The 115,343-nt window shown below is 59.8% G+C and carries 101 protein-coding genes and 1 tRNA gene; 52 read left to right on the forward strand and 50 right to left on the reverse strand.

The features are described 5' to 3' along the window. Positions 1-196: 196 nt before the first annotated feature. The 3 genes from GSQ80_RS12400 to GSQ80_RS12410 form a co-directional block, all read right to left on the reverse strand. Positions 197-1,213 (reverse strand): aldo/keto reductase, encoded by a 1,017-nt coding sequence (locus GSQ80_RS12400; protein WP_158787928.1) that lies wholly within the window; start codon positions 1,211-1,213, stop codon positions 197-199. A gap of 94 nt (positions 1,214-1,307) precedes the next feature. Continuing rightward, positions 1,308-2,360 carry a YncE family protein gene (locus GSQ80_RS12405; RefSeq protein WP_158787929.1) on the reverse strand — a complete coding sequence of 351 codons (1,053 nt, stop codon included), beginning with the start codon at positions 2,358-2,360 and terminating at the stop codon, positions 1,308-1,310. Positions 2,361-2,567: 207 nt separating this feature from the next. Then, positions 2,568-2,885, reverse strand: coding sequence for a hypothetical protein (locus tag GSQ80_RS12410; RefSeq protein WP_158787930.1), 318 nt, complete (start codon positions 2,883-2,885; stop codon positions 2,568-2,570). Between the two features lie 284 nt (positions 2,886-3,169). Here GSQ80_RS12410 and GSQ80_RS12415 point away from each other — a divergent pair, with 284 nt between their 5' ends. Then, positions 3,170-3,394, forward strand: coding sequence for a hypothetical protein (locus GSQ80_RS12415; RefSeq protein ID WP_158787931.1), 225 nt, complete (start codon positions 3,170-3,172; stop codon positions 3,392-3,394). 24 nt (positions 3,395-3,418) lie between these two features. On the opposite strand, the gene GSQ80_RS12420 is transcribed toward GSQ80_RS12415, so the two are convergent. From GSQ80_RS12420 to bglX, 3 genes are all read right to left on the reverse strand, one after another. Next, entirely contained in the window at positions 3,419-3,799 is a 381-nt protein-coding gene (locus GSQ80_RS12420) for a hypothetical protein (protein ID WP_158787932.1), read from the reverse strand. A 226-nt stretch (positions 3,800-4,025) separates the two neighbouring features. After that, positions 4,026-4,877 (reverse strand): fumarylacetoacetate hydrolase family protein, encoded by an 852-nt coding sequence (locus GSQ80_RS12425; RefSeq protein ID WP_158787933.1) that lies wholly within the window; start codon positions 4,875-4,877, stop codon positions 4,026-4,028. Between the two features lie 303 nt (positions 4,878-5,180). Continuing rightward, on the reverse strand, positions 5,181-7,505 hold the full coding sequence (gene bglX, locus GSQ80_RS12430) for a beta-glucosidase BglX (protein WP_254059606.1): 2,325 nt from the start codon (positions 7,503-7,505) through the stop codon (positions 5,181-5,183). A gap of 322 nt (positions 7,506-7,827) precedes the next feature. Between bglX and GSQ80_RS12435 the strand changes: the two genes are divergently transcribed. After that, positions 7,828-8,844 carry a LacI family DNA-binding transcriptional regulator gene (locus GSQ80_RS12435; protein ID WP_254059607.1) on the forward strand — a complete coding sequence of 339 codons (1,017 nt, stop codon included), beginning with the start codon at positions 7,828-7,830 and terminating at the stop codon, positions 8,842-8,844. Between the two features lie 192 nt (positions 8,845-9,036). On the opposite strand, the gene GSQ80_RS12440 is transcribed toward GSQ80_RS12435, so the two are convergent. From GSQ80_RS12440 to GSQ80_RS12460, 6 genes are all read right to left on the reverse strand, one after another. Then, positions 9,037-10,809 carry a CRTAC1 family protein gene (locus GSQ80_RS12440; protein ID WP_254059608.1) on the reverse strand — a complete coding sequence of 591 codons (1,773 nt, stop codon included), beginning with the start codon at positions 10,807-10,809 and terminating at the stop codon, positions 9,037-9,039. 1 nt (position 10,810) lies between these two features. Then, positions 10,811-11,986, reverse strand: coding sequence for a lipopolysaccharide assembly protein LapB (locus GSQ80_RS12445; RefSeq protein ID WP_158787935.1), 1,176 nt, complete (start codon positions 11,984-11,986; stop codon positions 10,811-10,813). Between the two features lie 105 nt (positions 11,987-12,091). Next, complete coding sequence (locus tag GSQ80_RS12450) at positions 12,092-14,770, reverse strand: carboxypeptidase regulatory-like domain-containing protein (RefSeq protein WP_254059609.1); 2,679 nt, start codon at positions 14,768-14,770, stop codon at positions 12,092-12,094. A 35-nt stretch (positions 14,771-14,805) separates the two neighbouring features. After that, positions 14,806-15,615: a carboxypeptidase-like regulatory domain-containing protein gene (locus GSQ80_RS23375; RefSeq protein ID WP_254059610.1), complete on the reverse strand. Its 810-nt coding sequence runs from the start codon at positions 15,613-15,615 to the stop codon at positions 14,806-14,808. A gap of 365 nt (positions 15,616-15,980) precedes the next feature. Further along, positions 15,981-18,095, reverse strand: coding sequence for a carbohydrate-binding protein (locus GSQ80_RS12455; RefSeq protein ID WP_158787936.1), 2,115 nt, complete (start codon positions 18,093-18,095; stop codon positions 15,981-15,983). 52 nt (positions 18,096-18,147) lie between these two features. Beyond that, positions 18,148-19,368 (reverse strand): glycoside hydrolase family 5 protein, encoded by a 1,221-nt coding sequence (locus GSQ80_RS12460; RefSeq protein WP_158787937.1) that lies wholly within the window; start codon positions 19,366-19,368, stop codon positions 18,148-18,150. 189 nt (positions 19,369-19,557) lie between these two features. On the opposite strand from GSQ80_RS12460, the gene GSQ80_RS12465 reads away from it, so the two are divergent. Beyond that, positions 19,558-19,761, forward strand: a complete 204-nt coding sequence (locus GSQ80_RS12465) for a hypothetical protein (protein ID WP_158787938.1) — start codon at positions 19,558-19,560, stop codon at positions 19,759-19,761. A gap of 217 nt (positions 19,762-19,978) precedes the next feature. Here the strand turns inward: GSQ80_RS12465 and GSQ80_RS12470 are convergent, their stop codons facing one another. Beyond that, entirely contained in the window at positions 19,979-20,596 is a 618-nt protein-coding gene (locus GSQ80_RS12470; RefSeq protein WP_158787939.1) for a nuclear transport factor 2 family protein, read from the reverse strand. 140 nt (positions 20,597-20,736) lie between these two features. After that, on the reverse strand, positions 20,737-21,168 hold the full coding sequence (locus GSQ80_RS12475) for an ester cyclase (protein WP_158787940.1): 432 nt from the start codon (positions 21,166-21,168) through the stop codon (positions 20,737-20,739). 109 nt (positions 21,169-21,277) lie between these two features. On the opposite strand from GSQ80_RS12475, the gene GSQ80_RS12480 reads away from it, so the two are divergent. From GSQ80_RS12480 to GSQ80_RS12510, 7 genes are all read left to right on the forward strand, one after another. Then, positions 21,278-22,093, forward strand: coding sequence for an MIP/aquaporin family protein (locus GSQ80_RS12480; RefSeq protein ID WP_254059611.1), 816 nt, complete (start codon positions 21,278-21,280; stop codon positions 22,091-22,093). A gap of 114 nt (positions 22,094-22,207) precedes the next feature. Continuing rightward, a complete protein-coding gene (locus GSQ80_RS12485; RefSeq protein WP_158787941.1) occupies positions 22,208-24,577 on the forward strand; it encodes an MHYT domain-containing protein in 2,370 nt (789 codons plus the stop codon). Then, on the forward strand, positions 24,574-25,782 hold the full coding sequence (locus tag GSQ80_RS12490; protein ID WP_158787942.1) for an HDOD domain-containing protein: 1,209 nt from the start codon (positions 24,574-24,576) through the stop codon (positions 25,780-25,782). Before GSQ80_RS12485 ends, GSQ80_RS12490 begins: the two co-directional genes overlap by 4 nt. Before the next feature lie 58 nt (positions 25,783-25,840). Next, positions 25,841-26,983 (forward strand): response regulator, encoded by a 1,143-nt coding sequence (locus GSQ80_RS12495; protein WP_158787943.1) that lies wholly within the window; start codon positions 25,841-25,843, stop codon positions 26,981-26,983. Positions 26,984-27,056: 73 nt separating this feature from the next. Beyond that, positions 27,057-28,316 (forward strand): EAL domain-containing protein, encoded by a 1,260-nt coding sequence (locus GSQ80_RS12500; protein WP_158787944.1) that lies wholly within the window; start codon positions 27,057-27,059, stop codon positions 28,314-28,316. Between the two features lie 429 nt (positions 28,317-28,745). After that, complete coding sequence (locus GSQ80_RS12505; protein WP_254059612.1) at positions 28,746-29,423, forward strand: lipid-binding SYLF domain-containing protein; 678 nt, start codon at positions 28,746-28,748, stop codon at positions 29,421-29,423. Positions 29,424-29,772: 349 nt separating this feature from the next. After that, the gene (locus GSQ80_RS12510) at positions 29,773-30,000 is read left to right on the forward strand and encodes a hypothetical protein (RefSeq protein ID WP_158787945.1); all 228 of its coding nucleotides are present in this window, start codon (positions 29,773-29,775) and stop codon (positions 29,998-30,000) included. Positions 30,001-30,171: 171 nt separating this feature from the next. Here GSQ80_RS12510 and GSQ80_RS12515 read toward each other — a convergent pair whose 3' ends face one another. The 4 genes from GSQ80_RS12515 to GSQ80_RS23760 form a co-directional block, all read right to left on the reverse strand. Further along, positions 30,172-31,128 (reverse strand): trypsin-like peptidase domain-containing protein, encoded by a 957-nt coding sequence (locus tag GSQ80_RS12515; protein ID WP_158787946.1) that lies wholly within the window; start codon positions 31,126-31,128, stop codon positions 30,172-30,174. 9 nt (positions 31,129-31,137) lie between these two features. Then, entirely contained in the window at positions 31,138-31,641 is a 504-nt protein-coding gene (locus tag GSQ80_RS12520; protein ID WP_158787947.1) for a DUF4145 domain-containing protein, read from the reverse strand. A 214-nt stretch (positions 31,642-31,855) separates the two neighbouring features. Then, positions 31,856-35,221: a vitamin B12-dependent ribonucleotide reductase gene (locus GSQ80_RS12525; RefSeq protein WP_158787948.1), complete on the reverse strand. Its 3,366-nt coding sequence runs from the start codon at positions 35,219-35,221 to the stop codon at positions 31,856-31,858. A 793-nt stretch (positions 35,222-36,014) separates the two neighbouring features. Next, entirely contained in the window at positions 36,015-38,948 is a 2,934-nt protein-coding gene (locus GSQ80_RS23760) for a protease pro-enzyme activation domain-containing protein (protein ID WP_158787949.1), read from the reverse strand. A gap of 384 nt (positions 38,949-39,332) precedes the next feature. On the opposite strand from GSQ80_RS23760, the gene GSQ80_RS12535 reads away from it, so the two are divergent. The 4 genes from GSQ80_RS12535 (at position 39,333) to GSQ80_RS12550 (ending at position 43,357) form a co-directional block, all read left to right on the forward strand. Further along, a complete protein-coding gene (locus GSQ80_RS12535) occupies positions 39,333-39,935 on the forward strand; it encodes a YceI family protein (RefSeq protein ID WP_158787950.1) in 603 nt (200 codons plus the stop codon). Between the two features lie 747 nt (positions 39,936-40,682). Beyond that, a tRNA-Ile gene (locus GSQ80_RS12540) sits at positions 40,683-40,758 on the forward strand. 103 nt (positions 40,759-40,861) lie between these two features. Further along, positions 40,862-41,782: a hypothetical protein gene (locus tag GSQ80_RS12545; protein WP_158787951.1), complete on the forward strand. Its 921-nt coding sequence runs from the start codon at positions 40,862-40,864 to the stop codon at positions 41,780-41,782. 387 nt (positions 41,783-42,169) lie between these two features. Then, a complete protein-coding gene (locus GSQ80_RS12550) occupies positions 42,170-43,357 on the forward strand; it encodes a sugar MFS transporter (protein WP_158787952.1) in 1,188 nt (395 codons plus the stop codon). A gap of 41 nt (positions 43,358-43,398) precedes the next feature. Here GSQ80_RS12550 and GSQ80_RS12555 read toward each other — a convergent pair whose 3' ends face one another. After that, entirely contained in the window at positions 43,399-43,899 is a 501-nt protein-coding gene (locus GSQ80_RS12555) for a hypothetical protein (protein ID WP_158787953.1), read from the reverse strand. Between the two features lie 110 nt (positions 43,900-44,009). Between GSQ80_RS12555 and GSQ80_RS12560 the strand changes: the two genes are divergently transcribed. After that, the gene (locus tag GSQ80_RS12560; RefSeq protein ID WP_158787954.1) at positions 44,010-44,993 is read left to right on the forward strand and encodes a hypothetical protein; all 984 of its coding nucleotides are present in this window, start codon (positions 44,010-44,012) and stop codon (positions 44,991-44,993) included. On the opposite strand, the gene GSQ80_RS12565 is transcribed toward GSQ80_RS12560, so the two are convergent. Further along, positions 44,990-45,472: a YraN family protein gene (locus tag GSQ80_RS12565; protein ID WP_158787955.1), complete on the reverse strand. Its 483-nt coding sequence runs from the start codon at positions 45,470-45,472 to the stop codon at positions 44,990-44,992. The two genes, GSQ80_RS12560 and GSQ80_RS12565, sit on opposite strands and share 4 nt — an antisense overlap. Before the next feature lie 118 nt (positions 45,473-45,590). Between GSQ80_RS12565 and GSQ80_RS12570 the strand changes: the two genes are divergently transcribed. Genes GSQ80_RS12570 through GSQ80_RS12580 form a run of 3 tightly spaced genes read left to right on the forward strand, consistent with a single transcriptional unit; the run spans position 45,591 to position 49,201 of the window. Continuing rightward, on the forward strand, positions 45,591-47,231 hold the full coding sequence (locus GSQ80_RS12570; RefSeq protein WP_158787956.1) for a CTP synthase: 1,641 nt from the start codon (positions 45,591-45,593) through the stop codon (positions 47,229-47,231). Between the two features lie 32 nt (positions 47,232-47,263). After that, positions 47,264-47,920: a DUF4230 domain-containing protein gene (locus GSQ80_RS12575; RefSeq protein WP_158787957.1), complete on the forward strand. Its 657-nt coding sequence runs from the start codon at positions 47,264-47,266 to the stop codon at positions 47,918-47,920. A gap of 54 nt (positions 47,921-47,974) precedes the next feature. Further along, on the forward strand, positions 47,975-49,201 hold the full coding sequence (locus tag GSQ80_RS12580) for an acyltransferase (protein WP_158787958.1): 1,227 nt from the start codon (positions 47,975-47,977) through the stop codon (positions 49,199-49,201). Between the two features lie 35 nt (positions 49,202-49,236). On the opposite strand, the gene pyrH is transcribed toward GSQ80_RS12580, so the two are convergent. Together pyrH and GSQ80_RS12590 are read right to left on the reverse strand one after the other, a co-directional pair. Further along, positions 49,237-49,941 carry a UMP kinase gene (gene pyrH, locus GSQ80_RS12585; RefSeq protein ID WP_158787959.1) on the reverse strand — a complete coding sequence of 235 codons (705 nt, stop codon included), beginning with the start codon at positions 49,939-49,941 and terminating at the stop codon, positions 49,237-49,239. A 102-nt stretch (positions 49,942-50,043) separates the two neighbouring features. After that, on the reverse strand, positions 50,044-50,616 hold the full coding sequence (locus GSQ80_RS12590; protein ID WP_158787960.1) for a cytochrome c: 573 nt from the start codon (positions 50,614-50,616) through the stop codon (positions 50,044-50,046). A 246-nt stretch (positions 50,617-50,862) separates the two neighbouring features. Here GSQ80_RS12590 and GSQ80_RS12595 point away from each other — a divergent pair, with 246 nt between their 5' ends. The 4 genes from GSQ80_RS12595 to GSQ80_RS12610 all read left to right on the forward strand — a co-directional run bounded on the left by GSQ80_RS12595 (position 50,863) and on the right by GSQ80_RS12610 (position 53,701). Beyond that, positions 50,863-51,624, forward strand: a complete 762-nt coding sequence (locus GSQ80_RS12595) for a TIGR00266 family protein (RefSeq protein WP_158787961.1) — start codon at positions 50,863-50,865, stop codon at positions 51,622-51,624. A gap of 106 nt (positions 51,625-51,730) precedes the next feature. Further along, positions 51,731-52,252: a DUF4870 domain-containing protein gene (locus tag GSQ80_RS12600; protein WP_158787962.1), complete on the forward strand. Its 522-nt coding sequence runs from the start codon at positions 51,731-51,733 to the stop codon at positions 52,250-52,252. A gap of 73 nt (positions 52,253-52,325) precedes the next feature. Beyond that, positions 52,326-53,231: a dienelactone hydrolase family protein gene (locus GSQ80_RS12605; RefSeq protein ID WP_254059613.1), complete on the forward strand. Its 906-nt coding sequence runs from the start codon at positions 52,326-52,328 to the stop codon at positions 53,229-53,231. 215 nt (positions 53,232-53,446) lie between these two features. Beyond that, the gene (locus tag GSQ80_RS12610; RefSeq protein WP_158787964.1) at positions 53,447-53,701 is read left to right on the forward strand and encodes a GlsB/YeaQ/YmgE family stress response membrane protein; all 255 of its coding nucleotides are present in this window, start codon (positions 53,447-53,449) and stop codon (positions 53,699-53,701) included. 76 nt (positions 53,702-53,777) lie between these two features. On the opposite strand, the gene tsf is transcribed toward GSQ80_RS12610, so the two are convergent. From tsf to GSQ80_RS23665, 5 genes are all read right to left on the reverse strand, one after another. Beyond that, entirely contained in the window at positions 53,778-54,443 is a 666-nt protein-coding gene (gene tsf / locus GSQ80_RS12615; protein ID WP_158787965.1) for a translation elongation factor Ts, read from the reverse strand. Between the two features lie 138 nt (positions 54,444-54,581). After that, on the reverse strand, positions 54,582-55,514 hold the full coding sequence (gene rpsB / locus GSQ80_RS12620; RefSeq protein ID WP_158787966.1) for a 30S ribosomal protein S2: 933 nt from the start codon (positions 55,512-55,514) through the stop codon (positions 54,582-54,584). A 197-nt stretch (positions 55,515-55,711) separates the two neighbouring features. After that, a complete protein-coding gene (rpsI, locus tag GSQ80_RS12625; RefSeq protein WP_158787967.1) occupies positions 55,712-56,107 on the reverse strand; it encodes a 30S ribosomal protein S9 in 396 nt (131 codons plus the stop codon). 91 nt (positions 56,108-56,198) lie between these two features. Continuing rightward, positions 56,199-56,699 carry a 50S ribosomal protein L13 gene (rplM, locus tag GSQ80_RS12630; RefSeq protein WP_158787968.1) on the reverse strand — a complete coding sequence of 167 codons (501 nt, stop codon included), beginning with the start codon at positions 56,697-56,699 and terminating at the stop codon, positions 56,199-56,201. A 485-nt stretch (positions 56,700-57,184) separates the two neighbouring features. After that, positions 57,185-57,310 carry a hypothetical protein gene (locus GSQ80_RS23665; RefSeq protein WP_256369896.1) on the reverse strand — a complete coding sequence of 42 codons (126 nt, stop codon included), beginning with the start codon at positions 57,308-57,310 and terminating at the stop codon, positions 57,185-57,187. On the opposite strand from GSQ80_RS23665, the gene GSQ80_RS12640 reads away from it, so the two are divergent. After that, positions 57,293-58,003, forward strand: a complete 711-nt coding sequence (locus GSQ80_RS12640) for an energy transducer TonB (RefSeq protein WP_216850299.1) — start codon at positions 57,293-57,295, stop codon at positions 58,001-58,003. The two genes, GSQ80_RS23665 and GSQ80_RS12640, sit on opposite strands and share 18 nt — an antisense overlap. On the opposite strand, the gene GSQ80_RS12645 is transcribed toward GSQ80_RS12640, so the two are convergent. From GSQ80_RS12645 to GSQ80_RS12680, 8 genes are all read right to left on the reverse strand, one after another. Beyond that, complete coding sequence (locus GSQ80_RS12645) at positions 58,000-60,945, reverse strand: carboxypeptidase regulatory-like domain-containing protein (RefSeq protein WP_158787971.1); 2,946 nt, start codon at positions 60,943-60,945, stop codon at positions 58,000-58,002. The genes GSQ80_RS12640 and GSQ80_RS12645 overlap by 4 nt on opposite strands. Positions 60,946-61,066: 121 nt before the next feature. After that, entirely contained in the window at positions 61,067-63,835 is a 2,769-nt protein-coding gene (locus GSQ80_RS12650; RefSeq protein ID WP_158787972.1) for a TonB-dependent receptor, read from the reverse strand. Positions 63,836-64,163: 328 nt separating this feature from the next. Further along, complete coding sequence (locus GSQ80_RS12655; RefSeq protein ID WP_254059614.1) at positions 64,164-65,867, reverse strand: glycosyltransferase family 39 protein; 1,704 nt, start codon at positions 65,865-65,867, stop codon at positions 64,164-64,166. 162 nt (positions 65,868-66,029) lie between these two features. Then, positions 66,030-67,400 (reverse strand): hypothetical protein, encoded by a 1,371-nt coding sequence (locus GSQ80_RS12660; RefSeq protein ID WP_158787973.1) that lies wholly within the window; start codon positions 67,398-67,400, stop codon positions 66,030-66,032. A gap of 230 nt (positions 67,401-67,630) precedes the next feature. Continuing rightward, the gene (locus tag GSQ80_RS12665; protein ID WP_158787974.1) at positions 67,631-68,737 is read right to left on the reverse strand and encodes an ABC transporter permease; all 1,107 of its coding nucleotides are present in this window, start codon (positions 68,735-68,737) and stop codon (positions 67,631-67,633) included. A gap of 99 nt (positions 68,738-68,836) precedes the next feature. Continuing rightward, positions 68,837-70,309, reverse strand: coding sequence for a hypothetical protein (locus tag GSQ80_RS12670; RefSeq protein ID WP_158787975.1), 1,473 nt, complete (start codon positions 70,307-70,309; stop codon positions 68,837-68,839). 121 nt (positions 70,310-70,430) lie between these two features. After that, positions 70,431-71,513: a hypothetical protein gene (locus GSQ80_RS12675; protein ID WP_158787976.1), complete on the reverse strand. Its 1,083-nt coding sequence runs from the start codon at positions 71,511-71,513 to the stop codon at positions 70,431-70,433. A gap of 49 nt (positions 71,514-71,562) precedes the next feature. Beyond that, on the reverse strand, positions 71,563-72,642 hold the full coding sequence (locus GSQ80_RS12680) for a radical SAM protein (protein ID WP_371315712.1): 1,080 nt from the start codon (positions 72,640-72,642) through the stop codon (positions 71,563-71,565). Positions 72,643-72,731: 89 nt separating this feature from the next. Between GSQ80_RS12680 and iscX the strand changes: the two genes are divergently transcribed. Both iscX and GSQ80_RS12690 read left to right on the forward strand, forming a co-directional pair. Beyond that, positions 72,732-72,953 (forward strand): Fe-S cluster assembly protein IscX, encoded by a 222-nt coding sequence (gene iscX / locus GSQ80_RS12685; protein ID WP_158787977.1) that lies wholly within the window; start codon positions 72,732-72,734, stop codon positions 72,951-72,953. 155 nt (positions 72,954-73,108) lie between these two features. Continuing rightward, positions 73,109-73,789, forward strand: coding sequence for a TetR/AcrR family transcriptional regulator (locus tag GSQ80_RS12690; protein WP_158787978.1), 681 nt, complete (start codon positions 73,109-73,111; stop codon positions 73,787-73,789). A gap of 45 nt (positions 73,790-73,834) precedes the next feature. Here the strand turns inward: GSQ80_RS12690 and GSQ80_RS12695 are convergent, their stop codons facing one another. Continuing rightward, the gene (locus GSQ80_RS12695; protein ID WP_254059615.1) at positions 73,835-74,491 is read right to left on the reverse strand and encodes a thioredoxin domain-containing protein; all 657 of its coding nucleotides are present in this window, start codon (positions 74,489-74,491) and stop codon (positions 73,835-73,837) included. Between the two features lie 187 nt (positions 74,492-74,678). Between GSQ80_RS12695 and rmuC the strand changes: the two genes are divergently transcribed. From rmuC to GSQ80_RS12715, 4 genes are all read left to right on the forward strand, one after another. After that, on the forward strand, positions 74,679-76,058 hold the full coding sequence (gene rmuC, locus GSQ80_RS12700) for a DNA recombination protein RmuC (protein ID WP_158787979.1): 1,380 nt from the start codon (positions 74,679-74,681) through the stop codon (positions 76,056-76,058). Between the two features lie 420 nt (positions 76,059-76,478). Then, positions 76,479-76,721, forward strand: coding sequence for an acyl carrier protein (locus GSQ80_RS12705; protein WP_158787980.1), 243 nt, complete (start codon positions 76,479-76,481; stop codon positions 76,719-76,721). A 71-nt stretch (positions 76,722-76,792) separates the two neighbouring features. Next, positions 76,793-78,046: a beta-ketoacyl-ACP synthase II gene (gene fabF, locus GSQ80_RS12710; protein ID WP_158787981.1), complete on the forward strand. Its 1,254-nt coding sequence runs from the start codon at positions 76,793-76,795 to the stop codon at positions 78,044-78,046. 119 nt (positions 78,047-78,165) lie between these two features. Continuing rightward, entirely contained in the window at positions 78,166-79,002 is an 837-nt protein-coding gene (locus tag GSQ80_RS12715; protein WP_158787982.1) for an alpha/beta fold hydrolase, read from the forward strand. Between the two features lie 60 nt (positions 79,003-79,062). On the opposite strand, the gene GSQ80_RS12720 is transcribed toward GSQ80_RS12715, so the two are convergent. Both GSQ80_RS12720 and GSQ80_RS12725 read right to left on the reverse strand, forming a co-directional pair. Then, positions 79,063-79,812 carry a YIP1 family protein gene (locus tag GSQ80_RS12720; protein ID WP_254059616.1) on the reverse strand — a complete coding sequence of 250 codons (750 nt, stop codon included), beginning with the start codon at positions 79,810-79,812 and terminating at the stop codon, positions 79,063-79,065. A gap of 93 nt (positions 79,813-79,905) precedes the next feature. Then, positions 79,906-81,294, reverse strand: coding sequence for a CCA tRNA nucleotidyltransferase (locus tag GSQ80_RS12725; protein ID WP_158787983.1), 1,389 nt, complete (start codon positions 81,292-81,294; stop codon positions 79,906-79,908). Between the two features lie 39 nt (positions 81,295-81,333). On the opposite strand from GSQ80_RS12725, the gene tsaD reads away from it, so the two are divergent. From tsaD to cysS, 3 genes are all read left to right on the forward strand, one after another. Then, entirely contained in the window at positions 81,334-82,509 is a 1,176-nt protein-coding gene (tsaD, locus tag GSQ80_RS12730; RefSeq protein ID WP_254059617.1) for a tRNA (adenosine(37)-N6)-threonylcarbamoyltransferase complex transferase subunit TsaD, read from the forward strand. An 81-nt stretch (positions 82,510-82,590) separates the two neighbouring features. Then, the gene (locus tag GSQ80_RS12735) at positions 82,591-83,352 is read left to right on the forward strand and encodes a hypothetical protein (RefSeq protein WP_158787985.1); all 762 of its coding nucleotides are present in this window, start codon (positions 82,591-82,593) and stop codon (positions 83,350-83,352) included. Between the two features lie 2 nt (positions 83,353-83,354). Continuing rightward, a complete protein-coding gene (gene cysS / locus GSQ80_RS12740; RefSeq protein ID WP_158787986.1) occupies positions 83,355-84,848 on the forward strand; it encodes a cysteine--tRNA ligase in 1,494 nt (497 codons plus the stop codon). Positions 84,849-84,894: 46 nt separating this feature from the next. Here the strand turns inward: cysS and GSQ80_RS12745 are convergent, their stop codons facing one another. From GSQ80_RS12745 to GSQ80_RS12780, 8 genes are all read right to left on the reverse strand, one after another. Next, a complete protein-coding gene (locus GSQ80_RS12745) occupies positions 84,895-85,851 on the reverse strand; it encodes a DMT family transporter (RefSeq protein ID WP_158787987.1) in 957 nt (318 codons plus the stop codon). Positions 85,852-85,939: 88 nt separating this feature from the next. Continuing rightward, positions 85,940-88,801: a carboxypeptidase regulatory-like domain-containing protein gene (locus tag GSQ80_RS12750; RefSeq protein ID WP_158787988.1), complete on the reverse strand. Its 2,862-nt coding sequence runs from the start codon at positions 88,799-88,801 to the stop codon at positions 85,940-85,942. Between the two features lie 169 nt (positions 88,802-88,970). Next, complete coding sequence (locus GSQ80_RS12755; protein WP_158787989.1) at positions 88,971-89,339, reverse strand: hypothetical protein; 369 nt, start codon at positions 89,337-89,339, stop codon at positions 88,971-88,973. 97 nt (positions 89,340-89,436) lie between these two features. After that, complete coding sequence (locus GSQ80_RS12760; protein ID WP_158787990.1) at positions 89,437-90,426, reverse strand: electron transfer flavoprotein subunit alpha/FixB family protein; 990 nt, start codon at positions 90,424-90,426, stop codon at positions 89,437-89,439. A 60-nt stretch (positions 90,427-90,486) separates the two neighbouring features. Then, positions 90,487-91,266, reverse strand: coding sequence for an electron transfer flavoprotein subunit beta/FixA family protein (locus tag GSQ80_RS12765; RefSeq protein WP_158787991.1), 780 nt, complete (start codon positions 91,264-91,266; stop codon positions 90,487-90,489). Between the two features lie 78 nt (positions 91,267-91,344). Beyond that, entirely contained in the window at positions 91,345-93,285 is a 1,941-nt protein-coding gene (locus GSQ80_RS12770; protein WP_254059618.1) for a (Fe-S)-binding protein, read from the reverse strand. 123 nt (positions 93,286-93,408) lie between these two features. After that, positions 93,409-93,693 carry a hypothetical protein gene (locus GSQ80_RS12775; RefSeq protein WP_158787992.1) on the reverse strand — a complete coding sequence of 95 codons (285 nt, stop codon included), beginning with the start codon at positions 93,691-93,693 and terminating at the stop codon, positions 93,409-93,411. Positions 93,694-93,791: 98 nt separating this feature from the next. Further along, the gene (locus tag GSQ80_RS12780) at positions 93,792-94,139 is read right to left on the reverse strand and encodes a hypothetical protein (protein WP_158787993.1); all 348 of its coding nucleotides are present in this window, start codon (positions 94,137-94,139) and stop codon (positions 93,792-93,794) included. Positions 94,140-94,335: 196 nt separating this feature from the next. Between GSQ80_RS12780 and GSQ80_RS12785 the strand changes: the two genes are divergently transcribed. The 7 genes from GSQ80_RS12785 to GSQ80_RS12815 all read left to right on the forward strand — a co-directional run bounded on the left by GSQ80_RS12785 (position 94,336) and on the right by GSQ80_RS12815 (position 99,774). Continuing rightward, positions 94,336-94,518 carry a hypothetical protein gene (locus GSQ80_RS12785; protein ID WP_158787994.1) on the forward strand — a complete coding sequence of 61 codons (183 nt, stop codon included), beginning with the start codon at positions 94,336-94,338 and terminating at the stop codon, positions 94,516-94,518. A 2-nt stretch (positions 94,519-94,520) separates the two neighbouring features. Beyond that, complete coding sequence (locus tag GSQ80_RS12790; RefSeq protein ID WP_158787995.1) at positions 94,521-95,249, forward strand: SIMPL domain-containing protein; 729 nt, start codon at positions 94,521-94,523, stop codon at positions 95,247-95,249. Between the two features lie 36 nt (positions 95,250-95,285). Then, on the forward strand, positions 95,286-95,705 hold the full coding sequence (locus GSQ80_RS12795) for a hypothetical protein (RefSeq protein ID WP_158787996.1): 420 nt from the start codon (positions 95,286-95,288) through the stop codon (positions 95,703-95,705). Positions 95,706-95,933: 228 nt separating this feature from the next. Beyond that, complete coding sequence (locus tag GSQ80_RS12800; protein WP_158787997.1) at positions 95,934-96,632, forward strand: site-2 protease family protein; 699 nt, start codon at positions 95,934-95,936, stop codon at positions 96,630-96,632. A 19-nt stretch (positions 96,633-96,651) separates the two neighbouring features. After that, the gene (locus tag GSQ80_RS12805; RefSeq protein WP_158787998.1) at positions 96,652-97,335 is read left to right on the forward strand and encodes an O-methyltransferase; all 684 of its coding nucleotides are present in this window, start codon (positions 96,652-96,654) and stop codon (positions 97,333-97,335) included. Between the two features lie 172 nt (positions 97,336-97,507). Further along, positions 97,508-98,689, forward strand: a complete 1,182-nt coding sequence (gene trpS / locus GSQ80_RS12810; RefSeq protein ID WP_158787999.1) for a tryptophan--tRNA ligase — start codon at positions 97,508-97,510, stop codon at positions 98,687-98,689. 2 nt (positions 98,690-98,691) lie between these two features. Continuing rightward, entirely contained in the window at positions 98,692-99,774 is a 1,083-nt protein-coding gene (locus GSQ80_RS12815; protein ID WP_254059619.1) for a ScpA family protein, read from the forward strand. Between the two features lie 3 nt (positions 99,775-99,777). Here the strand turns inward: GSQ80_RS12815 and GSQ80_RS12820 are convergent, their stop codons facing one another. Beyond that, positions 99,778-100,122 (reverse strand): DUF2442 domain-containing protein, encoded by a 345-nt coding sequence (locus GSQ80_RS12820; RefSeq protein ID WP_158788000.1) that lies wholly within the window; start codon positions 100,120-100,122, stop codon positions 99,778-99,780. Next, positions 100,100-100,357 (reverse strand): DUF4160 domain-containing protein, encoded by a 258-nt coding sequence (locus GSQ80_RS23915; protein WP_158788001.1) that lies wholly within the window; start codon positions 100,355-100,357, stop codon positions 100,100-100,102. Before GSQ80_RS23915 ends, GSQ80_RS12820 begins: the two co-directional genes overlap by 23 nt. Before the next feature lie 71 nt (positions 100,358-100,428). On the opposite strand from GSQ80_RS23915, the gene GSQ80_RS12830 reads away from it, so the two are divergent. The 8 genes from GSQ80_RS12830 (at position 100,429) to GSQ80_RS12865 (ending at position 108,179) form a co-directional block, all read left to right on the forward strand. Beyond that, entirely contained in the window at positions 100,429-101,514 is a 1,086-nt protein-coding gene (locus tag GSQ80_RS12830; RefSeq protein WP_158788002.1) for a purine nucleoside permease, read from the forward strand. Between the two features lie 161 nt (positions 101,515-101,675). Then, entirely contained in the window at positions 101,676-103,298 is a 1,623-nt protein-coding gene (locus tag GSQ80_RS12835; RefSeq protein WP_158788003.1) for an inorganic phosphate transporter, read from the forward strand. Positions 103,299-103,367: 69 nt separating this feature from the next. Continuing rightward, a complete protein-coding gene (scpB, locus tag GSQ80_RS12840; RefSeq protein WP_158788004.1) occupies positions 103,368-104,486 on the forward strand; it encodes an SMC-Scp complex subunit ScpB in 1,119 nt (372 codons plus the stop codon). Between the two features lie 109 nt (positions 104,487-104,595). After that, positions 104,596-105,282 carry a Bax inhibitor-1 family protein gene (locus GSQ80_RS12845; protein WP_158788005.1) on the forward strand — a complete coding sequence of 229 codons (687 nt, stop codon included), beginning with the start codon at positions 104,596-104,598 and terminating at the stop codon, positions 105,280-105,282. Positions 105,283-105,505: 223 nt separating this feature from the next. Then, positions 105,506-106,138, forward strand: coding sequence for a DUF4142 domain-containing protein (locus GSQ80_RS12850; protein ID WP_158788006.1), 633 nt, complete (start codon positions 105,506-105,508; stop codon positions 106,136-106,138). A gap of 48 nt (positions 106,139-106,186) precedes the next feature. Continuing rightward, positions 106,187-107,125, forward strand: coding sequence for a pseudouridine synthase (locus GSQ80_RS12855; RefSeq protein ID WP_158788007.1), 939 nt, complete (start codon positions 106,187-106,189; stop codon positions 107,123-107,125). Positions 107,126-107,183: 58 nt separating this feature from the next. Next, entirely contained in the window at positions 107,184-107,639 is a 456-nt protein-coding gene (locus tag GSQ80_RS12860) for a hypothetical protein (RefSeq protein ID WP_254059620.1), read from the forward strand. A gap of 120 nt (positions 107,640-107,759) precedes the next feature. Beyond that, entirely contained in the window at positions 107,760-108,179 is a 420-nt protein-coding gene (locus GSQ80_RS12865) for a hypothetical protein (protein WP_158788008.1), read from the forward strand. A gap of 88 nt (positions 108,180-108,267) precedes the next feature. Here the strand turns inward: GSQ80_RS12865 and GSQ80_RS12870 are convergent, their stop codons facing one another. Next, positions 108,268-108,810: a GNAT family N-acetyltransferase gene (locus GSQ80_RS12870; protein ID WP_158788009.1), complete on the reverse strand. Its 543-nt coding sequence runs from the start codon at positions 108,808-108,810 to the stop codon at positions 108,268-108,270. A gap of 405 nt (positions 108,811-109,215) precedes the next feature. Between GSQ80_RS12870 and GSQ80_RS12875 the strand changes: the two genes are divergently transcribed. The 3 genes from GSQ80_RS12875 to GSQ80_RS12885 all read left to right on the forward strand — a co-directional run bounded on the left by GSQ80_RS12875 (position 109,216) and on the right by GSQ80_RS12885 (position 112,884). Then, on the forward strand, positions 109,216-110,736 hold the full coding sequence (locus GSQ80_RS12875; protein ID WP_254059621.1) for a DEAD/DEAH box helicase: 1,521 nt from the start codon (positions 109,216-109,218) through the stop codon (positions 110,734-110,736). Positions 110,737-110,987: 251 nt separating this feature from the next. Continuing rightward, complete coding sequence (locus GSQ80_RS12880; RefSeq protein ID WP_158788011.1) at positions 110,988-111,233, forward strand: hypothetical protein; 246 nt, start codon at positions 110,988-110,990, stop codon at positions 111,231-111,233. A gap of 4 nt (positions 111,234-111,237) precedes the next feature. After that, the gene (locus tag GSQ80_RS12885; RefSeq protein WP_158788012.1) at positions 111,238-112,884 is read left to right on the forward strand and encodes a hypothetical protein; all 1,647 of its coding nucleotides are present in this window, start codon (positions 111,238-111,240) and stop codon (positions 112,882-112,884) included. A 98-nt stretch (positions 112,885-112,982) separates the two neighbouring features. Here the strand turns inward: GSQ80_RS12885 and GSQ80_RS12890 are convergent, their stop codons facing one another. Further along, positions 112,983-114,005 carry an SDR family oxidoreductase gene (locus GSQ80_RS12890; RefSeq protein WP_158788013.1) on the reverse strand — a complete coding sequence of 341 codons (1,023 nt, stop codon included), beginning with the start codon at positions 114,003-114,005 and terminating at the stop codon, positions 112,983-112,985. 215 nt (positions 114,006-114,220) lie between these two features. Between GSQ80_RS12890 and GSQ80_RS12895 the strand changes: the two genes are divergently transcribed. After that, entirely contained in the window at positions 114,221-114,628 is a 408-nt protein-coding gene (locus tag GSQ80_RS12895; protein WP_158788014.1) for a RidA family protein, read from the forward strand. Between the two features lie 131 nt (positions 114,629-114,759). Next, complete coding sequence (gene msrB / locus GSQ80_RS12900) at positions 114,760-115,155, forward strand: peptide-methionine (R)-S-oxide reductase MsrB (RefSeq protein WP_158788015.1); 396 nt, start codon at positions 114,760-114,762, stop codon at positions 115,153-115,155. The last annotated feature ends 188 nt before the right edge of the window (positions 115,156-115,343 follow it).

Raw genomic sequence — 115,343 nt, forward strand, 5'->3', positions numbered from 1 at the left:
GTCGCGCTCGTCGGGCGATATCCACTCATGACGATTAGACCGTCATGAAGGGGGGCACCCGATTCTGCGCGGAAGCGGAGGCTTCGCGTGGTTGGAAGGTGCAGGGGTTGTGGGGGGTCGGATGGGTGGCGGGTCCTTCGGCTACGCTGCGCTTCGCTCAGGATGACGGAGTTTAGGTGGGAATAGCGGCGCTACTTTAGCCGAGCCATTTGGGGTTGGCGGCGGTGCTGTCGAAGTGGGGGGTGGTTTTGAAGAGCTCGAATTTGCCGGTTAGGGCGGCTTGTTGGGTGCGGTCGAGGATGGATTTTGTTTGCGCTTCGGTGAGGGGTTTGAAGGTGCGCGCCGCTTGTAGGGCCTGGCCGAGGATGGGGAGCGAGTCGCAGCCGGTGATCACTACCGAGACGGGTTGGGAGAGGCCGTAGTGGAGGGCTTCGATGGGCTCGACTGTTTTGCTTTCGAGGATGAAGTGGTCGCCGAAGGTCTTCATCGCGAGGACGCCAATTCCCTGCTGTTTGGCTACGGGGATGACTTGATTCGTGAAGGAACGGAAGTGGGCGTCCATTACGTTGACGGGCATTTGGATGGTGTCGAAGTGGAAGTCGTGGGCCTTGGCGACTTCGAGCATGCGGAGGTGGACGGCGGGATCTTTGTGGCCGGTGAAACCGATGTAGCGGATCTTTCCGGCTTTGCGTGCGGCGATGGCGGCGTGGATGGCGCCGTCGTCTGCGAAGATGCGGTCGGGGTCTTCCATGCGGATGACTTCGTGGAACTGGACGAGGTCGATGACGTCGGTGTGGAGGCGGCCGAGGGATTGCTCGAGCTGCTTGTTGTATTCGGTGAGGGTGCGGCCGTCGAGCTTGGTCATGAGGAAGACTTTTTGGCGGTAGCCGTTGTCGAGAGCATGGCCCATGCGGACTTCGGAGATGCCGTCGTTGTAGTCCCAAGAGTTGTCCATGAACGTGATGCCGTGTTCGATGGCGGTGTGGATGATCTTGATGCTGTCGTTGGCGTCAGCTTGCTTGCCGAGGTGGAAGCCGCCGAGGCCGATGGCGGAGACGGTTTCGCCGGTGGTGCCGAGTTGCCGGTAGATCATGTCGGGGGATTGTGGGCGGGAGCCGGAGGCGGAGCTCGTGATGGCCGGAGTCTGGGCGATGGAGGTGGTGGTGGCGGCCATGCCGGCGGCGGCGGTCTTGAGGAAGTCTCTGCGCTCCATGATGCATCTCCTTAAAGGTGACCGTGCATACGCGGCTTGGGATCGGCGTATGCACGGTTGAGATGCGGAATCGCGGGGGTTGGTGGCAGGCCGATTATTTGCCGATGACGAGGATGCGGAAGGTGTTGGGGATCATGGGTGGGCGGACTCGCTGGCCGGGTTGGGCGGCAGGGGCGGGGCCGAAGTCGGCGGTGGCGGTGATGATGTGGCCGGTCTTGAGGTCGAGGGTTAAGGTGCGGGCGCGGGGTTGGGTTTTGAGGTTTTGTTCTACGTAGAAGTCGGTTGCGGTGGGCTCGCTGCGGTTGGTCACTCGACTCTTGATGACGGCGAGCGTGCCTTCACCCTGGGTGCTGAAGGCCTCCATGGTGTCGGGGTTGAAGGCGGCACCGTCGGAACCTTCGCCGGTGGGGAGGACGGTTATGATTTTGCCGTCGGTGGCGTTGAGGATGACCATGTTTTTCTTGTCGCTGCAGGAGGCGAAGAGGACGTCGTGGACGGCATCGATGGCGAGGCCGGCGCAACCGCCGCTGACGGAAGAGATGTCGTACTTGCCGGTGACGGTGAGGGTGGCGGTGTCGACTACGGCGATGGCGTCTTTGTCTTCGAGGTCGATGAAGAGGTGGCCGTGGTTGTCGACGACGGACTGCTCGACGGCGCCGCCTACGTCGAAGGCCTTGACGATGTCGCCGGTGGCGGCGTCGAGGACGGTGACGTTGGGAGTGACGTGGGAGAGGATGTAGACGTGGTGGGTGGCGGGGTCGTTGAGGAAGCCGTCGGGGCGGCCGCCGGTGTTGATGGTCTTGATGACCTTGAGGGTTTGCGTGTCGAACATGGTGACGGGATTGCTGGTGGCGAAGCCGTGGTGGGTGGCGGGATCGACGGCTGCGCCGTGGGCGGTGCCGGTGGGGACTTCGCCGATGGGGGCGAGGGTGTCGAGGTTATAGACGTGGAGGTTGCCAGTAGGGCCGGAGCGGGCGATGTAGAGCTGGCGGCTGGTGGCGTCGGCGGTGAGGTAGTCCCAGCCACCGTCGCCGCCGATTTTGGCGATGTTGAGGATCTTGTAGGGGCCGGTGGTCTGGGCGGAGGCGAGTGTAGTGGCGAGGGCGGCGGCGGAGAGGAGCAGGGAGAGGCGGCGGGCAGAGGTCATGATGCGATTGAGTATACGTGTGCTGTCTGAAGGGATTCTAAGCGGCAGTCGCAGCCCATCTTAGGCGTATAGTACGCGCCGAAGATGGGCATCCGCGCTTTCAGCTTCCAGCTAAAGCTGACAGCAAAAGCAAAGGCCAATACAGGGGTCTCTCCGCTACGGCCTGGGGCCTTCGGTCGAGATGACGGGATCTTGCGAAGGACGGAGCTACTCCGTCTGCAGCTGGCCGGGGTGGGTACGGGCGCGATTGAGGCGGCCCCAGAGCAGGCGGCGGATTAGGTTGGCGGGGGTTCGGCTGCGGCGCTCGATCTGGCGAGGCTTGATGTCGATGTCGAAGGCGCTGATGAGGCCGGTGATGCGCTCGTCGGTAAAGCCGCGATGGCGAAGGATCTCGATCTCACCTGAGAGGAGGGAGGCGACTTCGGCACTGGTGTAGCGCTCGGGATCGGCGCCGGCGGCTTCGCGGAGCTCGCGGGCAGCGAGGGCGATCTGGTCGATGGTGTACGTTTTGTTGTTGGCAGACATGGTGATCTCCTCCGGGTTTGTGAGCCACGGATGGTGACGGGGGAGAAGGAATCAGGCGCCGGCAACATCCGTGGAGGACTTATCGGCGGGATGAGGCGATTCCATTCGTTGTGCCGTGTTGGGACAGCCGGGGAGGGACGGGAGGCCTGCGAATCCGATTCAGGAATCAGCTTCGGAACGCGAGGAGAGTGTTTGTCCTCGCCACGGGAGAGCCGACCTGATACAAGGAGTGATACGATTCCGGGGCCAGAGTTCCACCGCGCACGCAGAGGAGGAGAGCGGCAATGATAGAGGATCGAAGCTCGAAGGAGCCCGTGAGTCTGAACCGGCTGAATGGGCCGCGGAAGCCGGCTAAGCCGAGTGGGCCGAACTCACGCTGGCCGCAATATGTGCAGTTCCTGGTGGTGGTCGGTATCACCGTGCTGTTTCTGGTGCTCGCGATAAGCATGCAGCAGCATCATTTTCTAAATGGCGAGTTCTATGACAGAAGCCATCCGGCGGATCGCTAAGCGCGTTGTTCCGGCGCGGTGAGGTTAGTCGAGGTGGATTGGGGTGGGAAGCGCTTTGCCCCAGATGAGACGAATCAACTGATCGTTGATGGGAAGCGCCCAGTGCTGACCGGAGGCTTCGGGGCGGGCATCGATATTGAAGCCGCTGAAGAGGCCGTGGATGCACTCGTCGGTGAGGCCGCGTTCGCGCAGGATACGAATCTCTTCTATAAGGAGGGAGTCTGGCTGGGCGGTGGACTGCGTGGCCGACTTCTTGAGTTCGGGGCCGCGGACGAGGTTCGGATCTGCGGGCTGGGGGTGAGGATTCGTCATCTGGACTTCGCATTCCTCCTGCGGCGCCACTTCCTGCCCAGCGATCGTGCGTTGGGAGTACAGGACCTTTATCGGCGCCACGACAACACCCATGAGTCGAACTCTGTGATGGGTAGAGCCTGATAGTAGTCAACGCAGGAGGAATCACGCGTGGTTCGGGGTGATTAATTTGGTGAGTCACCTAGAGAGTCAATAGTGGACTGAATACTTTAAGTGTTCTCTTATGTGTGGTTAACGACCGACGCGATGCTGGTTCTTAGTTCTTAGTTCTTAGTTCTCAGTTCTCAGTTCTCAGTTCTTCGTTCTTCGTTGCCAGGTTTCAGGGGGCTGACTGGATGGTGTTGGTGAGGGTGCCGATGCCTTCGATGGTGACGGTGACGGTGTCGCCGGAGCGCATGAAGAGGGGCGGTTCGCGGGTGAAGCCTACGCCGCCGGGAGTGCCGGTGGCGATGACGTCGCCGGGAGAGAGCGCGGTGAAGGCGGTGATGTAGGCGATGACTTTTGCGATGGAGAAGATCATGTCGCCGAGATGGGCGGACTGGACTTGCTGGCCGTTGAGGTGGGTCTGGATGGATTTTTCGGGGAGTGGGCCGGCTTCTTCTTTGGTCACGAGGGTGGGGCCGAAACCGGCGGTGGCGGGAAAGTTTTTGCCGGGGGTGAATTGGTTGGTGTGGCGCTGCCAGTCGCGGATGGAGCCGTCGTTGAAAAGGGAGTAGCCGGCTACGATGTCGAGGGATTTCTCTTCGGGGACGTGGAAGCCTTGCTTGCCTATGATGACGGCTAGCTCGCCTTCGTAGTCGAAGGCGGAGGAGACGGCGGGGAGGAGCATGGGGGCGTTGTGGGCGGTGAGGGTGTCGGCGAAACGGGTGAAGAGGGTGGGGTAGTCGGCTGGGCGGCGGCCGGTTTCGGCGAGGTGATCTTGATAGTTGAGGCCGACGCAGAGAATCTTCGCGGGGTTGGGGATGATGGGGAGGTATGTGAACTGGCCGGTGGCGTAGTCGGTGGTGAGGGGCTCGGGGAGAGAGGCGATGCGGCCGAGGGATTGGGCGGTGAGGAAGGAGCGGAGGTCGGGGAAGGCGGCGCCGATGTGGCGGCCGAGATCGAAGACGCCGTCAGGACGAGCGATACCGTAGGTGGCGCGGCCTTCTGCTTTGAAGCTTACAAATGCCATTTGCGATTCCCTGCTCTCTTGGCCCGAGGTCGGGCTGTTGTTTGATGGTAGAACAGTCGCGGAGGACGAGCGGTACGGTAGCGCGATGGGCTTGGATCGCGTCACTCGAACATGCCGAAGGAATTACCCCAGCGGCTAAAACCGTGACGCAAAGTCAGTATTTATGGCACGGCTGAAGCCGTGCCCTTCGGCAGAGTGCACCTTCAATTGGGTGTACCCGCGGCTAAGCCGGCAAACAGCAGATTCTCAGAGGGAAGACAGAAAGAAAAACAAGAACTCGGGCAAAGACGTGCCCGAAGATTCTTAGGGCACGAGGTCGAAGGTGGTGTGGGTGGTGGCGGTTTCGTCGGTGCCTGCCCAGAGGTCGAAGGTGCCGGGTTCCATGGACCAGTGGTGGGTTTGAGGGCTCCAGAAGCCTAGATCTTTCGTGTTGAGCGCGATCGTCACGGTGCGAGTCTCGTTGGGCTTGAGTGAGACGCGGACGAAGCCTTTGAGTTCGCGGACGGGGCGAGAGGCGCTGCCGGCGCGCTGGTGGGTGTAGAGCTCGACGACTTCATCGCCCGCGCGGTTGCTCGTGTTTTGCACGTCGACGGAGACTTGGAGCGTGGAGCCGGCGTGAACGGTGGGGGCGGCGATGCGGAGGTTGGTGGTCGTGAACGTGGAGTAGCTTAGTCCGTAGCCGAAGGGGTAGAGTGGCGCGCTGGAGCCGTCCCAATAGCGGGTGTTGGGGGCTTCGGGGATCTGGGTTAGGTTGCGCCCGTAGTTGATCGGGATCTGGCCGATGGTGAGCGGCCAGGCTACGGGAAGCTTGCCGCCGGGATTGGCGTCGCCGGAGAGGAGGTCGGCGATGGCGTTGCCACCTTCGGTGCCGGGATACCACGCTTCGAGGATGACGGGAACATTTTTGGAGGCCCAGGTGATGTTGAGGGGGCGTGCGTTGAGCAGGACGAGGACAATGGGTTTGCCGGTGGCTACTGCGGCTTCGAGTAGCTGCTCTTGCTTGCCTGGGAGGTCGAGGCTGGAGCGTGAGGCGCGTTCACCGCTCATGCTCTGGAGTTCGCCGAGGACGAGGATGGCTACGTCGGACTGGTTGATGAGGTCGAGGGCGTGATGGAACTCGGTGTCGCGCTCGGCGTCGGTGGTCATCGTGGGCTTGGGGCTTGAGAATTGTTCGTCGAAGATGGAGGGCTGCTCGCGTTCGATTTCTACACCCTTGGTGTAGAGGATTTTCGCGGTTGCGTCGTAGCGCTTGTGCAGGCCTTCGAGTACGGTGACGGAGTCGGAGGGATGGCCGGCGAGGCACCAGGAGCCCATGATGTCGGGCTTGGAGTCTGCGAGCGGGCCGATGAGGGCGATGGTTTTGTACTTGCTACTAAGGGGAAGGAGGTTGTCCTGATCGCGGAGGAGGACGGCGGTTTGCGTGGCGATCTTGCGTGCGGTGGCGCGCTGCTCGGGGGTGACCATCAGCGAGGCGGTTTTGGATGGGTCGCTGTAGGGATTCTTGAAGAGGCCGAGCTTGTATTTGGCGATGAGGATGTTGCGAACAGCGTTGTTGATGGCGGCTTCGGTGACGAGGCCCTGGTGGAGAGCTGCGGGAAGCTTGTCCTGGAAGTTGGTGGTGGACATTTCCATGTCGACGCCGGCGTTGAGGGCGCGAACGGCCGCGTCAGTGTCATCTTTCGAGAAGCCGTGGGTGGTGAGGCTTTTGACGGCTGCCCAGTCGCTGACGACCATGCCGTGGAAGTTCCAATCGTCGCGGAGGACGTCGTGGAGCAGGAAGCGGTTGCCGGTGGCGGGCACGCCGTTGAGATCCATATACGCGCTCATGATGGAGCCGGCGCCGGCTTCGAGGGCGGCGTGGAAGGGCGGGAGGTAGACGTTCCAAAGCTGCTCATCGGAGATGTTGGACTCTTCGTAGTCCCGGCCACCGGAGGCAGCGCCGTAGCCTGCGAAGTGCTTGACGCACGCCATGATGTGATCAGGCTCGCCGAGGGTTGCGCCTTGAAAGCCTTTGACCTGGGCTTCGGCCATGCGGGAGCCAAGGAAGGGATCTTCGCCGGCGCCTTCCATGATGCGGCCCCAGCGCGGGTCGCGGGCGATGTCGACCATGGGAGCGAAGGCCCATTGGATGCCGGTGGCGCGGGCCTCGCGAGCCGCCATGGATTGAGCTTGTTCGGCTGCAGAAGGATCCCAACTGGCGGCGAGGGCGATGGGGACTGGGTAGATAGTGCGAAAGCCGTGGATGACGTCGTATCCGAAGAGGAGGGGAATGTGGAGGCGACTCTGTTCGACGGCTACGTGCTGGAGACGATTGATCTCGGCTGCATCGGTGATGAAGAGGAAGGAGCCAACGGATCCGGTGCGCGCGAGCTCATCGGCGGGGCGAGGGGGCGGGCTGTTGAGCGGGACCTGCGTCATCTGGCCGAGCTTTTCGGCGAGAGTCATCTTGGCGATGAGCTTGTCGGCGAATGCGCGAGCTTCTGCATCGGAGGGAGGGATTGGGAGGGGTTGGGTGACCTGATGCGCTGATACGGCGTTCCGTGGAACTGAGATATACGTAGCAGCCCCGATTGAGACGATTGCAACGGCGGAGAACATTAACAGGGATGGGATAGCGCGTGCTCGCATTACAGATCTCCAACCATCAGAAATTCCATCCGCCGGATCAAACCAAGAGACCGTTGCACAGAGAGAGTGCAACGTATCGACCAATAGAGTACCGACATCATAGACAAACGTTTGTTCTTGTGTCTACAGTGAAGGGCCAAGGGTTTGCGATAAGCGTCAAGGATAGTACGGGCGGGTGCGGTTAGCGTATTCATCCGGGTACTGAGGGCGGAAGAATGGCGTGTTTCTGTTGCTATTCTGATGGGAGTGCAATTTGACGCCTATGCGAGATGGTCAAGCGAACGATCCGAGAGCCAAAGCAAAGAGCAGTCACCTGCACAGGGTGAGCCTGAAGGATCTGGCGGCGCACCTGAATTTAAGTCCGTCGACTATATCGTTTGTGCTGAACGACACGCCCGGGCGCTCGATTCCTGAGGCGACTCGCGAGCGGATTCGAGCAGCGGCGATCGAGTTCAACTACAAGCCGAATATGATTGCGCGATCGCTGCTGGGAAAGCCGATGCGCAGTATTGGCATCCTGCTCCCGGTGCTGGGTGAGGGATATCACTCGCAGGTGTTGTCGGGGATCGGCGACTTGTTGATGGAGGAAGGATATTTTTATTTCACCGTTCATCATCGGCATCTGGAAAGCTTGATCACTGAGTATCCGGCGCTGCTGCAGGCGCGGGGAGTGGATGGGATTCTGGCGATTGATACGAAGCTCACCAATCCCCTGCCCTTGCCGGCGGTGTTGATCGCGGGGCATTCGACGTTGCCGGATGTGACGAATGTGGTGCTGGATCATGCGCACGCTGCGCGGCTGGCGCTGCGGCATTTATACGACCTGGGGCATCGGAAGATTGTGTTCATGAAGGGCCAGACGGTCAGTACCGATACGGAGCTTCGCTGGTCGGCGACGATGAAGGTGGCGCGGGAGTTGGGGCTGGCGATCGATGAACACCTGACGATTCAACTGGCGATGGACTCGACGTCTCCGGAGATTAGCTATCCGGGGATTCATGATCTGCTGGAGAGTAAGCAGAAGTTCACGGCGATTCTTTGCTTCAACGATATTTCGGCGATGGGGAGTATTCGCGCGCTGCACGACTATGGGTATCACGTGCCGGATGATGTTTCGATTGTGGGGTTCGATGATATTCAGTCCGCTTCGTATCACGTGCCTAGCCTGACGACGATTCGGCAGCCGCTGAAGCTGATGGGCAGCACGGCGGCGGCGGCGTTGCTGCGACGGCTGGCACATGAAACGCTGCCGGCGACGATTGAGGTGGAACCGGAGCTGGTGGTGAGGGAGTCGAGTGGAGCGCCGCGGGGTGGGGAAAAGAGCGCGAAGAAGGACTAAGCGAAGTCTGACATTATCTTTGCGTTCGGAATGGGAGGGCCTGGGATAAGAAGGCATACCCCAAGGGCTAAAGCCCGGATCTTTGCACGGGCTATGAGACCCGAGCCTGAAGGCTCGGGGTATCCAGAAGGAAAGAAATATCTAGAAGCAAGAAGTGCCTGGAAGCAAAAAGTTGGATTGGTTTGACACTGCCTAGTGCGGTGGTCGGTCGGGTGTGGGTGGGTCTAACAGGACGAGATTGCCGTTCTGTTTGAGTGAGTAAAAATGGTTGGGCTGGAGGTTGGTGAAGGTCTGCGTGTTGCCGTTCGGCCAGATTACCTCGACCTTGTCGATGGTGCGCGCGTTGCCGAGGCCGAAGTGCAGGTGCAGGTCGCTCTGTGAAAGATAACTGCCGCCGCTGCGAATCTCCTGGAGCTGTTGCTGCGTGCCGGTGGTGATGCGGATGCGCGCGTTGAGTGCTAGGCGATTGGTGGGGCTGCCTTCGAGAGCGAAACTTACCCAGTGATTGGATGGGTTGGGCTTTGGTTCGAGAATCATGGGGCCGCCGACGAGATTTTCGATGACGAGATCGAGGACGCCTCGGTGGAAGAGATCGCCTACAGCTAGGCCTCGGCTCACCTGCGGGATGAGTACGGCTTTGCCGGTGGCGGCGCTCATCTCGCGGAAGGTTCCGTTGTGCTGGTTGATGTAGACGAGTTTGGGTTCGCGGTAGGCGATGCCGGCCTTGGCGTCTTCGACTTGCGGGTAGACGTGGCCGTTGACCAGTACGAGGTCCTGCCAGCCGGAGTTGTTGAGATCGACGAAGGCGTCGCCCCAGCCAACGTAGGGGACGCTGGGATGGGCGATGCCGGCTTGGTGAGAGACGTCGGTGAAGCTTAGATTGCCATCGTTGCGGTAGAGCACGGCGTACTCTTCGCTGAAGTGAGAGATCGCGATGCTCAGCTTGCCGTCGTTGAGGTAGTCTCCGAGGGCGATACCCATGTTTGCCTGCTCTACTCCTTCGTCGCTTACGGCTACACCGCTGTTGAGGGCGATGTCCTTGAAATGGCCGCTGCCATCGTTGCGGTAGAGGTAGTTGGGTTCGCCATCGTTGGCTACGAAGAGATCCAGCTTGCCGTCGTTGGCGAAATCGGACCACACGGCGCCGAGGCCGAAGAAGTTGTTGGGGTCGTCTACGCCGGAGGATTTGGAGACGTCGCTGAAGGTGCCGTCGCCGTTGTTGCGGTAGAGGGAGTCGGGCGAACCTTTGAGGCCGCGCGGACCGCACTGAACGGAGACATGATGATACTGGCAGGTGACCTGCGAACCGAATTGTGGGAGGTCATTCATGTTGAAGTCGACGTAGTGGGGGACGAAGAGGTCGGTGTTGCCGTCGGCGTCGTAATCGCCGAAGACGGCGCCGGTGGCCCAGCCGTTGTCGATCGAGAGGCCGGAGGATTTGGTGACGTCGGTGAAAGAGCCGTCTCCGTTGTTGCGATAGAGGACTACGCCGCCGAAACAACTGACGATGAGGTCGGGGCGGCCGTCGTTGTTGAAGTCGCCGACGGCTGCGCCCATAGCCCAGCAGGGATAGCCGACGCCGGCGTGGTCGGTGACGTCGGTGAAGGTGCCGTCGTGGTTGTTGTGATAGAGGGCGCTGCGGGCTTTTTTGTTGGCGAGAGCCATGGCGACGCTGGGCGCATTGGTGAAGTAGATGTCGGGGTAGCCGTCGCTGTCGTAGTCGATGAGGGCCACTCCTCCACTCATGGATTCGACGATGTATTTCTGGTCAGAGCTGGAGAGGTGCTCGAACTGGATGTGGGTGGATGCGGTGATGTCGACGAGTTGCGGGACGCCGATGGACTGGGTAGCGGGCGTGGGCGCGTGCGGGGTGGTGTGGGTTTGCGCTATCGCAGAGGCGCAGGTGAGGATGCTGAGGAACAAGCCTCCGATGATGACGAATGCTGAGTGACGCAACGGCCGCACGTTATTTCCCCGGAGTCTTGTCGGGAGAATCGAGGGTCTTGTAGATGCTTGTCAACTTTTCGTGCATGTCTTTGTACTTAGTGTAGGCGTCGAGCTCGCGCTTGACGTCTTCTGGACGATGTAGTTTGCGATAGACCGTGCTCAGGCGAAAGTGCGCGAGGTAGTTGGAAGGATCGGCGGCAATTACTTGTTCGAGCAGTGGGGCCGCGGCTGCTGGGTTTCCGCGCTCGGTGAGGACGTTGGCCATACCAATTTTAGCGTCCGGAGAGTTCGGTTGCAGTTTGAGCGCTTGCTGGTAGTCTTTTTCGCCGGCGTCCAGGTTGCCCATTTCCACTTCGATATCGCCGAGACGAGTTGCCGCTTTGGCGTCGGTGGGATTGGTTTGGACGGCGAGCTTGTATTGCTCGACCGCCTCGGTGTGGAGGCGCTGATCATCGGATGCGTGGAGGGCTTCGGCTAATTCAAAGTGGATGCCGGGAAGATTGGGATCGAGCGCGAGGGCCTGGCGGAGATTTCTGATCGTGCCCTCGAGGTCGTGGGTGCGCTGGAGCTCGTGCGCGATGGCCTGATGAAGCTGCGCGGAGTTTGGAGCTGCGAGCGAAAGACTGAGCAGGTCCTCTGCCATCATGTTGGAATGAATTTGATACGACGCGTAAAGAAGCTCTGGATCGGTTGGCTTGAGGGCGAGGAGCTGGGCGATGAGAGTCGATGCTTTATCGAGCTCTCCGGTGGCGGTGTAGCTCTCGATTAGCTGCAGGCCGACATCGATCTTGAGCTTGGTCTCGTCGATGTGGGGCAAGGCGGTCTCGAGATCGATGCGCCCCTGGTGGTCGTCGCCGGTCTTACGCTCAGCGATGCCTAGTAGCGACTGAATCTTCCAGAGATTGGGATTGGCTGCGACGACTGCCTTCAGGAGTGGGAGCGCCTGATCATACTTGCCCTGGAAGAAGAGAAGGACTCCGAGGTTGGCGCGGACTTCGAGATTGGAAGGGTCGATGGCCAGCGCGGCCTGCAGTTCCGGGATGGCAAGGTCCGGGCGATTCTGATGCAGATAGGTCTGCACCTTTTGGAGGTGGGATGAAAGCTCCTGCTGGTTGGGCGTCGCTTGCGAGAAGCAAACCGCCGCGAACATGAGCAGAACCAATCCCGCGGAGAGACTTCTTAACTTTGGGTACATACTGTCCAGATGATATCGAGAGTCAAGCGAATCAGCTCGGCTGAGAAAAAGAAAGAGACGGCGAAGGTACTCGCCGTCTCCGGAGGTAGTGATGATTAGTTCACGCTAGAACGAGAGGCGAGCCCCTAGCTGCAGCGCTCTTCCACCAATCTGGATTCCGGTGATCTGGTTTCCGCCATTGCTGGTGGTGGTGTACTCGGTGCCCGGACCGCTGTCTCCAGCTAGCTGACCCTGTGGGGGGCTAAAGCTGGGATGGTTGAATACGTTTTGTGCATCGCAGCGAATCGAGAAAGCCATCCGATCCCAGGGCAGGTGGAACTGCTTGAGGGCCGAGATATTCTCGGTGTTGAATCCGGGGCCGACCAACTGGTTTCTACCCGAGTTGCCGAAGTTTCCGTTTCCGGGGTTGATGAAGGCGGCTGGGTTGTACCACTCCGCAATACCTCTATGGGCGGGCCGTGGGCTGACGCCGGACCAGCTGGGATATTGTGAGCCCGCATTCTGGTAGGTGTTGTCTGTGGCGTAGACCTGGAACGGATTTCCTGACGCTACGATGACCGTGCCGGAAACCTGCCAACCGCCAACGAGGATATCTTCGAACCAGTTCTTATTCAGGAATGGCTTGCCCTTGCCGAAAGGAAGTTGATAGACCACAAATCCCTTGAAGGAGTTGCGGACATCGAAGTTGGAATTTCCATAATTCTTACTGGCATTATTAGCCGTCAGAGTGCTTGCGTATTGATAGGGCGTGGGGCCGGCATGCGTTCCCCAACCAGAGGAATCCTGATCATCAAGGAAGTGGGACCAGGTGTAGTTGGCGCTGAAGCTGAACCCGTGTTGCAGGCGCTTGGTGATGGTGGTCTGCAGCGAATTGTAGTTGGAGATCGCCTGATAGAGGTTTCCGTTGATCTGCTGATAAATCGGATAGGGCACGGCGCAGTTGACGGTCGATCCGGTACCGCAGCCCGAGGTGTCGCTGGATGACAGCTGGTTTAGAGGTACTGCGTTGATGTTGGTGGGGAAGGTAAGGTTGAGGCCGTGGCTGCCCACATAGCTCATGGTCGCTACAGTGTTGGTACTCAACTGCCATTCCATGCCGAAGTTCCACTGATAGATCTTCGGGATGGGAGTGTGGTAGTCGTTGAAGCTTACGGTTTGCCCATTGAACCTGGTTGGGTCCTGGGAAGCCGCTGAGTACGGGAGCGGGCCTGGTGTTCCGCCGCCTAGCGGGAAGAGGGTTCCGGGCCCATCGAACTTGGTGGTTGGATAGATTCCGTTCGACTGGTCGTTGTAGCTACCAGAGGACGAGACAGAAGCTCCCAAGCCGCTGCCGTAGTTATCCGTACTCCAGTTATAGGAGTAGATTCCGAAACCGCCGCGGACGGTGGTGTTGGGATGGACAAGCCAGGAGAAGCCGACTCTCGGCATGACCGTGCTAAATACGTTGGCCTGCAGAGAGCTTCGGCCGTTGGCTTTGGTTTCTCCATACCAATAGGCGCCCAGGGTGCCGGTTGCCGGGTTGGTAACGGTTGGGTCGAATGTGGCGATATTGCCCTTGACCTCGTTGAAACCATGACTAATTTCGTAACGGAGGCCGAGATTGATGGTCAGGTTCTGCTTGATCTTCCAATCATCCTGAACAAACATCTGGGGCTTCTTCAAACGCACGCCGTATTCAGGAGAGACACTGGCACTCCAGTTCCGAGCGTAGCCGAGGAGGAAGTCAGCATACTCTTCGCCCGACTTGCTGTTGGAGGAGGCGACGCCTGAATCGTTGAGTGTCCAATTCTCGGTATAAGAACCGTCGAACACCAAGGTTCCAGCGTTGATGTTTCCCCAGGTAGTCGTGTCGTCGCGGTAGAAGGCAAACTCACCACCGAAGTGGAGGACGTGCTTGCCGCGAATCATGGTCACGACGTCGGAAGGATCGAAGACCATTTCCTTGTATTCAGCGTTGGTGGCTGGCTCAATCCAGGCATAGGGATAATTGCGTTGGAATTGGACCGTGGGAAGAATGTCGGCTTTGGCGAACTGCCAGCCAAGCTTGGCGGGATAGCCCAAGCCAGTACCAGCGTCCTGGAAGAAGTTGAGCTGAGATGTAAAACCCATTCTGGCTTCGTTGACGGTGCGCGAGCTGATATTCCAAACATCGGTAACCTGTGCATTGTTGTTATCTACGTCACCGATCTGGCAACCGACCGGGCAGAAGGCTACAGGAGAAGCGCCATTTTCAAGTTCGTCGCCTTGCGTATCAGATAACGTCAGGCGGTTGTTTTGAGTGATCGCATAATCCAACCGTCCGAAATACCTCTTCCATGGCCGGGGCACTGGATATTGCGAGTAGAAGTTGTTGGTGAGAACGCCGGCGCTATTGACGGTTGCGTTCGATACGAAGTTACCGTAGGGGATGTGGTTTTCAGGTGTTGGATAAAACTGCTGAAAGTTATTCGAGACCGTATCGATCATGCCCGCGGGAATGGCGTTGGTTCCATACTCACTGAGGAAGCTCTGACGAACGGGGTATGGATGGCCTGCCGAATCCGTCATAATGACTTGCGTCGTGGGATCGTAAATCAGGTACGGAGCTGTTGGGTTGGCTGCGATGTTACCGCTGAAATCGCCAGCCATAATTGGAGCAGTTGGCACGGTCTGGTAGCCGGCACTGACGGCGTTATTGTGAATCTGGTCGTAGCCGAAGAAGAAGAACGCCTTGTGCTTCAGCCCAAAGAATGGGATAGGACCGCTGAACGTTCCGCCGAAGTCGTCGTAGTTGAGGTAGGGCACGGACTCTTTGTTACCAAAACCGTAGTTGGCCGCGTTCAGCGATGTGTTCTGGAAGTACTCGTACAGAACGCCGTGGAACTTGTCGGTGCCGCTCTTGTGATCTGGTTCATGATGAGTCCGCCTACGCCATACTGCGCGGAGAAGGAAGAGAGACTGACCTGAACTTCCGATACGTCTTCAAAGGCGGCGGGGTTGGCGTTCTGGCTGCTCGGGAGCGTGGTAGAGGCACCATCCGCGAGCACGTTGGTGAAGGGCAGGTTGCCGTTGGTGGACACTTCCTGTCCAGGGTTAAAGGCGTTGGACTGGTTGGTGTTTGTTCCGGTGTAGGTGCCGGTGGCGCCGGGAAGGAGGATCATGAAGTTCTGCCAGTCGGGACCGTTGGATCCGCCGACGTTGGGCATTTGCTCCATGTCATGCGCTTCGAGAGTTGCGGAATGTGAACCATCCTCGGTGTTGAGGAGAGGTACGTCAGTGTTGACGGTTACCTCGACGCTCGATGCGCCGATTTTCAGTTGGGCGTTGACATCGGTGGTGCCAACCAGGACGGTGATGGGTCCACGCACGTAGGTCTCAAACCCGGTCTTCGTGAAGGTGAGCTTGTAGCTTCCGGCGACGACCGAGTTGGTGTCGTACAAGCCGTCGTTGTTGGTGGGGTAGTCCTTGGCGACGCCTGTGTCGAGGTTCAACACGGTGACTGTGGCTCCGGGAATCAGGGCGCCGGATGGATCGGTGACGAGGCCGCGGATGTCGCCGGCGTTCGTACTTTGTGCGTAGGCGCTGCCTAATCCCAGAATTCCGGCCATGGCAATAGCCACAACCCTGAATATTGACCAACTTGACTTCATAGTGCCTCCAAAGTTCATAAGTGATACATGTTCCAACATTGAATCGGATCGAGACAAACGTTTGTCTTTCAGCTGATTGGAATCGCGGATCATAATGAGCCACCGCTCCGTAGGTTGTCAAGTACTTTATGCACTTAAGGTCTGAATAGTGGGGTTAATGCCCATTCTCGAGGTTGATAAACGGCTCCATCGTTCGGACTATGGCGGGTGGTGATTCTGGCGTTGGCGACCGGGATGCAAACGTGACAACCAAGCGGACGGCAGGACGCGTATTGCTCAAGCAAGTCATGATGCGAGTGGCCGGGTACCAAGCGATAGGAGTTTGGGCGTCCGGGAGGCCGATTTGTAAGGATCAGGGCTGGCATCTAGTTGAATTGGAACCAGTTAATGTTGGAGATTCCCGCGGTGGTGCCTTGGAAGGTGATGTAGAGATCGTGCAATCCGGAGGCGCCGGTTACGGGTGCAGTCACCGTCTGCCAGGTTTGCCAGCCGCCCGTGATGGGGAGAGTTGCCGTGGCGATCTGAGGGCCGGTTACGGAGTCCAGATGAAATTGCAGGGTGCCACCCTGGCCGGCGCTCGCGGTGCGAATGCTGACCGTGCTGACAGAGGTGCCGAAGTTGATGCTCTTGTAGAGGGCATAGGCGTTCGGGCTGACGTAACCGAGATCGTAGCCGCCGGTCGTGTCTCCGGTTGTCTCGGTTTCTAGACCGGATTCCTGCGAGTAGCTGGAGGCTTGAATCTGCCAGGTGGCTGGAGTGGTTGGCGCGCCAGTCTGGGTACCGCTCCACGTGAAAGTCGCCGCTGCGAGCGATGGAAGCGTGTAGGAGAACGATTGGGTTCCCCACTGGATGGTGAGTGTCTGACTGGTGGTCGAGTTGTTGAAGGCTATGAGCGCTTTGGAGCTATCGGGGTTGAGAAAGGCTACGGTGACGATGGAGGGAGTGTTACTGGAATAGATTCGCGTGGCGCCTTGCTGAACGTATTTGCTGTAGTGGCCGAGGGTGTAGAACTCGACGTCCTTGGTGACCGCGCCGGTGGTGCTGTTGACCGTCACGATGGGAGTGCAGGTTGCGCAGCCGCCTAGGCCGTTGTTCAGTTCGGTAAGGTTCGGGCCGAGGGTTTGGTCGAGAGCGAGGCTCCACTTCACGAAAGATTTTGCGGCGTTGCGCATGACCTGGGTGATCTCGAGGAAGTCGGTGGTGAACTGGTCTGTCTGCCACGTGCCGCCGGAGTGTTCCGTCTCCCAGGTGCCGAGAGTTGGGAACGTGTTCTGAACTGTCTGCTGCGCTCCAGGTGTGCCTGCGTATCCATGCCATGCGGTTCCGGCTATTAGCGGAGAGGCCATGATGGTTGGATCGGTGAGGACTGTCTCGGGATAGGAAGGCGTGTCCCAGTTGTGGTCGTAGACGAAGAGCTTGGTGGTTAGGTTGGCGCTCGTCAATGCGGGGAGGACGTAATCTCTCATGACGGTGAGCTGAGTGGGAGCGTCCATGTACATGCTTGGGTAGGCGGTGGTTTGATTCAGGGGTTCGTTCTGGATGGAGAGGTAGTCGTAGGTGATGCCTGCTGCTTTGTAGGCTTGCAGATACTTCACGAGATAGTTCGCGAAGGGTGTGTAGTCGGCGGGAAGGAGGGTGCCGGAGTTCATGGAGTTGGTGGACTTCATCCAGCCGGGAAGGCTCCAGGGGCTGGCTAACAGCTTCATCTGCGGGTTGAGGATCTTCGCCTGCTGGATCAAGGGAAGGATGTAGGTTTGATCGTGGGCGATGGAGAAGTTTGCCAGGGTCGGGTCCACGGTGCCGTTATTGTCGTCGAAGGAATATAGCGAGCGGGCGATGTCGGTTGCGCCGATGGGGACGCGCATGAAGCTTAGGCCGATGCCGTTGCCGTTGCGGGTGAAGAGGTCGCTTAGCGTGCTGGCCTGGGAGGACGAAGGCTCGACTTGCTCTAAGAGGTAGGCGGCAGAATCGGTGAAGGCGGCGCCGAAGCCTTCGATGGTTTGGTAGGTTTGCGACTCATCGACGATGACGTTGTTGGTGCCAGCGGTGGTGTCGGTGAAGAGCGTCGCGGTTTGAGCGGCCATGAGTTGGGTGAGGTCATGGGTGCTCTGCACGATGGATACGGCGGGGCCGGCTATCTTGTAGATGCCTTGGGTGGAGGGGCTGTTGGAATAGCCGGTTGCCGCTGCGATTGCGGTGATGGTCATGTCGGCTGTGAATGGAATTGGGGCGGTGTAAGCCGTCGATGAGGAGGTTGGTGTCGATCCGTCGGTGGTGTAGTGGATGGTGGCGCCGGTGGTGGCGTCCGCGAGCGTGACGGATTGGCCGGTGGTGAAGATGCCGGGGGTGGGGGAGAAGGATGGAGAGGCGGCGACCGGTGGGGGAGGAGGAGGCGTCGTGCCACCGCCGGAGCCGCTGCCTGCGCTGCATCCAGCCAGCGTGAGAAGAGCGACGCTGAAGCTGAGAGCTAGCGTACGCATGCAGATCTTGTCCTTCGATGCGGCAAATTTTGACCGGAGGTTTCCGGCGCGCTCAAGGTTGAGGCACGGTGAGGTTTAGAGCCGACAGGTATCCAGCGTTTACGTGGGAGTGCTGAAAATTGATCTGTTGCAGCAGGTCTTGAAACGCTGCGCGCGAGTGTTCGACTGAGGGGCGCACGGGCAGAAGTTTTTCCGTGTTGCCGGTGGAGCGGTTGAGCTTTGCGTACGCGATGATTTCGTCCCAATAGATGGGCTTGGGAAAGGAGACGAAGCTGGCGGTGGCATCCATGCGCTTGTAGGTCCAGAAGGCCCAGCCGATATCGTTCGTATTAAGGACTGTCACGAAATCATGGATCCATGCGTCCGTGTTTTCACCGGACTCGCCGAGCCAGATGGGGACGTTGTATTTTTCGCGGAAGTCGAGGTATGGCTGGATGGCGGCCTGGTTGGGAGGCATCCAGTATTTGTGGAAGGTGTACATCACGTTCTTGTCGAAGGGAGGGCCGAAGACAGCGAAGTTGGTATCCCACTGGGCGCCGCCGAGGATGATGACGTGGTGGGGGTCGACTTGGCGGATGCCCGCGGTGATTCGTTTGTAGACCGGCTCCAACGCCTTGTTGTACTGCTGCAGCTGCGGGAAGTGCGGGATGGGTTCGTTGAGAAGATCGTAGCCGAGAACGGTTGGGTTGTTGCGATAGTGCTGGGCGATGCGCTTCCAGATGTCGATGGTCAATTGCTGGTCGGCGGCTGACTCGTAGAGCCAGGGATAGCCCCAGCTGTCGTCGATATTGGCGCCGGTCTGGCCACCGGGCGCGCAGTGCATGTCGAGGATGACGACCATGTGGTATTTCGCGGCCCAGGCGATGACGCGGTCCATGAGGCGAAAGCCTTCGTCGTTGCCGGGGATGAAGAACTTGTAGTGGAAGGGGATGCGGATGGAGTTGAGGCCGGTGTCGTGGAGAAACTTAATGTCGGCTTCGGTGATGTAGGTATCGCGGTACTGATTCCAGAATTGGACGGCCTCTTCGGGACCAATGAGCTGGTTGACGAGGTCTTCAATCTCGCGGGGAGACTGGGGGCCGTCGTCGAGATGGAACATGTAGCCTTCCTGCTCCAACCAATTGCCGAGGCTCGTGCCTTTGAGGTGAAGGGTGGTGCCATCAGGGGCGACGAGGTTGCGGCCGTCGGTGTGAATGAACTTGGATTGGGCGACCAGCGCGGAGGGGAGCGTGGAGGAGATTCCTAGCAGGAGTATCGCGAACCATTTCGTCATAGTCGACCTAGGCCGGAAGTATTCCACTGCATTTGCGCTTTAGTCAAACGATTGTCTTGATGGGTGGCGGGCGGCTTTCAAAATTGCCCCGGGGTGCGAGCAGTGTCTCCGTGGAGGTTGTCTTGCCGATCCACACTGGAGGGTGATGTGGGAGGTGCGGGAGAGCGCTGAACGTGAGAGGATTTCAGGATGAGTGATTTTCTTCCCAAGGCAGGCGGTGTGAAGGTAGGCGGACTGAGCCGGAAGGCGCAGAAGCTGCAGGCGATGCGCGAGAAGGCGGCGGCGGTGAAGACGGATGCTAAGGTGACGTCGGGCGCGTCGACGGCCGCGGTGAAGGCGAAGAGTTCGTTCGCGAACACGAAGAAGACGACCTTCCAGCGTAAGGCTGTTTAGGGACGCTCCGGATACGTCCAAAGCCTTCCCTCAGGGGCTAAAGCCCTTATGGATCCTGCGGCTTTTTTAGCACGACTGAAGTCATGCCCCTTCGAAACAAGAATGGATCCTGTGGCTTTTTCGGCACGACTGAAGTCGTGCCCCTTCAAGCCAGACTTGTGCACGGTTGCGCTGGCGCGAGGCAAACTCATGCTGCGTGATGCGGGCTGCGCGGGGATCAGTGTGGGGTCGTGGGTAGGTACTGGGCTGGGATTGGGTGGTCTGGCGTTTCTGCATCCCAGAAGATGTTGACGATCCAGTAGCGGTCGCCGTCCTTGAGGAGTTGGAAGCTGTTGATGCCGCGGACGAAGGGTGTGGCGTCGGTGGGGGCGTGGCGGGACTCGTAGGTGCTCCAGACCTGGACGATGTTGCCGTATTGCTCGGTCTCGTTGTGGACGGATTTTTCGTAGAAGCCCATGGTGGCCATGCGGGCGCTGGCGCGGGCGATGTAGCCGTCGATGGTGAGAACGACGGCGTCGGCGTGGCCGGCGGCGGGCACCGTGGGGATGAGGCGGGCGTCAGGTATGAAGAGCGAGCGCATGCGGTCCCAATCGCGGGGCTGGCCCTGGGGACCGGAGATCACGCTGTAGACGGCGTTGAGTATCGCCTCGGGGCTGCTGACGTCCGCGGGCTTGGCGACGGGCCAGCCGGGATGACCCGCGATGGAGCCGACGAGATGTGGAGGCGGTGGCGGCGCGGCTGGTGACGTGGCCGGCGTTTGCGCGAGGGCAGTGGCGCTGGAGAACAAGAGAACTAATGATGCGGTGACGCGCTGGAGCTGGGAGAGTTGGATCATGGGGTCCTCGGGGATAGGAATACTTTACTTGGCCGAGAGTGATCCGTGGGAGATTTGCTTAGGTTAATTCAGCCGCCCGCATGCGCTTGCACCAGAGAGGGATGCGACTACGAGGAGCGGCTTTAGCGATTCGCAGGCATTCAGCGTTTGGTGGTCACGGAGGCGGCCTGAAGTTCCAGGACGACGCGGGTGAAGTCCATGTGGTTCCAGGCCTCGGCGATCTTTCCGTTTGCGAGGTGCAGGAAGCTTGTGCCGGAGAAACTTGAGGTGCGGCCGGTGGGGGGAAATCCCAGCGCCTGACCGGTATGAGTGATGGTGGCGGTCCAGCGAGCGGCTACATGATCTCCGTCGGCGATGATCTCGTTGACTTCTACGGAGATGTTCGTGAAGGCTTCCTTGAAGAGGGAGTGAGCTTCTTTGAACTCGGATGGGCCTGTGAGGATGGCGGAGGGTTCGGGGAAGCCGTGAGCTTTGCCGTTGGGGAGCAGGAGTTCATCGATGGTGGCGGGGTTGCCCTGATTCCATACCTCGTCGAACCACCGGTGGACGAGTTGCTTGTTGGCTTCGCTCATGGATCCTCCAGAGGAGGAAAGAGTAGCACGGGTCTGTTCGACGAGTGTGAAAGGGCAGACGCCGGGATTGACCCTGTATAAAGGGAGCTGCCTGAGGGAGTTCGATGCTATGGAGTCGCCGCTTTACGAATCGATGGGGGAGCTGATATCGGAAGCTGTCGCCGTGTTCATCATTATTGCGTTTGGGGATTCGGTGGCTGCGATGTATGTGCTTTATGATCCGAGTCCCTATCAGAATGCGTATTGGGGACTTTGCGTGGTGTGGGGACTGGCTGTGACGATTGCGATCTACGCCACGGGCTCGGTGAGTGGCTGCCATGCGAATCCTGCGGTGACGCTGGCGCTGGCGTTGTACCGGAAGTTTTCGTGGAAGAAGGTTGTGCCCTATTGCCTGGCGCAGACGCTGGGAGGGTTTCTGGGCGCTGGGGTGGTCTACGTGTTGTTTGTGCCTGTCCTGAATCACTTCAATCTTGTCCACGGGCTGACTCGAGCGGGTGGTGGCGCGGCTGGAGTGTTCTTCACGCATCCTGGATTGGCCGTCACGGCGATGCACGCTCTGCTGGATGAGATTATTCTCACGGCGTTTTTAATCTTCGGCATCTTCGCGGTCACGGAGCAATATAACGAGCAAGCGCCGGGCGCGAATTTTGGCGCGGTAATTATTGGGCTAATCGTGGCGGTGATCGGCGCGTCGATGGGGTACCTGGAGGCCTGGGCGATTAATCCGGCACGGGACTTTGGGCCTCGGCTATTCTGCTACTTTGCGGGATGGGGGTCGTCGGCGCTGCCTTCCCCGGACAATTATTGGTGGATTCCAATCATTGGGCCGTTGCTTGGCGGTGTGGTGGGGGGCGCGGCCTATCAACTGCTGATTCATCCGTTTCTGCCAGCGAGACGGCGTGCGCTGCGTTCTGCATCACTCTGACACGCCGAAGCCTCGTCCGATCAATAAAACCCCCTCAAGCATAGTGAGATTGCGCGGCCTGCCGATAAAACCTGAACGGAAGAGAATTTCCAGCTTTCGTTGAGACGGTTTGCGATGAATCAGATGATGTCGGGCACATATAACTACTGGCTTGTTGCGCTGTCCTTTGGGGTCGCGATCCTCACGTCGTACACTGCGATCGCGTTGGTGGAACGAGTGACGGCCAGCAACGGCCCGGTGCGGCGGGGATGGCTGATTGGTGGCGCCATTGCGATGGGAAGCGGCATCTGGTGTATGCATTACACCGGGATGCTCGCCTTCCAGCTACCAATCCCTGTTCGCTATCACCTGCCAATCGTTGCACTTTCGCTGCTGGCAGCAGTGCTGGCGTCGTTGGTCGCGCTTTCCGTGGTGAGCAGGCGACGCATGGGCTGGCGGGACCTGCTCTTCGGCAGCGTGACGATGGGCGCGGGCATTGCGGCGATGCATTACATCGGCATGGCTGCGATGCGTATGGAAGCCATGCCGGTTTATCACTTTGAGATGCTGATCGCTTCCATCATTGTGGCGATGCTCATCGCTTCCGTTGGCTTGACACTGCTCTTCCGTATGCGCAGGTGGAACCATGGCAAGTGGCCCAAGTTGCTGGTGGCGTTGATTCTTGGACTTTCCATCCCGGTGATGCACTACATGGGAATGGCGGCGGTTAGTTTTCGAATGACGGCCGAACCGATCGACTACTCGTATTCCATCGATATTTCCAATCTAGCCAACTTCGGGATCTTTGGGATTACGGGATTGATCCTGGGATTCGCTATGATGACGTCCTTCGTTGATCGCCACATCTCTGCTCAAGACAAGGCACTTGAGGGCGAACGCAAGATGCTGCGGGCGCTCATCGACCACATTCCGGACTTAATGTATGTCAAGGATCTCGAAGGGCGGTTCGTTCTTAGCAATCTTGAACATGCCAGGCGGGTCGGGTTTCCGCACCCTCGATTCCTGATCGGAAAGAATGACTTTGACTTTTACCCCTTTGAGCTCGCTGCCAAATTTCGCGAATCTGAGCTTCGGGTGATGTCCTGCGGCGAGGCGCTGACTGAGCATGAAGAACTGCCCCCCGATGGGAACGGCTGTTCCGTTTTCCTGCTGACAACGAAGGTGCCGCTGCGAGACGGGAAGGGAAAGATTACCGGGATCGCGGGGGTGGGACGAGATATCAGCGAGCTAAAGAGGAGCGAGACCGCGCTCAGGGCAGCGGAGCAGAAGTACCGCAGCATATACGACGAAGCGCCGGTCGGAATCTTCAGTCTGCGTGCAGATGGTTTCCTGATCCAGGTGAACTCGACCATGGCCCAATTCCTGGGATATGCAAGTCCGGAGGAGATGTATTCCCTTGTGACCGGTTCGCTATGGGCTTCGGCAGTTTCGCAACAGATCCATGGCGAGTTTTTGAAGATGATCAACAGGGATGGCTACGTCAAGGCGTTTGAATTAGAGGTCCTTCGGAGAGACGGCGGGAGGATCTGGATCTCGTCCAGTGTGCGAGCCAAATATGACGGGCTGACGATTGTCGGCTATAGCGGAATGTTTGAGGACATTACCGAGCGCCGGAACCTGAGGGAGCAGCTGTTACAGGCTCAGAAGCTGGAGTCGGTGGGGCAGCTCGCCGCTGGAATCGCTCACGAGATCAACACCCCCGTCCAATACATTGGGGACAATGTCCGGTTTCTTCGGGACTCCTTTGATTCTCTGGTGGCGCTCAATGGAACCTACGCCGAGTTGCTGGCGCGGGCTTGCGACCAGACGCTGGAACCTGAACTGCTGCGGAAAGTCTCCGCTGCCGTACAGGAAGCTGACGTGGAATACATTCTCGAGGAGATACCGAAGGCGTTCACGCAGACGCTGGAAGGGGTATCGCGAGTGGCGGGTCTGGTCGGCGCCATGAAGGAGTTTTCGCATCCGGGCACGGGCGAAAAGGTTCCATTCGATCTCAACCGGGCGATTGAGAACACGGTCACTGTAACGCGCAATGAATGGAAGTACCTCGCAGAGATGCGGCTAAGCCTGGAAGCCGGTCTGCCCCTGGTGAGCTGCCTGCCAGGCGCGTTCAACCAGGTGATCGTAAACCTGATTGTCAACGCTGTCCACGCAATTGCCGATGCCATCGACGCGGGTGATGTCGCGAAGGGATTGATCTCCATCCAGACCCGTAGCCTTGGTGAAAGCGTAGAGATTCGAATTCAGGATAACGGCGGCGGTATCCCCGAGGCGATTCGCACACGCATCTTCGACCCCTTCTTTACCACCAAGGAGATTGGCAAGGGCACAGGTCAAGGCTTGGCCATTGCACGTTCGGTGGTAGTGGACAAGCACCAGGGCTCCATTGATATCGAAACGGAGATCGGCCTGGGCACGACCTTCATCATCCGGCTGCCTTGCGATGCAGTGCAGCCTGCGCTTCAGGCACAGGTTGCGGCATGAAAAGGATACTTTTTGTCGACGATGAAGAGAACGTGCTCAATGGAATTCGCCGCATGCTGCGATCGTCGCGGGACGAATGGGAGATGGAGTTTGTTGCCAGCGGGGAGGCGGCACTTCAAGCATGCAGCGAACGTGCATTCGACGTGGTCGTGTCGGATCTTCGGATGCCGGGCATGGATGGTGCTCAACTGTTGAGTGAGATTCGAGACCGCTATCCGGGGACTGCGCGAATTGTTCTCTCTGGTTACTCCGACGCTGCACTGGCCGCAAAGGCTGTGCCAGTCGCTTATCGGGTGCTGGGGAAGCCGTGCGAACCGGCAGAGCTCAAGGAGACGATCGACCGAGTATGTACGCTCCAAGAAGTGATCTCGCAACCTGCACTGAGACGAGTGATCGGAACGCTCGGCGAGCTGCCGACTCTCTCTGCAACCTATCTGGCGCTGAGCAATGCGATCAACGACGAGTGTTCTTCCATTTCAACGATTGCGAAGATCGTTGAGCAAGACGTGGGTATGTCGACGAAGATTCTTCAAGTCGCCAACTGCGGGTTCTTCGGGTTATCGTCCGGCGCCAGCAGCATTGCACAGGCTGTCGGGTACCTGGGCATGAACGTGATCAAGACGCTCGCCCTGCAAACGGAGACGTTTCGGACCTTTGTTCCAAGCGCAAGAATACCCACCTCGTATTGGGAGAAGATGCAGAGAAACTCCCAGCACACAGCTGTCATCGCCGGCACACTTCCGGTGACGCGGGAGATCCGCGAAGTAACCATGATCGCCGCATTGCTTCACGACGCAGGAATTCTTGCGCTGGCAAGTGCGATGCCGGACCAGTTCGCTCTGGCGCTGGATGAGATTGAGCAGAAAAATTGCTCACAGGTTGAAGCTGAGGAAGCGATTTTTGGAACTTCGCATGCTGAAATAGGCGCTTACCTTCTCGGCTTGTGGGGTATCCCTAGCATCGCCATCGAGGCAATCGCACATCACCATCACCCCAGCCGTATCCATCATATGGGGCTGGACTGTTCGCTAGCGGTGTACCTATCGGATCTGATTGCGCATGGAATGGAGAAACCTCCGGATGATTTCCATGATGAAGGCCTGACAGCTTCCGATCGGATCGAACTAGCGACACTGGGGCTTCTGGATCAGTACGCAGGGTTCCGAGGCACGGCGATGCAGGCCCTTGATGTAGGTACACCATGAGAATCGATCAGCCGGCTATTGAAAGAGTTGCACGCGTCGCATCCGGATTAGGAGAACGATGAAACCGAGGATACTTCTGGTCGATGACGAGCCTGCGGTGCTCGCAGGGTACGAACGGACGCTGCGCCAGGATTTCGAAGTTCAAACCGCGGTCAGCGGAGAGCTCGGGCTCAAAGCGCTGCGCGAGGATGCTCCTTACGCTGTTGTTGTTTCGGATATGCGAATGCCGGTGATGAGTGGTTCGCAGTTTCTGGCCCAGGCCAAGGTGCGTGCGCCCGACACCGTTCGGATGTTGCTTACGGGATACACCGATATCGACGCTGCGATGGCCGCCATCAACGAAGGCAACATCTTTCGATTCTTGACCAAGCCGTGTTCCAAGGACACGCTAACGGCCGCTCTGAATGCGGGGGTTGGTCAAAACAATCTCATTCGATCGGAGAAGGAGTTGTTGGAAAAGACCTTGCTTGGATGTATCAAGGCGCTTGCCGACCTGCTTAGCGCATCAAGCCCGGAGGCGTTCGGGAGATCGATGCGGATCGTTCACATTGTTCGTCACATTGCAGCGAGCTTCACATTTGCCCATGGGTGGCGTCTTGAAGCGGCAGCGATGCTTTCGCAGTTGGGGTGCGTGACGTTGGATACCGACGTTATTCAGCAGGCATTTGTTGGTATGAAATTGTCCCTGGAGGACCAGGTTCGTTTCGACGCCCATCCAATGGCCGCGATGAAACTACTTTCGGAGATTCCGAGGCTTGAACCGGTGGCCTGGATCATTGGAAATCAACTTTCACGGGATATCCCACGTGAGATCCCAGGCATGCAGGCCGAATCCGTTGCCGAGACGGTATTGGGAGCCAGAATTCTCAAGCTGGCGGTTGCATACAATGACCTGCGCATCAAGCGTCTTTCCGAGGAAAGCGCAATTGAAAGTCTGGGCTACAGGGATAAAGAATTCGATCGCGAACTCATCGATGCGCTGATTGGCATCAAGGCCGAGGGCGGTGAGATGATCTCGCGCCGGTTGGCAATTCCGATGCTTGCTACGGGCATGTTTCTCGATCAAGAGGTTCGAAACCGCGAGGGAATGCTGCTTGCCGGCAAGGGGCAGGAGATTTCCCGCGCGGTCCTGCTGAAGATTCAGAATTGGGCGCAGGCTGGTCTCATTGACCACGAGGTGACTGTCTTAGCGCCGCTTTAGCCTTTGAAGCCGAACGGAAGCCAAACAGGGAACGTGCCACTATTTCTGATGGCCAATCAAGATTGAGGGAAGCATGCTGGTCATCGACGACGATCCTATTATTGGGCAGTTTCTGTCACGTTTGGGCGCCAGCCTGGGCTTAAGTTGTGACGTTACGACAACAGCGGAACGGTTCCTTGAGCTTCTGCGGCCAGAGACTTCTTTGATCTTTCTTGATCTGATTATGCCCGGCATCGATGGAATCCAACTACTTCGTCTACTCAGTGAACGAAGGTGTACGACTCCGATCATCATTATGAGCGGCATCGACCGCCGAGTTTTGGAGACCGCTGAAAGGCTCGCAAAGGCTCTTGATCTGCGAGTGGTCGGCAGGCTCCGAAAGCCATTTCGCTTAGCCCAGGTGGAGACGATACTGCAGGAATTCCGACGGACCGCTCTACTAACTCCCGATTTTCACCCTGCAGGAGCGGCAATTGCCGACTGCGACTTAGTCCGGGCGATAGAAAACAATGAACTTGTGGTTCACTACCAGCCGCAAGTCGATCTTCGGTCGGATGAGGTGATTGGATTCGAAGCCCTGGTGCGGTGGCAGCGCACGCCGCAAACTCTTGTTTTCCCTGACGACTTCATCCCGCGTCTCGAGGCTTTGGGGCTTATCGATCGTTTGGGCTGGTTGGTGCAGAGGCGGGGGCTTTCGGAACTCGAGCATTTTGCACAGGCGGGGCTGGCTGGTCCGACGCTTTCTTTAAATGTCTGCGCTTCGTCGCTGCTCGATCTGAGGCTTCCCGACACGCTGGCGTCGCTGGCTGAGGAGCGTGGAATAGATCCGAGACGCATCATCGTGGAAGTGACTGAAAGTGGCTTATTCAAAGACCTTTCGAAGGTTCTCGACGTGCTTGCAAGGTTGCGGATGAAGGGTTTTCAGATCTCAATCGACGACTTTGGGACGGGTTATGCCATGATGCAGCACTTGCGGCATATCCCTGCTACTGAAATTAAGATTGATCAATCGTTCGTAAAAAATATGCAGGTTAGCAGCAGCGATCGGGTTGCGGTGGAAAAGACGGTTGAGATTGGACATGAGCTGGGAATGAAGGTGGTCGCTGAAGGGGTGGAAACGGTGGAACAACTTGAGTTTTTGCGGGGAATTGGCTGCGACATTGGTCAGGGCTATTACTTTTCGAAGCCGCTTGCACCAATACCGCTGCAGATGTGGCTGTCGAACTATCGGAGTGCTGCGGGTTGTGGATTGACGTTAGGAAAGGTTGTGGATCGCGCGTTCATCGAGAATGGACCTTGGGCTGCGAGGGAGGCTTTGGGTGTTTTGAAGTAGCGTTTTCTATGACATAACTCAATTTCATTGGGTAATTCTGCGGGTGGAAAGATGTGTGACTTAGCCCGGTTTCGGGTTACGCAGCGGCATGCTTAGCCCTGTTTCGGGACGCACGGATCCGCGGCATGGGGCGATTGGAGGGTTGATCGGGTGTTTGGGTGGGGAACGCAATTCTGTGGGACAGTCGAGGGGCGTTTCTGGGGTGGCGCGGTGTCAAGTTGGGGGTGGTGTCGTGGGAGGGAGGGTGCGGGCGGGGGAGGGTAAGGGTGGTCGTTTCGGCTTGCGGACTTCCTGCTGGCTGTCGTTTGCGCTGATTTTTGTTTAGCTGTTCATTTTGACAGTTCCCTGCCTCCGGTGATAACTAGTACGGTAAGTTCAGCGTCGTGAGCCTTCGGGTTCTCAGTCGACGCGACATTCTGGGAGGTTCTTGTGAAGAATTGTGTTCGCGTCATTTCCATGTTCGCCGTACTGGCCGTTCCCGTGTTCGCTCAGAGCAAGTTCGATGATCGCCTGAGTGAGTCAGCCGAAGTTTTGCGGCAGATGTCCAAACCCAGCGCTATTCCACCCTATGTTCTGAATCGTGCTGTCTGCGTGCTTGTTTTCCCGATGGTGAAGAAGGTCGGGATTGGGATTGGCGTGAGCTACGGAAGAGGCGTGTTGGTGTGCAGAAAGGGCGCCGACATGAACGGACGCTGGTCGGCTCCTGCAATGTACAGACTCAATACCGGCAGCCTTGGCGTGCAGCTAGGGAGTTCGGCGACGGATTACGTTCTGGTTGTTGACACCCAGCGCGGCGCGCTCAAGATTCTCTCAGGGAAGCTGAAGCTGGGAGCTGACGCGAGCGCGGTTGCGGGCCCGACGGGAGCTAAAGCCGTTGCGGCAAATGATCCTAACGTAGACATCCTGACGTATTCCCGTGCGAAGGGCGGCCTGTTCGCGGGCGCTTCGCTGGGCAGCGCGTCGATGGATTCTGACGACGACGCCAACAAGGCTATCTATGGCAAGGATATCGACGCGACGCAGATTATCCGGAGCGAGAGTGTGCCGTCGTCGGGTCAGGCCATCGTCGACGTGCTGACAAAGCTGTCGCCGACGCGGACTCAGTAATTTGCGGTGATTGCTGATGCTGGCGTGGCAGAGGCTGAACGCTTTTGCTGGCTGGCTGGCGAAGGATGGTTGTGAGAAGGTGCAGGAGTCGGATACCGACTCCTGCACCTTTTTGCTTGACCACAAAAGCGGCTACGCTCGGAAGGGACCTCGAGGGCGGGTGTTTCTGGGGGTGTGGAGTTTGGGTGGTGGAGAGTTGCAGGCGATAGGCACCCAGCTATGTTGGCTACCGTTTCCGTGAGCCATGGAGTGACAAGGTGTTAAACATTTATCTTTTGCCTTACGTCTTCTTTATGGGTTGGCTGTTGAAATAGTTCTTGTCGGTGTTAAGCGCTGACGGAGCTGATCCATGAATACTTTTCGCACACGTAGACCCCTGCTGGTGAAAGCGAGCCAATGCACCCATGATGACTCGATCGTTACTGATGTTGGGAAGCGTCCTGTTCACACCGGGGACTGGATCATCGAAGGTGAAAATCACGAACAGTATGTCGTGGACGATATCTTCTTCCAGCGTACGTTTGTAGCGACTCCCTGGGAACCTGCCGAACAGGAGAAAAAGCAGTACGGCTGCTAGCGCTCTGCGTGCGAAGACGCAGAGCGTGGGAGTGTGGGTGGGGTGGCATGGAGGAAGGCAATTCAGTCGTTTCGCCTGCGGCTTCACTCCGGCCTTCGGCAGAGTGGAACCCACTCATCCGCGAGAAGCCGCGTATGAATGGGGCACCCGGCATTCGGCTCCTCCTAAGCCTCATTTGTGGCCTTGGCTGGCTGTGCTGTAATGCCCTTTGACAATACCTGGCAGCAAGTTGATGGTTTCTATAATTGCCGATGCCGGTTCGAGGACCGCAAGGTGCATGTCGGCGAGGTTCGGTTCGTTGGAGTCGCCTGACCCGTGATTCACGGCGACCTGCGCGGTTGGGGAACCGTATTCCTTCTGTATCACCAACCCGATTAGGGAGAGATGGGATAGAGCTGAGCCAAGCATCCTTCCTCGGCCAGGCGATTCTGCTAAGTATGCTGGGCCGCCGCTATTGCCGCCGTAGACCGGAAAATCCAGATAGAGCGGGCGCGATGACGCTGTTGGGAGTATCGGGTAGGACGCTATGCGGGCCATCCTCAATATCGGAAACCCAAATTGGGAACTGAGATCGAGCGGAAATCCCAGACACATTACTTCGTCGCCTGGATGTATTTGGTAATCCTTCAGCAGACTATCTGGTGCGAGCCAGTCTGTCGGCACTAACGGAGATATCAAATGCGCTTCTACGCGTCGATCGATTAGATCGAGGATCGCCACGTCCGCAATCGGATGGTGAGCCCACAACGGTCTGCCTCTATCGCGGATTCTGATGGGGACTTGTGTTTCTGTCCAAACGCCGCCTTCATATGTCCTCATGTCAAGAAGAGCTGTGTCGCCCACGGTCTCTGCGAATACATGCTGCGCAGTAATGAGTACGGGTCTCGATTGAGTCGGCTCCTTCGAACCGTCGTCAATGGGGATTCCAAGCACGAAACCGGTGCCCACTGTTGTCTTACCCGGCGTGGTTGAAGGCGCCTGAATTCGATAGGTGGATTCAACCATTATGGTGTTCCACTCTATCGGATAGAACTTGCCGGTAACGTCGGCTCCGTTGGTAGTTTGGGGTGTTTGGGCCAACACGGCTGTCGAACACGCGACAATCGCGAAGGCTATTCTTGTGAGCATATTCGGGTGCTACTTCCCATCTTTGTCGACAGTGCCTGCAGCCAGTGGAACGTTATCTGGCATGTCTTTTTTTAATTCCAGTGTTCTAAGCTCCATCTCGATCCAGCTGACCGTGAGGGCGATCAGATTTTTGAGGTCCTTGATATCTTTGCCCTCCCAGAGGCGCACATAATGGGTCTCGTCGTTTCCGAGCCAAGCCGCGCGTTTGGCAACGAGCTTGACGTTTTCGTTCTTAACGTATTTCTCGATACAGCGCCCGAGGAAAAGCCCACGAATATCCGCTTTGGCTTTTTCGTCCTCGTATTGAGATATCAAATAATCCTTGACGAGGAACTCAAGAGCCCTGCGGTATCCGACTCCCGCTATCTCACTGAGCGGCTGCGCTTCCGCTGCTTCAGCTTGGCCGTAAATGTTTGCAAACGACGGCGAGATTTCGGCTACTAGCTTGGGTTGCGTTGTTACGAAGTGGGTCGCCGGAAGACAAAGTTGTAGATGCGCTACTCCGCTGGACACTGTATAGCGCGCAATGAAAAACCTTGAACAACTCGTTCGTGGACACCGATAGGTTATTTCTGCGTTGCCGTTTGTGCAATAGTCTGTGTTCGTTTCGATGGGTACTACTGACGAATGACAGACCGGGCAGATGTCAGGCGACCGGTCTATCTGAAGCTGTATTTTGTTGGTCGAGTTTGCTTGAGTGAAATTTCTCGGTGGCATCGTCTGTGGCCTAGCTGCAGCCGCTGGTGGAGCCGCATTCCATGCAGCGGTAGCAGGAGCCGTTGCGGGTCATTAGGCTGCCGCAGGTGCTGCAGCTGGGGGCGTCGCCCATGTTGTACATGGATTGCATCGCCGAGGCTGTGTGGAAGACGCTGCGGTCTACCGTGTCGAGGGGGTGGGTGGAAGCGGGGCCGCCGGTTTCAGCGAAGGAGGAGAGGCCGGCCGAGGCTTCGAGGTCCCTCGAGATCAATGCCTGCGGCTCGCTTGCGATTCCCTGCTGGGGTGGGGTGCGGTCGGAGTGCTGGAAGGCTTCGCCGTGGAGCTCGTGGGTGGCGGGGGTTGCTTGAGCGGTGGTGGCATCACCAAATGCAGGGGTCTCTCCACTGCGCGGCGCTTCGGTCGAGATGACGGCGGAAGGAAGGGTCGGCGCGAGGGTTGGCTGCTTCAGGTTGGCGAAGAGGTCCAGCTGCTGGCCGCTTAGGAAGCGGAGCTGCATCCAGCGGAAGAGGTAGTCCATGATGGACTTGGCGTAGCCTAGCTCTTCGGAGCCGGTCCAGCCGGAGGGCTCAAAGCGGGTGTGGGCGAACTTCTCGACTAGCACCTTGAGAGGCACGCCGTGTTGGAGGGCCATGGAGATGGCCGTTGCAAACGAATCCATTAAGCCGGATATCGTAGAGCCTTCCTTGGCCATGCGGATGAAGATTTCTCCCGGGGCGCCGTTGGGGTAGAGGCCGACGGTGATGTAGCCTTCGTGGCCGCCGATGCCGAACTTGTGGGTGATGCTCATGCGCTCGGCGGGGAGGCGGTGGCGGACGGCGCGGGGTGGGGCCTGGGCGTCGAGCGCGTCGGCGTTCTGGGTGGTGGAGAGGATGTGGGCGGCGAGCGCGGCCTGGACTTCGGCTAGCTGCGATTTGGCAGAGGCGATCTCGAGCTGCGAGGCGGTGAGCGCGGCGGTGACGGCGTCGAGTTGCGCGATGGCTGCGGCGTCGGCGGCTTTCGACTCGGCGTTGACGCTGGTTCCCTTCTTGTCGGCGTCGGTTTGGGCGGAGACGTTGAGGGGCTGGGTGCCCTTGCTGCCGTCGCGGTAGATGGCTACGGCCTTGAGGCCGAGGCGCCAGGATTCGGTGTAGGCGTCGGCGATGTCCTGGACGGAGCAGTCGTTGGGGAGGTTGACGGTCTTGCTGATGGCGCCGGAGAGGAAGGGCTGTGTTGCAGCCATCATGCGGACGTGGCCTGTCCAGGCGATGGTGCGGGTTCCCTTCGCGGGCTTGAAGGAGCAGTCGAATACGGCGAGGTGTTCGGGCTTGAGCGAGGGTGCGCCTTCGATGGTGCCGGTGGCGTCGATGTAGTTGACGATGCCTTCGACCTCGGACTCCTTGTAGCCGAGCTTGAAGAGGGCGCCGGGGACGGTGTTGTTGACGATCTTGATCATGCCGCCGCCGACTAGCTTCTTGTACTTGACGAGGGCGAGGTCGGGCTCGATGCCGGTGGTGTCGCAATCCATCATGAAGCCGATGGTGCCGGTGGGGGCGAGGACGGTGACTTGCGAGTTGCGATAGCCGTACTGCTCGCCGAGAGCGAGGGCGGAATCCCAGGCGTCCTGGCTGGCCTGCTTGAGCTCGGCGAGTTGGGGGGCTACGAAGCCGGCGGCGTCTTCGTAGTTGGACGAGCCGTTGGGCTTGAGGGAGCGGTCGATATTGTTGACCTCGGCGCGGTGCATGCGGATGACGTCGAGGAAGGGCTCGCGGTTGACGTAGAAGCCGGGGCAGGCGCCGCCGGTGATCTCCGTTTGCTGCGTGAGCGGCGTGGCCGCACCTAGCGCGGGAGCGGTGGCGGCGAGGCGCGCGGACTGGGCATAAGCATCACCACACAAGATTGCGGTGAGTGTTGCCGCGTAGGCGCGACCGGCGTCCGAGTCGTAGGGCAGGCCGCGATCCATGAGGAGCGCGCCGAGGTTTGCATAACCGAGGCCCAGCGGGCGGTAGTCGTGCGAGTTCTTGCTGATTTGCTCGGTGGGGTAACCGGCTGCGTCCACGATGATTTCCATTGCGGTCGTGACGACGGCGATGGCGTGACGGTAGGCGGGGATATCGAATTGGCCGCCGGGGGTTAGGAACTTCATTAGGTTGAAGGAGGCGAGGTTGCAGGCGGAGTCGTCGAGGAACATGTACTCGCTGCAGGGATTGCTGGCGTTGATGCGGGCGGTGTTCTTGCTGGTGTGCCAGCGGTTGATGGTGGTGTCGTACTGCATGCCGGGGTCGCCGCACTGCCAGGTCGCTTCCGCGATCTGGTGCATGAGGTCCTTGGCGCGGAACTCGCGGACGGGCTCCTTGCCTTTCACGGTGCGGGTGGTGAAGGTGCTATCGGTTTCTACTGCGTGCATGAACTCGTCGGTGACGCGGACGGAGTTGTTGGCGTTCTGGAAGAAGATGCTGGTGAAGGCTTCGGAGTCGGGGCCGGAGCCGTCGAAGCCGGCGGCCATGAGATGCCAGGCCTTCTTCTCTTCCTTCACTTTGCATTGGATGAAGTCTTCGATGTCGGGGTGGTCGATGTTGAGGACGACCATTTTTGCGGCACGGCGGGTCTTGCCACCGGACTTGATGACACCGGCGAAGGCGTCGAAGCCGCGCATGAAGCTGAGCGGGCCAGAGGCGGTTCCGCCGCCGGAGAGGGTTTCCATGCTGCCGCGGATGGAGGACAGGTTGGAGCCGGCGCCCGAGCCCCACTTGAAGAGCATGCCTTCGGTCTTGGCGAGGGTGAGGATGCTGTCGAGGGAATCTTGGACGGAGTTAATGAAGCAGGCGCTGCACTGCGGGCGCGAGTAGCCGGTCACGCTGAAGGCTACCTTGCCCTGCTCGGCGTCCCAATGCCAGTTCTGCGCGTCGGAGTTGGGCTCGAGGCGGTCGCAGCCTACGTTGAACCAGACGGGCGAGTTGAAGGCGGCCTTCTGGTTGACGAGGAGGTGGGTGAGCTCGGCGAAGAAAATGTCGGCATCTTCCTGGGAGGCGAAGTAGCCGTCGCGCATGCCCCAGTCGCGGATGGACTCGGCTACGCGGGAGATGAGGTCGCGGACACCCTTTTCACGCTCGGGGGTGCCTACCTCTCCGTGGAGGTATTTGCTGGCGACGATGTTGGTCGCGGTGACAGACCAGTCGGAGGGGACTTCGACGGCCTTCTGCTCGAAGACGAGGCGGCCTTTGAAGTCCTGGATGATGGCGTCGCGGAACTCCCAGGTGAGCTCGTCGAATGGGTTGACGCCGGGTTTGGTGAAGTAGCGCGAGAAGTGGAGGCCCGGGGCGGAGCTGTGTTGGCTGGGGGCAGCGGCGGGGGTGGTGGTTTGCTCGGCTGCGGCGCTGGATTGGATCATGTCGGCCATGGGGTGGTACCTCTCGAGAGAAAAACTAGAAGATCTGGAAAGCGAAAAACGAGAATATCTGCCGGATCGAGATCCGGGGGGTTACCGTTGACGGCGTGAGTCAGGTTCCGGGCCTGGTGAAGGACGTTCCTCCGAAAGAGCGGACGGGAGGGGTGCGTCGTGGATCCTTTAGTGGCGGTGTGAGCCAAGGAGTCAGGCGCTGCACCAGAGCTGCGGGTGAGGATGAAAGTAACGCCTCATCTGGTACTAGTCAAGTATAAAACAACTAGATGTTGTGGTGTAGAAGTAGATACTCCCTGACGCGGGGAAACGGGTCTTTGACTTCGGTTTTTCTAGGGTTTTGCTGTGGAAAGTTCGTGAATGCCGCGTGAATTGCGGGGTTTCGTCTTTAGTTAATAGGCGATGAATCAAGGGTACGGCGCGGAGGGTGGGAGCGCAAGGAGGAAGTGTAGGGAAAAGAGGCGGATTGGGTGGAAAAGTCCGACGGTCCTGTGCGGATGGCGAGGGTCAATTTGGAGTGCCTGTTTGGGATACGAGGAAGTCCCAGGGGCTAAAGCCCGGGAGTTGGGCGGGTAGGGGATGTCCGGGCTAAAGCCCAGACCTATCTCACGTGCAGGAGCAAGAAGCCCGGACCTGTCTCACCTGCAAGAGTAGAAGCCCGGACCTGTCTCACCTGCAAGAGTAAGAAGCCGGGACCTGTCTCACCTACAAAGCAAGAAACCCAGACCTATCTCACGTGCAATAACAAGAAACCGGGACCTCTCGGAAGGGCGAGAGCCGCCGGCCAATCCGGTTAGCTGACCGTCAGGACGATGGTGGTGGCGCTGGTGGTGGCACCGCTGGTGCCGGTGATGGTGAGGACGTAGGTGCCGGCAGGGGTGTCGTTTGTGGTGGTCGTGATGTTGTTGGTGGCGGTGCTGTTGCCGCCGCAGCCGGTAAGGGCCAGACCGCTAAGGGAGAGAGCGAAGACGAGGCCGAGGGTGAGGCCGGCCGTCAGGAGCTTTGAGCGCAGGCGGCGGGAGCGGCGGCGCAGGGTGAGCAGAAGGAAGGCGCCGGCGAGGGAAGCCGGGAGCGGGAGCTGCTTCCAGGGCGAACGGGGGCGACCCGGGGTGTCGGAGGAGGCTTTTTGAACGCCAGGCCGAGCGGCGGCGGTGCCACTGCAGGAGGCGGCGCTGGTGTAAATGGTGTAGCTGGCAGTGGCTGCGGCCGCGCCGGTGATGGAGGCCGTGGGGCTGACGACGATGCAGCCATCGGCTGGGGAACCGCTGGAGCTGAGCGTGACGGTGCCGGTGAAGCCGCCGGAGGGAGTGATGGTGAGGGTGCCTGTCGTCGAGGCTCCGGAGGGTACCGTCGGGCTGGGGGAGCTGGCGGTCACGTTGAAGTAGCCAGGGGTGGAGGAGCCGCCGACGTTGAGGGTGAGGGTGCCTGTGGAAGCGGCGAAGACGGTGTCGCCGGGAAAGGTTGCGGTCAGGACATGTGCGCCGGGGGCGGTGGAGCTGAAGCTGTAGGTGGCCACGCCATTGGTGAGAGGAATGGTGTTGGAAGCGCCTCCGTCGACTGCGAGGGAGATGCTGCCGCTGGGAACCAAGGTGGTGGCGGTGAGGGCGGCGACGGTGATGGTGATGGTGTCGGTTGCACCGGTGGCAGGTGTGCTGGTGGCCGCGGTAACGGTGACGCTGGAGGCGAGCAAGGAGCTGCCGGTGGAGTTAGGCCAGGCGTTGAGGAGGTTGAAGAAATCGATGGAGCCGAGGCCGGAGGCTTCGTCGTAGCCGGTGACGGCAGCGTAGTCTGTCGTCCCGGGAGAAGCACAGTAGGAGGCGCCGGAGAGGCACTGATTGCCGCCGGAGGTGATGTCGTGGAAGGCGGTGGCGTAGGCCGAGGTGGCGGCGATGGAGTAGAGGGTGGAGTTGAGGACGCCCTGGCCGGTGGAGTTCCTGGCCTGGTTGATGATGGCGACCAGGGCGGAGAAGGTGGGGGCTTCGAAGCTGGTGCCGCCGCCGGCGGTGAGGTCGCCGGTGGAGGAGTCACGGAGGCCATTGTTGCAGCTGGCCTTCTGGCTGCTTTGCCAGAAGGTCTTGTCGCTGGTGCAGAAGGCGAGGGGCGCGTTGAAGGGAGAGGCCGTCATGGCGATGTCCGGCACCATGCGTTGGCCGGGACTGGCGATCGCTACGCCACCAACGGTTCCCGCCTGCCAGGCGGGCTGGGCGGTATAGATGCTGACGCCCCCACCACCTGCCGAAGTAGGACTGCACTCACTGACGGGGTCGGAGGGAGCGCAGGAATCTGCCGTAGCTACTACGTCGTCGTTCCAGACCATCTCGGGGATGTAGGATTTCGCCGAGCTGACGATGTCGGTGGAGGATTGGGCGTCGAAGTAGGTGTTGTTGCCGATGCCAATGTCGGCCGTGGGAAACTCGGTGCCGCCTACGCCGGTGACGTACTGACTGCTGGCGGGAAAGTCGACGGCCAACTGCTCATTCTGGGCCGCGGTTTTGTACTCGCCGTAGCAGTCGGTGGAACCGCTATCGCCGGCGGCGGAGACGACGGTCTGGCCCTGGGCGGCGGCCTGCTCAAGGGCCGCGTTGAGTTCGGTGTAGTTGGACTGGCCGAGGTTGGGTTCGCAGTCTCCGTAGCTGGAGCTGATGATGGGCGCGATCTTCTCATCGATGGCGTACTCGATGGAGTTGAAGGCGCCGAAGTTGTTGTTGTTGCCGGTGTAGACGAAGTAGACTTGCGCGCCCTTGGCGATGGTGCTGGAGTACTCGAGATCGAGGTCGGACTCGGCTTCATCGCCGTCGTCGTAGACCTCGGAGGTACCGGAGTCGGGAACGAGGACGATGATGGGCGTCTTGCCGGGAATGTTTACAGCCGCCTGGAAGTTCGAGATGTCGCTGAGGTTGACGGCGGACTGTCCGATGACGGCGATGGACTGGTTGGAGCCGGAGAGACCGGAGTTGTAGGCGGGAGTGATGTCGTAGATGGTGGCGAGGTCGCCGGGTGTGAGGAAGTGGCCGCCGGTCTGGCTGGAGGTGAAGCGGGGCTGCGCGGCCTGGGGTGCGCTGCGGAGGATGTGGGGGATGAGGTGGAAGTCTGAGAGGTTGCCAATGGCGAGCACGGAGGAGGCGAGCGCCGCGGGGAGGGTGAGGTCGGCTGAGGGGGCGAAGTGTTTCTGGGCGGGCTGGAGGGCGGTGGCCGGAGTGAGATAGTAGTGCAGCGGAGCGCCGAAGGCAGAGGCTACCTGGGCGGCGGTTCCGGAGAACAGGATGCGGTTGCGGCTGCGCGAGACGGAGTCGATGGAGAAGCCCTGCTGCTCGAGCCAGGATTTTGCGGCGGCGATGTCGGAGTCGGCTACGCCGAACTGCGCGGCGTACTGGTCGGGGGTAATCCACTGGTGGTAGAGGGGGGAGGCGGGGTTTTGCTGGGCGGCGACGAGGGCGTCGAGGGCTGCCTGTTGGGCGGCGCTGCGGCTGAAGAGTAGGGAGATGCCGTGGAGCTGGAGGCTGCTGGGAACGGTGCCCAAGTCGTCGGCGGCAGCGGCGCGTGGGGGACGCGAGCCGGCGAGGCTGGCGCGACTGGAGGCATCGATGGGTGAGGTGATGCGCGGCTGCAGCCTGGCGGAGGTGTCTTGCGCGATGGCCGGGGTGGAGACGCAGAGAGCGAGTGCGGTGCAGAAGACAGTCAGCAGCGAGAGCGGCTGGAGGGAACGATGCATCGAGAGACGTTTCATGAAGGCCCTGACTCTTGGTTTAATGGCGGCAACTCTTGGTTTCAAAGCACTGCAGTGGAGAGGAAAACTAAGGGCCTAAGGGTAGACGGGTAGCCGTCGATTTTGTAGTCCTGCTGTTGGAGACGGCTCCGGCTATCAATAAGGTTACAGCCCGGAGGGGTTTGCGGACACTTTCGGCGAGCCGCAGGTGCGGGGCACGGGTTCCGGACGGCCCGAGGAGGGATTGCTCGGAGATAGTATTGGGAGCGCGAAGATGACAGATTTTTCAGGTTTTCTCTAAGGCTAAGTGTCCGGAAATCTGTGGATCGACGGGGATCAGTCAGCATCTATATGCTCTGATCGGCAGGAAAATTTCAAACATAAGACTTTATGGAGGAAACCTTGATGAAGCGCATTAGTGTGGCGGGATGGACGGCGGCGATGGCATTGGCGTTGGGCACGGGCGTGATGGGCGCGCAGGCGACGCAGTGGAAGATCGACCCGATGCACTCGGAGGCTGACTTTGCGATCAAGCATATGGCGATCAGCACGGTGCATGGGTCGTTCCATGGGGTTTCGGGCACGATCACATTTGATCCGGCCAATGTGGCGAAGTCTAGCGTGGAAGCGACGATTCCGGTGGACACCGTGGATACGGGCGTGGCGCCACGGGACACTGATCTGAAGAGTCCCAGGTTCTTCGACGCGACCAAGTTCCCTACCATGACCTTCAAGAGCACCAGTGTGCACAAGGCCGGCGACCACTATGACGTCGCGGGAGATCTGACGCTGCATGGCGTGACGAAGCCCGTTGTGCTGAAGCTCGAGGAGCCGGGCAAGGAAGAGATCGGCATGGACAAGAAGAGCGTGCATCGCGGGTTTACGGCGACAACGACGATTAATCGCCAGGACTTTGGATTGGCGTTCAACGGCACGCTGAGCAGCGGGGATGCGGTGCTGTCGGATGAGGTTAAGATCGAGATTGATATTGATGCAGCGAAGATCTAAGACGTAAACGCTTTCGGAAGTGAGATACGTTCGCGCCGTTTCCTTGTTGTGAGGGGCGGCGCGAGGCGTTTGCGGTGAATCAAGGCAATCGTAGATCAACTCTGCCGGATGAGTAACTCGTCACACGGACGCGTTGAAGTAGCGTTACCGATAGCCGATCGCGATCCGACGCCTTCGAGCGGACAACGATCGTAGTGGTCAATTCGGCACGGAGGGCCTATTGATGAGAGCTCACTCGGCAACGGGACTTCTTGCAATCGTGCTGATCGCGACTGGCTGTCAGACGCATACAGGGCGCACTGCGGAAGGGGCTCCTCAGGCAGTTGCAACTACAGCGCGAGTGATTCCAGACGAGTGGCTGGGCCGGTGGGATGGACCTGAAGGAACCTTTCTCCACCTATCCAGAACGGGAGCGAAGTACACGATTCTGATACAGGATCTCGACGGGCCAAGGACCTTCGATGGTGTTGATGATCATGGGCGCGTGCGATTCGTGCGCGATGGCAAGACGGAATACCTTGTCGCCGGCGACGGCCACGCGTCGGGGATGAAGTGGCTTGCTGATAAAAAGAACTGCCTACTGACGAGAGCCGGTGAAGGATGGTGCCGGGACTAGAACGCAAATCGGCACGCGGGCTCTAGCATCGGCTAGCTGGTGAAAGTAGACAGTGGGAAGCATGTGCTTTGTGATGCACTCGCTACGCCATACAATGCTGATTAGGCTCGGCGAGCGCGTACGTCATGGAAGGGCCTGTAGCTCAACGGTTAGAGCAGGGGACTCATAATCCCTTGGTTGGGGGTTCAAATCCCTCCGGGCCCACCAACCTTCCAATTCGAGACAGGGAGAATCCTTGCCCGTTACCCATCTGAATATTTTTAGAGGCTTTGATTGTTGCGCGTGCTTCAGGCACTCGCGGAGATGGCGCTTGCGGATTTTGATCGTGGCGACGGGCTTGATGTTGCTGCCGATGACGTATGCGGTGCCGCAGGAGCCTGCGCAGGGCGAGGCTGCTGAAGTTGCGGCGTTGATGGCTCGCGTGGGGGCACCGTCGCCGACGGCTGTCGACGAGTTTAAGAAGGCGGGGATGGATGAGGTTCGGCCGCATGTGTTGACGGCTACCGAACGAGCTAAGGTGGCGAGTGTGCTGGCTTCGCTGCCGAAGCTGAACAGGCGGGTGCTAGAGAAGAGGCTGCATTCGCTGGCGTTTGTCGATGGGATTCCAGGGGAAGGTACCGGGCTGACTTCTCCGATGGGAAAGACAGGGCTTTATGACATCACGCTGCGCGCCAGCATTTTGGACGAGCCACTCTCTACCTTTCTGACTACCAAGGAACAGAGGGTGTTTACGAAGGATGGATCCGGGGTCACGGTCACGGTGACTGGGACAGGCACCGATGCTGTGACGTACGTGCTGCTGCATGAGTCCACGCATGTAACGGATTTTGCTTGCGGCATTACCGCGCAGCCGCAGAGTTGGTTTGGAGTGGGCGTCTGGGCTAGCCAAACGGCGATGGTGGCTCCGTTGGCGGATTCGATTGCGGCGAAGACTTACTTTCGCGGAGGGCAGCGAGTCTCGATGGGACAGGCGGCAACGGTGTATGACGCGCTGGCTCAGACTCCCTTTGTGAGTCTGTATTCAACTGCGGAGCCGCAGGAGGATCTTGCGGAGTTGGTGGCGTGGCGCGAAATACAGAAGGAGCACCACGGGGACCTCGTGATCACTGTGGGGGATGCGCACGGAAAGACTTTGGGGCAATGGGCGCCGTTGAGCTTCCCTGCAGTGCAGAAGCGCTTTGCGGAGGTCGACAAGCTGCTTGAGCTGCAGGGGCCGTGCAAAGGTTTATGAACTCGAGGCGAAAGCTGGCCGCTAACTAAATCTATAGAAGCGCTGATCACACCGGTCGCAGCGATAAGGGTACAAGTGGAGCAAGCTGAGGAATCGATCGAACGGGTAACGATGCGCGCGGCGGACTTCGGCGGACGTCCTGCACGTGCTGCAGCTTGGCACCATAAGCATAGGATGTCACCTTTGGCAGGACGGCCACAAAAACTTGAAAGAATCCCGCGGTATGTGTCCTTCCTAACTCGAGAAAATGTCGCACGGCATCCCTTAGGAGGGGTCTCGATACTAACTTCTCGCTACTAACATAGACTGGCAGTGCGAGCGCCGGGCTCATGGCCCTCTGGGATGTCCATGTCTTTTCGGGCGCTTCACTCTGGTTTGGGAGCGTCGGTGAGCGGCATAGTGTGGAAGGATATTCGGCGCAAAGCTTTTCTGTATGTGGCATTCATCGCCACCGGTGTCGCGCTTACGATTCCAGGGGCGTTGCTGCCGCTGCTGCTGGTGCGCTGGTCGATGAACGATGCGCGCGGTGGCCTGCTGCTCTTTAGCTTTTACGCCGTGGGCTCGTTTGGTTCCTACTATGCGCGCGGACGAATGAACTGGTCGGTGGCGCGGGGGGCGGTGCTGACGGTGCTGGGGGCGATTTGCCTGGGATGGGCGGGGCGGTGGACGGCCTACGGCGCCATCGCGCTTTATGGGCTTGGCCTGTCGCTGACGATGACGTCGATCAGCTTGCTGCTCTCGCAGCGTTTTCCGGAGCAGCGGAGATTGGAGCTGACGCGGCTCAATCTGGTGTGGGCGATTGGCGCGGCGCTGGGGCCTTGGGTTGCGCTGCGCTCCACGCGGGGCGCGGCTACCACTCAGGCGGCCGCTGTTTTCCATGGACAACATGTTCTGCTCGGTGTCGCGATCTTCTTCGCGGTGGCTGCGGTGTGGTCTGTGGTGATGGAAGCGAGTCCGACTGTTTCGGTAAAGGCGGCGGCGGCGAGCAAGCGGGATGTTGGTAAAGGACCGGGTGTTCCTTGGCCGTTGCTGGTGCTGATCTTCGGGGCGACGGGCGTAGATGCGGCTGCGGGCGGCTGGTTGACGTCGTATGCGCAGCGCGCAGGTGATTCACTGGGCATCACGATTGGCGCGGCCACTTTTCTTTGGCTGGGCTCGCTGGTGAGTCGGATCGTACATTCCACCAAGTGGGCATCGCGACTGCCGGAGCGGGCGGTGCTGGGTTCGAGCATGGTGGCGATGACGGCGGCCCTGGCACTGCTGCTCGCATGGCCGGCTGGCATTGTGACGATGGTGGCGGCAGCGGTGCTTGGACTTGCGGCAGGGCCGGTGTATCCGCTGGTGATTGCTGCAGCCCTGCGACACCGGGAGAACTCTACGGTATTTGCGGTCGCTGGCGTGGGCGCATCGATACTGCCGCTGGCCACGGGGGGGCTGTCGAACTGGACGCACTCGTTGCGCGCGGGCTTAGGAATTCCGCTGCTGGCGGCAGCCGTGATGGCGGTGTTGGTCGCCGTTTCGGGCAAGGCGCTGCAGGGCAAGGGTGAGACGGTGACTGAGGCGCTGATTGGCTGACTTGCGCACGGATCAGGCGCGCGTCGTTTCAATTCTGTCGCTCAATATTTGAAGACGTACGGTGCAGGCCAGGTCATGGTCTTGTCGGCGCGGTTCACGTGCATGAAGATCTTGTGATCCCCGTTCACGGTGGTCGCGACGATGACGCCACTGCCGAAGGTACCTTTACCCGCAACTACAGATTTGTCGACGTGATGCGAGGTGATGGGGCCGTTAACGGGACTGTCGGTGGTCCAGTCGTCGGTGAAACGCGCGAGGGGATAGCCGCTGTATTTGGCAGGCTGCTGCTGCCAGTCGGGATCGTTGTAGTAGATACCGTAGGCCTTGGCGTAGTCCTTGGCTTCGAGGGCGTCGAAGAAATTGCTGACGCGATGCTCATACCCGAGGTTGGTGAAGAGCCAGCCGTGGCCGGAGACGTAGCCAACCAGTGCAACTGCGCCCAGTAAGACAATTGCGAGGATCGCGCCAATGATGATGTTGCGCCGACGGTCGTCGCGGGCGGGGTCGTATGCGGGTGCATCCATCAGATCGGTCAGGCTCATCGTGCGGCGCTCCTTTTGGTGATTCGCTATCATTTGCATTAGACACCGGAAACGGCAAAACTGCTTCCTCGCCGGTCGCCGGTTTCAGCAATTGACTCCCTGGAGTAGCGATGCAAGGTCGAGAGAAGATCGGTTGGGCCGACTTTGCCGGATTGATCGTCAGCGGCGTAGCTGCGGCTATAGCACCGCTCCAGGTGCTTCTGCTGGCGTTCGCGTTTCTTGGACCCTTCCACTACCTGACCGAGATTGCGTGGCTGCGGAAAAAGCAATTTTACTTCGCGGAAGGCATTGTCTCCTCGCGCATGTACGTGTTGCTGGCCATCGCCATGGCCGCGCTGACGGTGCTGGAGCGCCTGCTCAAGCAGGACTTCACCGCGTGGATGGTCGGTCTTCTGCTCCTCCTTTCGCTGAGCGTGTGGGTGCGGAATGTGTATGCGATTCTGGCCATCGCCGTGGCCGCGGTTGTGACTGCATTTTTCCTGCGAACGTGGGTGTACTTTGTCGCAGTGATGGTGCCCACACTGGTGCATGTCTTCTTCTTTACCTGGACGTTCATGGTAAGTGGAGCGCTGCGTGACAAGCGGGCGAGCCTCGCGAAGTGGGTGAACCCCACGCTGATGGTGGTGATTCCCCTGCTCCTGATTTTCCTGCCGATGCACTATGCCGCGCCCACCGGAATGTGGCTCCGCGGAGAGGCGGATTCGTTTGGGGCGATCCACTACAAGCTGGCGGGAGACCTGCACCATACGATGACGCTGAATGCGCAGCTATTGAACGATCGTGTGGTTGCCGGACTGCTGCGGCTGTTCGCGTTCGTGTACCTGTTCCATTACCTGAATTGGTTTGTGAAGACTGAGCTGCTGCAGTGGCACAAGGTTTCGCGCCGGGGATGGACCATCATCGCCTTGCTCTATATCTCGTCCATGGGAGTGTATGTGTGGAACTTCCGCATGGGCTTTGTGGTGTCGACTTTCCTGAGTATGCTGCATGTGCTGTTGGAGTTTCCTCTAAACTGGCATACGCTGCGGTTCGTTCTGGGGCGGATGCGCAGGGGCAGCCTGCACGAGAAGGCGGCCGCGCAGGCGGCGGCTTAGGCTCTCGCGCTTCTGAACGCAAAGGCCGAGCGAATCTGCTCGAACTCGACGCCGGTTGGAAGCTGGTAGACGGAGAGAATGTCGAAGCGGACGGCGATGCTGGTGCGCGTGGGGGCGGGAAACTGGCGGAGGTAGGCCGAGGCCATTTTGCGGAGGATTTGCTGCTTGTGGGGGTCGACGGCGGTCTCGGCTGGCGCGAAGGCTTGTTCTCGGGAGGGTGCGGTGCGGGTCTTGACCTCGAATATCACCAGGGTGGGGCCGTCCCAAGCGATGAGGTCGAGGTCGCCGGCGAGGCGTTCGGTGCGCCAGCGACGGCCGACGATGGTGTAGCCGAGGCGGCGGAGGTGGAAGTAGGCGGCATCTTCTCCGCGCTCGCCGGTGAGCAGGTGGGCCGGTTTCAGGCTCTTGCGGCCGGCAAAGGAGCGCAGTGCACCATAAGCGCGGCTTTCGAGCGCGAGGGTGAGCGAATTCAGCGTCATAGTTCTTCCCCTACCTGGAGGATAGACCTGGGCGGACGACATCTCCACAGCGCTCGCGATATACTTGATCGTGCACACCGAGCACAACCAAAACCACCCACCAAAAGAGGTAGCGGCTATGTCAGCAAAGTACATCTTTGTGACCGGCGGAGTTGTGTCGTCGTTAGGCAAAGGTTTGGCGGCAGCGTCGATTGGCTGCCTGCTTGAGGCGCGCGGCCTGCGCATCAACCTGATGAAGTTCGATCCGTACCTCAACGTCGATCCGGGAACGATGAGCCCGTTTCAGCATGGCGAGGTATTTGTCACCGACGACGGCGCCGAGACCGACCTCGACCTGGGGCACTATGAACGGTTCACTCACGCGAAGTTGTCGCGCGATAACAACCTGACTACTGGCCGGATCTACGAGCAAATCATCACTAAGGAACGGCGGGGTGATTATCTCGGCAAGACGGTGCAGGTGATTCCGCACGTCACGAATGAGATTAAGAACGCGATGCGCAAGGTGGCCGGCGACTGCGATGTGGTGATCGTCGAGATTGGCGGGACCGTCGGCGATATTGAGTCGCTTCCCTTCCTCGAGGCGATTCGGCAGATGCGCCAGGAGATGGGCCGGGAGAACACCTGCTTCGTGCACGTGACGCTAATTCCGTGGATCGCCGCTGCGCAGGAGTTGAAGACCAAGCCAACGCAGCATTCGGTGAAGGAGATGCTGAGCATCGGTATCCAGCCGGACATTTTGCTTTGCCGCGCGGATCGCGCCGTGCCGCGCGAGATGCGGCAGAAGATTGCTGCGTTCTGCAACGTGGAAGAGGCTGCGGCAGTGGTGGCGCGCGATGTGCCGTCGATTTACGAGGTGCCGCTGAACTTTTACAAAGAGGGTGTCGATGCGCTGGCGATGAAATATCTGCGGCTCGAGACCAAGGAGCCGGACATGTCCAAGTGGGAGGACATTGTGCGGCGCGCGTATAACCCGAAGGACGAGGTGGAGATCGGGATCGTCGGGAAGTATGTGGAGTATGAGGACAGCTACAAGTCGCTGAAGGAGGCGCTGGTGCATGGCGCGCTGGATGCGAATTTGAAATTGAAGGTGACGTGGGTTGAAGCGGAGGGCCTGGAGGTCGAGGGCTACGAGTCGCAACTGGCGGGCTTCGATGGCATTCTTGTGCCGGGTGGCTTTGGTAAACGCGGGATCGAAGGCATGCTGAATGCCATCAAGTATGCGCGCGAGAAGAAGGTGCCGTACTTCGGGATTTGTTTGGGAATGCAGACGGCGTGCATTGAATTCGCGCGCAATGTTTGCGGTTTGGCGAAGGCGAATTCGGGTGAGTTCGATCCCGCAACGCCGCATCGCATCATCTATAAACTGCGCGAGTTGATTGGCGTGGAAGAGATGGGCGGGACGATGCGACTGGGCGCGTGGGATTGCGTGATGGAGGCGGACTCGCTCGCCGCGAAGGCTTATGGCAAGACGAACATCAGCGAGCGGCATCGCCACCGTTATGAGTTTAATCGTGAGTATGAAGCTGTCCTTACGGGCGGCGGATTGCGTCTAACTGGAACGACGCCGGATGCTACGTACGTCGAGATTGTTGAGATTCCGGATCATCCTTTCTTCCTCGGCTGCCAGTTTCATCCGGAGTTCAAGTCGAAGCCTCTGGAGCCGCATCCGCTGTTCAGAGAATTTGTGAAGGCGAGCTATGCCAATCGCGGCCTGGTAAAGGCAGAGGCGATGGTGCGCTCGGAGGTTCAGGCGTAGATGCGAGCGATGACGCAGGTGATGAGACAGCGATGACGATGCAGTACAGCTACGGGCGGCAGCGCGGATCCGGCGCGTTCTTTGGCGTGTTGGTTGCGCTGATCCTGGGCGCGGTTGCGCTGGGAATGTTTGTGCATCATGCGCGGTCGGGTCTCGCGGGCAAGCTCGCGGGCATGATTACTGGACGGCCTTTGACGATCGTGTCTGCGCCGGATGTGGTGGAGAAGGTGCAGCAGCTGAATCGGCTGGAGACGGTCGTCTATTCGCTCGATACGGTGGTGGAGGGCAACGAGTCGAACCCCGTGTTGCCTGACGTGTTGACCGGGGACAAGCTGCTGATGATTGTCCACGGACAGACGATTGCGGGTATCGATATGAGCAAGCTGCAGGCCGATAGCGTGCAGATTACCGAAGGCTCGCAGGGACGGTCGATTCGTTTAACGTTGCCGCCGTCGCAGGTGTTTCTTACGTCGATCGATGTGAACAAGACGCGGGTGTATGCGCGCGATACGGGATTGCTGGTGAAGGCCGATCCGAACCTGGAGACGCAGGTGCTGAAGAATGCGCAGGCACAGTTGCAACAGGCCGCGCTGAGCGATGGAATTCTGGATGCGGCGAACAAAAATGCAAGAGCGACGGTGACGGCGATGCTCGGAGGATTGGGATTCGAGCATGTCGAAATTCGATAGATTTCGCAAAGTAAGAGGAACTTCCGTCGATTCGCCAGCGTCCTATGGTGAGAGATGCAAGCTGTGATCGCAGAAGCACCAACGGCGCCGACGTCTACGGGAGAGCAGGCAGGCGAGCTGCAGCCGCAGAAGTATGTGCGGAAGCCGGCGCTGCCCGCGATCACTGGTCTGCGCACGCTGCTGGCGATCACGATTATTCTGTTTCACTTCACGCCGTCGGGACTGACGTGGACTCAGCATCCTTCGATTACGCTGTACCCGCTGATTAATATCGGATATGTATTTGTCAGCTTCTTCTTTTTGATTTCGGGATTCATCCTTGCATATAACTATGCGGGCCGGCCGGAGCCGATGAACGCGGTGGACTTCTGGGTGGCGCGGTTTTCGCGGCTGTACCCGGTGTATGCACTGACAATGGTGATCTCGATTCCAATGCTGATGGCGGAGTGGGCCATCCGGTCGCGCACTGAGTTCTGGATGGGCGCTATTGCGACGCCACTGCTGGTGCAGGGATTTTTTCCGCATCTCGCAACCTTCTGGATGACCGTTACGTGGACGCTGTCGTGCGAGGTGATGCTGTACATCGCGTTTCCGTGGCTGCTGAAGCTGCCGTGGCCGCGCAGCACGGGCAAACTGCTGGCGCTGGGGATTTTCTTCTGGGTGGTGGGATTGATTCCGCACTCGATCTACGTGCTGCGCGATCCAGACCACTTTGGGCACGCCGCCGGTCGTTACAACGATGGGCTCTGGATTAACACGCTGAAGTACACGCCACTGCCGTACGTGTGTACGTTTCTGGCTGGACTCACACTGGGCCAGTTTCATGCCGCGGCGCGATTGACGGCGCGGGCTCGGGTCGTCGTTGGCACGGTGGGCTTCGTGGGCGTGTGGTTTGCCGCCTATCATCTGGCCGATACGATGCCCTACATCATGGTGCATGGCGGCCTGCTCACGCCTCTATTTGCGGCCATTATTCTGGGGCTCTCTGGGCCGAGCGCGTTGGCGAGTCTCTTCTCGTGGGAGCCGCTGGTGGCCGTCGGTGCCTCGACGTACGCGCTGTACTTGCTGCACTTCAACGTCTATCTGTTGCTGCACAACTATCACGTGCTGGACAAGCTGCATCTGACGCGGTTCGATCCGTGGATCTCGTATGTATTTGTGATTCTGTTGGCGGTCGCGGTGCGCAAATGGGTGGAGCATCCGGCGCAACAGGCGATTGGGCGGTGGTGGAAGCAGCGGCAGGCGGCGAAGGTGGGGAGCGCGGCGATCCCTGTCGGCTAGTTCTTTCGCTGGCCCAGGAAATGGGTTCGCGGTGGTTACGCCGTTACGAGCGAGCCGAGCTTTTGGCCTTCGATGACGCGGAGGATGTTGCCCTTCTCGCGCATGGAGAAGATGATCATCGGCAGGCTGTTGTCCTTGCAGAGCGAGACCGCGGTGGTATCCATGACCTGCAGACCTAGCTGAAGGATTTCCATGTAGGTGATCTGTTCGAACTTCACGGCGTCGGCTACCTTTTTGGGGTCGGCGTTGTAGATGCCGTCGACGCTGGTGGCCTTGAGGAGGACCTCGGCGCCAATCTCCATGGCGCGCAGGCTGGCGGCGGTGTCGGTGGAGAAGTAGGGGTTGCCGGTACCGGCGGCGAAGATGACGACGCGGCCTTTTTCGAGATGGCGAATGGCGCGGCGGCGGATGTAGGGTTCGGCGACCTGGTGCATCTGGATGGCACTCATCACGCGCACATGGATGCCGGTTTTTTCGATGGCATCCTGCAGGGCAATCGCATTGATCACTGTCGACAGCATGCCCATGTGGTCGGCTGCGACGCGATCCATGTGGATGGCCTGCTCGGCGACGCCGCGGAAGAAGTTGCCGCCGCCGACGACGATGCCGATCTGACAGCCGGAGCGGGCCGCTTCGGCGATTTCATTGGCGACTGCACTGACGAACAAAGCGTCGACACCGAAACCACGGCCAGCGGCCAGGGCTTCTCCGGAGAGCTTGAGGAGAACGCGTTTATACATGCTAATGACCAGTGTACAGGGTGGGGTCTGTGGTTTTGCCGCACGGCGAATGATCGTCAGAATTCGGAAGAATGCGTTGGTATGGGACAAAAAATCCTGGCGCTATTGTCCCTTCAGCATGCCGGTGACCGGGTCGGGGAGCTGCTCATTGGCATGCTTGAGCAGGAGCGCGACGTCCCACATCTGGTCTTCGCTCAGGACGCCCTTGAAGGAGGGCATGCCGGTGAGGCGGATGCCGTTCTTGATCTTCCAGTAGGTCTCGCCCGCCTCGTCGTCACTGACGCCGACAACGTCGCCGTGGCTGTGCTTCTTCCATAGCTGAGGAGCGTCCGGGTACATATTTTTGGAGAAGGCGACGTCCTTGCCGGGAACGCCGTGGCAGCTGGCGCATTGCAGCTTGTAGGCCATGGCGCCAGTCTCGTAGACATCTTCGCTGATGGCGAAGGGCGGCTGTTGCATCTCGTGGTCGATGCGCGCACCGAGCGGCACGTGAACAATGTCCGCCTCAAACGGAAGCGCCTTATCGGTGACCGCAACCGGCGGATTGCCGAACTTGAGATAAGCCCACCCGCCAACGAAGACAAGAACGAAGGCGAAGACGAAGCCGAGGAAAAACTTCAGAAACCCACCAGAACCACTTGCACTTGACCTGCTTCTCGACTTGCCTGTTGCCATGTTGCGTTCTCCCTCGCGCTGCCTCTCGTAGTGTACTTCGTGGATGTTGTAGCCTAGACGGCGTCGCAGTAAAGGGAGATCACAAATCCGCGATCGGGGAAGGCGGATCCAGACGTTATGCGATGGGCATAAACTTTCTTCCTGACCTTGGCTGGCGCGGAACTTTGCGGCCGCTGGGAGCGTAGGATATTTTGCAAAGCTGCGTGTTGGAGAGGCAAACCGCGCGCGCGAAAGGATTTCTGAATCATGCAGAGCCGAATTGTTGGAACCACGATGCCGGTGCTGGAAGCGCTGTTGCAGCCCGGTGAGAGTTTGATCTCAGAGGCTGGCGAGCTTAGCTGGATGACCCAGACCGTCGCCATGACGACACACACGCAGATGGCTGGCGGGGGCGGGATCTTTGGCGCGATCAAGCGCGTGGCCGGCGGCGGCACGCTGTTCATGACCGAGTACACGGCCCAGGGCTATCCGGGCGAGGTGGCGTTCGCGGCGAAGATTCCCGGACACATTTTGCCCATCGAGGTCGGGCCGGGGCACGAATTTTTGATCCATCGCCACGGCTTCCTGTGCGCGACGCCGCAGATTCAGCTTGGCGTCGGCTTTCAGCAGTCGCTGGGCGCGGGCATCTTCGGAGGGGATGGGTTCCTGCTGCAGAAGCTGACTGGCGTCGGTACCGCATGGCTCGAGTTGGGCGGCGAGGTGGTGGTGCGCGACCTGCAGCCGGGCGAGACGCTGCGCGTTCATCCCGGGCACGTGGGCGCTTTCCAGGCCAGCGTGAGCTTCCAGATCACGCGCATCCAGGGGATTCGGAACATGTTTTTTGGCGGGGACGGCATCTTCCTGGCGGCGCTGACCGGGCCGGGCCGCATCTGGCTGCAGACTCTGCCGCTGGCCAACCTGGCACACGCGCTGCAGCCCTATTTATCGACGGGGGGCAGTGAGGTGAGAAACGTCGGCACGGCGGCGGTGCTGGGCGGGATCGTTGGCAGCATGTTCGAGAACCGCTGAGGCAGATTTCAGCGCCCGTCACCGATTGTCATGGAAACCTCTCGATGGCTGTGCTAGCCTTTCGCTCAACGTAGAGCTAAATGATTCTCCCAACGGGAGCTACACGATGAGCGACGAGGATTTCACGACTCCACCTTCGGGCCACGAGAGCAACGAGCAACCAGCCGTCGAGCCAGCCTGGGGAGCACCGCAACCTAGCTCCGCGGACGCAGGCTATGTGCCTCCGCCTCCACCACCGCCCGGCTACACGCAGACCGCGTACCCGCCTCCTCCGCAGCCTGGCTATGTGCCTCCGCCAGCGGCAGGGGCAGGGCTCACCGACACGGCAGCCAGCGCCCTGGCTTACATCACGTTCATCCCAGCCATCATCTTCCTGGTGCTTGCGCCGTATAACGAGAAGCCGGTGATCAGGTTCCACGCATACCAGGAGCTCGGCCTGACCGTCGTCCTTATATGCCTGCACGTGATCGCGATCATCCCGGTGCTGGGCTTGTTTATTTACATCATTGGGAGCATCGCGCTGCTGGTGGTATGGATACTTTGCATCGTCAAAGCTTCGCAGGGCGGCGCGTTCAAGCTTCCGTTTATTGGAGACTTTGCGGCGCAGCAGTCCGGGTATCGCATCTAGCGACTTGCCGGCAGCAGTTGGGCGTTGCAGAGACGGACAAGGACGACGTAGACTCGCGGACATGATGCGAGTGATGAAGGTCTGTTCTATTGTCGTCGTGGCGGCCCTGATGGGGTCGTCTGCTGTCTCGTGCTCCGCGCAGGATTGGGCCAAAGCAACGTTGGCGAAGAGTCCTCGGCATGGCGAGTTTGTCACCGTCGCGGAAGCGAACGGGCGCAAGCTCCAGGTGTGGGTCGTCTATCCGCAGGTAAAGACCAAGGCGCCGGTCGTCGTGATGATCCACGAGATTTTTGGGTTGAGCGACTGGGCACAGGAGATGGCCGACGAGCTGGCAGGCGCCGGCTATATTGTGGTCGAACCAGATTTGCTGAGCGGGTTGGGACCGGCCGCTGCAGCCATGGCCGCGCCCGCATCTCCGGGTGCGCCGATGGATCACGATCATATGGGACAGGGTGGGGCTGGTGCGGCGTACGTGACCGCTGAGCCGGGCGGCACGAGCGCGTTTCCTGATCGCAATGCCGTGGTGCGGGCTGTCTCTTCCCTGCCCGATGCGCAGGTCATGGCCGACCTCGATGCCGTAGCCGATTACGGCAAGAAGCTTCCGTCGGCCGACGGCAAGCTTTATGTCGCGGGATTCTGCTGGGGCGGAGGCAAGTCGTTCCTGTTTGCCACGCATCGCGGCGATCTTAGCGGGGCGTTTGTCTTTTACGGACCACCACCGCCGGCCGATGCAATGAAGAATATTACTGCTCCGGTCTATGGGTTTTATGCTGGCAACGATGCGCGGATCAGTGCGACGATTCCACAGACCGTCGCCGATATGAAGGCCGCTGGCAAGGTCTATGAGCCGGTGACCTATGACGGCGCGGGGCACGGATTCATGCGGGGTGGCGAGGCTCCTGATGCGGATGCTGCGGATTCCGCGGCGCGCGCACAGGGATTTCGGCGGTTCGTAACGTTGCTCGGGGGCGTTCGCTAAGCGCGGCACGGGGCTAGGTAAGCGCTTGCGGTTCTGAGCGCTTGTCCTACCTGGTCCTTCATCTGTGGGACGACGGACCCGCAAGTTTAAAATTTGGCGCTTGTGCGTGCGAGGCTCCGAGGACAATAATATTCGGACGCGTACCCATGGACGGTAGGCGCTGGATCATGCTTCAATCTTGACCGGACCACAATTCGTATTCGAAAGGAACTTCTATGCACGGAATCATTTGGTGGATTCTAGTTGGCCTGATTGCGGGTTGGTTGACCGGCAAGGTGATGAGGGGCAGCGGTTTCGGTGTCATCGGCGACATCGTCATCGGCATCCTCGGGGCGCTTGCGGGAGGCTTCCTGTTCAGCCATCTCGGCTTCGCCGGCTCGGGTGGGCTCTTCTACAGCATCTTCGTGGCGTTCCTTGGCGCGGTTATCCTGACCTGGCTCTTCCGGCTGGTCACGGGCAATCGAGCCTGAGTCGAATACAGTTGCAACGACAAAGAGCCCGTGAAATCTCCCGGGCTCTTCGCTTATTGCGTGAGGTTGAAAGTGCTTAGGCTGCCGGCTCGTCGGAAACGACGACCTTCGCTGAGGCGACCGTGAAGCTGGGCTCGCCGATCTTGAAGCGCGCGAAGCGGCGGACGCTGATGTTCTCGCCGAGCTTGGCGACCTTCTGCGCGATGAGCTGCGCGATGGTGAGGGTCTGCTCCTTGATGAAGGGCTGTTCGAGCAAGCAGACTTCCTCGTAGAACTTGCCCATCTTGCCTTCGAGCATCTTCTCGATGATGTTGGCGGGCTTGCCGGTGGCGGCTGCCTGGGCGCGATAGATTTCCTTCTCGCGCTCGATGTCCTCGGGCGTGACCTCGTCCTTGCCAACGTAGCGGGGATCGACCGCGGCGATGTGCATGGCGATGTCCTTGAGCAGCTCCTGGAAATCTTCGGTGCGGGCTACGAAGTCGGACTCGCAGTTGAGCTCGAGCAGCACACCGATCTTGCCGCCGGCGTGGATGTAGGTGCCGACTGCGCCCTCGTTGGTGGAGCGGCTGGCCTTCTTGGCAGCCGATGCCATGCCGCGCTTACGCAGCACAACAAAGGCCTCTTCCATGTCGCCCTTGGCTTCCTGCAGGGCCTTGAGGCAGTCGCCCATGGGGGCGCCGGACTTTTCGCGGAGTTCCTTGACGAGCTTGGCGTCGATCTTCACAGCTTCAATTGTAGACATAATCTTCCTTCTCAATTCTGGAGCAGCGCACAGGGCGCATGCGTATTTTGCGAAAATGGCGCGGGCCTGGGCCCGCGCCATGATTCTAGGGCTCGGCCATTACGGCACGGCAAACGCCGTGACCGCGCGGCCAACGATCTAGGCGCTAACCTCTGCAGCCTCAACCTCAGGCTCAGCGTCCGCAGCGGCAGGAGCCTTACGGATGCCACCGCCGAGAGCGGCGTTGAGATCAATGGTCTCGTCCTCGATGTCCTCGACCGACGCCTCAGCCGTGCCGGCTGATTCGTGGACTTCGGTGATCGCGTCATCACCTTCCTCACCGAGGAAGTGCGACTCGGTCTCAAGTGGGCGAACCTCTTCGAGCTCGTTGGCGAAGGCCTTGTCGGAGATCATCTGCGTGCCTTCGTAGGCCGAGTCCGCGATCTTCGTGGTGAAGAGGCGAATGGCGCGGAGAGCATCGTCGTTGCCGGGGATCACGTAATCGACAACAGTCGGGTCGCAGTTGGTGTCGACGACCGCGACGACCGGGATGCCAAGCTTGCGAGCCTCGGCTACGGCGATTGCTTCGTTGTTGGAGTCGATGACGAACAGCGCGTCAGGGAGGCGCTTCATGTTCTTGATGCCCGAGAGATTGGTCGACAGGCTCTTGCGCTCGCGCTCAAGCTTGATGACTTCCTTCTTGGTGAGCAGCTCATAGCGACCGTCGGTGGACATGTCGTCCAGCTCCTGGAGACGCTTGACCGACTTCTGCACCGTGACCCAGTTGGTCAGCAGCCCGCCCAGCCAGCGGCTGTTGATGTAGGGCATGCCGGCGCGCTTGGCCTCTTCGGCCACCGCATCCTGCGCCTGGCGCTTGGTGCCGACGAACAAAACCAGCTTGCCGGACGAGGTGAGGTCGGTGACGAACTTGGACGCTTCCTTGAACATCTTCAGCGTCTTCTGCAGGTCGATGATGTAAATTCCGTTGCGCTCGCCGAAGATGTATTCCTTCATCTTGGGGTTCCAGCGCTTGGTCTGGTGGCCGAAGTGGACACCGGCTTCGAGCAGTTCCTTCATCGTAATGCTGGCCATAGAGGCTCCTTATAAACGCATCGCTTGCGCTGCGACGTGAAGCGATTGAGATCCCCGAGGGGAGATTGAAGTCCTTGCCATCGGCGCGATGCCGGTGGGTGAAGCGGATGAAGCTGGTTCTCAGTTGTCAGTTCTCAGTTGTCCGTAAGAGCGAAGCAAATCTGAGAACTAACAACTGAGAACTGAGAACCCAAGCGTTACCGCTTGCTGAATTGGAAGCGAGCGCGAGCGCCCTTCTGGCCGTACTTCTTGCGTTCCTTACCGCGCGAATCACGCGTGACCATACCGCCGGCCTTGAGCGTCTTGCGCAGCTCTACGTTGAACTCCATCAGTGCGCGGGCGATGCCGAGCTTGACTGCATCCGCCTGGCCGTTGACGCCGCCACCCTTTACGGTGGAGAGGACGTCGAAGGTCTCGTTGATGTCGGCAATGCCGAGGGGAAGCTTCGCCGCGACGCGCTGTGCCGGGGTCACGAAGTACTCCTCAAACTGCTTGCCGTTGACGGTAAACTTGCCCGAGCCGGGGCGCAGGAAGACGCGGGCGATTGCGCTCTTGCGACGTCCGGTGCCGTAGTACTGAATCAAATCTGCCATGTTGAATCCTCTGAGTGCCGGGGCCTGAGGCCCATGAAATTTTGTGCCGCGTAAGCTGCTGGCTTCTAGCTAGTGGCTAGAAGCTGAATCCTTAGGCCGACTGCTTGGCGTGCTCTTGCTTCTTGTGCAGTACCAGCGGCGTACCGGAGCGGTGCATCTCCATGGCGGTGGGCTGCTGGGCGTGGTGCGGATGCTCGGCACCCTTGTAGACCTTGAGCTTGGTGGCCATCTGGCGGCCGAGCTTGCTCTTGGGCAACATGCCCTTGATGGCCTCCTCGAGGATCTTCTCGGGACGGCGAACGAGCAGCTTGCTGTACTCTTCCTCGCGCAGACCGCCGGGGAAACCGGTGTAGCGGCGATAGAGCTTCTGGCCAGCCTTCATGCCGGTAACTTCGATCTTCTCGGCATTGATGACGATGACGTGATCACCCATATCGATATAGGGGGTGTAGAGCGGGTTCAACTTGCCCGCCAGAACGCTGGCGGCGTGCGAGGCGAGGCGGCCGAGCGTTTGGCCGGAGGCGTCGAGCACGAACCACTTGCGCTGAATGTCTTTGCCGCTGGGGATCGTTGTCGTCTGATTGAGGTTCATCTGGGTTACTCCCTGGTTCTGCCGTCTTCGTGAAGCAACTGCGCGGCTTGAAGCGCGAAGATTGTTTGCAGTCGTGCGTTAGGCGGCGAGACGAGCGCGGACACGATGTCCACGGAGGCCAAAGCCGGAGTTGCGGTTGAGCGCACAGAGCCCTTGTGGCCGGATCTTCTTGAGGACTGGATCTAGCTGCAAGCGACTGGGGAGTGGGTGCTTCGAAGGCCGGCTAGCTCCAGATGCTGAGGAACTTGCCCTGCCTCGAGTGGACTCACCTCGATGTCTGGCTCCCGCTCTCCTCGTTGCCGCCCGAAGTTCGGGCACACGGAGGTACAGGCGCGAGACTGCGCGAGTTATCAGGATAAGGCAGGCTGGGGGTGGGAGTCAAGGACAAGTTTACCCCGGAATTGGAGGCTCAACCCCCTTCCGGGCCAATGTTTCCAGCATAATTGGTCGTGCGAACCCGAGCGATTGTCCGCAAATTCAGCCTGTTAGCCCTGCCACTCGTCGTGAACTGCCTTCCAGCTCTCGGCCAGACCACCTTCGATGCCGTCAATGCCCGGCTGGTCGGCCAGCCACTTTACCTTCGCGGTTTCTGGATGGAGGACGATCTGCACTTCGATGCCTCCGGCCAGCCGGAGAAAAAATACCACGGGAGCACCTTTACCGAGGCAGGAATCGATGTCTCCCAAGTAAGTCTGGCTGGAGGCAAGCTCCACATCAAAGGCCAAAGGATGGGGTTGACCTTCGAGAATCTCGCCCCGAAACGAGTCAAGCTCAGCGCGAAGAAGTACAACGGTGAGATCAGCATCGAGATTCAGTCGCCGGTAGACGGAGACTTTGACAAGGCCCTCACGGAAATCTTTGCGCCAGACCTCACGAGCCTGGTGCCAGCCATGCCCTTCTACTGGCAGTACTACGCCCGAAATCATCTCCTTGCTTCAAAAGGGCAAACCAAACCCAGCCCGGAAACGACTGAAGCGGCCAAGCCCACTGCTCCCAGTGCAAGTGGCAACGCCATACTGTCGCATGGCGGCGGGATAAAGCATCCTACCGTCACCCATCTGGAGGAACCGCAATTCAGCGATGCCGCCCGCTTGTTGAAATACTCTGGAATTGTCGAGGTTTACCTGTGGGTTTTGCCAGACGGTACTCCATCTCAACTGAGCATCGTCAAACCGGCGGGTCTGGGACTGGATGAACAGGCGCTTTACGCCGTCTCGAAATATAGGTTCAAACCAGCAACCAAGGATGGCAAGTCGGTAACGACTGATCTCTACGTGGACGTGAACTTTCAGCTCCCCGATTAGAAGTTGAAATACGTCCTGAGCATGATGACCCGATTGGCGTTGCTGGACCCGCCATAGGGATTGTTCAGCGAGATCGACTGGCCGAATTGCGGCGATGAAAGAACTCCTACTGGCGGTCCGGCGTTGACGTCGTTGAAGACGTTCTGCGCGTCCAGACCGATGGTCCAGCTATAGCGCGGGTCGGGCTTCGGTGCTGGACCTTTCGGCGCTGGGGCTCCCGGAGGAGGCGGCGGGACGGGATCTCGCGGGCCAAACTTGAAGGTTCGGCCTAACCCGAAATCGAGCTCGAAAAATGCAGGTCCCTTGGCGTAGTCGAATGGGATCGTCTTCTCTCCCGGCTGCGGGTTGGCGTCGAAGCTTCCGTACTTCGTGTTGTAGATAATCGACTCGTTGGTGGGGTTGGTCGCGAATGCTGGACGGTCGTTGTAGATCGTATCGCCGTTGAGGTCTGTACCCGTGGTGATGTTGAACGGCGTCTTCGCCGTGGCGGAGAGAAACGCATTGACGCTTATACCAAACGGAAGCTGGTAGAAGGAGCCAACAAAGAGCCGCTGATTGGGATAGGGCGCGGTGCCGTAATCGTCGCGAACGTTGTAGCTGTTGGACGGGAAGTTAGTGGCGCCTGTGGTGTCTTCATACAACTTGCGGGTCGTATAGAACGCAAAGAGAAAGAGCTTCTTGGTGGGGTTTGCGTTGAGGCGCACGAAGAAGCGCTCACGCCGCATCGTGCCGCCAGACTGGAATTGGTACACCGCCTGCGTGGTGCCCAGGGGGTAGGTGCCGGAAGGCGGCGTAGTCGCATTGCCGGGGTTGTAGGTCCCGGGCAGAGGCGCGTTGGTATTGATCGAGGTCCACTGATGCTCGCCCTGGCCGAAAAGGAAGTTGAAGCTGACGCTCCCCTTGTTCCATAGGTTCCGTTCCAGCGACACGCCCTCATCGATCTCGTATTCGGAGCGAAGGTGCGGGCTAATCTGGTAGGTGGTCGGCGGTTGGGCGGTGAGAGTGTCGGTGGGTGGAATGGTTGGATAAAAGTCAGGGTTAGCGACGTAATACGACACCTGCGTGACGCCGTTCTGACGTATCGAGGTGAGGATATTGGTCGACACAAAGCGGTCATAGAAGATGCCGCCGCCGCCGCGCAGTGTGAAGACGGGCGGCTTCTTCGCTTTCTGCCCAATGGCCCAGGCGAAGCCGGCGCGCGGTGCTGGATCGAAGTGATCGGGAATCCCGGTTTGCGACTCGATGCGCAATCCATAATCGAGCGTGAAGTTGTTGGAGATCTTCCACTCGTCCTCTGCGAAGACGCCGAGATCGCCGGTCAGCACCACGGCACTGGGATCTCCGGCGGTGATATTGAACTGCGTCGGCCCACCGCAGACCGGGCCCTGTTCCGTGGTCACGCAGGTGGCGCGAATTTCGGCGTCGGTCTCGTTGTTGGCGAGCCCCTGCTCGGTGATCTGGTACGCCGTGATCGAGGGGAAGGTGAACTGGCCGTTGTAGTTCGCGGTTGCGAGGTTGGCATCTCTCAGCAGACGATAGCGACCGCCGAAGCGCATGAAATGTTTGGTGCCCTGCTGACGGGTGAAGATCTCCTGAAACTCGTAACGGTCCTGGTGATCGCTCGTCACCTGGCTGGGACTGCCGCCGCCGTTGAAGGCGCCTTGGACATTGAGTGCTGGAGCATCGCTCACCGGGGTCTGCGTGAGGCGCGTGCGCAGGTACTGGAAGTGCGCCTCCGAGACCATCTTCGCGCCGATTACCTGCGTGTCTTCGACCTGCAGGGTCTGCGTCGTGGTGGTGCTGTTGAAACCCTCCGACGGCAGTACCAGAAGCCCCACGCCTCCGTTGCTTACCTGCGCGTTGGTGTAGTCATACTTCATGATGAGCGTGTTGTTCGGCGTGACCTGGCGATCGATGCGGCCGGAGTAATCGGCCGTGACGGTGGGGTTCGGGAGGGCCTGCGTAAATGGGGTGGGCTGAAAGTTTGCGTCGAGCGTGGTGGCAACGACGATCGCGTTGGTCTGCTGATTGTTGTACTGAACGTTGAGGAAGATCGAGGTCTTCTTGTTGATGGGACCGCTCAGATCGCCGAAGACGAAAAAGGAGTGATACGGCGGCTGCACGCCAACGTACGGATTCGAGGTATTGAAGGAACTGTCGTTACCGGAAGCGAAGATCTGACCGTGAAATTTGTCGGTGCCCGGCTTAGTGAAGATCTCGATGCGTCCGTATCCCAGCTCCGAATATTCCGCCGAGTAGGGATTCTGGTTGATGCGAATCTCGCGAATCGTGTTCTTGGGTGGAAATTTGCCGCCGCTGAAGCCATCGACATACAACGTCGGCCCATTCTGTCCGTCGCCGTTGCCGGCAAGCGCCTGGATCTGCTTTTGGAAAGTGTCGTCGTCGTCGGAGAATGTTTTGAGCGCATCACCTTTGAGGACGAGCGCGCTCTTGTTGTCGGCTGCGGCATTGCTCTCGGCGCCGGAAGGAACGGTGACCTCTTCGGCCTGCGTGGCAATCACGAGCACGGCATGGATGCTCGCCGAAGCTCCGTCGCCCGTGAGTTTCACGGTCGTGGTGTAGGGCTCAAATCCCTGCGAAACAATGAGCACGTTATAGACGCCGGCCGGCAGCGGAAGGCTGAATCGGCCGCTGTCGTCGGTGAAGGCATCGCGCCGAAGGGTTGTGCTTTCAACATGCACCTGGGCGTGGGTCACGCTCGCGCCGGACGGGTCGACTACTGTACCGCTCAGAACACTATTGTTTGCTGCCGGCTGGGCATCGGTGAGAGGTTGAGAGAGCGCCGCATGCGGCGACGGCGCCTCGGTTTTCTGGGCCGCCTGAACTGGCGCGCGACCTTTCGCCGCAACAGGTTGGCAGAGCGACAGCGCCTCGACACAGCACAGCGCAAAGACACAACTGGCCTGTCGAAGGCTCAACATTCAAGGACCGCCCAGGGAGAAATCACGTTCGCAGATACGTGTTCGAGATAGGACTACCCGGCAATGAAAATGTCATCGCATTCCGACAATAATTTTGAATAAATGAGATGCGGCCGCCGCGCTAGAAACTGAAGTTGCAGTGCAACGTCACTGTGCGGTTCGACGACGTGCTGATGCCGCCCAACGAGAACGGCGAGTTGAGAGAGATCGACTGGCCGAATAATGGCGACGTCAGCACCCCAACCGGCTGGCCAGGATTGACGTGATTGAAGATGTTGTTTGCCTCTATCCCAAACGTGAGGGTGTAGGGGCGATCCGGTTTGGGCGTGGGACCATTGGCTGCAGGAGTGCCCGGCACCGGCGCTGTAGTCGCGGGGCGTGGACCGATCTGGAACGCCCGCTCGAGATGCACAAGCAGAAAATAGAAGTTGGGCGAGTCGCCGTAGTTGAAAGGGATGATCGGCTCTCCAGGCTGCGGATTCGCATCGAAAGTTCCGAAACGTGTCTTGTAAATCTGGGAGTTCTCCGTTGGGTTGGTGGCGAACGCCGGACGATCGTTATAGATAGTATCCCCGTTCAGATCCGTGCCCGTGGTGATGTTGAAGGGCGATCCGGTCTGTATGGATCCCCACAGGCTGCCAGTAAAACCATACGGCAGCTTCAGCGTGGTTCCGGCGAAGATCTGGACGTTGGGATTTGCCTCGCGCGCGTAGTCAACGTGCGGATCATACTGGTTGCTCGGGAAACAGGTGTCGCAGGGCGCGTCATTCTTTTGTGTCAGCGCGAAGTACCCCGTCGCAAACAACGACACACGCTTGCTCACCTGCAGGTTGGTGCTGGCATTGATGAAGTTGTCCAGGGCCATGCCGCCGGAACTGAACTGGTAGATATTCTGATCGCCCCCCATGGGTCGCACGCCGCTGCTTGGATCGGCAGGGTCATACGTGCCTGGCAGCGGCGCATTGATGTTGCGGGACAGGTATTGATGGTTCGTGCGCCAGAAGATGTAGTTCACGCTCGCGGTACCCATCTTGCCGATGCGACGCTCAATCGTGGCGCCACCGATGATGTCATATTGGGTTCGCAGGTTCGGATCGATGTTATAGAGCGTGGGAGGAACGGGGCCGAGCGCTGCCACGGGCGGCGGAGTGTTGAGGTATTGCTGGTAGAAGTCAGGATTGGTGATGAAGTAGGCTGCCTGCTGCGTGCCGCTCTGCCGGCGGACGGCGGTGAGGATGTTGGAAGAAGCAAAGCGGTCATAGAAGATGCCCCCTCCGCCGCGCAACACGAAGTATGCCCTGTGCTTGGCAGTCTTCCCCGGGGCCCAGGCAAACCCGACGCGGGGCGCGGGGTTTACATGATCCGCAATGCCTGACTGGCTCTCGTAGCGAAATCCATAATCAAGCGTAAGGTTCTTGGTTACCTTCCACTCGTCTTCAGCAAACACACCAACGTCGCTGGTGAAGACCACCGCATTGGCCTGCCCCGCCGTTAGGTTGTATTGAGTGGTCTGGCCGGTACTGGCGAAGATCTGCGCTGGTGTTTCCCCTTCCAGGGCCAGTTGGTAGGTCGCGAGGTCGGGAAAAGTGAACTGCCCGTTGTAGCCGGAAAGGGTCTCATTCGCCTCGCGCAACCCGCGGTAGCGGCCGCCGATACGCACAAAATGTGTTCTATGCTCGACTGTCAGAAGCTCCTGGAATTCGTAGTCGTCCTGATGGTCACTCTGGAATTGCGCCGGGCTGCCGCCTGCATTGAAGGCCCCCTGCACCACGATCGTCGCCGCAGTACTTACAGGTCTTTGATCCAGCCGCGTACGGATGTATTGGAAGTGTGTGTCCGAGATAATCTTTGCGCCGATCACCTGCGTATCCGATAACTGCAGGGTGTTGGTTGTAGTCGTGGTGTCCAGGCCTTCGCTTGGAAGCACCAGGAGCCCTACACCACTGTTGTTGAATGTAATTTCGTTGTACTCATACCTTCCCATGAAGGTATTGGTCGGCGTGATCTGGCGATCCAGACGTCCACTGTAGTTTTGCGTAACCTGCGGCGCCGGCACTGCTTCATTCACCGGCGTCAGCAGCGTGGGGTCGATCGTGACGACAATCGCGTTGTTCTGCAAATCGTTGAGTAACCCGCTCACGAAGAAAGACGTCTTCGAGTTGAACGACCCGCTTACATTTCCGTTGAGGTTGAGCGTGTAGTAGGGAGGCTCGACGGTCGCGTACGGGTTCCGCGCATTGAAGACATTGTCTGTGCCCGAACTGTCGAACTCGCCATGCAGCGTGCTTGTTCCCGGCTTCGTGGAGATCTCCACGCGGCCAAATCCCAGGCGGTCATACTGCGCCGAGTAAGGGTTTTGATTGATCCGAATCTGGGCGATCGTGTTCTTCGGTGGAAAGCGTCCGTTGGAGAAACCGTTGATCAGGATCTCCGGCGGCTTGGAGCTTTCCCCTCCCGCCATCGCGAGAATCTCCTGCTGGAACATGCTGTCGTCGTCAGAGAATTCTTTGAGTTGGTCAGTGTTCAAGACCAGAGCGCTCTTGTTCTCCGCCGCCGCGGTGCTGCCGGTATCCTGCGATGGGACGGTGATCGTCTCCGGTACCGCCGCTATCTGTAGCCTGATATTGAGGTTTGCCCGGGGAGTTCGTTCCGTCAGCGTGATGTTGGTGGTGTAGGTCCTGAAGCCGGTGGCCGTGACCGTGACCGCGTAGGATCCCAGCGGAAGCGGCATGTTGAAGGTTCCCGTCGAATCCGTCGTCGCGTCACGCCGCTGACTGCTGCTCTCCACGTGTACAGCAGCCCGATTGATCCTGGCGCCCGACGGATCCGCGACAGTGCCGCTCAGGATGCCCAAACCCGCTGGCGTCTCAGGATGGGCGGGTTGCATCATCGCAGCGCCGGCGTAGCTGGCTGATGTCGTCGCGAAACAGTGCCGCGGCCCAGCGGCCCCGCAAATTACCAGGGCGCAACCAGTCAACCAGGAACTCAATGTCCAGGACCACCCGCGAACAATCACGTCAACAAGTACCCGCTCGAGATAATTACTTGGGAGGTCAACAAAACTACAGAAGTTCCTGCGAGAGTTTATGTGGGAAATAAGCTCCCGTGATCTTATCCCATTAATCTGATATGTCCGCATCCGAATTCGCCCGTGTGAGCGGAGCTTGCGATCCTGTTTCCAACCCCGCTATGCGTGTTGCCGATAAGCAACATCCTTGTCAGTGTTCCAGTTGGTTATCGCTAGGCTGCTGGCCCATCTTCGTCAGCAGCGGTTTCGGGATGTGCCGCCGCGCCCGGTGCCGTGGCGGCGGTGTCTCGGTTCCCGGATCCAGTCGATAGAGGATCAGGAGGTTGCGATCAGGATCGTCGTAGGCGGGAAAGGCGGCGACCCGTTTCATCTGGTACATCGGCGTGATGGCATCGGCCTTGTCGTCCTCCACATCGTTCCAGGCCGCGTACCATCCTGGCTTGTACTGCTTCACGCGCACATCCATATCGGAGGTGCCGAAGTCGTCATCAATCGAGGGCAGCCCGGTCATCAGCGTCAGGTCCGAGCCCGAGATGGACAGGATCAGGTGCGAGTGCGTCGTATCTCCGAGCACAATCTTCTTGATGCCCTGAGCAGCCGCTTCGAATTCATACGTGGGGTGCCGCAGGTATCCAATCTGCTGCACCGCATCCGGAATCGCAATCGCCATCACCAACACCGCACAGCCGATCGAGGCTACCAACCCACCCGCTCGGCTTTGTGCCTGGCGAAAGCTATCGATGCCCATCGCGACAACCACGGTGATCGGCACCGCGACCACCAGGTAATACCGCGGTTGCAGGTTGTTGTGATACGCAAGGAACGCGAAGTACCCACCAATCCAGAGCAGCAGCGCCGGAAAAAGCGGGTTGGTCAGGATGCGCGGACGCCAAAAGAGCGCCAGGGCAATCACTGCGAAGAAGGTCACATAGATCAGCGTTCCCATCCATGCACCGTCGGTGATGGTGTTGAGAATGACCTTCGCTATCGGCTCAAGGCCGATTCCGGTGTAAGCATTTGCCGAGAAAAGATATTGATAATCCTCAAGATAATGCGGCCGAACGAAGAGGAAGAAATACGCGCACCATAGAACAGCGCCACCGATCACCGGTGGCAGGGCGAGTCGCAGCGCCGGCCGGATCCGGTATCCCGCGCGCGCCCATATCATGTAGAAGATTGCCGGCATTAAACAGATGCCCGTCGTCTTGGTGAGGATCAGTCCAGGCAGTAACAACGCCAGCAGGACCGCGGACCCGAGGCCGCGAAGACGTCTTCCGTGCAGGCGAATCGGTTGTATCTCCGAGGCAATCAGCAATCCCAGAGCGGTAAGCGCAATCAACAATGGCTCGAGAATTGCCATTCGCATGAAGACAAAGAGGAACGGGCTTGTACACAGAAAGAAGACCGCGATCGGCGCGGCCAGCGATTGCCCGGACTCACTGCTGCGCGGACGCGTATGACGCTGGATGAGCAGGTAAAGCGTGATCAATGTGAAGCCGAAGACGCAGAGCGTGAGCGCGCGCGCGGCTGTGACGGAGACCCCCGTGAACTTGAAGACCAGCAGCTCGATCGCGGGCCATACGGGCAGCGCAACGGCTGGATTGAAGTCACCCTTCCAATACCAGTGACCGCTTACGTAGTGGCGAATCGCGGCGTCACCATACCAGCCTTCGTCCGTGTACTTCGACCAATCCATCCATGGCGAGTGGTTCGGGAAGTCCGCGGTTAGGTGCACAAAGTGCAACGCGAAGAAGACAACCGAAGCCCCGAGCAGTAGCAGACGAATCACTCGCGACGCCGTGATCATCGTTATCGGCCGATGTACCGACACCGTTGCCTTCGCCTGTTTGGGCGTGATTACCGCAGCAGCTGACGAGTTGGAAGCGTTATACATTCCAGGAAGATCGAGCACAAAGGTTGAAGCAAATCAAACGATATCGAAGGTGTCCGAGGCAATCAGGAGCATGAATGCGCCGGGCTCGGATTCCTTCATGAACTGTTAGATGCGATTCCGAATTATAGACATGCCTCAATGCCAAAGCACAAGGCTGCAAGGCTACTGAGGCGCCGGATGCAGTATCGCCTCCAGCGGGCGCGGCGTTGCTCCCGCTGCTCGACAAACCTCGGCAGTTGCCTCGGGCGAGGCAATCAGGAAGTGCAGGTCAGGGGCTCGCAGGTTGGCGAAATCGTATTCCGAACAGATAGACCAGCCCTTGAGATCGAGGTCATTTCCCAGCTCCCACAGGCTGAAGCCGCTCACGAAGGCATAGTTTGGATGTTCGGCGGCGCACACCTTCACTCGATCTTCAAATGGAAGCGCAGCGCTCGCTCGACCATTAACCAGGCCGGCCATGTCGCACAGGGGCGATTGCGTAAAGTACCCGATATAGCCCACATCGAAGGCAACTAGTTTCAGGGAACTCAAGCGCTCTAGATGCTGCGTCCGGAACTCCGCGAAGCTTTGCTCTCGCGCGCGAAACTCGCGATGGAGCAGGATGGACTCGATCGGTGCGGCGATCAGCAGCAGGCAGACCACGCCATAGGCTGCGAACTTTAACATCTGCGCGGGTAACCGGCGCGGCTGCGCTTCACTCCAGCGCAGTTCCAGGATGTTCCAGAGGATTGGGAAAATGAGTGTCCACACGAAGTACCGAACACCCTGCACCTCCTGTCCACGATGGATCGCAAGCGCCAGTACAAGCGGGAACGGGCTGTTCGCTGCAAGCATGGACAAGGAGACGCGCCGCTTGTACACGACCACGGCTGCCGCTGTCAGAAGCCAAAACAACAGAAGGATCACGCCCATCGACATTGCGCTGACAAATACGGAGGTCGTTGCATGCAGGGTCGACATCCATGGAGCCTGGGCGTCGGCCTTGGCGATGGCCGTGTCGGGGATCAAGGCGTGCATGCTCAAATAAATCACTCCGGCCGCGACGATGCTTCCAAACAACGGCGCAGCGCAGGATATCGCTAAACGAAGCCGCGCCCGCAGGCCACCTGGTGATGCCGACTCGTAGCGCACAAAGAACAACGTGAGGCTCGCCACTGCCATCAGCAGCAAAAACTCGACTCGCGCAAGCGTGGCTACCAGTCCCAGGATAAATAGCCACGCAAACGATCGGTTCGAAATTTGCTGGGTATGGCCAAGACGCGAGATGGAAAAGACCAGAAGGGAGATAAGACAAAGCGTGAGCGACGTTTCCATTCCGTCGTCCAGCCAGCGCACCGCCATCGGCATTACCAGGATGGTCAACAATAGCAAAGCAAATGCCCATGCCAGCCGAGGTGCCGAGCGAAGCGCCCGTGGGAACGCCCACGCCAGACCCGCGAACAGCACCACGTGAAATACCGAGGACACCGCCCGCGGCAACACCGGGGATTGAAACAACCCACGCAAGCCGGCGAGTAGCCATACATACAGCAAGCTGGACGTTCCGTAATCCGGGTGAACTCCATCGTAGGAGATCATGTGATTTCGCAGGAGGTTTACCGCATACCGAAGATGAATAAATGCATCATCCTGTACGGCGGGCCAGGATAATCGCAGCCACACGAGGAGCCATACCGCAAGAAGAATCGTCAGGCTTCGATAGCTCTTCGGCATTCCACTCTTTCCTGGCTTACCTGCTCCAGAGATCCTTCAGTGTAGGAACGCTATTCATAGGACAATGCGTCAATAGGATCTTTCCGCGCAGCTTTCAATGCGGGATACAGTGCTCCCATGAGCGCGCCGCCCAGCGCAATGCCAACTGCAATGGCAACCCACTCGCCCGTGACCTGAAAACTCAGCGTCGGAAAGCGTACCCGCAGAACATTCTTGAGGACATACGTGGCAATCACGCCCAGGGTCGTACCCACGATCGCCAGCAGCATCGTCTCACGCAGCACCACGGACACGATCACCAGTCGTCCAGCACCCATCGACTTCAATATCCCAATCTCACGCGTGCGTTCAAGCACAGCCGTATACATCGACTGAAAGATCACCAGAAAGCCGATGATCGTCGCGATGCTAATCACTACGTTGAGCGCAATGTTGAATCCCGGGAGATGTTCGGGCGTAAGCATCGAGAGCAGCTCCTGGCTCGTTTGCACCGTCCAGTCCTGCAGACCATCGGTAGAGAGAATCTCTTTGCGAACATCCTCTTGATACTTGGGCGAATCCTGTGTCCTGAGGTAGAACGCAGACGCCTTGCCAGGATTGTTATCCAGCGCATCCATCGTCGTCAAAGGAATGTACTTGCGCGCACCTTTGCCATGCTCGACAATCCCGCAAACCGTGAAGGTATGGTTGAGCACCTTCACCGAGTCACCTATCTTCGTTCCCTTGCCGGACTTCGCCTGCAGGTCGTCAATGATGAGGTCAAAGTCGTTCTTGAACGGGCCGCCGCCGAGAAACACGAAGGGGCGCAAGGCGTTGTAGCTCTGAAAATCAATCCCGTAGATATTCTCAACGGAGCTGCCCGCCGTGAACTTGATATTGACCGGCGCAACCACCTGCACATGCGGAAGCTCGCCAAGCACCTTGGCAATGCGCACATCCGCGGACGCAGAACTGGTCATCATCAAGGCAGTCGCCGCCCCAGGGTGCACAACCATATCCATGCCAATCCCTGTGGTCTGCGTGCGGCTGCCGTTCAAAATACCGTAAAAGATAGCCACTACCGAGAGAATCATGATGACCTCGATGGCGACGGCGAAGGCGCTGATGACAGAGCGCAGCGGACGATGAATGAGATTGCCGAAGATCAGTTTATTCATGGGTGATGCTGAATGTACTCATGGTGATGGCAGTAGCTTTCATAGTAGCGCACCGCCCGTCGATTGCGCCCGGCGCAGCGCACAGCAAGAGCCGCCAATTTACCCGTGCGCCTGGGCAACGATGGGGCGCGCCCCAGCCAGCCTGCGGCCTGAAGGTGTAGGCGCCCTGCCCAGAAAAAGGGTTCCCAGAATCGGCGCAATGCGGGTGACCACGATGATCGCCAGCATCATTCCAAAGTTGCCATACCCCATAAAGTAGATCATGCCACCAACAAGCTGTTCCGGGGCCGCGTGCGCAAGCCACACGACGACCATCAGTCCCCAGGGATATTTCGTCATGTCGCCGACGACGAAATCGACGCTACTGAACAACAGGAGCCAGATCAGCGGAAGCAGCCACAAGATGCCACCCCACCCTTCGCAATGAAATGCCTCCGCTACAGGACTGAACGATATCCCGGTCGTGTAGTCTTCCGCTGCGAGGCCGGAACCCATCTCATGCGCATAAAAGTTGCCGCTAAAAGTTACCTGCTTGTCTTGATTGAGGAAGTGGGGCACAAGGTTCCCGAAATATTGATAAATGGGCGCCATCCCCTCGTAATGGTTCTGTGTTGAAAACGTGAAGAGTTGATCATCTGGAGGGATCATCGACATCCGTTCAATCAAGGATCCCTGTGGCTCGTTGTAATACTCCGCTACGCCCATCTCCCGCGTTACTCCGAGTTGCTTAACATGGTCGTTCAAGACCGACCGATGCGTAAGGAGATACCAGGCTAAGACTACGTGCTGGTCATTATCCATTCCTTCAGCCAGATCGCGCGATGCGGAGAGTGGCGAGATGAAGCCAAAGCTTAGGACGGCCATCGCAACGACAGCCACCACATGGATAAAGCGCACTCTCAGTCGAGCGTAAAAAGCGCCAACCGCCCAGCAGACCATGGGCGAGAGCATGATTTGTTTAGAGAAGGAAATTAAGCCTAGGTAGCCAAAATAGACGATCACGGCAGCGCTGATCATATTGACAGAACGCCGTCCCCCGCTGTCCTTGATGGCGCCGATGGTTGCCAGAATGATGGCGAGGGGGCCAAAGACATTCACCTGGTTGAGCGCGCTGACGACGCCTCCTTGCGCGTTCCCGAAGACTGGCACTGCAAAAAGAATTGCGAGCCACACAATGGCGCAACCCAGAGCAGCGGCGCTGTAGTTGAGTTCAGCCTTGCTGAAACCGCCTCCGACTCCCATCGCCCGGAAGTCTATCTTTCGATTGATCAGAGTGACTAGCAGCAACATCACCATGCTGCTGGTATAGAGAGCCATGTCGAGTAATGGGTCGAGAAGGTTGCTGTCTGCCGGTTCGCCCAGCACTGCCTTATAGGTAACCCCGACGATCACAATGAGCGTGGAATACCAGAAGATATACGCACCTGTGATCCTGCTGAACCCTTCCGCAAAGTTGAAGGCGAGTACGCTCAGAATAACGAAGGCGAAATACAGAATGCTGAAGAGCAGGCCGGTGTGTTGAATCTGCTGCACGCAGAAAAATACGGAGGCAAAAACAAATACCTTCGACAAGGGGATTCGCGTTGGGAGCGAAAGGCGCACTAAAACGAGTTTACAAGACACTTGCGGCAGAAATCCGCGAGATCCGCTGCCAACGGTCGCCCTCCTTGCAAAGATTGGTCAGCCCGGTGTCTTACTCCTCCTGCATGCGAGCGCGGGACTGTGCAGCCGGCCGTATCCACTCGCTCCATAAAATCAGGGCGATACAGGGCATCATGAATGCCGCGAGTTCGCTGAAGATTCGAATCTCAATCACCACACCCACCAGCAGCATGGCGACAGCCCATAAGGCCATGACGATTGCAGCGGAATGGGCTAGCGCTCGATCGCCTATCTTGTTGAACTTTGCGATAAACAGTGGAAGCGTAAATCCAAATAATGAGAGCAGCAGCGCCCACTGAGGAGGCTTCATCAGTGACCGTAGATTTCCGGCCAGGCGAATTCCAAACCATCGCGTTGGCATCGACCCCTCGAGGGGATTGTTGCGAAAGTGATGCTCAATCCACATTCGTAAGGCGATCCAGATTAACAATTGGACAGCCACGTACGGAAGAACCTTCGCCCATGGGCGTCCAATGGCGCCGGGCGCTTCCTTCGCATATCTGTTCTTGAACCAGGTATAGAGCGCAAGGAACAACGGAATGAAAATGATTGTCTCCCGGTTCAACGTTCCGATCGCAACAACCAGCGTCAGAGCCGCATACCGCTTCGCTATCACCAGCCACACCGAAACCACGAATGCAGTCAGCGAGAGAACATCGTACGGCAGCATGAAGATTCCATAGCCGACAACAAGATTGAAATACGCCATGTACAAGATGAGCAGTGAGGCCCACGCCGAAAACGTTCGATCTCCTGTCAGGAGTTGCAGCGTAGATCGACCCGCCAGGATGCAAACGACCATGGCAACAAAGTTGACGATCAATATCGCAACAGCATACGGGCTCTGCAAAGCGTCAGGCAGATGAGCACCAAGGTGGGTGAGAGCACCGCTCCAGTGCGGATTCGCGGCTGTCGCCTTCAAAACCCAGGCCATCAACACGCGGCCCTGGAAGGGCATCATGGCTGTTCCGTTAGCATAGGCGGCCAAGTCCAAATACGGTGCATTGCGCCACACATACCGAATCGTGAACTGGGCGCAGGCCAGAAGCACGAAGATCCACCAGCCAATTTGGGCAGATCGAGACATCGAGCCGGGCTGATCATCAGCATGCATCGCTTGCGTCTCCGCGAAGGAAATGGTTGTCCAGGAGCGTTTGGAAGGATTATTGAATTTGTACGAGACCGGCCTCGGCGCCGTGCCCCGCACCGCCCGGCGTGATGGTGGTCTTCTGCGGAGAGCGCCAGTGGTCGATATAGCTCACCTGGTGGACGCAGCTGATCGTGCAGTTCGGTGCACACGACTTCTCCGTGAGGAACTCACGCTTCACAATCTCCGTCGTATACTCGGCTACCGGAATCCCGGGATACCCACGCTGCTGCGAGCAGTAAGAAACGATCCCATTCTCGTCCACGTAGAGATAACGCGAACCCGCGCGGCAGCGCCAGTCATTCGGCAAACCATTCGCGATGGCTTCCTGAAATCCGTTGAAGCGGGAGTAGCTGCGCCGCGTCAGCCGCCGCACTTCGTCCCACACCTTGCGCTCACGATCGCCAAGCGGCTTTAGCTGCCCGCTGCCGTCATGAATAATCCCAATCGTCGAGCTGAAACCCAGTGCCAGTGCGCGTTTGGAGATCGTCAGCGCGTCTTCGGGATTTGCAATTCCGCCGCCCACAACCGAATTGATGTTCACATGAAAGTCGGCGTGCTCGGCCAGCATTGCCAGCTTGGCGTCCAGGACTTTCAGCGACTTCTTCGATACCTCATCCGGCATCACGTTGTCGATGGAAATCTGCATGTGATCGAGGCCGGCTTCGTTCAGCCGCTTAATCCGCTCGGGCATCAGCAAGTAGCCGTTGGTGATCATGCCGGCAATCGCGCCCGTCTTCCGAATCTGCCGGATCACGTCTTCGAGCTGCGGATGAAGCAGCGGTTCGCCGCCGGAGATGGTGATCACCGACGTCCCTAGCCGTCCCAGGTGGTCGATCCTGCGCTTCATCTCCTCGATATCCACGGGATCCGACACGTCGTCGAACTCATTGCAATAGGTGCAGGCCAGGTTGCAGCGACGCATCGGCACAATATGCGCCATGTACGGATGAGAGGTCCCAGCGACGGCCGAGGCAATCGACCCCAGTTCGCGGAGCTTGCGGGTTGCGGCGATCAACCGCCGACGGGTGGTCATGCGGCGCGTTCCCTGAGCCTTGGCGGGTGCTGTTTTCGGAGCTGGTGTCGTCGTTGTCATGCGGCTTGGTTATTCTATCGTGTCGGCCCTGCTGCGCGCCTGCACCACTCCCCGCCGCTCGCAGTAAACTAGCCTCGGAGGCGACACCCATGCCGCACGAACTCGACTGGTCCGACACCCTGGAGATTGGCATTCAACTGCAGGAGATGTTTCCCGACACCGATCCCTACTCGGTCCGCTTCACCGACCTCCACAAGTGGGTAACCCAGCTTCCCGGCTTCAAGGGCGACCCCACCAAATCCAACGAAGGCCTCCTCGAGGCCATCCAGACCGCCTGGCACGAAGAGTACGAAGACGCAAAAGACGCCTAGGCCAAACGTCGCCGGCCTTCTGGTTTCGTACATCGCACGCGTGCGAGAGAAAAAGTTTTCCCTTTATTTAATCCATAGTCACCAGTTCCTCTTAAGCTGCTTGCCGAACAGAATTCTGCTGCGCAAGCAACGTTCGGAGGCTACCATCGTTGCGTATGAGTCTTTCGGCACCTCCCACGCCCAACCTCCCTCCGCCAACCCTCGCCGCTAAGCCCCAAGCCGGACGCCCCCGCTCCTTCGATCGTGAGCAGGCCCTCGACGCCGCGATGCGGGTGTTTTGGAAGCAGGGTTACGAAGGCGCTTCTCTGACCGCGCTCACCGCCGCCATGAGGATTAACCGCCCCAGCCTTTACGCGGCGTTCGGCGACAAAGCCAATCTCTTCCGCGAGGCTGTCGCACGTTACGGCACTGGCCCGGGTCGCTACGTCCGCCGCGCGCTTGGTCAGCCTCGGGCGCGCCAGGTCGCCGAGATGCTGCTGCGCGGCACCGTTGCCATGGCCACCGATTCGGCCAACCCTGGCGGCTGCCTCTGGGTGCAGGGCGCCCTCGTCGCCAGCACTGAAGGCGAATCTATACGCCAGGAGATGGCGGCCGTCCGCGAGCGTGGTATCGCCCAGATGCGCGACCGCTTCGAGCGCGCCCGCCGCGAAAGCGACCTTCCCGCGTCCACCGACGTTCCGGCCCTCACGCTCTTCCTTGTCAGCATGATGAACGGACTGGCTGTGCAGGCCAGCGGCGGCCATAGTCGCGACGCTCTCAATCGCGCCGTCGACCTTGCCCTCTGCGTCTGGCCCGTTTCCGAAGTAGCTGAGCCCTCGAATACGCCCACCGCATAAGAAAAGCCGCCCGCACAGGCGGACGGCTCTTCCACATCAAAATCATTATTTCGTTGTCTTGTGATGCTCCGCCGGGGCGCCACCGACCGACGCCTGTGCCTGGTCAATCGCCTGGTACAGGTCGGACACATCCTTCACCTGGATCCACCCCTTGGCCGTAACGACCACCAGAGTCGGCGTCTCCGTAAGACCAAGCTTGTTGCCCAGCGCAACATCCTTCTCCACCTCACGCGCCAGTTGGCCCGTGGGATCAATTACGAACGGAAGCTGCTTGCCGTTCTTGGTGAAAAACTGCTGCGTAAAGCGGTTGAGATCGTCCTTGCTGGCAAACTTGAACTGCGACGCGAAGACCTCGCGGCGATACTGCGTGGCCAGCTCCGGTGAGACCTTATCCTGCAGATACCGCGCATAGATGGCCGCTTCGCGGCTCCAGATATGGCCCGGGATCAGGAAGTCATACCGCACATACGGAATCTTGTAATGGTCCACCGCCATATGCACGAACGGGAATGCATGCGCGCAGGCGGGGCATTCCAGGTCCTCCCACTCAACGATTGCGACCTTCGCGCCCGCTGGCGGCACCAGCATCGAGGTGTCCCGGAAGTGATCGGGCTGCTGGCTGGACGGAACAGCGACCTGCGCCTTCGCTGAAACTGTGGAAAGCGAGAACGCGAGGGCGGTCAAAACAATAACTCGAGACATAACAGATAGACGCAAGCGGCTGACCTTTGAGCAAGTGTGCTCCAGCCCTATTGAATCACCTAGCAGCTAAATCGCCAAACGCCCGTGGCTTGTCGGCAACCCGCCCGAAAACTTCCCCGTTACACACATCCGCACAGACCACCTCCGCACCGGAGGAATGCTATCCTCCAAGCGAAGGAAAGTCGAAATGATTCCAGCTCTCATCGTCCTCCAACTCCTCACGCTCGTGGCGCTAATCGTCCTGCTGGTGCGGCGAAATGCCACCACCGCGCCTCCAGCAGAAGACCCTCGCCTCTCGCAGCTGCTTGCCGCCGATTTGCCTGCGCAATTCACGCGCCTCGATGCACGCTCCCAGGGCCTCGATCAGCACCTCCGCGCCGAGCTGTCGCAGCTCCGCACCGATACTGCCTCCTCCAGCACCTCGTTGCGCACCGAAGTCCTGACCAGCATGGATACCCTCGGCAATACCCTGCACTCCAAGCTGGAAACCTCCCGAGTTGGCTTCGCAGCGCAGGCGAACGAAAGCCGCGAGGCGCTGCACTCCCGCCTCAATGAGCTCCGCACCGGCCAGAGCGAGCACCTGGAAACCCTGCGCAAGACTGTCGAAGACCGGCTCGACAAACTCAATGTCACCAACGCCGCCAAGCTCGAGGAAATGCGCATCACCGTCGACGAAAAACTCCACGCCACGCTCCAGACACGGCTCACCGAAAGCTTCGGCCAGGTGACCGACCAGCTCACCAAGGTTCACGCCGGGCTGGGCGAAATGACCAAGCTGTCCGCCGGCGTCGACGATCTCTCGCGGATCTTCACCAACGTAAAATCCCGAGGCACCATCGGCGAAGTCATGCTCGAGACCCTGCTCAAGCAGATGCTCGCGCCCAGCCAGTTCGAGAAGAACGCGAAGCCCAAGGTTGGCTCCAACGAGGTAGTCGAGTTCGTCGTCAAGCTGCCCACGCCCAACGGCGAAGCACTGCTTCCCATCGACTCCAAGTTCCCGCGCGAAGCCTGGGAGCGTCTCGAAACCGCCTACCAGACTGGCGCGGATCTCGTCAGTGCCGGCAAAGCCTTCGAGACGGCCATTCGCAACGAAGGCAAGAAGATTTGCGAGAAATACATTTCTCCGCCGCGCACCACCTCCTTCGCCATCATGTTTCTTCCCACGGAGGGACTCTACGCGGAGGTGATGCGCCGCGACGGACTGCAGACCGACATCCAGCAGAATTGCCATGTCACCATCGCCGGACCCAGCACCCTCTCCGCCATTCTCAACAGCTTCCAGATGGGCTTCCACATGCTGCAGCTTCAGCAGAAAGGCGACGAGGTATGGAAGGTGCTAGCCAACGCCCAAAAGCAATTCGGGAACTTGGGCGTACTCATGACGCGGATGGAAACCCAGGTCAATACCGTGCAGAACACGATCCAAGAGGTCGGCAAACGAACCCGTGTTATCAACAAAGCGCTCAGCGATGTAAGCGTCGACGACGCCCAATCCTCCCTACCCGTCGCCTCTAACTCCGGCTTCGATGGCCTTCTTCCGATGATCGCTGCCAGCGACGACGAATGATCCGCCGCGGCTAGTGCTAGCTTTCTTTACGCCTTAATGTCTTGCGGCGACAGATGGCGCACTCCCACGGATACCACCCAAATGAGGTCAGAATGTATCGCTGAAAGAATCCACGCCGATTTACCCTGCGGAACTTGATTGATCCGCACCAGAAACACACTCTTACTGACATCGTCGCGCCGATCCTTATACCGTCCCGGCCATATCTCTGACCCGGAGATTCACGCTAGAATATACAGGAGTTTGGTCCGCCGAGCATGTTTGGGGGATGCCTGTCGAGGGGTTCCACCGTTCACCCTGCGTCGGCTTTACACCGTCCAACCACGTCGGTATGCTTTCACACTGGGGCAGTCAATCGGGCAGCTCGCTCTAGAAGGTCAATGTCCGCGCCCAACCCAGGACTTCATAGGAGATCGTACGATGGCAGCAGTTGATGAGAAGGTTAAGCAGATTATTGTCGAGCAACTTCAGGTGGATGAAGCCGAAGTCACACCCGGCGCGAGCTTCCAGGAAGATCTCGGTGCCGACTCGCTCGACGTCGTCGAGCTCGTGATGCAGTTCGAAGAGGCCTTCGACATCCAGATCCCGGATGAGGACGCGGAGAAGATCAAAACCGTCAAGGACGCGACCGAGTATATCGAGAAGCACCAGAAAGTTAAGTAGTTAGCTCCACGGATCTGCAGCAGCGGGATAGCTGTTTCTGCAGTCTAAGGACAACAAGGAATGAGAGTAAGATGTCGCATCGTCGTGTCGTTGTAACGGGCATGGGCCTCCTTTGCGGGGTGGGGAATACCGCTCCGCAAATTTGGGAAGGCCTGCTCTCCGGTAAGAGTGGCATGGCTGAGATCACTGCGTTCGATCTCACCGGTCACTCCGTCCGCATTGCTGCCGAGGTCAAAGACTTCGATCCGCACGCCTTCGTGGAGAAGAAGGAGGCCCGCAAGATGGGCCGCTTTATCCACTTCGCCATGGCTGCCGCGCAGGAGGCCATGCAGCACTCCGGCCTAAAGGTCACCGATGAGACTGCCGAGAACGTCGGCGTGCACATCGGCTCCGGCATCGGCGGGTTCGATGTCATCGAGCGCGAACACTCGGCGATGCTCGCCGGCGGCCCGCGCAAGATCTCTCCCTTCTTCATTCCCGCCACGATCATCAACCTCGCCGCCGGGCATGTTTCCATCAAGTACGGCGCCAAGGGACCCAACGAGGCCACCGCGACCGCCTGCACCTCCTCGGCGCACAGCATTGGCGACGCCTTCCGCATCATCCAGCGCGGCGATGCCGATGCCATGATTGCCGGCGGCGCCGAAGCTGCCATTACCCCACTTTCGGTTGGCGGATTCGCCGCCATGAAGGCGCTCTCCACCCGTAACGACGACCCCACCCACGCCTGCCGCCCCTTCGACAAGGATCGCGACGGCTTTGTGTGCGGGGAAGGCGCCGGCATCCTGATCCTCGAGGAGCTGGAGTTCGCCAAGGCTCGCGGAGCCAACATCCTGGCCGAGGTTATCGGTTACGGCATGAGCGGCGACGCTTACCACATGACCGGCATGGCCCCCGAAGGCGATGGCTGCCGCCGCGCCATGCAGGCCGCCCTGCGCGTCGCCGGCATCTCGGCCGACAAGATCGACTACGTCAATGCCCACGCCACCTCCACCCCCGTCGGCGACTCTCTCGAATCCAAGGCCATTGAAAACGTCTTCGGCGAGAAGGCCCTGAGCCACGAGCTGCTGGTCAGCTCCACCAAGTCCATGACCGGCCACCTCCTCGGCGGCGCCGGCGGACTGGAAGCCGGCATCACCATTATGGCCATGGTGAACCAGATTGCCCCACCCACCATGAACCTGGACAACGTTGACCCGGCCTGCCGCCTGAACTACGTCCCCAACAAGCCGCAGTCGGCCAAGATCGACTATGCCCTCTCCAACAGCTTCGGCTTTGGCGGCACCAACGGCTCGCTGGTCTTCAAGCGCTGGGGCGCCGAGTAAGCTCAAACGCCCGTATCAATCGTTCGTGAATTGCAGAAAGGCCCGGCATCTCGCCGGGCCATTTCTCTGCCTGCCGCATCCAATCAAGGCGAACAGTACATCGCACCAGGAGAAGAACTATGGCATACATCAAGGTTGGCGAAGAAAATAGCGCAGACATCGAACTCTATTACGAAGATCTCGGGAGCGGCAAACCCGTCCTGCTCATCCATGGATGGCCACTCAGCAGCGCCTCGTGGGAGCGCCAGACTGCGGCTCTGCTCGCCTCCGGCCACCGCGTCATCGCCTACGACCGCCGTGGCTTTGGCCGCTCCACCAAACCCAGCATCGGCTACGACTACGACACCCTAGCCACCGATACCTACAAGCTGATTGAAGCCCTCGATCTGCACGACATCACCCTCGTCGGCTTCAGCATGGGAGGCGGTGAAGTCGCGCGCTACCTGGGCAAGTATGCCGAGCCCGGCCGCGTGAGCAAGGCCGTCTTCATGTCCTCCGTTGCGCCCGCTCTCCGTCACTCAGGCGACAACCCCGAAGGCGTCGATCCCAAGGTATTCGAAGGCATCAAGCAAGCCATCGAGGCTGATCGCTACGCCTTCCTCGATACCTTCCTCAAAAATTTCTACAATAAGAAACTTGTCGGCGGCACCAACATCTCCGACGAGGCAATCCATGCCAGCTTCAATGTCGGCACCACCTCCAGCTACCACGCCATGCTCAACTGCGTGGACGCCTGGCTCGAAGACTTCCGCGCTGACATCGCCCAGATCAAGATTCCCACCCTCGTCATCCACGGCGACGCTGATCAGATTCTCCCCATCGAGGCTACCGGCAAGCGCACCGCCGCGTTGATCCCCGGCGCTCAATTCCACGTCGTCGCAGGAGGTCCCCACGGCCTCAACTGGACGCACGCCACCGAAGTCAACAAGGTGCTGCTCGAGTTCATCGCGAAGTAGCATTGTGCGCAAGACAAAGAGGCCCGGCTATCAGCCGGGCCTCTTTGCCTGCAACCAGTCTTACCCGCGCGCCGCCGTAATGCCCGTAAGCACCAGCAGCCCGACCAGCCACCAACCTACAGCCACAATCGCCGCCTGTCCCTTGCTCTTCTTCGAAATAATTGCCAGCCCGATCACCGACAACGCGAGCGTCCATAGGCCGAAGATGTCAAAGAAGCTTCCCGCCGTCTGCACCCAGTGCGGCGAGCTCGTCATGTAATATCCGATGTTCGTGCCCACCGGATTATTCAGATCGAAGTTCTCCGTATTCACACCCGCGTAGATGAACACGATATTCAGCAAGCCAATAAAGATCTTTGGCAGCCCTGCGTACATACACACCGCAAAGTTCTGACCAAAGGTAGTCTTTGCTCCCATGCCGAAGTTCAAGCTCGCCCAGTTCAGCAGAGCAACAATTGCCACGAAGATCAAAATGATAAGGGCCGCACCATAGGATCCGTACTTCTGCCCAACCGCGATTCGATGAATCGCCACTGCCCGCTGGTCGGCTGGCAGCGACGCCATTTGTTCCTCGCTCGTTGCACTCTGCGTGACCGACTGTTCCGCCACCCGGTCGAATCCAATCTTCTGATCGATCGCATACGTCGACCCCATCGTCACGATCACCAGCAGCACAAACGGCAGCCACCAACTCGTGCTGCGCAGGATATCTGTGAACGTTTTGCTCGGCGCCACGAACGTGTCTACAACGCGCTCCACCTGCGAAAGCCCACCGCCTTCAGCTGTTCCAGCTACCACCATGTCGGCCATATCAAAGCTCCTTAGAGTTGAACTGCATCGGATTGACGGAAGTTTACCTTGTGCCGCGCGCCGCGGAAATAAATTTCTCCTGATCCGAACCTCCTACACCGGAAACATCTCGTTTACCAGCCGCAGCGCCTGCTTCTTCGTCTTCACCGACCCTTCCAGCTGCGCGTCCTCCGCGGCCTCCAGCATCGCCTTGAATCCTGGCCCAGGCTTGTACCCAGCCGCAATTAAGTCATTGCCCGTCAACAGCAGCGCGGGTCGAATCTGCTCCTCGCCCATCTCCTCCAGATGCTTCTTCGCGTAATCGTACATGTCGAGCTTGCCATGAGAGCTCAGGCAGTCCGCGCGGTGCAGCGCCAGGTGTTCGTCAAACTTCGGCAGCCGGAGAAACCTCTTCAGCGTCGACTGCTTCATCTGCATCACATCGCCAAACTGCATGTGATGTTTGATCAGCGCCAGGATCTGTTCGCACTCCTCGTTGCTGAAGCGCAGCCGCGTCAGGATGGTTCGAGCTACCGCAACGCCTACATCCACATGTCCGTTGAACCGGATCCGATCCCCCGCCCTCGCCGGATCCGGTGGTGTAAACGTAGCCGGCTTGCCGACGTCGTGCAGCAACATTCCCCACGCGAGCGTCGGGCTCGCCCCCGCCGGAAGCTCGTCGAGCAACATGAGTGTATGCACCCACACATCGCCCTCGGGGTGATACTCCGGCGGCTGCTCGACGCCCTGCATACGCTTCACCTCGGGCAGCACCTCCACCAGCAATCGCGTCTCGTCCAATAGCTCGAGCCCTCGCCGCGCGCCGCCCTCGGTAAGAATTCTCGTCAGCTCATCGCGCACGCGTTCGGCGGAAACGACGTGGATCGACGGAGCCTCCTGCCAGATCGCATCCATCGTCCGCCGCTCGATCGAGAAGCCGCGTGACGCATACCTTGCAACAAATCTCACAGCCCGCAGCATGCGCAGCTTGTCCTCGGCAAACCGCAGCTTGGGTTCACCGATCGCGCGCACCAGGCGGGCGTGCAGGTCGCCGCGTCCGCCCACGTAATCCAGGACGCAGTCCTCCAGCCGGTCGCCAGCCTCATAGGCGATCGCGTCCAGCAGCAGCCCGTTGATGGTGAAGTCGCGCCGCAGCACATCCTCGCGCGGATCCATCGAGAACTGCACGGCGTCCGGCCGGCGGCCATCCGTATAGGCACCGTCATGCCGAAACGTCGCGACCTCGGTCGTCACTCGCTCATGCGCCAGGTGGTCGATCACCAGCACCACCCCAAAGTGCGCGCCCACCGACTCGGTCCGAGGAAACGCAGCCAGCACGCTCTCCGGTGTCGCCGACGTTGCCACATCAAAGTCCTTCGGCACCACGTCCAGCAGCAGATCGCGTACGCAGCCGCCGGCAAAATACGCCATATGTCCCAGCGCACGCAGCCGCCGCACAATCCGAAACGCCGCAATGTAGTGCTCGCTCTCCAATCTCGACATGCCCGGTGCTTCCGCCCCCTCCCTAGTACGATAGACCTCGTGCCCGGCACACTCATCCTCGGTATCGAAAGCTCCTGCGACGAGACCTCCGCCGCCGTCGTCCGCGACGGCCACGAAGTCTTATCCAACGTGGTCGCCTCGCAGCTGATCCACAGCAACTACGGCGGCGTTGTCCCCGAGCTCGCCTCACGCGAGCACCTCCGCGCGATCGTCCCCATCGTCCGCGAAGCCATGCTGCGGGCAGGTGTTGTCTATTCCGATCTCGCCGCCGTAGCCGTCACCGAAGGCCCAGGCCTCGCCGGCGCTCTGCTCGTTGGCATCAGCTTCGCCAAGGCGCTCGCGTTCGGCGCCGATCTCCCACTGATCGCCGTCAACCACCTCGAAGGCCACATCCACGCCGTTCTTATGAACAATGAGTTCGACAAGGCATCGCCGCTCCTAGCGCTCGTCGTCAGCGGCGGCCACACGCACCTCTATCTCGCCACCCGCACGCACGAGCAAACATGGCAATACCGCAACGTCGGCAAAACGCTCGACGACGCGGCCGGCGAAGCCTACGACAAGGTAGCCAAGCTGCTCGGCCTACCCTACCCCGGCGGCCCCTGGATGGACGCCCTCGCCGCGCACGGAACGGCCGACACCACGCTCTTTCCTTTCGCGCAGATTAAGCAAAAGGTCACCGGCAACACCGCGCCCAAGCTTGCCCGCGAATCGGCTGAGGCCCTCGACGACATGCGCTTCGACATGTCATTCTCCGGCATCAAGACAGCGACCCGCCGCTACGTCGAACTGCACAAAATGCAGCCCGCCATCGCCGCCCGCGAGCGGGCTTTCCGCGACCTCGGTCTGCACAAGGCAAAGCCGGACGCGACCAACCTCGCCCGCGCGCTCCCGCAGCTTGACGCCGAAACCCTCAACCTCATCGCCAGTTTCCAGAACGCAGTCGTCAAGAATCTTGCCCGCTCGACCTTCAACGCCGCACAACATTACGGAGCGCGCGGCATCCTCGTCAGCGGCGGCGTCGCGGCCAACAGCCAATTGCGCCAGGTCTTCGCGAACATGGCCGCCACGGCGGGTCTGCCCATCGCCTTTCCCAGCATTGCGCTCTCCACCGACAACGCCGCCATGATCGCCGCAGCCGCGTGGCCTAAGTTTCTCGCCCGCCACTTCGCTCCCGACACGCTCGAGCCTACCCCACAATTACGCCTCGGCTGAGAGGTTGGCCCCTTGGGCATGCTCTACGCGGTTTGGTACTCTCAAGTGGATTCAAACCCTGTCACTGAAGGACGATAGCTTATGGATGTGCATCCCCCCCAGCACCCCCTGCTCAGATGGAGGGACTTCTGGGTCCACCTCGGCACCATCACGGCGGGGCTGCTGATCGCTCTCGGCCTTGAGCACACCGTGGGGGTAATGCACCGCCTGCATCAGCGCCACGTTCTTCAGCACGATCTCCACGCCGAAGCCGAACGCAACGAGCAGATCCTAGCCCACGATATAGACGTGCTTCAGCGTGAGAGCAACTATTTCGTCGCCCTGCGCAGCAATATCGACGCGCTGCACCGCGGGGCCGACCCTGCATCCCTCCCCCAACTGCCAGCGCGTGCCGGCGGAGATCCCTTTCTGCCCAGCGCCGGCGCCTGGGCCTCCGCCCGTGACAGCTCCCAGCTCGATCTCCTGCCGCGCGAACAAGCCTCCATCTACGAAGAGCTCTACGCCCAGCGCGACTTCCTGCAACAAGCCGTCTTCGACTGGTTTCACTCCAGCGATGAGGTCGAGAGCTTCCTCTCTAACACCGAGGCGGCCGACGGGACCACCCACCTCGATCCCGCGCAGCTGACCCCGGCTCAGCGGGACCAATATTCGGAGCTACTGAGCCAGCAGATTACTCGAATCGGCAGCATCCTCGGCGATCTCCACTTCTACGAGTCGGAGAACTCCGCCGTCATTCGCGGCGTCTCCGACATCGACGAACTGCATCAGCAGGTACTTTCGCGGACGATTTCCACGCCTCCATCTACAATCAAGAGTGACGACTCTCCACGAAAGAATCCGTAACCTTGCCCCTCGAACTCTTCAATACCCTCTCCGGAAAAAACGAGCCTCTCTTCGCCTCCGACGGCCACGCCCTGCGCTTCTATTGCTGCGGCCCAACCGTCTATGACTACGGCCACATAGGGAACTTCCGCACCTTCCTGCATGTCGACGTATTGCGCCGCGCGGCCCGCCTCAACGGACTCGCTCTGCACCACGTCATGAACATCACCGATGTCGACGACAAGATCATCCGCAACGCCTCCGCTGCCGGGAAGCCCATCGGTGAATACAGCGCCCGCTTCGAGCGCGCCTTTTTCGAGGACATGGACGCCCTCAATATCGAACAACCCGAAGACATCGCCCGCGCCACCGAGAACATCCCCGGCATGGTCTCGCTCATCGAGCGCCTTGCGTCTGAAGATATTGCGTACAAGGCCGAGGACGGCAGTTGGTACTTCCGCATCGCCCGCTTCCCCGGCTACGGCAAGCTCTCCGGCAAGGACCTCGAAGGCATCGAGGACGGCGCGCGCGTGGATCTCGACGAGTACGAAAAAGACTCGGCCCGCGATTTCGCTCTCTGGAAAGCCACCAAGCCCGGCGAGACTTCCTGGGAAACGCCCCTCGGCCCCGGCCGCCCCGGCTGGCACATCGAGTGCTCCGCCATGGCGATGAAATATCTCGGCAACTCCTTCGACCTCCACGCCGGCGGCGAAGACCTCATGTTCCCGCACCACGAAAATGAGATTGCTCAATCTGAGGCCGCCACCCACGAACCCTTCGCACGCCACTGGTTCCACGTTCGCTTCCTGCTCGTTGAAGGCAAGAAGATGTCCAAGTCCGAGGGCAACTTCTTCACCCTCCGCGACCTTCTGCTCAAGGGCTACCGCGCCTCGGCCATCCGCTTCCTGCTGCTCAGCGTGCCCTATCGCCACCAACTAAACTTCACCTTCGACGGCCTCATCGAATCCACCAATGCCGTCGATCGTCTGCGAACCTTTAACGACCGTATCCGCAAGAGCACTTGGCCGGACACGCCGCCCACCGACGACTCGTTGACCAGCCTAATCCGCAAAGGCGATCTCGACTTCACCGCCGCGCTCAACAACGATCTCAACACCGCCGAGGCCCGCGCCGCCATCTTCGACGTTCTTCGCGCCGTCAACACTGCCGCCGATCAGTCCCGCCTCACCCGCTTCGACGCCGAAGAGACTCTCGCCCTACTCAACAAGTTCGACTCCATCTTCGCCGTCCTCGAAGACCGCGATGCGGAGCTCACTCGCGCCGCCCTCACCTGGGCCGAAGCTGAAGGCCGCATGGCCGACGTCTCCCCCGAGGTGCTCGAAACCTTCGGCACCGGAAGCCTCACCGACGCCGGCATCGACGCCCTTGTCGCCGAGCGCACCCAGGCCAAGCAGCAGCGCAACTTCGCACGCGCCGACGCAATCCGCAACGAGCTGTTGGAAAAGGGTATCCTTCTCGAAGACTCCAAAGAAGGCGTCCGCTGGAAGCGTAAGTAAGCGCACACAGCAGAGCCTCTGAGCCCGGGCGGCTCAACGGCATCCGCTACTCGACCGCGTCGCCTGCCATGCCCACGATCTCACGCTTACCGCGATCCACGCGGCTATACACCACCATCGCTACCGCGCAGACAATCACGGCCATCCCCGCAATCTCCGTCTTCACCAGCCGCTCATGCAGCAGCAGCACCCCTAGCAGTACCGCAATCACCGGGTTCACAAACGCATACGTCGACACCTTCGTCACCGAGACATTCTGCAGTAGGTACGTAAATGCGACCAGCCCAAAGATCGATCCAAAGATTGCGAGATACAGAATCGCCCCAGACCCCGGCCACGTCCACACCGCACGATGCCATCCGCCGGTCACCGCCCCCAGCACCGCGTTAAAGACTCCAGCCACGCCAACCTGCCACCCAGTCGCAACAAACGTGTCTGCGGTAAAGTGGAATCGCCGCGAGAGGATGGAGCCAATCGCGAACGCCAGCGCCGCACCCAGCAGCACCCACACTCCCAGCAACGTCTGCGAGCCGCCATCCGCATGCGCCACGCGCGCGTGCAGCGACGGCCACATCAGCACTGCAATCCCCAGTGTGCCGAGCAGCGTCCCAGCCCACCCGCGTTTATTCAGAGCGTCCCCACCCGGCAGGACCATCTCGATCAGCGCAATCATGATCGGCATCGTCGACACAATCAGCGACGCAAACCCCGACGGCACCAGCTTCTCTCCCCACGTCAGCAGCATGTTATTGCACGACATGAACAGCAGCCCGACCACCACCAGCTTCCATCCCTCACCCTTCGGCACCCGCAAACTTTTGCCGCTCAACAAGCAGATCAGCAGAATCAGCGTCGCCGAGATCAGCGACCGTGTCGCCGAAACGACGGCCACCGGCAGATGCTCGCCCGCTATATGAATCGCTCCATAGGTCGATCCCCAAAACAGGTACACGCTTCCAAAGGCCAGCAGCACCAGCGTCGACTTCGATAGGCGTAGAGGCATGTACCTTCATGCTACGGGAGTCTCCCGCATAAACAACAACGCCCGCCTCATTTCAGGCGAGCGCTGTCGTCTAGTCTTTCACCTTCGTCTAGAAATGGAACGCCACCTCCGCCGTCAACGAACGCGGTGTCACATAGTGTGTTCCGCTGAAGGTCGAGAGGAAGTTATACAGCGCATACTTATTCGTGATGTTGACGGCTGTCAGCATCGCGCTCCACTTGTACCGCGTGCCCTTGAACAGGTTGTCCTGCCCAACCGACACATCGAAGAGATTGCGCGGCGCAATGCGCGGTGGGTTGTGGTCGTTGCTGCCTGTACCTGGTGCAGGAATACTGATCAGCGTTGAGGTAAGCTGCGAGGCCTCGCACGCATAGTAGTTCGTTCCCGGAACCAGCTCGCCGATCTGGTTGGTTCCGTTCGCCTTCACACCATCGCAGCTAAGTCCTGCCTGAAACTCCTGGTCGGGAGTGAACGGCAAATATACCGCCGCTCCCGTTACCGGATTCGGCGAACCCGATATGCCGTTGTCAACCAGCAGCACAGCCGGCTGACCATTCAGCGTAGCGGGCGTCCCATCAGGCGCAAACGAGCTGTTTGGGCACGCCCCGTTAGGATCGGTCACGTTGTAGCAGGGAGCCGAACCCGCCACCAGGCCGCTATCGTAACGCCAGTTGAAGCTGACCCACGGGCTGCGCGCCCCAGGAAGCTGATACTGGAAATGAGTCGTCTGGTTGAACTTCTCGTCGTGGTCAATCCGGAATGGATAATTCACGTCTCCCGGCGCAACCCCGCTCGTCGCTCCAGCGCCTGCAACCTGCGGCCCATAGAAGCGCGCGGCCACCGAAGATGCCACCCAAAATGCCGAGAAGCCGTGCGTAACCGGCACATCGGCATGCAGCATGTACCCCGGGATCTTGGAATTGTGCCAGTCGATCGGGAAGGTGATCGGTGTATTGCCGAGCACGCTGAAGTCGAAGGCGTTGTGCGTGTACTTCCAGATGTACTCGCCAGAGAACACGAGGTGCTTGCCGGCAGCCTGCTGAAAGCCCGCATGAAACTCGTTGCGGAAGCCGGGCTCCAGCGTGTTGCCCACCGTCGTCTGGCATGCCAGCAGCGGCGACAGCACAGCATTGGCGCAGCCTTGGCTCGACAGCACGAGGTTCTCGTTGAATGGCGACTCCAGCGTCCGCGCGTAGGAGAGGCGAAGAATCGTCGCCGTCTTTTTCACGTTATACGAGATGCCAACCCGCGGCTCCGCCTGCCGAGCAATCGCGAGCCCATTGTAAAGATCGCCACGGATGCCCAGATTGAGCAGCCAGTTCTTGACCGCAATCTGGTCCTCCAGATAAAGCCCGAGCTCCTTCACATCGGTGTGACCATCAAAGTTGTAAAGACTTCCACCGCGTGTCAGATCGTACGGCGCCAGCACAGACAGATAATTTCCATTGGGCAGGGACGTGCCGGAGGGACACTGATTCTGGCTCGCATACCCGGGCAATGGATTCCCTAACACATCCATACATGGAGAATTGAACGTGTTATTCACGATCCCCAGCGTGTCATTCTCACGCAGGAATGTCTGCGAATAAACACCTCCCAACTTGATATTGTTAATTCCTTTCACGTACGAGATATCCGCATGGACACCGGCATTCGTCAGCGATCGCGACTGCGAGATGCTCTGGTTTTGCAGCGTTACCGGACCCAGGTCCGCCAGCGGATTATCGCTCGCATAGTAGTTGTACGCATCGCGGCGCACGTAGCCGCCAATGTTGAACACCGAGTTCTGATTCAGCGTAAGCGTGTACGACGGTGCAATGTCGAACGTGACAATCTTGGAACGCTGATCGGTATTGCCCACATTGACGAACAGCGGATCTGCAGATGTCCCACCATTCACGGCGCCAGTGTTCGCCACATTCTGAACGTTCAGATTGTCCAGAGAGTTTGGTGTTTGAAACCACGAACGGCTTACATTCAAATTCAGATGAGCGGTGCTCCGTGCGGATAACTGCCGATCCGCGCGATCGAAGAAATTGAACTCGTTGCCCTTGTCATGGAACACCTTGAACTCCGGCGGATCGAGGAAGCGCCCTGTATCCAGTCCATCGATCTCGAAGAAGTTGCCCCAGCTTTTGCCGCCATAGCTGATATCAAACGAACCTGTCGACGACCCAAAGCTCCCGTACGATGTCGATACCGATCCGGTCGGCGTAGTCACCCCCATGCCCGAACGTGTTGTCACATCAATCACCAGGCTGGTCTTTCCGCCATACTCAGCCGGCGGCGCACCAGAGATGACCTCGAGCGATTGCACAGAGTTGGACGGAAGCTGATTCGAGAAAACTTTGCTCTGCTGATCCGTGATGGGTTGTCCATCGATCGAGAACGAGTTCGATGCATGATCGCCAAGCCCATGGAACAGCCCGTTCGAATCCGCCGCGACGCCCGGCGAAGCCAGCGTTACCAGCGAACTCAGTGACGACGAATTGCTCTCCAGCGGCAGCTTTTGGAATGCCGCCCGATCGATATCCGTGTGGAACGTCGGGTCATTCTCAACCATGTCATCGGACGCCTCGACCGTCACACTCTGCGACGAGGTTGCAACTTGCAACGCGAAAGCAACCGTCACCAGCACGTTCGAATTCACGGCGATCTGCTTGCTGGCAGGCTGGAAGCCAGCTTCACTCACCACTAAGTGATATGGATTGAAGGGGAGATTGAAGAACTGGAACGCTCCACTCGAATCAGCCGTCGCTGTGCGCGAAAGCCCGCTCACCGGATTCGAGATCACCACGGTTGCCCCGGGAATCACAGCCCCGGTGGAGTCGGTCACGGTACCACTTACGCTGCCCGACGTACTCTGCCCTACAGCGGCCCCTACACCGAACATCATCATCCAACTCAGCGCAAGCACGCCGATGAAGCGGTTCAAAAAAACTCTATACATTCCAAAACTCCTGTCTGTTAGCACCAAAGGCGCCGAAGCCTTTATGCGGCTACGGCCGGTCCAGCGTCAGCGGCCTCACGGCGCAACTGCTGAACTCCTAAAGAAGATTGCCCGGTCTATAACCCGGCACCGCGCGCATGTAGGCACGGCAATCTTCCGCATCTTTCAGTTACAGAGTTTCTACGGGCGGTGGCCTGCTGAACATCGCGTAGTGCCACTGCGTCTCAGGCGCGTGATTTAACGCCTGCACCACCTTGCACTCCACCAGCGTCATGAGCAGGGTGTTGGTATGGGCCGCGACCGGCAGCGCCGAGTGCATCGCTACGCAAAGCGGACAATGCTCCTCACCACCCGGCCCCTGCGATCCGTTCGGCAGCGATCCCGCGTGTATCGCGTTCTGCGGAAGCCACTGCCCATGGATATGAATCGCCTGGACCGAACTCGCGCCAACGACCAGCAGCAGGCACGCAAACGTCAGCACGCGCAGCCATAAAGGATGCGCCCGCTCACCAGCTCCGCGTTGTGCTTGTTTCGTCAAGGGTTCAGGTCAGGAGAAAGTCGGCCTGCGCCAACCTCTTCCAGTATGACGCAATTCGACCCGTTCCGGTCTCTTTTTATTCTTGCCCTGCCGGACCCTACCCGCGAATCGCCTTTGTAATCGCGGGAACTACCTCAAACAAATCACCCACCACGCCAATATCCGCGACCTCGAAGATGGGCGCGTCGGCATCCTTGTTGATCGCCACCACCGTCTTCGCACCCTTCATTCCCACCAGGTGTTGAATGGCGCCGGAGATCCCCACCGCCAGATAAAGTTTCGGCGCAACCGTCTGCCCCGAGCTTCCCACCTGCCGCTCCATGGGCAACCACCCCGCGTCGCAGATCGGGCGCGACGCCGCCAGCTCCGCCCCCAGAGCGCTCGCCAGATCTTCCACCAGCTTCAGATTGTCCTGCTCCCCAATCCCTCGGCCAACGCTGACAATGACCGCGGCTGTCGATAGATCGACCGTCTGCGCCGCCTCGCGAAACGGCTCGCCCGGCTTGGTCCGAATCTTCGCCGCATCCAGCTTCGGCGCAAACGTCTTCACCTCAGCCGAGCCCGGCGCAACCGCGTCCGCGCGAAAACTTCCCGCCTGCACCGATAGAAAGCACACCCCGCCCTCACTCCTGTGGCGATATTCCGCATTCAACTTTCCCTGCATCCACTGCCGCACGAAGAACGGCCCACTCTGCGCATCGGCAACCTCGATCGCCGTGACATCGCCGATCAACACCTCGCCCATCCGCGTTGCCAGCGCCGGCGCAAAATCTCTTACCTGGTAGGTATGCGGCAGCACCACAAACTTCGGCTTCGTCTCCACAATCAACTGTTGGAGCGCCGCAACCCAGCCGTCCGCCGTGTACTCGGCCAGCAGCGAATCACCCACAGCCCACACACCATTCAACTTCTTCGTCGCCAACTCCGCAGCCAGCGGCGCGATCGCCGCGCCCTCACCCAGCACCACAGCCGAGCATGACATACCAAGCTCATTGCTCAGCTTCTGCGCTGCGGCCAACGCCTCAAAACTCATCCGGTGCCAGCCCGCACCCTTGGTCTCCAACACCACCAACACATTGCTGCTCATAGCCATTTCTCCATGTCCAAAGTTAGTTCGCCGTGCGCGTAGCACCCGTACGCGCAGTACTCATAGCACCTTCACTTCGAACCTCAACTTCTCTACCAGCTTCGCCGCAATCTCATCGGCCGATCCTGTTAGCATCTCCGTCTGTTTCACCCGCGTAGGCGGCGACACCTTCAGCACCTCATCTACACGCTTCGCCGCAGCCGCAGCCGGAGCCTCGCGCATCTCCTTCTGCCGCGCCTTCTTGATCCCCATCAGCGTCGCGTAGCGCAGACGGTTGCCGCCTGACTGAATCGTCAGCAACGCCGGCAACGGCATCTCGACATGTTGCATCCACCCGTCTTCTAACTCACGCTTGACCTTAATTCCCGCGCCCGCAAGCTCCACATGCAACACCAGCGTCGCATGCGGAACTCCCAGCAGCTCCGCCATCACCACACCCGTCTGCCCTGCTCCCAAATCATCCGACTGCAAGCCCGTCAGCACGAGGTCCGGAGACTCACCCTTCACCGCATCCGCGAGCAGCCGCGCCACGTCCAGTGTGTCCCGGCACATCAGGGCGTTATCCCCATCCTCCGGCGTCACCACATGCACGGCGCGATCCGCACCCTTGGCCAGCGCCTCGCGCAGCGTACTCTGCACACGCTCCGGCCCCGCGCAGAGCACCACGACCTCGCCATCTCCCGCGCGCTCTTTCAACTGCAGCGCCTCTTCGAGCGCGTACGCGTCGGGCTCATTCATCGTCCACGCAAGATCGCTCTCATCCACGCTGCGACCATCCGCAGCCACGCGCACCACCGCATCGCGCTCCGGAACCTGCTTTACCGCCACCACAATTTTCATCTCGAACTCCACATGATTCAGACGCAAGCCATCATCGCCAGCCTACCGCACCCGGCACAACCTCGTCTTGACCCGCGTTCAATTCTCGCCAGGCTTCCCATCCCGATCGTTTGTTTGCATTGCCAGCCCCCGCGCCGCCAGTTGCGCAATATCCAGCAACTGCGGTGGCGCCTCTCCACCCACGGCTCCCAGCGCATCGCGGAACATCGAGTTGCAGAACGGGCAAGCCGTCCCAATCGTCTGCGCGCCCGTAGCGATCAGCTCCTTCGCTCGCACATGGCTCACGCGCTCACCGCTTTCTTCGCCCAGGAACGCCAGCCCACCCCCGGCCCCGCAACAGAACGACCGCTCGCGATGCCGCTCTGCTTCGACTAACTCGCCAGCGGTCGCGACCACCGCGCGCGGCTCGTCATACACGTCTTGATATCGTCCCAAATAGCATGGGTCGTGATAGACAATGCTCTCGCCCTTCTGCTGCGGCAGCAGGTGAGCATGCCGCGCCATGAACTCCGAGTGGTGCTCAATCTCGGGCGCGACGCCATACTCCAGCCAGTCTGTCGCCATCGTCCTCACGCAGTGCGGACAGATCGTCACAATCTTTTTTACGCCCGCCATTGCAAACGCCTTCAGCCCCTGCTCCGCGAGATCCCCGAACAACAGATCATTGCCCAGCCGCCGCGCCGGATCCCCCGTACACTTCTCCTTCTTCAGCACGCCAAACTGCGTCCCCAGCGCCCGCATCACGCGCGCAAAGTCCGACACGATCTCGCGCCCCTTCGGGTCATAACTCCCCATGCACCCCAGCCACAGGCAGTATTCCTGCGAGCCGTCAAAGATTGGAAACTCCTGTTTCGCAATAAACTTGTCGCGCTCGGTCGAACTCATACCCAGCGAGTTCCCCTGCTTCTCGAGCGCCAGAAAAAGCTTCGTCCCATACTTGTCTTCCCACGCCCCGGTATTCACCGCACCGCGCCGCAGGCCGATCAGCACCGGCAAATGCTGCACGCCCACCGGACACTGAAACTCACACGCCCCACACGTCGTGCACTCAAACGCGGCCTCCATGGACAGCGCTGGTTGCGCGCCGTCCAGCAACGCCACCTCGCTGCCCGGACCCTCCGTATTTAGATAGGACCTCACCCCCAGCACAATCTCTTTCGGGTTCAGCACCTTCCCTGTCGTCGACGCCGGGCAGTGTTCCGTGCACCGCCCGCACTCCACGCAGCTATACGCCTGCAGCGCAATCAACTGTGTCAGGTCCTTCCCCGCGACCAGCCCGAAGTCATCATCCCCCTCCAGCTTCGGAAGCTGCGAAAACTCCGGTCGCTTCAAGAACACAGTCAGCGGACTCAACACCAAATGCAAATGCTTGGTCCCCGGAATAATCGGCAGAAACACCAGCAGCACCAGTGTGTGCACCCACCACAACCCCAACGCGGCCCCACCGCCGTCGTCCACAAACAGCGCCGCCAGGTACGTCGCCATCAGCAGGAAGATTAGCCCCGCTATCACGCCCGACTCCACCGAAACCTCCGCCCCCAACCACCGCGGCCGTACTACAAATCGACGGATAAACAGTCCGGCAATACTCACTGCAACCAGCAACGCCCACACGGCCGCAAACATCACATAGAACGTCCCAAACCACCCCGCGTACTGTAGAAACCCATGCCCAAACCCCACCGCGATATGATTCAGCGTCACCAGCGCGAACGCCAGGAACCCCCAGAACACAAACGCATGCGCCAAGCCCGGCAGCGGCCGTTGCTCAATCACCTTGGCCTGGCAGAGCACCTCCCAAAAGAACTTCCAAACCCGAGCGCCCACTGGCCGCAGCGAAAAGTCCGTGTCCTTCTTCGAGCGCAAAACATTCCGCGCAATCGGCGACAGCCGCCACGCAAACACTCCCAGCGACGCGACGATCACAGCCGCCAGCAACACCTTCTCGGCTACAGGAAACGCGGCGGGCTCCGCCAAACTCATGCTTACTTTTAACTCATCGAACGCCACAGCAATCACGCCTGCCTCCATACCTCTCGGCGAGGCCACAATAGCAGACCCGCCGCACCGTTTGCCGTGACGCCCATCGCCGCAAATGAAAACGGCGAGCCGCAGCTCGCCGTTCACGTAATCCAGAAATCCTTAGTAGCTGAAGAACTCGTTCAGCCCGCGCCGCAGTTGAATCCCGCTCACAATGCAGGTGAAGGATACCAGGAAGAGAAATGCATCCCAATACCCCAACGGGTGAATCCAGCCCGGCGAATACGTAAAATCTTGGCCGCTCCACAGTGTGATAATCGTGCCGATAATCAGCGTTTGAAATCCAATCACCAACAACAGTTGCCCGCGACGCCGGCGGCGATCGATCACGTCCACCTGCTCCGGCGTAAGGTGCCGCTCTTCCACCGGGATCAACTTGTTGCTCATTGCGCTTCCTCCTGCGACTCTTCGCATTAAATCACAAACCGCTGCCCGGAGCGAAACAGCCGCGCCCCGCCAACCCAGCGTTCAACTGAACCCAGCCGTCAGCCCAGCGTCCGTCGCCCAAACGCAGCCCGAATCCGCTCTGCACGATTCTCCGCTGTTCCCACAGCCGCCTCCTGCAAATCAGCGACGGACTGGATCCCGACCACCTCAAACCGCTTGCGACAGCGAATGTTCTTACAGCCCACCAGGTCATCTCGCCGCACCATGTAACTGCGCGCCTTGGCGAACTTTGCCCGATCCAGCTCATCGGCCCCGCGCGGCACCTGTGCCCGCTTGCGCCGCACCAGCCAGCTCAGCTCATACTCACCCGGCTGCCCGCAATGCGGACAGACCATCGTGTGCCTCTTCTGTTCCGTTACTTCCTCGAAGAAGTCGCGCTCTTCCATCGTTACCCTCAAATTCCAGGTCTAGTCAGAGACCCGAGCGTTCAACCAGGTTCAAGAATACGCCTTTGCCTCCCTTCCGGAGCGACGCCAGAACGTATTGGCTCTCCGCGCCGCCTTCATTTTTTTTCGCCCCTGAATCTGTATATGCAACGTCCATCAGGAGTACGCTGTACATCACGAAGGAGGTCCAGCACGCATGCCCAAGTCCAAGGCAAAGAAAGAAGTGTTCTCCGCGACCAAAGCTGTGAAGGCCAACGCCCGCGAACGCCTGGGAACGCCCCCGCCCTCGCACCCCCTCCCCACCATCAAGGACAAGATCACCGCTCGTCCTAAACACAAGGAAACCCTCGCCGACCTGCTGGAAGCCAAGGAAGAATAGCCATGAGCCTCCCCCGCCTCTCCATCGTCGCCGCCCTCTGCCTCGCCGCCCTCCCCCTCGCCGCGCAGCAGATCCAGATCAGCAAGGACAATAAGACCATCTCCGTCACCGCAACCGCTGAGGCCTCTGCCGTTGCCGACACCGCTGTCGTCTCCATCGGCTTCAACTCCTTCGGCGGCGAGCAGGACGGGACCTACGCCAGCGCCACCGAAACCTCCAACGCCATCGTCTCCGCCATCACCGCCTCGGGCATCGCGAAGGACGCCATCCAGAGTCAGGAGCAAAGCCTGACGCCGCTCAATCCTGAAGATTTTCAGAACAAGACGCGCTACGTCGAAGGCATGCGCTTCCAGTTCTCGCAGCGCTGGCAAGTCACCGTTCCCGCCGACCAGGCAGCGAAGGTTCTGCAACTAGCCATCACCCACGGCGCGAACAATAGCGGCGGCATCGACTGGCAACTCAAGAGCGACGACGCTCTTCAAGCCGAAGCCGCTCAGAAGGCCCTCAATCGCGCCCGCGATATCGCCCAGCACATGGCCCAGGGCCTCGGCGCGAAGCTCGGCACCCTCCTCTACGCCAGCAACCAGACCCCGGTGGTCAGCGGCATTGGCCCGCGCATGTACGCAATGGCCGCAGCCCCAGAAGACAAGCGCTCCCGGCAACCCCTAGCCATCTCCCCCGATCACATCACCCGCTCCGCCACGGTCAACGCCGTCTTCGCGATCGAATAAACCCGCCTTCCACCGCGCGTCGAAGAGTTCGCCTCCATGGCCGCTGGCTACAACGGCTTCAGCGCAACACAGGCTAACCCCGCCATGAGCGGCAGCAATTACACCCAGGCAGACCTGATCCTCTACGCCAAAGTCGCCGCCTCCATCCTTGGCGTTGAGTCCGAGCACCGCGCCCTCATCCGCTCCCTCGGCACGGCCAACATTGCCAACCCCACCTTCGCCGGCACGAACCTCATCCCGGCAAACAACCTCAACTACGAAATCGACGCAAGCCTCACTGGCCTCATCGTCGGCGTCGGTGGAACCAGCACCACGGCGGCGACTGCGCTCGGTTCGTTCCTGTCCTCCAGCCCCGCGTTCAGCGCAGGCTTCAGCTTCGGCACCGCTAACTCCAACTACAACTCTGTCATCACCGCCGGCGTCACCACCAGCGGCACCATCCCCAACCCCGAATAGTCCACCTTCCCCACTACTCGCACACGATGCCCGCAAAACCAGGCCGGCAACAAAAAGCGGAGACAGCTTAGGCTGTCTCCGCTTTCGTTAGATCGCCGCAGTCGCCTGCATTGGGTGAACTTCCTGCATGCAGGGTCGACCCAGACTACTGCAGTGATCTTGATGCCACGAAGTCTATACCTACCCAACCGTCCAGGGAAGCACAAAATACTCCAGTAAACTATCTTCATGCCGTTGACGTACGCGTTGATCATCTTTGAATTGGTTGTGTTGGTACTCTCTATCTCTCTGCACGACTGCGCCCAGGCGTGGGCCTCCAATCGCCTCGGCGACCCCACCGCACGCATGATGGGCCGCCTCACCATGAACCCGGCCCGCCACTTCGACCTGCTCGGGATGCTCATCTGGCCCGTCCTCTTCATCTTCCGCAGCCCCCTCATCCTCGGCTGGGGCAAGCCCATCACCTTCACTCCACGGAACTTCCGCAATCCGTCGCGCGACGAGATGCTTGCTACCCTCGCCGGCCCAGCCGCCCAGCTTCTCGCCGCCGTCATCGCACTCATCGCCCTGATCATCGTCCGCCACACCGTGCCCGGCACCTTCGACTCGTTGGTCATCGCCTCCCAACTGGCTATGCGCAACTTGAGTATGGGCACCGAAGGCCTTCCCGGCATCTTCCCCCTTATCCTCTTCCTCTACTTCTGCATCCTGGTCAACATCCTCCTCTTCGTCTTCAATCTCGTCCCGCTCCCTTTCCTCGACGGCGGCAAGATCCTCATGCACTACCTTCCGTTCAACGCCGCCAAGACCTACCAGAGCATGAGCCTTTACTTCATGTTCGGCTTCTTTTTCTTCGGCTTTTACATCATCCAGATCGCCTTCATTCCCATCATGACCATCTTCAAGATCCTCCTCTTCAGCCTGTAAACCCCGAGACTCTCCCGCGATGCCGAACTCCAAACCTGAAGCCCTATGGGCCTCCGTCGACCGCTATCTCAACGACACCCTCATCCCGCCCGACCCGATCCTTGAGGCCGCGCTAGCCGCGAACGCCGCAGCCAATCTTCCGGCCATCGACGTCTCCCCCAGCCAGGGCAAGCTCCTGCAGCTCCTCGCCGAAACGCAGCGCGCCTACCGCATCCTCGAAATCGGAACCCTCGGCGGCTACTCCACCATCAACCTCGCCCGCGCGCTTCCGCCCGACGGCAAACTCATCACACTCGAGCTCGACCCCCATCACGCCAAAGTCGCCCTAGCCAACATCGCCCACGCCGGCCTCGCCCACGCCGTAGAGCTCCGCCTCGGCCCCGCACTCGACTCCCTCGCCCAGCTCCACGCCGAGCACGTCGAGCCGTTCGACCTCATCTTTCTCGACGCCAACAAAGACGGCTATCCGGACTACCTCACCGCGGCCCTCAAACTCGCCCGCCCCGGCACCCTGATCCTCGCCGACAACGTCATCCGCGACGGCGAAGTCATCGACCCCACCAGCACCGACCCCAACGTTCAGGGCGTCCGCCGCTTCTTCGAGATCCTAGCCGCCGACCCCCGAATCTCTTCCACCGCTGTTCAAACGGTAGGCAGCAAGGGCTACGACGGCTTCGCCATAGCCCGCGTCGTCAGCCTCTAGAAAATCTTCCTTCAGCACAAATCTGTCATCCTGAGCGAAGGCTGGCACATTCCTGTGCCAACCGCAGCCGAAGGCCCCGCCACCCTGCCCACCCCGGCTACGTTCTTTCGGGTTCCGAACCCAAACCCCACAGCCCTCTCCCCCTTAGCCATGTATCCTTAAGCTTCGACTCATGAGCCCCACTTCCCCACGTTCGACACCCCGCCCCCGCGTCCTCTCTGGCATGCGTCCCACCGGCCGCCTCCACCTCGGCAACTACATGGGAGCCCTCTACAACTGGGTTCACCTGCAGCAGGATTACGACTGCTACTTCTTCATCGCCGACCTCCACGCCCTCACCACCGACTACGCCGATCCGGGCGACGTGCAGGCCAACAACATCGAGATCACGCTCGACTTCCTCGCCGCCGGCCTCGACCCCGGCCGCTGCGTCATCTTCAAGCAATCCGACGTTCCCGCCCACTCCGAGCTCTTCCTGCTCTTCAGCATGTTCACCCCGCTCGGCTGGCTCGAACGCGTCCCCACCTACAAGGACCAGCAGGAGCAGCTCCGCGAAAAAGATCTAGCCACCTACGGCTTCCTCGGCTATCCGCTCCTGCAAGCCGCCGACATCCTGCTCTACAAGCCCGACTTCGTCCCTGTTGGCGCCGACCAGGTCGCCCACGTCGAGCTAACCCGCGAGGTCGCCCGCCGCTTCAACTCCCTCTACCCCGGCGACTTCTACACCTCGCCCGAGGCCGCGCCCTGGGAGATGCCCGCCATCCTCGAAAAGGCGCGCAAGCTGGCCGGCAAACCCCAGGGTTCCAACCGCACCGACTTCAGCCCTCGCCAGCTCTTCGAGGCTGCCTCGCAAACCAAGAAAATCTCGCCCTTCGGCCGCCTGGAGATCCTCCCCGAGCCGCAAGTCCTGCTCACTCCGTCGCCCAAACTCCCTGGCCTCGACGGCCGCAAGATGTCCAAGAGCTACAAGAATCACATCGAGCTATCCGAGTCCGACGAGAGCATCCGCGCCAAGCTAAAGGTCATGGTCACCGACCCCGCCCGCATTCGCCGCGACGACCCCGGCAACCCCGACATCTGCCCCGTCTTCGACCTGCACAAAGTTTTCAGCTCTGAAGAAACGCAGCTCAAGGCCGCCGAAGGTTGCCGCTCCGCCAGCATCGGCTGCATCGAATGCAAGAGCTGGGTAGCCGACGCCATCGTCGCGACCATCGCCCCCATCCGCGACCGCCGCGCCGACCTCGCCGGACGCCCCAGCGTCGTCCACGACGTACTCGCCAACGGCAAGGACCGCGCCGCCAAACGCGCCAACGAAACCCTCGCCGAAGCCAAACACGCCATGGGAATCGCCTGAACATGAGCGAAGAAAAAGATCTCGACCCCAAAGAGCATCTCGCGCAAGAAAATGCCGAGCACCAGGAAGACTCTGTCATCCTGAGCGAAGACGCGCGCAGCGATGAAGAAGGTGCTGTCATCCTGAGCGAAGCGCAAAGCGCGCAGTCGAAGGACCCCGATGCCTCTAGCCCCGACGACACTGCCGACGCCTTCTCAACCCCCGCTCCCCACACCCCCTTCGCGCTCGAGCACCCTCCCACGCCCCCACCAACCCCCGAGCCCAAACGCGAACGCGACAAGTCCCGCGACGAAGCCTCGCAGTCCCCCTTCAGCATCACCGTAGGCCAGGTCTACGACGGCCCACTAGACCTCCTGCTCGATCTCATCCGCAAGCAGAACATCGACATCTACGACATCCCCATCGCGCGCATCACCGCGCAGTTCCTCGAGTACACCCACCACCTCAAGGACGCGGACGTCGACGCAGCTGGCGAGTTCATCTACGTCGCCTCGCTACTCATCCACATCAAGTCCCGCATGCTCCTCCCGCGCGACCCCCTTGCTCCTGAATCGGAATCCGACGATCCGCGCCGCGAACTCGTTGACCGTCTCCTCGAGCACGAACGCTTCAAGGCGGCCGCGCAGATGCTGCTGCAAAAACAAATGCTCGAAGAGGCTACCTGGACCCAGTCCGGCCTTAAAAACTTCCTGCACGACGAGGGCGTCGACTCCACCGAATCCGACCGCGAGATCGACGCCGACACGGTCGACCTCGTCCGCGTCTTTCAGGACATCCTCACCCGCCTCCGCGATCGCCCCGTCCACAACATCGACGAGGAAACCGTTACCGTCGCGCAGATGATCGACTTCGTCAAACGCCGCCTGCTCATGGAAGACAGGCCCGTAAGCCTGCGCCGCATGCTGCAAAACACCAAGAGCGAGCGAGCGGTCATCTGCACCTTCCTCGCGATGCTCGAGCTAGTCCGGCTGCAAGCGATCGTCCTCCGCCAGGGCGACCACTTCGGCGACATCCTAGTCAAAAAGACCGACCGCTTCGACCAGGTCTTCGCCGAACAAGCCCAGGTTCGCGACGACTGGAGCTAAGCTCTAAGCCGCTTTTGTCTCGCGGTGTTTCTCAGCCCACTCTCGTTCCCATTGGTCGTTGCCGAATCGTCCCGAAAGCAGGCCCTCGAGTGTCACCCCATCATCAATGCGAGGGAAATCGAAGCTCCAACCCGCTGGGCTGATCTCCACCTCACTTAGCTGCTCATCGGTCGCACTGGCCAGCCCCTGCACCCTCTCCTTAGGAACGGAGATCGTCATGCCCGCCTTCAGTTGCGCATGTACCATCCCGGTCGCCGGATCATAGTGCGCAGCAACGATGTAGAGACCGCGCTGACGGCACTCGTCTCCATACACATCCAGCCACTCACGCTTTTCCGGCGTCGCCATGTAGAACCTCCCATGCCTTACACAGGATATCTCGATTTTCTTCAATAAATCGAGCCAACATCACCTCTTCATGCGGACTTGTCCCAAACCTGGCACGCACGATTGCTGCGCCGCCGGAGCAAGGAAGTAAAAAGACCGCTTCCACTCCGGGCCCACGCGCGTGAACATGGGCTGGCTCGTGGTCCCGTGTATAGATCACCAGATTGAAGCCGCGAAATCTCAGAATAGTCGGCACTCCACCACTCTATTCCCCCGCCACCATGCGATACCCTAAACACTCCACACCAACAGCCGCAGGAGTCCGCCATGCGCACCCACATCCGTGTCTTCGCACTCGCCCTCACCGCCGCGCTCCTGTGCTTCGCATCGCCCGCTCAATCCCCTGACAAACCCTGGCCCATCCGCGCCGTCATCGTCACCACCTTCGAGGTCGGCAACGACACCGGCGACATCCCCGGCGAATTCCAGTTCTGGGTCGAGCGCGAGCACCTCACCGAAACCCTCCCCTTCCCCGGCGGCCCCACCATCCCCGGCAAGCCTGGCCAAACCCACCCCATCCGCACCAACGCCGACCACACCATCCTCGGCATCGTCAGCGGCACAACACTCGTCAACGCAACCGCCTCTATGATGGCCCTGGGCCTCGATCCCCGCTTCGACCTCACCCACGCCTACATCCTGATCAACGGCATCGCTGGCGTCGACCCCAGGATCGCCTCCCTCGGCTCCGCGGCCTGGGCCGATTACGTCGTCAACGACGTAGCCCGCGAGATCGATCCCCGCGAGGCTCCCAAAGACTGGCCCTACGGCATCTACCCCTCCGGCGCCACGCGCCCCGATCCTGCAGCCGTCACCGAAACCACCTGGACCCGCTCCAACCTCTACACCCTCAACCCCACGCTCACCGCCTGGGCCTACGCCCAAACCAAGGACCTCAATCTCGGCGACGACCCCAAAGTAGCCGCGTTCCGCGCCGGCTTCACCAACGACCCGGCCGCTCGCCGTCCCCCCTTCGTCCTGATCGGCGCCACCTTCTCCAGCGACTACTACTGGCACGGCACCATCATGACCCAGTATGCCCGCGACTGGGTCCGCCTTTACACCCAAGGCAGGGGCACCTTCACTACCACCGAGATGGAAGACGCCGGCTTCATGAACGCCATTGAGCGCCTCGGCAACATGCAGCGCGTCGACCCCAACCGCGTCCTGATCCTTCGCACCGCCAGCAACTTCTCCGAGGAGCGCCCCGGCCACGCCGCCGCCGAATCCATCACGGCCCCCTACATCGGTGGCCGCCTCGCCCTCGAGTCCGCCTACCTCTGCGGCTCCACCGTCCTCCACAAGCTCCTCGCCGACTGGCCCACGACCTATTCCCACATCCCCGGCAATTAGCACCTGAATCAGTGGTAACTAGCTCCCGCCTTTCGTTGGTTACTTTTAGCCCAATTCCCTTAGTAGCCTCACAAGTTCACGCCCTGTTCATCTCCCCGCAATAATCTCGCTTCTAAGCTGGTCGAGTCCTCAACTCCCAGATTTTCGAAAGCGAACCCATCATGGCGGCTACCGCAGTCAAAGGCGAATCCACTTACACCAAGTCCATACTTGACGAAAAGATGAAGAAATCGCCCGTCGGCCGATGGGGCGTGATCGCCTTCGGTGGCTTGCTCGTCGTCGGCGTTACCTATATCGCCATGCATCTCGGAGCCGACCTTTCCGTCGTCCATTCTGCTTCCGTCTTCCCCTACATCCTGCTAGGCGTTGCGCTCTTCATCGCGCTGGGGTTCGAGTTCGTCAACGGCTTCCACGACACCGCAAACGCCGTTGCCACCTGCATCTACACGCACTCGCTTGAACCGCACGTCGCTGTCATTTATTCCGGCTGCCTGAACTTCATCGGCGTCATGCTGTCCTCGGGTGCGGTGGCCTATTCCATCGTCAGCCTGCTTCCCGTCGAGCTCATTCTCAAGGTCAGCTCCGGCTCCGGTTTCGCGATGGTATTCGCTCTACTCATCGCCGCAATCCTATGGAACCTTGCCACCTGGTGGCGCGGTCTGCCTGCCTCCAGCTCGCACACGATGATCGGTTCTATCATCGGCGTCGGCGTCGCCAACCAGCTCATGCACGGACACTCCGGCCTGAGCGGCGTCGATATGACGCAGGTGAAGAAAGTCTTCACCGCTCTGCTGGTTTCGCCGCTTGTCGGCTTCGGCATGGCCGCGCTCCTCTTCTTCCTCTTCAAGCTTCTCGCGCGCGATCCTCGCCTCTACAAGGCTCCTGAAGGCACCGCACCGCCACCGTTCTACATCCGCCTGCTGCTCATCGGCACCTGCGGCGGCGTGAGCTACTTCCACGGATCGAACGACGGCCAGAAGGGCATGGGCCTGATCATGCTCATCCTCGTCGGCACTGTCCCCACGGCCTACGCGCTCAACCACACCGTCAGCGCGTCTGAAGTCCAGACCTTCGCAGCAGTCTCCACCCAGGTCGCCGGCGCTCTGGGCAACTACGCTTTGCCCACCGCTTCCATCGGCGACAGCGGTGCGGTGCTGGAGAACTTCGTCAATACCAAGAAGTATGAGCCGGACGTAATGCTCGCTTTGCAGCAGGAGGTCACCGACATCCGCAATGAGGCCGTCGGCTATGGCTCGCTCGCAGGTGTCCCGCCTAACATGCAGGCCAACGTCCGTAACCAGATGTACCTCACCAGCGCCGCTCTGACGCTACTGCCCAAGGCTGCGGGAGCACCCACGATCAGCGCCTCGGACACCGCGGTTCTCGGCAACTACAAAAAGTTCCTGGACAAGTCGACCAAGTTCATCCCCACCTGGGTCAAGGTCGCCGTCGCCCTCGCGCTCGGCCTCGGAACGATGATCGGCTGGAAGCGCATCGTGGTCACTGTGGGCGAAAAGATCGGCAAGACCCACCTCACGTACGCCCAAGGTGCAGCGGCTGAGATCACCGCGATGATCACCATCGGCCTCGCCGACGGATATGGCCTGCCAGTCAGTACCACTCACGTCCTAAGCTCCGGCGTGGCGGGCACCATGGCGGCCAACAAGAGCGGCCTGCAGATGTCCACCATCCGCGATATTGCCCTCGCCTGGGTCTTCACCCTCCCGGCTGCGGCAGTGCTCTCCGGCTGTCTTTTCCTGCTCTTCAACAAGATCGCCGGCTAACGCCCCGATTTTGCACCACATCTACACCTCTTCCATGGGTGCAGGGTTGATACACTCAACCCTGCACCCATGAGTCTTAAAGCCAAGATCGAAGCTGTCATCTACGCGTCCGAAGAGCCTGTCACTCTCGCCCAACTCACCGGCCTGCTCGGTGAGGAGGGCCAGGCCGAACTCGACGTCCTCGCCGCCCAGCAACACTCCCTCGCCCTCGAAGACGAGCAGGCCGACGGCGACGCCGACATCGAGCCCGTCGAAGACGCGGACGCCCTCAACGCCGAGACCACCGGCTCCTCCGAAATCCCTGAACCCCTCTCTGACTCTGTCATCCTGAGCGAAGACTCGCAAAGCGAGTCGCAGCCGAAGGACCCCGACACTATCAACCTCGCCACAACCGCCGAACCTATTTCCGGCGACGACGCTCCAGCCACGGAAGAACCCGCAGCCAGCGGCGCCAAAACTCTCGCCGCCGAGCAAAAGCTTGCCGCCCGGAAGCTCCGCGACTACTTCCGCTCCCTCCTCGACGAGCTAATCGCCGACTACGCCAACGGCAACCGCGGCCTTGAGATCCGCGAAGTCGCCGGCGGCTTCCGCCTCGGCACCAAGGCCGAGTACCACGATGCCGTCCGAGGCTTCGTCAAGTCCCTCAAGCCGCCCCTCAAGCTCACCCTGCAGGCCCTCGAGACCCTCGCCGTGGTCGCGTACAAGCAGCCCGTCACCGCCCCCGAAGTCTCCGAGATCCGTGGCGTCGACTCCGCCGGCGTCCTCGGCTCGCTGCTCACCCGCAAGCTCGTCACCACCGCCGGCCGCAAGCAGGTCATCGGCCGCCCCATCCTCTACAAAACCACCAAGGACTTCCTCCTCCGCTTCGGCCTCAAGGACATCAACGAGCTCCCCAGCATCGAAGAGTTTGAAAAGATGGCCGGAGAACTCAACGACGCCGTCCAGGAAGAGATCCCCATGGAAACCCACGCCGCTCACCCCTCCGCCTCCAGCGACGAAGCCAGCGCCGACGCCATCGAGCTCGAAGGCCACAACCTCCAGCCCATCGAGCCCGACGCCCCCACGTCCGAGCCCGAATCCATCCCCGAAGCAGAGACTTCCTCCGAGCTCGAACCCTCCGCCGACGTCCATTCTTCCCAGGCGGACGGCGACCCCGAGGATGAAGCCCCGGAAGACTCCGAAGCCTAGACCCGCCGCGGTTCTAACTCCCGCCGGCGGGCAGCGCCCGTCCGCGCGGGACCCCGACTTTTCATGCTGTCGTGCGGCCAAAAAGCGTAGGATTTAACCGGAGGGCATTATGGACAACCGCGATAATCCCATCATCATCGACGGCCGCAATGGCACTCAAACCTTCGGCCAGACCCAGACCCGCACCGCCTCCTCGCTACTCGCGCAGGTTCTCGTCATTACCTCGGTCGGCTTTTTCACCTCCGCGGTCGGCGTGTACGTCGCGCCCGTCTCCGCGCCCGCCGGCATGTTCTGGCTCTACCTTATCGTCACCCTCGGCCTGATCTTCGCCATCCGCGCCGCGCGCAATATGCCCGCACTCGCCTTCGGCCTCTTCCTCGTGCTGGCCCTCGTGATGGGCTTCGAAATCAGCCCCTACATCAACATGCTGCTGCACACCGGCCACACCAATGCGGTCTTCAACGCCGCGGTGACGACTGCCGTCGGCATGGCGGTCCTCGGTATGGGAGCACAGATCTTCACCTTCGACTACCAGAAGGTCCGCAACTACGCCATGGCTGCCCTGCTCGGCCTGATCATCATCGGCGTCCTCGGCATGTTCTTCCACTTCATCAGCCCGAACGTCTACTCCTACCTCACGCTCGCAATCTTTGGCGTCCTCGTAGTCGTCGACTTCATGCGCATCCACAAAGGTGGCGACGGCGCCACCGCCATAGAACTCGCCCTCAGCATCTACCTCGACGGCCTCAACATCTTCCTCGCCCTCACCCGCATCTTCTCCGGCCGCCGCGACTAGTACCACCCCATTCGTCTCATCGAATAACACTTCAACACTCCCAAAGTGGGCATAAACCAGGTCCACTGACGCATGTCCGGGGACAACGGCGCTCACCGCCTCGGGCATCGAATTTAAGCAGACGAGCCGCGCCCGGCCCCCGCACGATCTTCGACAACCTGCCCGCATCCCTCCGGCATTCGGGCCACTCCAACATCTCCTAAGAGAACAGAAAGGTATGCGCATGAGCATTCAGAACCCCCGCACAAAATTCTCCTTTACCGCCGTGTTGTTACTTGCAAGCGCGACCGCTTTCGCCCAGTCAGCCATGCAGCAGCAGGCGCCGTCCACACCCACCCCGCAAACCCCCAGCCAAGCCAGCGCCCCAACTGCCAATGCAGATGCCGGCGGCCCACCCCCCATGCCCAACTACGCCGACCAGGCCTTCGTCGAAACCATGCTGAAGAACAACGACGCCCAGATTCAGATGAGCCAACTGGCCCAGCAGAAAGCCTCCAGCGGCGACGTCAAGGATTTCAGCCAGCGCATGATCGAGATTCACACTCAACTCAACCAGCAGCTAGCTCCCCTCGCCAAGCAGCTCGACGTCAGCCAGAATCAGAAGCCCTCCAAAGAGCAGAAGAAAGAGATCGCCCAGCTTGAGCAGCTCTCCGGTCCAGACTTCGACAGCGCCTATCTGCAGGCGATGGCCCGCGAGCAATCTCACAGCCTGAAGCAGTTCAAGAGCGGAGAATCCGCGCAAAATCCCAGCATCCAGAAGGCCGCCAAGATCGATGAGCCTGTGCTCGATCAGCACTACCAGATCCTGCAAAAGATCGCGCAAACCCACAACGTCACGCTCGACGCAAAGGAATAACGCCGCGCAGATCATCCTCTCGATCGTCTAAACGGCGATAATGAAGAGATGAAAGCCGAACCGAATCCCAGCGACGCACCCACCGGCGAGCGCCTGCAGAAAATCCTCGCCCGCGCCGGCATTGCCAGTCGCCGCGCCGCCGAGACCATCATCCTCGAAGGCCGCGTCCAGGTAAACGGCCAGACCGTCACCGAACTCGGTACCCGCGCCGACATCACGCGCGATCACATCCGCGTTGACGGCAAGCTCCTCCACGGCCCCGAGCCCACCAAGTACTTCATGGTCAACAAGCCGCGCGGCTACGTCACCACGCTCGATGACCCCGAGCATCGCCCCACCGTCATGCAGCTCCTCGGCCAGGACAAGCAGAAGAAGATCGTCGGCGAGCACTCCAAATTCCCACGCCTTTACCCCGTCGGCCGCCTCGACTACCTCTCCGAAGGCCTGCTCCTGATGACCAACGACGGCGAGCTCGCCAACAAGCTCTCCAAGGCCGCCACCGGCGTTCTCAAAACCTACCTCGTGAAAGTCTCCGGCGCTCCCACCGACGCAGCCATCGACCAGATCCGCCGCGGTATCATGATCGATCGCGGCCGCCTCGCCGACACCCGCTCCACCGGCCGCCGCGATCGCGTCTTAACCCAGCCTGCAAAAGTTGAGCAGGTGAGGGGCGGCGACAACCCCTGGTACGAAGTCACCCTCACCGAAGGCCGCAATCGCCAGCTCCGCAAGATGTTCGAAGAGATTGGTCACCACGTCGAAAAAATCCGCCGCATCGGCTACGGAGCCCTCACCCTCGACGTTCCTCCCGGCGGCTTCCGCGAGCTCACCACCGGCGAAGTACAAGCCCTCAACCGCGCCGCCGCAGGCAAGAAGGTCGAGCGCAAGAAAGTCCTTCCTGAAGCTGCCCAGCTCAAAAAGCCTGTCCCGCCCAAGCGCAAATTCCGCCCCCGGACCGGCGCACCCCCGCGCCGCCGGCCCTCATAAGCTTAGCTGCGGCGAGTGAGCTAAATTGCTCACTCTAAATAATTTATCCTCCTACCGCATGGCAACGAATCCTCCCTCCACCCACTCCTACGGTGTGAGGTATCACTTCATGCGCACCATCAAGTACGGCCTTTTCGCCGCAGCCACGGCAGGCTTCTTCCTGCTACTCCCGGCAACTCCCTCGCACGCCCAGGTCACCGTGACCTTCGGCGCAGAACCCAACTGTCCCTACGGCTATTACGATTACGCGCCCTACAACTGCTCTCCCGACGGCTACTACGGCGCTGAGTGGTTTAATAACGGTGCCTTCATCGGCGCAGGCCACTGGGCCCACGGTCACTCGGACTTTCATGGCGACGTCAACAACTCCTACGATCCTCAGCATGGCTACAAAGGAACCTACCCTGCACGCGGCGAAAAACCGTCGCACCCCGGCGCCTCTCAAAACTTCAAAGGAAATGAGACCCGAGACGGCCAAGGCCACAACACCCCGCACAACACTCCAGGCAAATAATTTTTCTCTCGATAGGCAACCCCCGCGTCCTCAACGGGCGCGGGGGCTTCTCATTTTGGGCAAATAAGCGGCAACTTCTCAGCGCAATTTGGTTTCTTACCAAAACTGGAGGTTCTTCCCATGAGCAGTATGAAAACCGTCATTGCAACATCTGCAGCAGCTCTGGCCATCGCCCTGATGCCAGCTCCCAAAGCCAATGCCCAGGTCTCGGTCAATATCGGTGTCGCGCCCGCTTGCCCGTACGGCTATTACGACTACGCGCCCTATAACTGCGCACCCTATGGCTTCTATGGCCCCGAATGGTTCAATGGCGGTGTCTTCATCGGAGCCGGCCCCTGGTTCCACGGTCCCCACGACTTCCGTGGCGGCGTCGATCGTTCGTACGACCCGCGCTACGGTTACAAGGGTGCCTACCCCGAGCACGGTGCCTATCATGCGCCCCCAGCTAACCACCAGGAGTTCCATGCCTCCCACATGAGCGACGGCCATGGTCACTACAGTGAAGCTGGTCATGGCGGTCACGGCGGCCACGGTCGCTAAATCTTAGCCACTACGCCCTAGCTCTCATCAACCCACGCCCTGCGCCCGATGCGCTCCATCGGCGCAGGGCCTTTCTTTACCGGCGCCTTCACGTTCGCCGCCACGCCCACCACTCCTCCGCGGTAATTTCCCAGACCTCCGTCTGCAGCCGTCCCGACACATATTCGCTCTCCTTCACCTCCACCACCCGCATCCCCGTCTTCTCCGAAATCCGCCGCGACCCAACATTCTCCACCGCCTTCGGCACCCGCATCACCGGAAACCCCAGCACCTCGAACCAGTAGTCGGTTACCGCAATCACCGCCTCAGTCATCAGCCCCTGTCCCTGCCACGGCAAACCCATCCAGAAGCCGCGATTGTTCTCTCCCAGATAAAGCCCGATCCTACCGATGATCGTCTCCGTTTCCGTCTTCAACCGCAGCGTCCAATCCCACTGCTCGCCGCGTTCAATCCCCGGCAACGCAGTATCGCGAATATTCTCGAGCGCCCCACCCTCAGGGAACGGCCACGGCACCCTCGCATTCAGCAGCCGCACAATTTCCCACTGCCCAAACAGCTCCTGAATCCGCTCAGCATCGCCCAGTTCCAGCGGCCGCAAAATCAACCGCTCGGTCTCGAGTGTCGGGTTCATTTCGGCAGCATAGCATCTACTCAGGAACCCCCCTGGCTACAAAGTAGGCATGAATCAAGGCTGTCGTGCTATACTGGTCTCGCGTTGATAATTTTCACGCAGGGCACCGCGGGCAGATGACTCCAAATGGATTCGAGTCTGGCCAGAGACCGCGAGCGCCATACATACCCCACCCACCGCCCGCCTCTTAAGCGTTGGTTGCTCTGGCTAGCAGGCCGATCACAGGATCACGCCTCGCCGTGCAGCAGCAATGCTTATTGCGCCCCGAAGGGCATCTGGGAGACCAGAACCGAGCAATGCTGAAACAGGATCCACGCAACCGTTTGCATGCCGCACCTCGTGCGCCTGCCAACCGTAAGCGTCACTGCATTCATTCTCCTTCTTCACCCACTGCAAAGGAAAACCTTGTCTACCCTTACTCTTGATTCCATTCTGAACCCTGAACCACTTCAGATCTCCCGCAACATCACCGCAACCGACGAGACCTCTTCGTCCATCACCTTCAACGACTTCCAGATCTCGGAGTCCCTCAAGGCGCGCCTCTTCGCCGCTGGCTTCATCACCCCCACGCCCGTTCAGGCTGGAGCGATACCGCCCGCGCTCGAAGGTGACGACATCCTCGCCACCGCCTCCACCGGCACCGGCAAGACCCTCAGTTTCCTGATCCCCATGATCGAGCGCCTAGAGGAGATTTCCGTTCCCTCCACGCGCGGCAAGAAGACGCCGGTCCTCTCGCTTATCCTTCTGCCCACCCGCGAGCTCGCGATGCAGGTACTCGAGTCCTTCCACAAGATCTGCCCGACGCTCAAGACTGACGCCGTGCTGGTCTGCGGTGGCCTCTCCGAGAACACCCAGATCGAGCAGATCGGCCGCGGCCCGCGCCTCATCGTCGCCACCCCTGGACGCCTCGAAGACTTCCTCCGTCGCAAGGCCATCAACCTCAAGGACGTCGACATGCTCGTCCTCGACGAAGTCGATCGCATGCTGGACATGGGCTTCCTGCCGGCCATCAAGCGCATCGTCGCAGCGCTCCCCAAAGACCGCCAGACCATGTGCTATTCCGCGACCCTCGATGCGAACATCCGTGAGATCGTCAAGGACTACGTGCAGAATCCAGTGCGCGTAGAAATCGGCATTACCTCGCACCCCGTTGACAGCGTAGAGCTCCGCGTCTACACCGTCATGCAGGACCAGAAGCTCTCGCAGCTCGACAAGATGCTCAATGAAGAAGAGGGTACCTACCTCGTCTTCTCGCGCACCAAGCACGGCGCAGACCGAATCGGTCGCAAGCTTGAGAAGCTCGGCCACGAAGTCGAGATCATCCACGGCGATCGCTCGCAATCGCAGCGTACCGCGGCTCTTAAGAGCTTCGCCACCGGTCGCAGCCGCGTCCTGGTTGCCACCGACGTCGCTGCCCGCGGCATCGACATCTCCAACATCGCGCACGTCGTCAACTACGACCTGCCCAATGGCTCGGACGATTTCGTTCACCGCATCGGCCGCACCGGCCGCGCCGGCAAGAAGGGTATCGCCAGCACCTTCATCACGCCGCTCGAAAAGGGTGATGCCCGCAAGCTCGAGCGCGAACTGAAGATCAAGTTCGCCTGGAACGAAGCCGACAAGAACCTTGCCAAGGAAGAGCGCAACAAGCCCATCGACTTCAGCAAGCCTGTCGGTGGCATCGACGCCCTCATGCAGATGGAAACCCGCAGCTGGAAGAACGCCGACGGCTCCGTCAACGAGAACGCCCCCAACGCCAACGCCGCACCCCAGCGTTCACGCGGTGGCTTCGGCGGATCTCGCAGCGGCTCCGGTGGTCGCCCCAGCGGCGGTCGCTCCAGCAGCAGCGGCAGCCGTCCCCACGGCGGCAACGCCGGCCGTCCCGCAGGTCGCCGCAGCAGCGGCGGCAGCAACCGCGGCCGCTAACCTAAAACCAAACCGCACCATCCGCAAGGGCGAGGAGCAACTCCTCGCCCTTACTTTTTTGCCCAAATCCCGAAAATGAACGCTCCGTCATTGACGCGACCCATCGAGTGACGATAGATTCATAGAACGATTTACCAAATATTGGTGAATCATTCATTCTCCCGTAACGAATACATGCGTCTCGGACCATCGAGGTACGCCACTCCTTTCGATGTTGGACTTGTCCTTCATCCCTGCCACTGGAGGTTCATGTGCGCCTTAAAATTGTCTATTCCTTTCTCACCGTTGCCATGTTTTTCAGCCTGAGCCTTGCCTTCGAGCACAAAGCCTACGCCTACGTCGATCCAGGTTCAGGTCTGCTCATGCTGCAAGCCGCGGGCACGATCCTCACCGGGGTGCTCTTCACCCTGCGCCGCCGCATCAAGGCGCTCTTCACCCGCAATAAGCCGACGGAAACCTCCGCCATCGAGGCTACAGCCCCGAATACGAAAGCTTGATCTCGTGCCACCACCGCAAGGCACTCTGGATTCCATTGCGAAGTCGCACGTCAAACCCTTGGTACGAACCATACTCGTCGCCATGGGCTTCACCACGCTCTACCTGCTTTGGGTCATCAAGCCTGCCGTCGAGCCCCAGGTGTACACTCGCTACCATTGGAGCGGCCCTGCCCACAACTTCTTCCTTCCCCTTGCGATCAACTTCCTTGCGTTCTGGTTTCTCCTGACCCTCCTCCTCTTCGCCACCCGCACTCCCGGGCGCCTGCGAGCCACGGTCTGGGTTGGCCTCCTCTCCTTCACTCCCTGGTTCGTCGGCCAAACCCTGAATGCTCTCGATCTCACTTCGAACCCACACCAACTGAACCGCCTCCTCTTCCTCCTCGGAATCCTTGCCACCCTCGTCATGGCACTTCTATGGCGGCCCTCCCTGGCGCCACGCGTCGAACGTGTCATCGACAAGACCAGCACCGTCCTTGTTTTCGCGGGCCTCTTTGGCTTCTTCATGCTCTGCCAGCTCGGCTTTCGCAGCTGGCAAGCCAGTCGACTGATGGACACATTCCCTCTCCATGCTGCGGCTACCGCGACCATCCCGCCCCACCGCATCATTTGGATCGTCCTCGACGAGCTCTCCTACGAGCAGACCTACGAGCACCGTCTTCCCGGCCTCAAACTCCCTGCATTCGATTCCCTGGCTACCACCGCAACCGTCTTCTCGCAGGCTCAGCCGTTTGACATCTTCACCCAGAACGTTCTCCCCGGCCTCTTCGCCGGCCAGCCGTTTGATCAGATACGCCCCACCCCCACAGAGGGGCTCTCAGTCCACAACGAGGCTACCGGCAAATGGCACACCTTCCAGCAGCACGACACCGTCTTTAACGACGCACTCAATGCCGGCTACAGAACAGCCGTCGTTGGTTGGTACAACCCCTACTGCCGCATCCTGGCCGCTGTCGTCGATAGCTGCTACTGGGCCTATCGGGTGCCCTCCAATCTCATGGAGCCCTCGAATACCCTCCTTTCCAATACGCTCGGGCCCATCAAGCTGCTCACCTGGAGGATCCTGGGCGTCGCTCCTGGCCCCGTGTTCTTCTACTTCATGAACCGGCTGAATATTCCCCTGCCGAAGGTCTTCCTCAGGCAATCACAGATCGACGATTACATGGACCTCGACGCTCGCTCGCAAGAGCTGCTCCGCGATCGCTCCTACGGCTTCGTCCTCCTGCATCTTCCAATCCCTCATCCCTGGGGCATCTACGACCGGCGCACCGGCAACTTCACCACCGCCAACTCCTCCTCCTACAGCGACAACCTCGCACTCGCCGACAAGTGTCTCGCCGGCATCCGGCAGACCCTTGAGCAGACCGGCCAGTGGGACTCCTCCACCGTCATCGTCATGGGAGATCATAGCTGGCGAACCAAACAAGAATGGAAGACCTCGGGCTTCTGGACGCACGAAGATGAGCTCGCGAGCCACGGCGGCCAGTACGACCCGCGCCCTGCCTACATCGTCAAGCTCCCTAACCAGACCACCGCCGCCCGCATCGACATCCCCTATCACACCGTCAACACCCGCAAGCTCTTCGACGCCATCATGACCCGTCAGATCAACACCCCCAACGACCTCGCCACCTGGGCGCAGACCGCCCACTAACCCGGCAGTCGCAGCGGATAAATCAAGCCTTCCAACTAGCCAAACGAAGGGCCGGAATCATATCCGGCCCTTCGCTCTCTACGCTCCTCGTGTTGTGTTTATGGCTGTCCCATACCACCGCCCGCCCCGTAGATGTTGCCCGTTGTATAGCTCGCATCCTCCGCCGCCAACTGCACATAAATCGACGCCAGCTCGGCAGGCTGTCCCGCACGCCCCAGCGGATAATTCCCGCCAAAGTTCGTGAACTTCTGCTCCGTCGCTCCGCCCGAGATTTGCAGCGGCGTATAGACCGGTCCAGGAGCTACGCCGTTCACACGAATCCCCTTCGGCCCCAGCGCCTTCGCCAGCGACTTCACAAAGTTCATCGTCGCTGCCTTCGTCTGCGCATACGCATACAGATCCGGCGAAGGGTCATAGGCCTGCTCGCTGGCCGTCGCAATGATCGTCGACCCGGGCTGCAGATGCGGTACCGCCGCCTTCAGAATGTAAAACGGAGCATAGATGTTCGTCTTGATGATCCAATCAAACTCCTCATCTGGCATATCCGTGATCTGCGCAAACTCCTGCTGCCGTCCCGCATTGCTCACCACGATGTCCAGCCCTCCCAGCCCTGCAATCGTCTTGCTCACGATGTCGCGACAGTACTTCGGATCGCGCAGATCGCCCGGCAGTGCAATCGCCTTCCGTCCCTCTGCGCGAATCAGCGCCATCACGTCCTTCGCGTCGGGCTCTTCCGTCGGATAGTAGCTGATTGCCACGTCCGCGCCCTCGCGTGCATACGCAATCGCCGCCGCGCGGCCCATGCCTGAGTCGCCGCCCGTGATCAGCGCCTTCCGTCCCATCAGCCTCCCCGACCCCTTGTAGCTCTTCTCGCCATGGTCCGGCGGAGGATCCATCTTGCTCGCCAATCCCGGCCACGGCTGGCGCTCAAACTTGTACGGCGGTTTCGGATATTTGCTGGTTGGATCTTCCACCGGCTGTGCCGTCGCGGAATACATCTTCCCCGACCCCTGTCCGCCCATCTCCTGCCCAAACGCCGGTGAAACCGCCGCCGCCGCAATCCCTGACCCCAGGCCACCCATCACCTGTCGCCGTGAAAGTATCTTCCCTTCGTCACTCATCGCGTAACCTCACTAAATTTTTTGGCTTAGTCGTTCTCGTACTAGAAGTCCGCGGGGCATCGCTCGCTGCGCCGACCTCACTGACGCTGTTCCGTCGTCCTGAGTAGGAAGGCACCGCCACCAAGCGAGTTGCACCCTGTTCCGCCTGCGATTCCATCCCATCAAAGTCGCGAAGAACTTGCGCTCGGTCCCTCTTCTGCCAGACAATCCACCCTATGCCTCTCGAACATCCCACCAAGTCCGCCATCGCCACGACCGCCGCGCCAGCCGCCATCGGCCCCTACTCCCAGGCCGTCCACATCGGCAACGTCCTCTACACCTCCGGCCAGGTCGCGCTCGACCCCGCCACCGGCGCACTCGTCCCGGGCGGCATTGAAGCCCAGACCACTCGCGTCCTCGAAAACCTCAAGGCTGTCCTAGCCGCCGCAGGCCTCGACTTCGCCCACGTCGTCAAAACCACCGTCTTCCTCAAAGACATGGCCGACTTCGCTGCGATGAACACCCTCTACGCCCAATACTTCTCCCCCGAAGGCATCACCGCGCCCGCCCGCTCCACCGTCCAGGTCGCCGGCCTCCCCAAGGACGCCCTCGTAGAAATCGAGTGCATCGCCATCACCTCCTAGCACCCACTGAGGTGCCATCTCTCGATTTTGAGATGTGGGCAGGCGATGACTCCCGCAAGGCCTCGCCCCACCACTCGCACCCCGGACCCCGTATAACGCGTCTAATCCTCAGCACCTCCAAGGAGCCTCCCATGCCCACCAAACTTCAAAAGTCCGACGCCGAATGGCGCGCCGAGCTCACCCCCGAGCAGTACCACATCCTTCGCGAGAAGGGCACCGAGCGCCCCTTCACCGGCGCCCTGGTCAATAACCACGCCGACGGCTTCTATCACTGCGCCGCCTGCGATGCCCCACTCTTCAAGTCCGGCACCAAGTACGAATCCGGTTCCGGCTGGCCCAGCTTCTTCGAGCCCATCACCCCCGAAGCCGTCGAGCTCCACGAAGACAAGACGTTAGGCATGCACCGCGTCGAAGTCACCTGCGCCACCTGCGGCGGCCACCTCGGCCACGTCTTCCCTGACGGCCCCAACCCCACCGGCCAGCGCTTCTGCATCAACTCCGCCTCGCTAAAATTCGAGGACAAGTAGAGCGGAGTTCTCAGTTCTCAGTTCTCAGTTCTCAGTTCTCAGTTCTCAGTTCTCAGTTCTCAGTTTCTTTTGATCGGACTGCTGCTCTCGCATCTCGAAACAAGCACAAAAAGCCCCAGCGGCATCCACCGCCGGGGCTTCGTCATTCTTTAGAGAAAACTGAGAACTGAGAACGGACAACTAAGAAC

Origin of the sequence: Granulicella sp. L46 (genome assembly GCF_009765785.1) — a bacterium.
In the GTDB taxonomy this organism is placed as follows: domain Bacteria; phylum Acidobacteriota; class Terriglobia; order Terriglobales; family Acidobacteriaceae; genus Granulicella.

Excerpts from the sequence above, each read along its gene's own strand:
- GSQ80_RS12400 (WP_158787928.1), bottom strand. The coding sequence starts at position 1,213 with ATGGAGCGCAGAGACTTCCTCAAGACCGCCGCCGCCGGCATGGCCGCC.
- GSQ80_RS12405 (WP_158787929.1), bottom strand. The coding sequence starts at position 2,360 with ATGACCTCTGCCCGCCGCCTCTCCCTGCTCCTCTCCGCCGCCGCCCTC.
- GSQ80_RS12410 (WP_158787930.1), bottom strand. The coding sequence starts at position 2,885 with ATGTCTGCCAACAACAAAACGTACACCATCGACCAGATCGCCCTCGCT.
- GSQ80_RS12415 (WP_158787931.1), top strand. The coding sequence starts at position 3,170 with ATGATAGAGGATCGAAGCTCGAAGGAGCCCGTGAGTCTGAACCGGCTG.
- GSQ80_RS12420 (WP_158787932.1), bottom strand. The coding sequence starts at position 3,799 with ATGGGTGTTGTCGTGGCGCCGATAAAGGTCCTGTACTCCCAACGCACG.
- GSQ80_RS12425 (WP_158787933.1), bottom strand. The coding sequence starts at position 4,877 with ATGGCATTTGTAAGCTTCAAAGCAGAAGGCCGCGCCACCTACGGTATC.
- bglX (WP_254059606.1), bottom strand. The coding sequence starts at position 7,505 with ATGCGAGCACGCGCTATCCCATCCCTGTTAATGTTCTCCGCCGTTGCA.
- GSQ80_RS12445 (WP_158787935.1), bottom strand. The coding sequence starts at position 11,986 with ATGTACCCAAAGTTAAGAAGTCTCTCCGCGGGATTGGTTCTGCTCATG.
- GSQ80_RS23375 (WP_254059610.1), bottom strand. The coding sequence starts at position 15,615 with ATGAAGTCAAGTTGGTCAATATTCAGGGTTGTGGCTATTGCCATGGCC.
- GSQ80_RS12455 (WP_158787936.1), bottom strand. The coding sequence starts at position 18,095 with ATGCGTACGCTAGCTCTCAGCTTCAGCGTCGCTCTTCTCACGCTGGCT.
- GSQ80_RS12460 (WP_158787937.1), bottom strand. The coding sequence starts at position 19,368 with ATGACGAAATGGTTCGCGATACTCCTGCTAGGAATCTCCTCCACGCTC.
- GSQ80_RS12465 (WP_158787938.1), top strand. The coding sequence starts at position 19,558 with ATGAGTGATTTTCTTCCCAAGGCAGGCGGTGTGAAGGTAGGCGGACTG.
- GSQ80_RS12470 (WP_158787939.1), bottom strand. The coding sequence starts at position 20,596 with ATGATCCAACTCTCCCAGCTCCAGCGCGTCACCGCATCATTAGTTCTC.
- GSQ80_RS12475 (WP_158787940.1), bottom strand. The coding sequence starts at position 21,168 with ATGAGCGAAGCCAACAAGCAACTCGTCCACCGGTGGTTCGACGAGGTA.
- GSQ80_RS12480 (WP_254059611.1), top strand. The coding sequence starts at position 21,278 with ATGGAGTCGCCGCTTTACGAATCGATGGGGGAGCTGATATCGGAAGCT.
- GSQ80_RS12485 (WP_158787941.1), top strand. The coding sequence starts at position 22,208 with ATGAATCAGATGATGTCGGGCACATATAACTACTGGCTTGTTGCGCTG.
- GSQ80_RS12490 (WP_158787942.1), top strand. The coding sequence starts at position 24,574 with ATGAAAAGGATACTTTTTGTCGACGATGAAGAGAACGTGCTCAATGGA.
- GSQ80_RS12495 (WP_158787943.1), top strand. The coding sequence starts at position 25,841 with ATGAAACCGAGGATACTTCTGGTCGATGACGAGCCTGCGGTGCTCGCA.
- GSQ80_RS12500 (WP_158787944.1), top strand. The coding sequence starts at position 27,057 with ATGCTGGTCATCGACGACGATCCTATTATTGGGCAGTTTCTGTCACGT.
- GSQ80_RS12510 (WP_158787945.1), top strand. The coding sequence starts at position 29,773 with ATGAATACTTTTCGCACACGTAGACCCCTGCTGGTGAAAGCGAGCCAA.
- GSQ80_RS12515 (WP_158787946.1), bottom strand. The coding sequence starts at position 31,128 with ATGCTCACAAGAATAGCCTTCGCGATTGTCGCGTGTTCGACAGCCGTG.
- GSQ80_RS12525 (WP_158787948.1), bottom strand. The coding sequence starts at position 35,221 with ATGGCCGACATGATCCAATCCAGCGCCGCAGCCGAGCAAACCACCACC.
- GSQ80_RS23760 (WP_158787949.1), bottom strand. The coding sequence starts at position 38,948 with ATGAAACGTCTCTCGATGCATCGTTCCCTCCAGCCGCTCTCGCTGCTG.
- GSQ80_RS12535 (WP_158787950.1), top strand. The coding sequence starts at position 39,333 with ATGAAGCGCATTAGTGTGGCGGGATGGACGGCGGCGATGGCATTGGCG.
- GSQ80_RS12555 (WP_158787953.1), bottom strand. The coding sequence starts at position 43,899 with ATGAGCCTGACCGATCTGATGGATGCACCCGCATACGACCCCGCCCGC.
- GSQ80_RS12560 (WP_158787954.1), top strand. The coding sequence starts at position 44,010 with ATGCAAGGTCGAGAGAAGATCGGTTGGGCCGACTTTGCCGGATTGATC.
- GSQ80_RS12565 (WP_158787955.1), bottom strand. The coding sequence starts at position 45,472 with ATGACGCTGAATTCGCTCACCCTCGCGCTCGAAAGCCGCGCTTATGGT.
- GSQ80_RS12570 (WP_158787956.1), top strand. The coding sequence starts at position 45,591 with ATGTCAGCAAAGTACATCTTTGTGACCGGCGGAGTTGTGTCGTCGTTA.
- GSQ80_RS12575 (WP_158787957.1), top strand. The coding sequence starts at position 47,264 with ATGACGATGCAGTACAGCTACGGGCGGCAGCGCGGATCCGGCGCGTTC.
- GSQ80_RS12580 (WP_158787958.1), top strand. The coding sequence starts at position 47,975 with ATGCAAGCTGTGATCGCAGAAGCACCAACGGCGCCGACGTCTACGGGA.
- pyrH (WP_158787959.1), bottom strand. The coding sequence starts at position 49,941 with ATGTATAAACGCGTTCTCCTCAAGCTCTCCGGAGAAGCCCTGGCCGCT.
- GSQ80_RS12590 (WP_158787960.1), bottom strand. The coding sequence starts at position 50,616 with ATGGCAACAGGCAAGTCGAGAAGCAGGTCAAGTGCAAGTGGTTCTGGT.
- GSQ80_RS12595 (WP_158787961.1), top strand. The coding sequence starts at position 50,863 with ATGCAGAGCCGAATTGTTGGAACCACGATGCCGGTGCTGGAAGCGCTG.
- GSQ80_RS12600 (WP_158787962.1), top strand. The coding sequence starts at position 51,731 with ATGAGCGACGAGGATTTCACGACTCCACCTTCGGGCCACGAGAGCAAC.
- GSQ80_RS12605 (WP_254059613.1), top strand. The coding sequence starts at position 52,326 with ATGAAGGTCTGTTCTATTGTCGTCGTGGCGGCCCTGATGGGGTCGTCT.
- GSQ80_RS12610 (WP_158787964.1), top strand. The coding sequence starts at position 53,447 with ATGCACGGAATCATTTGGTGGATTCTAGTTGGCCTGATTGCGGGTTGG.
- tsf (WP_158787965.1), bottom strand. The coding sequence starts at position 54,443 with ATGTCTACAATTGAAGCTGTGAAGATCGACGCCAAGCTCGTCAAGGAA.
- rpsB (WP_158787966.1), bottom strand. The coding sequence starts at position 55,514 with ATGGCCAGCATTACGATGAAGGAACTGCTCGAAGCCGGTGTCCACTTC.
- rpsI (WP_158787967.1), bottom strand. The coding sequence starts at position 56,107 with ATGGCAGATTTGATTCAGTACTACGGCACCGGACGTCGCAAGAGCGCA.
- rplM (WP_158787968.1), bottom strand. The coding sequence starts at position 56,699 with ATGAACCTCAATCAGACGACAACGATCCCCAGCGGCAAAGACATTCAG.
- GSQ80_RS12640 (WP_216850299.1), top strand. The coding sequence starts at position 57,293 with ATGGAGGACGATCTGCACTTCGATGCCTCCGGCCAGCCGGAGAAAAAA.
- GSQ80_RS12645 (WP_158787971.1), bottom strand. The coding sequence starts at position 60,945 with ATGTTGAGCCTTCGACAGGCCAGTTGTGTCTTTGCGCTGTGCTGTGTC.
- GSQ80_RS12650 (WP_158787972.1), bottom strand. The coding sequence starts at position 63,835 with ATGATGCAACCCGCCCATCCTGAGACGCCAGCGGGTTTGGGCATCCTG.
- GSQ80_RS12655 (WP_254059614.1), bottom strand. The coding sequence starts at position 65,867 with ATGTATAACGCTTCCAACTCGTCAGCTGCTGCGGTAATCACGCCCAAA.
- GSQ80_RS12665 (WP_158787974.1), bottom strand. The coding sequence starts at position 68,737 with ATGAATAAACTGATCTTCGGCAATCTCATTCATCGTCCGCTGCGCTCT.
- GSQ80_RS12675 (WP_158787976.1), bottom strand. The coding sequence starts at position 71,513 with ATGCATGCTGATGATCAGCCCGGCTCGATGTCTCGATCTGCCCAAATT.
- GSQ80_RS12680 (WP_371315712.1), bottom strand. The coding sequence starts at position 72,642 with ATGACAACGACGACACCAGCTCCGAAAACAGCACCCGCCAAGGCTCAG.
- iscX (WP_158787977.1), top strand. The coding sequence starts at position 72,732 with ATGCCGCACGAACTCGACTGGTCCGACACCCTGGAGATTGGCATTCAA.
- GSQ80_RS12690 (WP_158787978.1), top strand. The coding sequence starts at position 73,109 with ATGAGTCTTTCGGCACCTCCCACGCCCAACCTCCCTCCGCCAACCCTC.
- GSQ80_RS12695 (WP_254059615.1), bottom strand. The coding sequence starts at position 74,491 with ATGTCTCGAGTTATTGTTTTGACCGCCCTCGCGTTCTCGCTTTCCACA.
- rmuC (WP_158787979.1), top strand. The coding sequence starts at position 74,679 with ATGATTCCAGCTCTCATCGTCCTCCAACTCCTCACGCTCGTGGCGCTA.
- GSQ80_RS12705 (WP_158787980.1), top strand. The coding sequence starts at position 76,479 with ATGGCAGCAGTTGATGAGAAGGTTAAGCAGATTATTGTCGAGCAACTT.
- fabF (WP_158787981.1), top strand. The coding sequence starts at position 76,793 with ATGTCGCATCGTCGTGTCGTTGTAACGGGCATGGGCCTCCTTTGCGGG.
- GSQ80_RS12715 (WP_158787982.1), top strand. The coding sequence starts at position 78,166 with ATGGCATACATCAAGGTTGGCGAAGAAAATAGCGCAGACATCGAACTC.
- GSQ80_RS12720 (WP_254059616.1), bottom strand. The coding sequence starts at position 79,812 with ATGGCCGACATGGTGGTAGCTGGAACAGCTGAAGGCGGTGGGCTTTCG.
- GSQ80_RS12725 (WP_158787983.1), bottom strand. The coding sequence starts at position 81,294 with ATGTCGAGATTGGAGAGCGAGCACTACATTGCGGCGTTTCGGATTGTG.
- GSQ80_RS12735 (WP_158787985.1), top strand. The coding sequence starts at position 82,591 with ATGGATGTGCATCCCCCCCAGCACCCCCTGCTCAGATGGAGGGACTTC.
- GSQ80_RS12745 (WP_158787987.1), bottom strand. The coding sequence starts at position 85,851 with ATGCCTCTACGCCTATCGAAGTCGACGCTGGTGCTGCTGGCCTTTGGA.
- GSQ80_RS12750 (WP_158787988.1), bottom strand. The coding sequence starts at position 88,801 with ATGTATAGAGTTTTTTTGAACCGCTTCATCGGCGTGCTTGCGCTGAGT.
- GSQ80_RS12760 (WP_158787990.1), bottom strand. The coding sequence starts at position 90,426 with ATGAGCAGCAATGTGTTGGTGGTGTTGGAGACCAAGGGTGCGGGCTGG.
- GSQ80_RS12765 (WP_158787991.1), bottom strand. The coding sequence starts at position 91,266 with ATGAAAATTGTGGTGGCGGTAAAGCAGGTTCCGGAGCGCGATGCGGTG.
- GSQ80_RS12775 (WP_158787992.1), bottom strand. The coding sequence starts at position 93,693 with ATGAGCAACAAGTTGATCCCGGTGGAAGAGCGGCACCTTACGCCGGAG.
- GSQ80_RS12780 (WP_158787993.1), bottom strand. The coding sequence starts at position 94,139 with ATGGAAGAGCGCGACTTCTTCGAGGAAGTAACGGAACAGAAGAGGCAC.
- GSQ80_RS12785 (WP_158787994.1), top strand. The coding sequence starts at position 94,336 with ATGCCCAAGTCCAAGGCAAAGAAAGAAGTGTTCTCCGCGACCAAAGCT.
- GSQ80_RS12790 (WP_158787995.1), top strand. The coding sequence starts at position 94,521 with ATGAGCCTCCCCCGCCTCTCCATCGTCGCCGCCCTCTGCCTCGCCGCC.
- GSQ80_RS12795 (WP_158787996.1), top strand. The coding sequence starts at position 95,286 with ATGGCCGCTGGCTACAACGGCTTCAGCGCAACACAGGCTAACCCCGCC.
- GSQ80_RS12800 (WP_158787997.1), top strand. The coding sequence starts at position 95,934 with ATGCCGTTGACGTACGCGTTGATCATCTTTGAATTGGTTGTGTTGGTA.
- GSQ80_RS12805 (WP_158787998.1), top strand. The coding sequence starts at position 96,652 with ATGCCGAACTCCAAACCTGAAGCCCTATGGGCCTCCGTCGACCGCTAT.
- trpS (WP_158787999.1), top strand. The coding sequence starts at position 97,508 with ATGAGCCCCACTTCCCCACGTTCGACACCCCGCCCCCGCGTCCTCTCT.
- GSQ80_RS12815 (WP_254059619.1), top strand. The coding sequence starts at position 98,692 with ATGAGCGAAGAAAAAGATCTCGACCCCAAAGAGCATCTCGCGCAAGAA.
- GSQ80_RS12820 (WP_158788000.1), bottom strand. The coding sequence starts at position 100,122 with ATGGCGACGCCGGAAAAGCGTGAGTGGCTGGATGTGTATGGAGACGAG.
- GSQ80_RS12830 (WP_158788002.1), top strand. The coding sequence starts at position 100,429 with ATGCGCACCCACATCCGTGTCTTCGCACTCGCCCTCACCGCCGCGCTC.
- GSQ80_RS12835 (WP_158788003.1), top strand. The coding sequence starts at position 101,676 with ATGGCGGCTACCGCAGTCAAAGGCGAATCCACTTACACCAAGTCCATA.
- scpB (WP_158788004.1), top strand. The coding sequence starts at position 103,368 with ATGAGTCTTAAAGCCAAGATCGAAGCTGTCATCTACGCGTCCGAAGAG.
- GSQ80_RS12845 (WP_158788005.1), top strand. The coding sequence starts at position 104,596 with ATGGACAACCGCGATAATCCCATCATCATCGACGGCCGCAATGGCACT.
- GSQ80_RS12850 (WP_158788006.1), top strand. The coding sequence starts at position 105,506 with ATGAGCATTCAGAACCCCCGCACAAAATTCTCCTTTACCGCCGTGTTG.
- GSQ80_RS12855 (WP_158788007.1), top strand. The coding sequence starts at position 106,187 with ATGAAAGCCGAACCGAATCCCAGCGACGCACCCACCGGCGAGCGCCTG.
- GSQ80_RS12860 (WP_254059620.1), top strand. The coding sequence starts at position 107,184 with ATGGCAACGAATCCTCCCTCCACCCACTCCTACGGTGTGAGGTATCAC.
- GSQ80_RS12865 (WP_158788008.1), top strand. The coding sequence starts at position 107,760 with ATGAGCAGTATGAAAACCGTCATTGCAACATCTGCAGCAGCTCTGGCC.
- GSQ80_RS12870 (WP_158788009.1), bottom strand. The coding sequence starts at position 108,810 with ATGAACCCGACACTCGAGACCGAGCGGTTGATTTTGCGGCCGCTGGAA.
- GSQ80_RS12890 (WP_158788013.1), bottom strand. The coding sequence starts at position 114,005 with ATGAGTGACGAAGGGAAGATACTTTCACGGCGACAGGTGATGGGTGGC.
- GSQ80_RS12895 (WP_158788014.1), top strand. The coding sequence starts at position 114,221 with ATGCCTCTCGAACATCCCACCAAGTCCGCCATCGCCACGACCGCCGCG.
- msrB (WP_158788015.1), top strand. The coding sequence starts at position 114,760 with ATGCCCACCAAACTTCAAAAGTCCGACGCCGAATGGCGCGCCGAGCTC.